Origin of the sequence: Parapedobacter soli, from assembly GCF_025460835.1 — a bacterium.
GTDB classification, from domain to species: Bacteria; Bacteroidota; Bacteroidia; order Sphingobacteriales; family Sphingobacteriaceae; genus Parapedobacter; species Parapedobacter soli.
Window position 1 is genome coordinate 1 of sequence record NZ_JAMXAY010000015.1, and the last position, 90894, is coordinate 90894.

The following is a 90894-nucleotide window of genomic DNA, read 5'->3' on the forward strand; positions in this document are numbered from 1 at the left end:
GACTTCAAAAAAGAAATATTGGGCTTTTTAAGGGTTGACTAAATAGGTCCACTTGATGTTCAATTCTGAATAAAGAGGTGATACCGCCGGCTAACATGCCGATAACCAGTATCGTTGTGATGGTTCGAAAAGCAATAATCCGCGCAGTGGAGGCCGTCATTCTGATGATGTCTTTTCCCATTTTTCAACTGTTTTTGTCAACTCGTGATTTACACCTACAAGACGTTGTCAATGATTACTTGTGACAAAAAAGCCGGCTTTTTATGACAAGTGCCGTAATTTTTCGGGATTTACCAAGTAATATATATTGGCGATTTTAGCATCCTCACCAATATCTATGGCAATCAACGCATCGGGAGACTTGCCGTCATGCTGGTGATAAAACGCTGCACCGCTCAGTCCATTTATAGATAGGAAGTCCATTTTATCATAAGCCGGCCCACGCTTCGCGCTCCCGGTCAGTAACTTCACGACGTCGCTCTTCCCCGATAAGGGCATTAAGATCGCAGGGGCATTTCCGCCACCATCTGCATACGCCGTTACGTCGTCGCGTAGCAATCCGATAATTTTCTCCAAATTTCCGCTTAAGCAAGCATCCAGAAATTCCCGGAGGATTTTTTCGTGCTCGCCGGCATCAACGGTAAACCTGCTTTTTTCCAATAGCAATTTCTTCTTCGCACGATGGAAATATTGCCTGCATTGATCTTGGGTAATTTTAAAAATTTCGGATATGTCGGTATATGGAAGGTCGAAAGCCTCTCTTAGAATCATAACTGCCCTTTCTATCGGGGTGAGTTTTTCCAACAAGTAAAGGAATCCGATGGACAGTCTGTTCTTCGGATCCTCTTCCGCTGGGTCTAAAGCCGATTGAACAGGTTCGGGCAGCCATGTTCCAATATAGTTTACTCTTTCTTTTTTAAGCTTCCTTAAGTGGGAAATGCATTTGTTGCTGATCGTACGTATCAGATAAAACTTCACGTTCTTAACGTGCGACTTATCCGATTCCATCCAGCTCGCATAGGTTTCCTGCACCATGTCTTCTGCGTCCGAAACCATGCCCAGCATATTGTAAGCAATGGAAAAAAGCATGCCCCTATACTGGTCGATCTCTTCTTTTTGTAACATGGGCTATCTATTCATCGTTAAAGGCCAAATGTGCATCGGGACAATAGATTTCCAGTATATTGGATGGATCCGCGAGGTCCTCAAATTGAAATTGACGATACAGGCCATGTGCATCGCTTGTATTGAGCATCTTTCTTCTTAGACGCCGGAACCAGGGCTGCTCGGTAATATAGGTTAGCATTTTTTTGGAAACACCCTGCCCCCGATAAGCAGGCAATACAAAAAAATCGGCAACCCATCCAAACGTATGGTAGTCGGTGACGATCCTTACAAACCCGACCTGTTTGTCGTTTAAAAAGGCTCCAACACAGCATGAATGCGTCAGCGAACGGTCTACCGTATCAAAGGAAATACCCCTGGCCCAATAGGAGTCTTCCGTCAAGAAGCGATGGATCATGGCAACATCCATATATGCCTTACCTGTTTTGATGGTTACTTCAAGCATATTTATTGAATGACACTGAAAAGATTAACATAAATACTCAATGAATGCATACTTACATGGTTGATTCAAACCACTTTACAATCGACGGCATGTTTCTTTCAAAACCACCCGGAATGAAAAAATTCAGCACCCCCGCTTTGCTTCGTGTTCGGTTGGAAAAATCATGGGTTGTTTTAGCAGGTATCCTGACGAATGTCCCTTTTTCTGCATCAATCCACCGGTCTTCCACCAAAATGGAGACCGTACCTTCAAGCACATAAAAGATTTCGTCGTTTGCCTCGTGCTGATGTGCTCCGACACCCTTTTCATCGGGTTCAAGCCACCATTCCGAAATACTGTACTTTTCTGCCGTTTCTTGCTCATCGGCTTTAAAAATGGCCGTCATCGTACCGAAATCATAGCGCCTACCGCGTCCTGCTTTTAAAACCAAAGCGTCCTGACAGTTGTTCTTATGGTCCATGGCTAATCGTTACTCGTTTGTGGTGGCACGTATTCGTTGTTTAATTTCATTAATCTGTATAATTGGCTGTATATTCGTATAATTCTTAAAATCATTAATAATTATATCCCTGTTTTGCGCTATCGCTTTATTATATTCAGCAATATCTTTAATATAAAAATAACCGATGGCCACAAATGGCGCTTCATCATTAACCGTCCTGCCTGAAATGCCGTTATCAATCTCGTAAAATTCCAGATTCTGCCCTAAAAGCCCGGCCACCATAGGCATATGCTTTTTTTCGTAATAGTCAATGTCAAAGGTCTTATCTTCTCCATTAGGATAAAGTATAACTACTTTAAACATTCCAGCCTCCCGGGCAACGGAACGTTTCAATTGCCCACTTTTGCAACTTATTAGCCCGAATAAGGCCAGGCATAACGATAGAAATTTTAGTTTAATCATATTGGAAGCTTATTTAGTTACACGGTCCTAGGGTCGTCTTCTATTTTACAGCCACTTTCGGGTGATGTCTTACCGGAAAGTTTACGGAATTAGCAATAAAGCAAAGCTCATTCGCTTTTTTATGCAATTCGATGGCTTTATCAATCATATTCGATTCCTTCACCGTTACGCTTGGATGAAGCGTCACCTCAATGAATTGCCCACCGCCGTTTGACGTTTCAACCATAACTCCTGTTGCATTGTCTTTATAAGCGGTCACGATGATCCCTGCGCCTGAACACAGATGCAGATACCAAAGCATGTGGCATGAAGATAGCGCCGCGACTAAGAGGCCCTCCGGATTATATTTGTGCTTATCCCCAAGAAAAGCGGGGTCGGCTGATCCCAGGATTTCAGGTTTGTTTTCCTCATTAATCCGATAACTCCTCTCGTAGCCGCTATAATGACTGGTGCCTGCTCCAGTATTTCCAGTCCATTCAATTGTTGTCTGATATTGATGTCGATCTTGCATAATTAGTGAATGATGCCATTTACCTTCTCCTGCCGTATATTTTTTGTCGTCATTTTTTATTGATTTCGCCGATTAATGACTTAATAACTATAAAGACGTTATCAACAGTGATTTGTGACAAAAGATAAGCTGTTTTTTTCGTGGCAAGGTGCCGCGGTTCTTAGGGATTTGCCCTAGACACTAATCTTATATGCGCCAAATGGTGCTTGCAATGCCATGCATACAGGGCAACAACTTCACCCAACGGAACTGGCCGTCCGTGTTCAGGGTGGACATACGCCCTTTTCAGATCCCCGTCATCGAGGCTTTCAAGCAATATGCCCCATCTTTCGTGTAATCCTTTTAAAAGACTCAACGAGGGTGCCAGATGAGTCGTGCTGTCAGGCAATGCTGCCCACAGTGCCTCTCGATAGGGCTTGATTACCGGATTTGTTTCTGTAAGCGCTAATTTAAAACGTATAAAGGCATTCATGTGGCTGTCCGCACAATGATGGACGACTTGCCTTACCGTCCATCCGTCTTTTCGGTAGGGGGTATCCAACTGTTCATCCGTCAATGACAGGACCTCCTTGTTAATTTCCTGCGGGAATCCAGCTATCACCCCTATACAACTCGAAAGTTCCTGCTTAGTGATGAGTTTCGGCTTTTTAAACCGTCCGATAGGGTATCTTAAGTCCATAGTCTCTGTGTCTGTCTCGTGTCTCATCCTACCGCTTCCCATTCATTTTCCAAACGGTTCGTTCTCCATATGTGTAACAAGGTAGAGTATTTTATTTGAAAACCCATATTTATTATCGTACCAGCTAATACAGATTATAGACCATAAGCTCCCAGGGCAAACAATAAATCAAGCCTTTTTTCTTTTACTGCTTAAACCTCATCAAAAATGTACCTACCTGAATAGTATACTTAAAAGTAGGTGTTGTTGCGTATTATACCAAGATTTATGCATGAAGCCTACCTCATGGCTATACAACCACTTCTACAATGCTAAGCGGACTTGCGTCCCTGGATTTAAGCGGGTACAACTCGCCGCTGAAACACTCGAAAAAGGACAATCCAAGCAGGACAATTACCGACACCCGAACCATCCGGCTACTGACTTCGTGGGTCCGAAATTTTTATTCCCCCATGCTCAATAGCTCAATGTTGTTCCTGTTCAGTTTAATCTTGCCCTCGTTTTCCAACGCCTTCAAAAGCCTTGAAACCACAACGCGTGAACTGTTCAGTTCGTAGGCAATTTCTTGATGTGTCTTGTTTATCGTTTGGGATGAATTGATTTTACTTGTTTCCAAAAGATAATGGTAAAGGCGTTTATCCATGTTCATGAATGCAATATTGTCAATCGCCGCCAACATCTCGTTAAACCGGTTATGGTAACTCATGAATACGAATGCCCTCCAGGTTTGGTAGTTACCCATCCAAGATTCCATATAGTTTACCGGGATCATGGCCACCAAACCATCGGTTTCAGCTACTGCCCGGATCTCGCTTTTCTTATCGCCCATACAGCACGCAAGGGTCATGGCACAGGTATCTCCCTTCTCAATAAAATACAACAACAATTCTCCTTCATCAAAGTCTTCACGCATGATTTTTATCGCTCCGTTAATCAGCAAGGGCATCGTCTTGATGTAGTTCCCAATGTCGATCAGCACTTCTCCTTCCTTAAATTCCACCAACTTGGCTACCGATGAAATCTCATCAATCAACGCCGTCTCGAAAATGGGGCCATACGTATCCTTGATTATCTTCATATTTAACACGCTAAATTATTGTAATCCTTTCCTAAAACACAAAGTGAAGCATACGAATATAACGCTCTCCACGTCAATATTTGCCTATTGTGGCATCATTTTATTATAAAAACCATTACCATTCAATATGCGTTGTAAAGCTAATGATTAACGAAAAATAGATGGGTAACAAATGTTACCGATACAACGTTTCGTGGTTAGTTCTGGCCATTTCCTACGAAAAAAGTAAAAAACAACCGCTGTGTAACACATGTAACTGACCAGCTTTTTGGATTGGTGCAGATTTGTACCCTAAATCAGAAGCATGATATGGAAATAGCTGGTTATATATCGTCCATTTTAATAGGTGTTGCTCTTGGTCTCGTCGGCGGAGGGGGCAGCATTCTTACTGTACCTGTCCTTGTGTATCTTTTTAACATTGATGCTGTGATGGCTACGGCGTATTCACTTTTCATAGTAGGTAGTACCAGTATTGCAGGGTCATTCTCCTATTTCAAAAAGGGGTTGGTCAATATTCGGACCGCTATTGTATTCGGTATCCCGTCCATAGTTGCCGTTTATCTCACCAGAGCTTACATTGTTCCCACCATTCCGATCGAGATATTCACTTCCGGTGATTTTACCTTCACCCGAAGTATGTTACTCATGGTACTGTTCGCCATTTTGATGATCGCGACTTCCTTTAGCATGATTAAAAAGAAGAAAGAAGTGGTGGAAGAAGTTTCACAAGCACAAAGGTTCAATTATCCCCTCATATTGATTGAGGGAACCGTAGTCGGAATCTTAACGGGTCTTGTCGGTGCAGGCGGGGGCTTCCTCATCATTCCTGCGCTTGTTCTGCTCAGTAAATTGCCGATGAAAGAGGCTGTTGGTACTTCATTGGTCATCATTGCCGCAAAATCACTGATCGGCTTTTTCGGAGAAAATAATGAAACCCCAATGGATTGGACATTCCTGTTGGTCATAACCGTATTCGCCATTATCGGAATTTTTATCGGGATGGTATTGTCAAAGAAGATCGATGGAAACAAACTCGAACCTGCATTTGGTTGGTTTGTGCTGGTTATGGGCATATATATCCTGATTAAAGAAATTTGGCTATAAAAATATTACCATGATGAAAACACATTATCAAATACTGATAGTCGGAGGCGGAACAGCCGGTATCATGACCGCTGCTAAACTGCGAAGAATGAAAAAAGGGTTACAGCTTGCCATTATCGAACCCTCGGAAACCCATTACTATCAACCTGCTTTTACATTGGTTGGAGCAGGTGCGTATAAAATGGAAAAGACGAAGCGGCAGGAAGCCACCCTCATCCCAAAAGGAGTCGATTGGATCAAAGATAAGGTGAATGGGCTATCGGCAGAAAAAAACCTTGTCTCGACCAAAAATAGCGGCAATTTTTCCTATGATTATCTGGTGCTTGCACCCGGGCTTATCTACGATATGTCGTTGATAGAGGGGCTGTCTGAAGCATTAGACAAGGGTGTTGTATGCAGCAATTATATCGACCCCGAATACACTTGGAAACTGTTGCAGAAGTTCAAAGGAGGCAATGCCATCTTTACACAGCCGGCAACACCGATCAAGTGCGGCGGAGCACCGCAGAAGGCGATGTACCTTGCGGCCGATCATTTCAAAAAACAGGGGATTTTGGACAAAACGAATATTGTATTCGCCACGCCGGGAACGGTTATTTTTGGAGTAAAGACCATTGCGGATACCTTGACGAAGGTGATCAATCGTTATGGTGTCGATCTACGTCTATATCATACACCGGTAAAAATCGATCCGGAACGTAAACGGGTATATTTTAAGGATAATACACCCGATGCTTCAAAAACATCTTTGTCTCCCATTATAGACAGTGCTGCCCGCGATGGAGGTCTTATTGAAGTTCCATTTGATTTTCTGCATCTCGCTCCACCACAGGTACCCCCACCGTTTATCCGTGAATCAAAGTTATCCAATGAAGATGGGTGGTTGGATGTCGATATAAACAGTCTGCAACACAAAAAACACCCCAACATTTTCGGCCTTGGTGATGCGACAGGGGTCCCTACCGCTAAAACCGGAGCGGCAATCCGTAAACAAGTACCCGTGGTTGTCGACAATATTCTTTCACTCATCAAAGGAAAAGAGGCAAACAACAAATCCTATATGGGTTATTCATCGTGTCCTTTGGTAACCGGTTACGGAAAGATGACTTTGGCCGAGTTCAACTACAAAAACGAATTTACCCCCGACCCCATGCTGAAGTACATGCTCATCAACGACAGTGACAAAGAACATTGGCGATTGTGGATACTAAAAAAATACATGCTCCCCTATATGTACTGGAATAAGATGATGAAAGGAAAAGACATTTAGCTGACAGCTAGTGTAACTAATGTAACTGTACAGGTAGCATAAGTAACATAAATTTGCAGTATTGAAAGAATAATTAATCATTAAAAATAAAGGACTATGTTTTTTGAACACATTTATGATAAGAGTTTGGCACAGGGCAGTTACTTGGTAGGCTGTCAGGTCACGGGCGAAGCAATCGTAATAGATGCCCAAAGAGATATAGATGTATATCTTGACATTGCAAAGCAGAATAACCTCCGCATCACGCACATTGCCGAAACTCACATCCACGCAGACTTTCTTTGCGGTTCAAGGGAATTGGCTGCCGTTACAGGAGCAACAATGTACCTTTCGGACGAGGGAGGCGAAGATTGGCAATACCAGTTCCCGCACAAGGGTCTGAAACACGGCGATGTGATTAACATAGGCAACCTCACGTTGGAGGTAATGCACACGCCCGGACATACGCCCGAAAGTATCAGCTTTCTTTTGACCGACCATCCGGCCACCGATAAACCGGTTATGGTATTTACCGGAGATTTTGTCTTTGTCGGTGATATCGGTCGTCCCGATCTCTTGGAGAAAGCCGCAGGGCTTATCGGTACGAAGGAAAAGGGAGCGAAACAGATGTATCAGTCACTCCAACGATTTGCCGAATTGCCCGAATACGTACAGGTATGGCCCGCACACGGTGCAGGTTCGGCTTGTGGGAAAGAACTGGGGGCCGTGCGGAGTTCGACAGTCGGTTACGAAAAAATCCGCAATTGGGCGTTCCAATATGGCGAAGACGAAAAAGGATTTACCGATTACCTGTTAGCCGGCCAACCTGAACCGCCGAAATATTTTGCGATGATGAAGCACCTCAATAAAGTGCCTCGTACGTTATTGGTCGAAGTGCCGAAACATCCGAAATTGAACAAAGAGCAGTTTCTTTCAGCATACGAAAAAGGCATTAAGGTCATAGACACCCGCAACAAGGTGGATTTTGCCAACGGTTTTATTCCCGGAAGTCTCAACATTCAAGGTAACAACTCTTTTTCTACATGGTGCGGTTGGCTGTTGAACTATCAGGAACAGTTTATATTGGTAGCCGATGGCAGCCAAATGGAAGACTTGACCCGTAAGCTGATGCGTATCGGCTTGGATAATATTTACGGTTACATTTCAGAAATCAATGATTTGGGCATTGAGCTACAAACAGCAGACGTGATTTCTTTGGACGAGTTTAAAACCTACGTCGGAAAAGATAATGTACAGATAGTGGATGTTCGGGGAATCACTGAATATGAAGGCGGACACGTAGCCGGTGCGGAAAGTGTTTTTGTCGGGACACTGCCAGACAATCTGGATAAAATCAGTAAGGGCGAGCAGGTAGTCATTCATTGTCAGGCTGGCGACCGCTCGACGATAGCTTATTCTATTCTTGCCAAAAATGGATTTGAAAACGTAAAGAACTATTCCGGTGGCATGAAAGAATGGAATGAGAAAGAAAACGAAGTAGTAAAATAAATGAGTGATATTATGTTCGGATTATTCAAAGACAAGCTGGCCGATACAGAGAACGACCAGTTGGCTGATGAAATTAAAAACGGTGCCTTCTTGGTAGATGTCAGGACATCACAGGAGTTTGCCGGAGGTTCGGTGAAAAATGCCGTGAACATCCCATTAAATCAACTGGAAACAAGCCTCGATAATTTTAAAGGAAAAAAAGCCATCGTGGTATTCTGCCAGAGTGGAAGCCGCAGTGGACGTGCAAAACGTATCCTTGAAAAGCACGGCTTCCAACAGGTCGTTAATGGTGGTGGCTGGCGCAGTTTAAGCAAGTTGGTGAACAGCATCACATAAGTAAGAAGCTAACTAAAAGGACAAGAATGAGAGATTATATAAAAAATTGGACATTAATGCGCGCGCTGAGGCTCATCATCGGTGTCGTTATTGTTATACAGGGTGCATATGAATCGCAATGGATTCTTTTGGGACTTGGTGCCATCTTTTCCCTTATGCCCCTTTTCAATATAAGCATGTGCGGTGTTGGAGGGTGTGAAGTGCCGCAGCATAGACCTAGTCGCCGTATAACGGAAGATGTAAACTACGAGGAAGTAAATAAATAACAAATAACGTAATCAAATAATATTGGAATTTTTAAAACAACCGTGGCCGTGGTACATCGCCGGCCCATTGGTCGGACTTACGGTGCCTGCCCTATTGATATTGGGCAATAAATCTTTTGGGATCAGTTCGTCACTTCGACATATCTGCGCTTCCTGTATGCCGGCGAAAATACCTTTTTTCCATTACGATTGGAAAAAGGAAGCATGGAACCTGTTTTTTGTCTTCGGTATTTTTATTGGCGGCATATTGGCAGCCGTACTGTTGGCCAATCAGCAGCCAGTAGGGGTAAATCCCGCGTTGGCCGATGAGCTGGCAGGTTATGGTATTACCAGTTACAACAGCCTTATTCCGGAAGACATCATTAACTGGCATTCGCTCCTTACCCTACGGGGCTTTCTACTGATCGTAGTGGGCGGTTTTCTGGTAGGATTCGGCACCCGGTATGCCGGAGGCTGTACCAGTGGACACGCCATTATGGGGCTGTCTAATCTCCAATGGCCTTCACTCGTTGCTACGATAAGCTTTATGATTGGCGGTTTTGTTATGGCAAACTTGATTTTGCCGTATATACTATCACTTTAAAACACAGGGAAACAAAAGATGAATAATACAAATACCGAGTTGGAAAAGAGATCGCAGGATGCGATGTGTGTAAATGAAAGCCAGTTGGAACATACATGGTACTACAACTTCAAGTACCTGATTGTCGGGATTATTTTCGGGATTTTGTTTGTCAAATCGGAAGTAGTCAGTTGGTTCCGGATACAGGAGATGTTCCGCCTGCAATCCTTTCACATGTATGGCATTATAGGTAGTGCCGTGGTAGTCGGGGTAATCGCTGTTTGGTTGATTAAAAAATTCAATATCAAGACCATTCACGGAGAAAAAATAACCATTTCACCGAAGAAATTCAATAAGGGCCAGATCTATGGAGGGCTGCTTTTCGGTTTCGGTTGGGCGATGACCGGAGCGTGTCCAGGGCCGCTGTTTGCGCAGATCGGTACTGGCGCAACGGTCATCGTGGTTACGCTGTTGAGTGCTATTTTAGGGACATGGGTATATGGATATTTTAGGGAGAGGATGCCACATTAGTTATCGGGTTTTAGAACTTTACGATTTGATGCACGGTGGGCATGGAAACATCGGTTCCAAAGCTGGTATTGAGTTCTATAAGGAATTCCTTGCCGACTTTAACGCCGCCGTAGACAAAGCGTTGGGCGAAATAGCTTTTGGATCGGGCCTAGACCCCGCCACAATCAATTCACATACGATATATCTGCCAACATGGCTGGATTTGATCGCCGAAAATGTAACCGAGGCGCTCCGTCCGAAATACGGAAAATATTACGGGTTCGAAGATGGCACGCCCAGCAACGCCCGGATGGCGGCAATATCAATGTTCTTCTATCAATAGTCAATACCAGAGAGAGGCCAATTTCCTGAAATGTGACCGTTCGCTTTTTGGGAAATTGGCCTTGCTCTTTCTTCATATCATTATAAAATCAAGTAAAATAATGGATGGATAACCGGAAAGATATAGCCTGTTTGCCTTAATTTTTATAAATTTATTGCGATGATGGAAACTTTCAAAATATTTCAAGTGGGTTCCATCGAGGCAAAAAAAATCATTGCCTCGGAAAATGAACCGCATCACCATGATTTTGAGGAACTCATCATCGGCACGGAAGGACAAATGGAACACTTTATCGATTTCAAATCCACCGTACTCGACGCCCCGTTTGTGAGTTTTGTAACCCGGGGAAAAGTACATCGGGTAAAGCCCATTATGAAAGATGGAAAATGCCAAATGTGGGCCATCCGCTTCAAAAGTGAATTTATCCCCGAAACAACCTTTCAGCTTTATTCACTCTATCATGACAATGCCAGCATCGAACTGCCCGGTGGCGCCTGTTTCGGGCGACTTGGCATGCTTTGCGAGATGATAGATGACGAAATGCAGCAATCCTCGCCAGATTATGCCATCATCCGGCAACTTCTTGGAGCGATTTTCACGATGATCGAGTCCGAACGGAGAAAATTAACACCCGATGATAAAGAACAGCTCAAGTCGCAAAGCATCACCTTTAAAAACTTCCTGAGAATCTTGGAAGAGAATTTCCGCAGGAATGTGGGTGTGGAATACTATGCCGAAAAATTGTTTATGTCTACCCGGAATCTCAATAATATCTGCCATCAAATCCTGCAGCAAAGTGTTTCGGAAATCATCGAAACACGAAAATTGATTGAAGCCAAAAACCTACTGTCCACTACCGACAAGACGATCTCGGAGATCGGCTTCGAGCTGGGTTACAACGAAAAAGCCTATTTTACCAACGTGTTTAAAAAGAAAGCCGGACAAACCCCTACTGCTTTCCGCACGGAAATGAAAAAGCTCGTTTCCTAAAATTACAACTCCTTTTCCGAATACTGTTACCCGTTCCCATTCCAATGGGAGTATCTTTGCATAAGATATAACTCATTAATTTATAACAAGTTAAAACAATAATAGAAATAGGAACAACGACCTATGAATAAATTAGCGTTTTTAAAAACACTGGCAATTCTGCCATTAGCAGGAGCAGCAATGAAACTGAAGGAATTGAATAAGATGACGGAGGCATTAAACAGTACGGCAAAAATGCCCGCACTGTTTTTAGGGCACGGAAGTCCGATGAATGCGATTGAGGAAAACGAATTTGTGGCAGGTTTCAGGAAGATTGCCGCAAAGATTCCAAAACCTAATGCTATTCTTTGTGTTTCGGCACATTGGGAAACGCGGGGCACTTTTGTGACAGCCATGCAAAATCCGCCTACCATACACGATTTTGGAGGATTCCCCAGAGAATTGTTTGCAGTGCAATATCCGGCATCCGGAAGTCCCGATTTGGCGAAGGAGACGCAATCGCTGATTCGGAAAACCAATGTTGGACTGGACGACAAATGGGGGCTTGACCACGGAGCGTGGTCGGTGATCAGGCATATGTATCCGCAAGCCGACATCCCTGTCATTCAGCTGAGCCTGGACTATTGCCAAAACCCGCAGTATCACTATGAGCTGGCAGGTGAGTTGAAATCACTTCGTGAAAAAGGCGTACTGATCATAGGCAGTGGAAATATGGTACACAACCTCCGTATGGTAGCGTGGAGGCAGTTGAATGAGAACTTCGGGTTTGACTGGGCGCTGGAAGCCGATGAAAAAATGAAACAGTTTATTTTGAACGATGATCATCAGTCCTTGATTCAATACCACAAACAAGGCAAGCCATTTCAATTGGCCGTACCCACACCAGAGCATTATCTGCCCCTGCTGTATGCACTGGCAGTAAAAGATAAAAATGAAGGAACAACCCTATTTAACGACAAAGCTGTTGGCGGTTCGCTGACGATGACATCACTGATGATCAGTTAATCCTCAAGTTAATTTTTATACAACTTTTAAATCAAGATACGATGGCCGGGAAAAAAGCGCATGAGTATGAAGTCATTTTCAAGCACTTACAAAACAACAAAGGCGAGCTTTTAGACAAGCAACCCATTACATTTCCTTTTCAAAACCACGATGACGTGTTTAATATTATTCAACTATTATCTGAAAAAGGTTTATTGAAAGATAAATCGCAAGTGGCACAATTCGCGCTCGGATTAAAGCTATTCGGAGATGTGATGATGAAAAACCGCGATATGGACTTGTTTTCAGAAATACAGCCCGCCTTCGTATCGTTTATGAAAAAACTGAAAGGTAAAAAATAAATGCACCCCTGATTATTACAAAATAGAATAGACATGAAAATAGGAATTACAGGAGCTACCGGGCAACTAGGTCGTCTGGTAGTGGAGAAGTTAAAACAACGTGTAAATGCAGGTGATTTGACGGCACTGGTCCGCTCTCCGGAAAAGGCAGCCGACCTGGGTATCGATGCAAGGCCTTTTGACTATACAAAGCCCGAAACACTTGCAGAAGGGCTGCAAGGTATAGACCATCTTTTATTGATTTCGGGAAGTGAGGTGGGCCAACGCAAAGCGCAGCACCAAAACATCATCGAAGCGGCCCAAAAAGCCGGTGTAAAATGGATCGTTTATACCAGCCTCCTGCATGCGGACACCTCCTCATTAAGTCTGGCGCCGGAACACATCGAAACCGAAAAACTGTTGAAAGCTTCAGGTATTCCCCATACCATCCTGAGAAACGGCTGGTACACGGAAAATTATACGGTTTCCATCCCGGGTGCCGTGGGTGCCGGTGCGTTCGTGGGCAGCGCTGGTGACGGAAAGATTTCTTCCGCTACGCGGGAGGATTTTGCCGAAGCGGCGGCAGTGGTATTATCCGGTGAAGGGCATGTCGGAAAGGTGTATGAGTTAGCCGGTGACGATGCCTATACATTGAAAGACCTGGCTGCGGAGATCTCCAGACAGACTGGAAAGGACATTCCCTACAACAATTTGCCCGAAGCGGAATATGCCAAAGTATTGGAGTCGATAGGCATACCTGAAGGGCTTGCGCAAGCTTTGGCAAGTTTTGATGTCGGGGCTTCAAAAGGCGACCTGTTTGATGAAGGCAAAGTGCTTTCTGGCTTGATCGGGCGCCCCACTACGTCATTGGCCGATGCGGTTAAAAAAGCGTTGGCGTAATAATAAAAAGAAATAGGCTCGGAGTTATTTCCGAGCCTGTAATAAATAAAACGTAAAGCAAAAAACATGGATTTAAAACTGACGGGGAAAACGGCCCTGGTCACCGGGTCGGCTTCCAGTATTGGCTACGCCATTGCCCTTGGCTTGGCAAAAGAAGGTGTAGCTGTCTACATCAACGGACGTTCAAAAGAGAAATTAGACAAAGCAGCCCAAGCGATCAGGGAACAGGTTCCCGGAGCTGCAGTGGAAGGGCTGGTTGCCGATTTTTCCAAGGTAGATGAAGTGAACGGCCTGATTGCCGCCCTGCCGGAAGTGGATATTCTGGTCAACAATGTCGGCGTATATGGCGACCAGCCCTTTGAAACCACAGGAGACGAACAATGGATGCGGGATTATGAAATCAATGTACTGAGCAGCGTGCGGCTCTCGAGGCACTACGCGCCGTTGATGAAAGCAAAAAACTGGGGCCGGATTATCTTCATTTCCAGCGAATCGGCGATCAACATACCTGATGACATGATCCTATACGGTGTGACCAAGACAGCGTACCTCGCTTTGAGCAGGGGACTAGCCAAACACCTGAGGGGAACGAACGTGACGGTCAATGCGGTATTGCCGGGCCCAACTTTGGCGGAAGGAACCAACGACATGTTCGAACAAATCGCGCGCGAAAACAACGTTTCTGTGGAAGAAGCGCCGTTGGTATTCATCCGGGAGAAAAGACCGTCTTCTATCATTCAACGGTTTGCCTCAACGGAAGAGGTAGCAAACCTGTTAGTCTATGTGGCCAGCCCCTTATCGTCTGCTACAACGGGAGCAGCATTGCGGGTTGATGGCGGTGTGATGGATGCAAGTTTTTAACAATAAATGATTTCCTTAACATGCAACAACGTAATCTAAATATCGGCTTATTGATTTTCCGGTTGAATCTAGGCATTTTTATGCTCTTTCATGGTATTTATAAGCTTCTCAATGGGGTGAATGGCATTAAGGGCATGCTGGCAGATATGGGGTTGCCGACTTTCCTGGCTTATGGCGTGCATTTGGGCGAGACCATTGCACCGGTATTGATGATTTTGGGTTATAGAACCAAACTGGCAGCATTGGTATTTGTCCTGGTAATGGTTGTAGCTTTTGGGATGGCCCATACCGAAACCTTCTTTACCTTGGGGAAATCCGGAGCATGGGCGCATGAGTTGATTGCCTTGTTCTTATTTGGTGGATTGGGATTGGCTTTTACCGGTGGTGGAAAATACGCCATATCCAATAAACATAAATGGGACTAACTGAGGGCAGCTATTCCCCTGCCCTCCTCCAAGTTAAAAAAGACTTCACGGTTTTACCACCGGATACAATCGGCGACGCCGAACTCAGGTGCAATAGATCGCCTTCTATCTTAACAAGGTAATCAATTTGGTGCAAGAAGCACAAGCCGCGAAGTCAAACACACAAAACCTTGCCGACAAGGTAGCCAAATGGCTCACTTTCGTTGCAATAACCATCGGTATCGCCACGTTTGCCTATTGGTACGGCACGGGTGGAGAGATGGCGTTCGCATTGGAACGGATGGTAACGGTGATGGTTACTGCCTGTCCACACGCACTGGGGGTAGCTATCCCTTTGGTGGTCGCCATTTCCACTACGCTGTCGGCAACCAACGGACTGCTGATACGCAACCGTACCGCTTTTGAAATGACCCGGAAGCTGACGACCGTTATCTTCGATAAGACGGGGACACTGACGGAAGGTTCACATGAAGTGAAAAGGGTAGTAACGCTGGCAGCCTACACCGACGACGAAATCATCCAATATGCCGCAGCAGTGGAGCAGCATTCCGAACACCACATCGCAAAGGGCATGTTGAGGCTCCTAAAAGAGCGGGAACTCCCATTGTGGGAATCCGATAATTTCCAGTACCTCCAGGGTGTTGGCGTAAGGGGTAGCGTAAACAGCAAAGACATCATTGTGGCCGGGCCGAATCATTTCAAAACAAATAATCTGGAAATACCGGTTACGCCGCCGGAGGTCGACCAAGATACCGAAACGATCAATTACGTATTGATTGGAGGCCAGACAGCGGGGATTATTACGCTGGAAGACCGCATCAGAGAAGGGTCCCAGGAAACGATACGCCGGTTGAATGAAATGGCCATCAAATCGTTCCTCCTTACCGGCGATAATGAGAAAATCGCAGCTGCGGTATCCACCAAATTAGGGATGTCTGGTTTCCTGGCCAATGTACTCCCACACAATAAGCAGGAGAAAGTCAGGGGATACCAAGCTAAGGGCGAAGTGGTGGCGATGACAGGTGACGGGGTGAACGATGCCCCGGCATTGGCACAGGCCGATGTGGGCATTGCCGTAGGCTCTGGTACCGACGTAGCGGCAGAAACGGCAGACATCATCTTGGTGGACAGCGACCCACGCGATGTCGTAAAATTAATCGACTTCGGAAAGCGGACCTACCGTAAAATGATCCAGAATCTGGCATGGGCGATAGGTTATAATATCGTGGCCATCCCCCTTGCCGCCGGCATACTCTACCCGCACTTCATACTCAGTCCGGCCATAGGTGCGATTTTGATGAGTGCCAGTACCATGATTGTAGCCTTCAATGCCACGTTACTAAAACTGCCGGAGAAGTAACAGCACGTCGCTTGTCCGGTGCGAAACCCGCAAAATAATTTTGATTTAATCTGCAATTGTTTAAATTAGCCTACCAAGAAAGAGCCGTACAATTTATCATTCACATAAACAAAACAGTAAAATCATGGGAAAATTTGTGATTTCAACGCGCAAGAACGGGGAATTTCAATTCAATCTGAAAGCTGGCAACGGTGAGGTAATCCTAACCAGTGAAGGTTACACCGCCAAGGCATCGTGCCTCAACGGCATCGAGTCGGTAAAGAAAAATGCACCTGACGACAATCGTTACGATCGGAAGGAGGCAAAAAACGGTAAGTTTTTCTTCAACCTGAAAGCCGCCAACGGCCAGGTTATCGGTTCGAGTGAAATGTACGAATCCGCCGCTGGCCGCGACAAAGGTATCGAATCGGTGAAGCGGAACGCACCCGACGCGACCACGGACGACCAATCCGCTTGATTCTTAAGGCGGGTCGGAATGAAATCTTTTCTTCCAATCCGCTTTTTTTCCTAACTTGCACACGCTAATATAATACAGCTATGAGCGAGGCAGGAACAACGGCTATCCGGGTAGAGCAAACGCAGCAGTCGAGGCTGTCGCAGGTCGATTTCAACGATTTAAAATTCGGTAAGATTCTCTCTGACCACATGTTGGTGGCAGACTATGCCGATGGGCAATGGGAAGAGCCAAGTATCGTGCCGTATGGCAACCTGTCGTTAAGCCCGGCCACGTCAGCCATCCATTATGGCCAGTCAATTTTTGAGGGCTTGAAAGCCTATAAATTCGCTGATGGAACCGTTAGCGTTTTCAGGCCCGATCAGAACCTTAATCGGTTCAATAAATCCGCCTCCCGGCTCGAAATGCCAGAGGTACCGGAAGAGCTGTTCATCGGAGGCATCAAAACACTGTTGGATATCGACCGTGCATGGATACCTCAGCTTGAGGGGTCTTCACTCTATATCCGCCCATTTATGTTTGCCACGGAGGCAGCTTTGGGCGTACACCCCTCCGATTCATATAAGTTTATCGTTATCACAGGGCCTGTGGGGGCATATTACAACAAGCCGCTCCGGCTGAAAGTTGAAACCCATTTCACCCGGGCGGCGCAGGGCGGTGTGGGCTTTTCAAAAAATGCAGGAAACTATGCGTTGTCGCTCCACCCGACGCGCCTCGCACAAGAGGAGGGCTTCGACCAATTGATGTGGACGGACGCTATAGAACATAAGTACGTTGAGGAGGCCGGCACAGCCAACCTGCTTTTCCGCGTGGGCGATACAATCATCACCCCTTCGTCAGACACAATACTGCATGGCATTACCCGCCGCACCATCATCGAAATTGCCCGGCATTGGGGGTACCAGGCTGAAGAACGCAAGGTCTCTGTCCAAGAACTGATAGAAGGTATTGAGAATGGTAGCGTAACGGAAGCGTTTGCCGCCGGTACGGCAGCCACGCTTACACCGATATCTGAAATAGGCTACGAAGGCAAGATTTATACATTGCCCGACCCAGAAAAACGGGAGTTTTCAAATAAGGTGTTGCAATACCTCAATGACTTACGCTATGGCCACATCGCGGACGAATTTGGGTGGAACGTCATCGTGGGTTGACGTGTGACGAAACATGGGCAATCATTCCGTCGATATCCGTCGGCGAAAACCAAGCGGTCGACTTGTCTTTGCGGAACCATGTGAGCTGGCGCTTGGCGTACCGCCGTGTATGCTGTTTGATTTTTTCCACCGCCTGCTCCCACGAGTACTTGCCGTCAAGGTAATCGAATAGTTCAGCGTAGCCTACGGTTTGCAGTGGCGGTTTGTCACGATATGGCAATAGCGACTCCACTTCTTTTAATAGCCCTGCGGCTACCATCTCATCTACGCGCGAATTGATGTGCTGATATAGCAACTCCCTATCGGTATCCAACCCCAACGTAAGCACATCGAATGGTCTCATCGTAGTATCGCCGCGCCTGAAATGGGAAAACGGTAATCCCGTACTTTCATAGACTTCGAGCGCACGGATTACCCGCTGTGGGTTTTGGCGGTCCATTTCTTCAAAATATACCGGGTCTGCCTGTTGCAGCAGGGCTTGGAGATGGCCAAGACCCTGTTGCTGGTACAGCTCATTCAGCCGGTCCCGCACGCCGGCCAGCGGCTTCGGCAAATCATCCAATCCCTGGCAAACGGCACGGACGAACAGTCCGGAGCCACCTACGAGAATAGCAATATCATGATGCAGGAATAGCTTGGCCAACAATGCTAACGCATCGCGTTCAAAGTCGCCCGCCGAATAGTCGTCGGTAATGTGATGGGAATTGATGAAATAATGCGGTACCCCTGCCAGCTCCGCTTCGCTGGGCTTGGCCGTACCGATAGTCATTTCGCGATAAAACTGGCGGGAATCAGCGGACAGGATAACGGTTTGGAAGTGTCTCGCTAGCTGGATTGCTGCCGCTGTTTTCCCCACGGCAGTGGGCCCTACTACACATACCAGTGTTTTTACAGGAGCCATCAATAATCTTCTCCATACCCCTCGTTACCCTCCTCTTTCTCGTCCCCCGGTTGGTCTTCATCCAGCATATCCAAGTCTTCCTCCTCGTTGATGCCGTATTCGGTCTCCGCCAAGAAATCATATTCCTCCTCGTCCTTCTTGTCGGATGTTTCGGTAGGCACCACCTTCAGCCCCGGCACCTTAGGGACCTGCCCCGCACTCTTGAATAGCACCGGATAGGTTTGGCCTTCCTCTTCCTTAAGTATCTTGATCAGCTGCACATGGAAATCGACCGGGTGGTCGAAGTTGTATATGTAATAGAATTTCTGGTGCGGGTCGTCAATAAACCGGCTCAACCTCGATTCCTCCATCAATGCTACGCCCTGCTCGGCTTTTGATTTGGTAGGTAGGTAGGCGATTTCCTTCCCCTTCTTCCAGCGATCGTTGCTCACATAAAACGACGACGGCATCTCAGCATCGTAACCCGTGGCCGCATGCAACGCAAGGTGCAGGTCCAAAAAAGTCTGCTTGGGCAGTATATCGATTTCGCGAATCACGTCATCATAATCTTCGAATGAAATCCTAAAACGATAGATAGCCATAACACTTCCCTCTAGTCTGTTTTTTTACGTAAACTTATACAAACTTATGCAAATTCCTTTTATACACAATACGCTTTATGCACAACACGCCCCCAACTTATAAAGCGGAATTATCCGTTAACTCCAATCCGAGTTCCTTCCCCCTATCTATCATGAATTGATAGGCATCATCCCGATTATTGGGTATGTCGCCTTCCAATATCGCTTCACGGATTGCATTTTTTATGATACCGACCATCTTCCCCGGCTTCAGCCCAAATGTTTCCATGATATCCTGGCCTGTGATTGGAGGTTGCCAATTCCGGATCTGATCCCGTTCTTCCACATCTTTAAGCTTCTGCTTTACGAGATCGAAGTTTTGGCGGTATTTCTTCTTTTTATACTCATTTTTAGTGGTTACATCCGCATGGCACAACTGCATGAGGCTATCGATATCGTCTCCTGCCTCGAACAGTAACCTCCGGATCGCCGAGTCGGTCACGATATCTTGTGCGAGCACAATGGGGCGGAGGTGGAGGGCCACCATTTTCTGTACAAACCTCATTTTATCGTTGAGTGGCAGCTTGAGTTCGGCAAAGAGGCGAGGTACCATACGTGCCCCCTTGTCTTCATGCCCATGGAAGGTCCATCCGTGGCGTTTATCAAAACGTTTGGTGGCCGGCTTTGCAATATCGTGCATAATCGCTGCCCATCGAAGCCAAAGGTCGCCGCCAGCTTCGGCGACGTTGTCCAACACCTCAAGTGTGTGGTAGAAATTATCTTTATGCCCTTTCCCGTTGATGACCTCCACACCTTGCAGGTTGGCCATGGCAGAGAAAATCAGATGCAATAGCCCCACATCGAACAGGTATTTGAACCCCACCGATGGCTTAGGAGCGCATACAATCTTGTTCAGCTCATCGATGATACGCTCGCGCGACACGATTTTTATCCGCTCTTTATTGGTTACTATCGCTTGGACGGCCAATACATCGATTTTAAAGTTCAATTGCGCCGCGAAACGGATGGCCCGCATCATCCGCAACGGGTCGTCCGAGAAGGTCTCATTGGGATTCAGCGGTGTCCGGATAATGCGGTGCCGGATATCCATACGACCATCGAACGGATCGAGTAGTCTGCCGAAATCGACTTTATTAAGCGACAATGCCATGGCATTGATGGTAAAATCACGCCGGTTCTGGTCGTCAGCCAATGTTCCATCTTCCACGATCGGCTTCCGGGAATCTGCCCGATAGGACTCTTTCCGGGCTCCTACAAACTCGAGCTGTATTTCCCCGTAATGAATCGAGGCCGTCCCGAAGTTCTTATAGACTGCCACTTTTACGCCCAACTTGCCGCCCACCCGCTTTGCAAACTCCACACCACTGCCTACCACTACGATGTCTACATCATTTTTGAAATCACGCCCCATAATCCTATCCCTCACATAGCCCCCTACCACGAAACACTCCACATTGGATTCGTCGGCGGTATCACGCAGAAGTGGGAATATGGGATGGTCCAGATAGTCATTCATGATTGTCTCGGGCATCGGCAATTCGTATTAAGACGGCAAAAATACACATTCGGCGGGTAATACGATGACCCCACGGAGGGATTAATCCCGATCGCGAGACAAACGTCTGGAGACCAACGGATTCGATGTCAGCACATCCTGTTCTCGCCTACGGTCCACAATATGGCTAGCCGCAAATAGCGCCTCACGGAATGAAATTTCCGACGCCATATTCTTCCCCGCGATGTCATATCCCGTACCATGATCGGGCGATGTGCGCACCACGGGTAAACCCGCTGTGAAATTGACACCCCGGCGTGCAGCGATATGCTTAAACGGAATCAACCCCTGGTCGTGGTACATGGCCAGCACAGCATCAAATTTCATGTACGCTTCGGCGGCAAAAAAACCGTCGGCCGGATAAGGTCCGAAACAAAAAACACCTTTTGATTTCGCCTCCGCAATAGCCGGTGCAATGATCTCGGCGTCTTCCGTCCCTATCAATCCATTGTCGCCGGCATGGGGATTCAAACCCAATACGGCAATCTTTGGCTTTCTAACCCAAAAGTCGCGCCTAAGGCTCGCATCCATCAGCACCAGTTTCGATACAATCGCGTCGCTTGAAATATTCGGTGCAATATCCTTCACCGGAATATGACCGGTAACGACCCCCACACGCAGCTCCTCACTGATCATGAACATCAGCGCATCGCGGCTTTCTGTCCGCGCCTGCAGGTATTCCGTATGGCCGGGAAAATCAAATCCTTCTTGCTGGATATTATGCTTATTTATCGGCGCGGTCACCAACGCATCGATGTTTCCCCTTACCAAATCATCCACCGCATGTTTCAATGAAAGGAACGCATATTTACCCCCTATCTCATTTTCCTCTCCCAATGTGATCTTCACATCGTCCTGCCAGCAATTGATCATATTGGCACGCTTGGCGTGAGCTTGAGTCGCGTCGTTGACAACGTTGAAACTGAAATCGTTAATACCCAAAGCCTTACGATGAAACGACGCCACTTTGGTATTTCCATAAACAATCGGCGTAAAATACTCCAACACCCTGCTATCGAGCAAAGTCTTAATGATTACTTCAAGCCCGATACCGTTCACGTCGCCTATTGATATCCCTATTTTCAGTTTTTCGCTCATAGTCACTGTGTCCTTTGGCTACCAAAAGTAGGAATTTTAGTGGATGCTGCCCGCTTAAAGTTACAAAAAAAGGTTACTTTTGCTCGGCTTACAGCAAATCCAGACATTGATGACTAGCGTCCGCGCAAAAAAACACCTAGGGCAACATTTCCTGACGGATAAGCATACCGCAGCCAAGATTGTCGCATCTTTACGGCCACAACTCGGTTACGATACCGTATTGGAAGTAGGGCCGGGAATGGGGATCCTGTCGGACATCCTGCTCCAGGAAAAGGGTTACCGTACCCTATTGATCGATGTAGATGCTGAATCCATTGAATTTCTGCGTAAGCGGTACCCGGAATCAGGTAATCGGCTCATACAAGGTGATTTTCTGACCATGGATTTCGACGCGCACATCTCCGGAAAGCTAGCCGTGATCGGCAATTTCCCTTACAATATCTCGTCGCAGATCCTTTTCAAGGTATTGGAGGAGCGCCATCGTGTGTTGGAGGTGGTGGGCATGTTCCAGAAAGAGGTGGCCGAGCGCTGTGCAGCCCATCCAGGAGGTAAAGCATACGGTATCCTCAGTGTCCTCGTACAGGCGTATTACGACGTTGAATACCTCTTTACGGTCAAGGCCGGGGCATTCGCTCCGCCCCCGAAGGTATTGTCGGGCGTCATCCGTCTTACCCGGAAGCCGGAAGTGACACTGGACTGCGACGAAAAGCTATTTTGGCGCATCGTGAAAGCAGCTTTCAATCAACGGCGTAAAACCCTGCGGAATGCGCTTTCCGGCGTGGTCCAAAAAGAAAACATGGGCGATAATCCGCTCTTCGACTTACGCGCCGAACGGCTCACCGTTACCGACTTCATTACGTTAACCAACTACATTGCCCCACGAATATGACTAAAATTTCCACCCGATTGCTTATCGTCGACGACCTCCACCAGGTTTTTACCGAAAAGCTGGAGGTAAACAACATCGCGTTCGACTACCTGCCCACTATCGGCAGAGACGAAGCATTGCGTATCATCCCGCAATATACCGGCCTCGTAATCCGTTCAAAGTTCAAAGTTGATTCGGCATTCTTGGATGCGGCACCGCACCTTAACGTCATCGCCCGCGGCGGTGCGGGGATGGATAACATCGACGAGACGTATGCGCAACAAAAAGGCATCACCCTCCTCAACGCCCCCGAAGGGAACCGCGATGCCGTGGGAGAACACATGGTGGGCATGCTGCTGTCGCTGATGAACAACCTCCACCGTGGCAATGCCGAAATAAAAGAAGGCCTCTGGCAACGGGAAGCAAACCGCGGCCTTGAATTGGGCGGCCGCACAGTGGCCCTTATCGGCTACGGCAATAATGGAGGTGCCATGGCGCGTAAACTTTCCGGGTTCGGAGTCAAGGTGATCGCTTACGACAAGTACAAAACCGGGTTTAGCGACGCCTATGCTACTGAGGCAAGCATGGAAGAAATCGTGGAGAAAGCCGATGTGCTGAGCCTCCATATTCCGCTCACCTCGGTATCGCGCGGTATGGTTGATGAGGCATACCTCGCCCGCTTCCGCAAACCGATTTTCTTCTTGAATGGTGCCCGGGGCGAGATCGTGCACGTCCCCGCCATATTGAAGGCCCTCGACGAAGGCCGGGTGTTGGGAGCGGCATTTGATGTACTTCCTGTTGAGAAATTCCCGGCACTGGCCGAGCAACCCTGGTACGGACCGTTGATGGCACACAACAGGGTGATATGCAGCCCGCATGTGGCCGGATGGAGTGTGGAGAGTTACTTTAAACTTGCCGATGTCTTGGCTACCAAGGTCATTGATCATCTCCGCAATCACTAATCATTACAGCTCGCCGATTTTATATTGATGACCTTTACTTCGCAATACGATTAACCTTAAAAGATATTATGAGACCATCATGATTTATTCAACATACAAGGAGATTAATAAACGACTTCAGCCATCTTGAATGCCATCGAAATCAAACACAAATGAAAAATCTGATAGCTTCATCACCGTTAAAATTATATACAGATGAAAAAAATTAAATTACTGCTTTTAGTGTCTTTCATTGCTGCGGCTTCGTGTAAAAAAGACAAATCATCTCCTTTTGTCGGGTCTTGGGCCGGTGACTATTCCGGAAGTGACCAAGGGTCGTGGCAGATACAGGTTTCTGACAATGGCATCATGACAGGCTCGGGTAATTCGACACGTACCGGACAGGGGTTTACACTAACGGGCAACGTAAGTGATAATGGCGCATTTAAGGCAACCTCCGGAGTTGCTGGTACGGGAAGTGAGTTTACAGGAACGTTAACAAAAAATGGTAAAGCCAGCGGCACCTGGAAAAATACAGCCTTTACACCGCCACTGGAAGGGTCTTGGCAGGGCGACCGGAAATAGACCGGTGGACTATTCAGACGAACCCCACCAGCAACAATACGACGAACTGCAAGAGCAATGTACCATCCAGTAGCAGAAAATAGTAGTATTCATTCTTCTTGATCGGGGGCACTAAAATAAACAACAAGCATAGCACTGATGCGATGAACAACGCCAAACGGATGTCTAACGGGTAATTACTAAACCATACCCATCCCATCTGAACCGCCAACAATGTACTGGATAACACCAGTGCTTTCCGTTCACCAAATAATACCGGGATGGTTTTCAACCCGTAGTACCGGTCTTGGTAAATATCTCGGATATCAAACGGGATGGTAATGGCAACAACAAACAAGAATACCCAGGCCATCAATTGCCATACTTGGTACCATACAATGTGGAGGTCATCGTGGTACGCTTCCGCTACCGGGAGCAATACGCAGCTCATCACCCAGACCAAGCCAATGTAAAACAATTTCAGGCCTGTAATCTGCCGTAGCCCAGCCCGCCGCTGTCTGCCCGACACGTGCACAATCGGTAGGTTGTAAGCCACCCCCATGACACCCATCACCCCCAGCAACACAAACGACGGCTTGTGGAGGTGCAGGCCGAGTACCCATACCGCGACCAGCGCGATGCCGGTCCAAACCCAAAGCGACCGCTCATGCCTGAATACCCACCGCACACGCCGGAACGGTGACGTCTCAGGGTGCGGTGGCCTGGCCAAGATCATACTGAAATTATATAACGCCAAGGTAGCGCAACCCAAAATGGCTAACACGGTGTAATTTACCGGCAGCGAAAGCAGGTGGTACGTCATAGCTCCCTGCGCCACCGCACAACAGGCGATAAACACATTGCTGAAGAGCAACGTATCTAGAAATTTACGGTTGTAATTCGGCAGCACGCGCAGGAAATTCGCTTTTTTGCAAAAAGTATGTAAATTAGCCCTCCGAAAGACCAAGAAGGCCAATTTATTGTCCGGCAAAATAACATAAAAAAATTAAACTAAATATGGATTTACAAATCAAATCATTTGATGAATATCAACGCGTTTACCAACAAAGCGTAGAAAAACCTGAAGAATTCTGGGCGGGGGTTGCCAATCATTTCTATTGGCGGCGTAAATGGAATAATGTATTAAGCTGGAACTTCAAAGAGCCGGACATCAGGTGGTTTGAAGGAGCCAAACTCAACATCACCGAAAACTGCCTGGACCGGCACATCTATAAACTAGGAGACAAACCTGCGATCATTTGGGAGCCCAACGACCCCAGCGAAGCACACCGTGTGCTCACCTATAAACAACTGCTGGAAAAAGTAGAACAGTTTTCCAATGTGCTAAAAAACAATGGTGTGCGCAAGGGCGACCGGGTATGCATCTACCTGCCAATGGTTCCCGAGCTGGTTATCGCCATGCTGGCGTGTGCCCGTATAGGGGCCATACATTCCGTCGTATTCGGTGGTTTTTCAGCTCAATCGATTGCAGATCGTATCAACGACACCGGTTGTAAACTGGTTATCACGGCAGACGGCGGATTCCGCGGCACGAAAACGATCGAACTGAAATCCATTGTGGACGATGCATTGGTACAGTGTAAATCCATCGAGCGGGTCATCGTCCTGACCCGCACACGGACCCCGGTATCCATGATCAAGGGGCGCGACGTATGGTGGGAAGACGAAATCACGAAAGTGGAAACCCAAGGGAACCCGGCCTGCCCTGCCGAAGAGATGGACTCGGAAGACATGCTGTTTATCCTCTATACTTCAGGCTCCACCGGCAAGCCCAAAGGTGTGGTACATACGTGCGGGGGCTACATGGTTTATACCGGATATACATTTTCCAATGTATTCCAGTACCAACCCGATGAGGTTTATTTCTGCACGGCAGATATCGGTTGGATTACCGGGCACTCATACATCATTTATGGCCCTCTCTCGCAAGGGGCAACCTCACTGATGTTCGAAGGTATTCCCACATGGCCTGACGCCGGCCGCTTTTGGGATGTCGTAGATAAACACCAGGTGAATATCCTTTATACCGCACCTACTGCAATCCGCTCACTGATGGCCGCGGGCGACGAATACGTCGATGGAAAAGACCTCAGCAGTATCCGTAAGCTTGGCAGTGTAGGTGAACCGATCAATGAAGAAGCGTGGAATTGGTATAATGAAAAAATCGGGAAAGGGAAAGCACCCATAGTGGATACTTGGTGGCAGACAGAGAATGGTGGTATCCTCATCTCTCCCATTGCCGGTATCACACCTACCATCCCCAGCTTCGCCATGCTACCGTTACCGGGCGTACAACCCGTCATTGTTGATGAAAACGGGAACGAGCTGAAGGGTAACGACGTAAGTGGGAACCTCTGCATCAAGTTCCCATGGCCGGGTATGATCCGTACCACTTATGGCGATCACGAACGTTGCCGGCAGACCTATTTCTCTGCTTACGAAAACATGTACTTCACGGGTGATGGATGCCTACGCAACGAAGACGGCTACTACCGTATTACCGGGCGCGTGGACGACGTGCTCAATGTGTCGGGTCATCGCATCGGCACCGCAGAGCTGGAAAATGCCATTAACATGCACAGCGACGTGATTGAGTCGGCCATCGTCGGTTACCCACATCCGGTCAAAGGGCAGGGTATCTATGCATACGTTATCGCCTCGGGGCATCATGTTGACGAAAACCTTACCCGCCAAGACATCAACCAAACGGTGAGCCGTATTATTGGGGCCATTGCAAAGCCTGATAAAATCCAATTTGTGAGCGGCCTGCCGAAAACCCGGTCGGGAAAAATCATGCGGCGCATCCTCCGGAAAATCGCAGAGGGCGACACCTCCAATCTGGGCGACATCACCACCCTCTTAGACCCTGGGATAGTGGAAGAAATTAAAGAAGGTGCGGAGAAGTTAAGAGGGTAGTAAGCATAAAAACGAAACCCGGAGGAGCAAGGAGCCGTCCTCCGGGTTTCGTTTTCCAACGGGTTAGTTAATCCAGTGTAAACGAAAATTCATCGTAGTCGGCAGTACGCCAAGCCAAGTGTTGTGTAGCCGGAGACAGGGCAAATAACGGCGAAAATGTCTTGACTTTGACCGTTTTTCCATCGGGCATGAATTCAAGATAACGTAGCCAGCCATCACCACCGTTGCCATGCCAACCGCCACCCAGCGCTTGCGCGTTGAACACCATCTGGTGTACCGCTTTGCCACCGGCATTGGTGTCCGTTCGGAAGCCGATGTGGCCCAATATATCATTCGCCTTACCGATATGGCCACTCATTACCAATTGAATATTCTTCGAGGGCTTCACCAGTTTTTCCCATACAGCGGCACCATAATTCCCATCCGTTATCGGGTAACCCTCTGTTAAGATGTGTTCACTTGCCGAGTTGAGGTACGAGTGGGTAAGCAAAATGACTGTATGCGCGGCATACCGTTCTTGGTTGACGGTATTGAGCGCCCAGCGGAGTACCGTATCACGGGGTGCAAATTCAAGCACCATCACGAGAAACTGCCTGCCATGCGGCGACGTAAATTCGTACGTTGCGTTCGTCAGCGATGGGTAGCCGTCGTTGTCGATACCCACGTCTCGCAGCAGTTTTTGCGATTGCGGATTTTTATCTACCGGAAAATAATGGTTATAGTTTGTTCGGCGATACTCAACGTTTTTCACTCCATAATCATGGTTCCCCGTTGCGGCTACATAGGGAACTTTGCCATCCAACCGCCCGAATGCGCGCGCCACAGCCTCCCACTGCTTCTTGCCCGGTTGGTTAGCTTGCGTGCCATTCGGGTTCAGCCAGTCGTTATGCTCCACCAAATCGCCCGTGCAAAGCACCATCCCGATGTTCAACGGTTCAATTTGCTCACTTATCCAACCCGTCATCAATTCCAAAGCCCCCTGATTGCGTTCAAATTTCACGTAGCTCTGTGGGTCAGGTATCAGTACCAATGACCAGGAGTCGGGATTACTCAACTTCGGCGGCTCGTACTGCACCTCCTGTGCGTGGACGCCGATTGTCATAAAACCTACAAAACAGGTCAATAGAAAAAAGGATAAGCGATTTCTCTTCATTTCAGTGTTTTAAAAATTTACATCAGTAATAGACTTCCCTACAAACATAAAAATTTACGGTAAACATCGCGTCACCGTACCATTATCGATTTGTTATTGCTGCTGGTGGGGTGCCGGGCAAACGGCGAGTAAGTTCCCTAATTGCGTTGCGGTCCGGATTAAGTTATCTGTAGTACTGGCCAGCGCTTCATTCAACGGCATGGGACAATTGCCAATGGCAAACAACACATCGAAATATGCTGCCAGCTCACTGCTTATCTCAACGGGTATTTTTCCCGCGAGGCCAATCACCGGAAGCCCCAATCGCTTGGCCCGGCTTGCCACGCCATAAGGGCCTTTCCCCTGCAGTGTTTGGTCATCTATGCTACCTTCGCCCGTAATAACGATGTGGCTTTTTGACAACGATTCATCAAACCGGGTCAGGTCAAGGAAATAAGCAATTCCGTCGACTAATTCGGCCCCGGCCAGCCCCGCGAGTCCTGCACTCGCTCCACCCGCCACGCCCCCCGACCGGCAGGAAGAGACATCCACGCCGGTTGTCGCCCGGACTACTTCCGCATAATGTATCAAAACACCAGCCAGTTGCTCCACCTGGTCAGGAGAAGCGCCTTTCTGTGGCCCGAACACGTGCGCTGCCCCGGTTTCTCCGATTAGTGGATTTTCAACATCGCAGAGCACGGTCAACTCAACTTCCTGCAGCCGTCTATCCAATCCCGATAAGTCAATCGAACGCAGCGCAGCCAGTCCAACCGGCAACGCTGTTATCTCGTTTCCTTCCCCGTCTAAAAAGCGGGCACCAAGTGCGCGTAGCATTCCGCTGCCCCCATCAACCGTGGCCGATCCACCCATACCGACAACGACCTTCCGCACACCCTTATCCAATGCCGCTTTGATCAGTTGGCCTGTTCCGTAAGAGTTGGCTTGCAACGGGTCCAGTTCGTTTGGGGTGAGTAAATGCAACCCTGACGCATCGGCCATCTCGATGACGGCTATCTGCCCATCTGCAACCAGACCGAACACTGCTGTTATGCTCCGTCCCAGCGGGTCCACCACGGGCACAACCACCCGTTCCCCCTGCATACGTTCGATAATGAGGTCGCATGTGCCGTTGCCTCCGTCACCTATCGGGAAACACTCGGTGGTACAAGTCAGTTGGCTCGCCACCAACCCACGCTCAATGGCCACAGCTGCTGCAGCCGCGTCGACCGCATGTTTGAAAGCATTCGGTGCTATGAGGATATGCATGTTTACGGATTAACCACATTTATCGGGTTGCCTGCAAGGTAGGCCCCCAGGTTCTCATCAACGGTACCCATCAAACGGCTCCGTGCCTCATGTGTTGCCCATGCGATATGTGGCGTCACCAAGCAGTTTTTTGCACTGAAAAGCGGGCTACCGGCAGGAGGCGGCTCCACCGCCAGCACATCCACACCTGCCCCGGCTAATTTATCCGTGTTCAGCGCAGCAGCAAGATCGCTTTCATCCACCAGCGGCCCACGCGACGTATTGAGTAGGAATGCCGTGGCCTTCATCTTCGCCAAGGTGTTGGTATTTATCAATCCCTGTGTCTGAGGCGTCAGCGGGCAGTGCAGGCTTACCACATCCGACTGTTCCAGCAACTCGTCCAATCCGGCCCACCGGAAATTACTGCGGTGCGATTGGTCGGTTTCCGTCCGGCTGTGGCCGATGATCTGCATACCAAATGCTGTAGCGATATCGGCTACCTGCTTGCCGATGTCGCCCAAACCCACAATACCTATGGTCTTTCCCGCAAGCTCAATCAACGGATAGTCCCAAAAACTGAAATCAGGCGACCGCGACCATTTGCCGTCCGCCACACTGTCGCTGTGCCGCTGCACGTGGTGGCAAAGCTCCAGCAATAGAGCGAACGTCAGCTGCGCCACGGATTGTGTACTATACCCCGGCACATTGGTAACCACTATACCCCGCTGCTTGGCGTAGGCAATATCGATGATGTTATATCCAGTAGCCAGTACGCCGATATATTTTAGGTCGGGCAACTGCTCCATTACTTCGGCACCCAACGGCACCTTGTTGGTGAGTACCACTGCGGCTCCCGCAGCCCGCTCGGCAATTTCCGCCACTGCCGTCCGTTCATATATCGCTACGTCGCCATATTTCTGCAAGTATTCCCAGCTGAGGTCGCCCGGGTTCAGCGGGTACCCATCCAATACTGTTATTTTCATTGTTTAGTCGTAATTAATGATCTATTGTCAGTGAATATCCAATATTACAAAGAACCTCGCAATAAATCCCATTATTTTAACTTTAATGCAATTTTGTAGGCCAAATTTATATATTTTAGTGCCCTTTGAGGATTAAATGAACTTCGTCGATGTTGTTAGCTGTACTTGCCGGCCTTATTGTTTCCATCTTATACATCCCGCTCGGGAAGTACCTCAGGGGTAGGCTAGCCGTATTGGCGGCGCTATTGCCGATTGGTTTATTTGCTTATTTTGCGAGTTTTATACCCACTATCCAAGCGGGGCAGCACGTCCATTTCCACCATCCATGGGTTCCATCATTAGGCATCAATCTGGATTTCCACTTGGATGGCCTTTCCCTTTTGTTCAGCTTGCTGATCACGGGTATCGGGTCACTGGTATTCCTTTATACCGCATCGTATCTTAAAGGCCACCGGTACCTCGATAAGTTCTACGGGTACCTCTGCCTCTTCATGGCTTCCATGCTGGGTGTGGTATTGTCCGACAATGTGTTGCTCCTCTTCATCTTTTGGGAGCTCACCAGCATCAGTTCGTTCTTTCTTATCGGATTTAACAACGACGACGCTGCTTCCCGCAAGAGCTCCATTATCGCCTTATGCATCACCATGGGTGGTGGGTTCTTCCTGATGGTGGGATTGATCCTCATGGGCCACCTGTCTGGCAATTACTCCATACAGGAAATGATGAGTACCAATGAATACCTAAAGAGCCACGCCCTTTATGGGTTAATATTACTATTGGTTTTCATTGGCGCTTTTACCAAGTCGGCCCAGTTCCCTTTCCATTTCTGGTTGCCGGGGGCTATGAGAGCTCCCACTCCGGTGTCGGCATACCTGCATTCGGCCACCATGGTCAAGGCGGGTATTTACCTACTGGCAAGGCTGCAACCGGTATTGGGTGGTACCGATTATTGGATGTATCCGCTTATTGTCGTTGGTGGTATTACCATGGTTTATAGCGCTTTCCATTCCATTTTCCGGACAGATCTCAAATCCATCCTCGCCTATTCGACCATCGCTGCCTTAGGGATGCTGGTCTTCCTGATCGGTATAGGCACCGCCGAGTCGTTACTGGCGGCTTCGGTATTCATCTTGGTGCATGCCCTGTACAAAGCATCTCTCTTTTTAACTGCGGGCGTCATCGACCATGAAACCGGCACGCGAGACATCACGCAACTATCGGGCCTGCGCAAGGTATTGATGCCTGTCTCCATCGCCGGCATACTCGCCGCCCTATCGAGTGCGGGCCTACCATTCACTTTCGGCTTCATCGGCAAAGACCTCATATACGAGGCAACCCTGCATACTGCCGGAATCCTGACGGCGATACTTACCGGGTTGGCCGTTTTGACCAACATCTTGCTCCTTTGCGCGGGTTTCTTAGCCGGGATCAGGCCGTTCACCGGCAAGCTGCCCGACCGCTTCCACGGCATACACCTCCCCCACGGCCTCTTGTGGGGAGCCCCCCTACTATTGGCTGTATTGGGTGTTGTCTTTGGTTGTGCCCCTTTCCTCGTCGATGGCATCCTATTTAATCCGGCCGCGGAGGCCATGTATCAATCGGCAATCGATTCGCCCTTGAAAATATGGCATGGTTTCAACCTGGTATTGCTGTTGAGCGGGATTACCCTCGTAGTTGGCACCTTGCTATATGTAGTCCGTAAACCTTCCGCCGCAAGCCTGGCTGCAATAGAGCGTTACAACTACCTATCACCCAAACACATTATCGGTCAGCTGGCCCGGTATGCACGTAAAATATCCATCTATTATACTGGCACGTTGCACAATGGTTACTTACGGGTGTATCTGCTACGGATTATTATCACCACCGTATTATTGTTTGCCATCCGGCTTTTCATGGGTGGGCCGATACGCCTCTCCATCGACCATCTTTCGCCCATCAGTATTTATGAAGTGGTGGTGGCCGCTATCCTCATCGCTGCTGTTTACATCACGGTAACAGCATCTTCGCGTCTCACCGTCGTGGTCGCAACGAGCGTTCTCGGCTACTGTGTGTGTCTGTTATTTGTCTTTTACAGCGCACCGGATTTGGCCATGACCCAATTCAGCATCGACACCCTTACGGTGGTGCTGTTTGTGCTCGTACTTTTCCGCCTACCCCCGTTTCTCAATTTCGCCAATCGGCGGACAAGGATACGCGACGGTGTGGTGGCTTCCGCTTTCGGACTGATGATTGCGCTCGTTGCCATACAGGTTTTAAACCAACCCATCGACACCGAGGTGAGCCAATTCTATGGCGACAACGCATATACCCTTGCCAAGGGAAGGAACGTCGTAAATGTGATCCTGGTCGATTTCAGGGGCCTCGACACCATGTTTGAAATCGTGGTACTGAGCATTGCCGCAATCGGGGTGGTTAGTTTATTAAAATTAAGGTTAAAAGCGTCAGAGAAAGAATGATATGAAAAGTGCCATCCTGAAGACCGCATCGAGCTATCTGCTGCCTATTTTGCTGCTTTTTTCGATTTTTATTTTACTGCGCGGGCATTACCACCCGGGAGGTGGCTTTGTGGGCGGCCTCATCGCAGCCATTGCTTTCGTACTCCACAGTTTCACCCATGGCAGCGAAGCTACGCTCAAACTGCTCCACACCCATCCCAGCAGCTTCATCCCGATAGGCCTTGGTGTGGCAGCGCTCAGTATGTTTGTGCCTATGCTCGGTGGGCAACCCGTTATGACCAGCCTATGGTTTAACGAACCCTTCCCCGTAATCGGCCTGATAGGCTCGGCACTCTTTTTCGATTTGGGCGTATACCTGGTGGTCATCGGTGCGGTGCTCACCATATTGTTTACCATTGCCCAATATAGCGAGTAATCCATGGAACTGGTACTAATCATATTAATAGCTGTCTTGTATGCCGGGGGTGTTTTTCTGCTGCTCCGGCGAAGTATGGTAAAACTGCTCATCGGCATCACCCTTTTAGGCAACGGTGCCAACCTATTGATTTTCCTACTTGGCGGCATCACCAAAGGCAAGCCACCGGTAATCGATAGTGCTGCCAAATTATTTACCGATATCTATGCCGACCCCATCCCGCAAGCGCTGATATTAACGGCTATTGTGATCAGTTTCGGCATCCAATCTTTTGCAATCGTTTTGCTGAAACGGGTTTATGTATTGGTCAACTCAGACGATCTCGACGATTTGAACACTCCGGAAGAAGAAGATATATGATTGACAACACAATTGTTTTTCCCGTTATTGTCCACCTGTTTACGGCCATCCTATTACTTTTCTTTTGGCGTAAAACACTAGCCCACCGTATTATCAGCATCACGGGTAGCACCATTGGCATTGCAATTGCCATTAACCTGTTCGCAAAGGTGTGGGGCGGTGATATACTCACCATGGAAGCTGCCGGCTGGAAGTCGCCCTTCGGCATCACTTTCGTGGCCGATGTCTTCAGTAGCACCATGGTGTTGCTCACCTCGTTTTCGGGACTCGCCGTATCTGTCTTCTCTGCTATCGGCATTGCCCGTGGCCGTATTATATACGGCTATTTCCCGATGTTGCACTTCCTGCTGATGGGACTGAACGGTGCTTTCCTTACGGGCGATATTTTCAACCTGTATGTATACTTCGAGGTAATCATCATCGCATCGTTCGTGCTAATAACCCTTGGTGGCAGGAAGGCCCAGATTGAAGGTTCGGTAAAATATATGGCCATGAATATCCTGGCTTCTACGTTCTTCCTCACCGGTATCGGTATCCTCTATGGTATCACGGGCTCGCTCAACATGGCCGACCTCTCACTCAAGGTAGCCGCATTGGAAAACCGGACATTGGTAGACCTCACTGCGATTTTTTTCATCATCGGATTCGGTATCAAATCGGCAGTATTCCCACTGTATTTCTGGCTACCGTCGTCTTACCATACACCGCCATCGGCCGTTGCAGCCGTATTTGCTGGCCTGCTCACCAAAGTGGGAATTTACGCATTGTTCAGGATGTTTACGCTGATTTTTGTCCCCGACGAATTTACCCGTACCTTACTCATTGTCATTGCCGTCCTTACCATCCTTACAGGGACTTTCGGTGCTGTCATTAAAAACAATATCCGGCGGATGTTTTCTTACCTCATCGTATGCCACATCGGGTTCATGGTCGGGGGCTTAGGCATGTACTCCGAAGTAGCCCTTACCGGTGCGCTATTTTACCTATTCCACGACATCATGGTCAAAACCAACATATTTTTGATTGCTGGGCTCATCAGAAAGTTACGCGGCACGATGAACATGGACAAGCTCGGTGGCCTGTATGCCGAATACCCGTTGTTGTCGTTTGTTATTGCCATCGTGCTTTTTTCGTTGGTGGGCATCCCGCCGCTCTCGGGGTTCTGGCCTAAAATCTACTTGTTCGAAGCGGGTCTTATGGACAACCAATATGTATTGATAGCCGCCATCATTATCGGTAGCTTTGCAACATTATACGTCATCTCGATGATGTGGGCGAAGGTCTTCTGGAAAGACCAGCCTACGGTGGAGGGTGAGGAAGCGCTAACGGATGACTTCCGACCGCTGAGTAAATTTAAGAAATCGCTTCTAGTGGGGCCAATCGTCTTTTTGGCCGCTATCACGCTTTATATCGGGCTAGCAGCCGAAAATGTCACACAGGTAGCTAAGCATATCGCTGGTGAAATGAAAGACACGACACCCTATATCGAGGCTGTTTTGGGAACTAATGAAACACAGTAAACGGAACGACTATGGTTAGGCATTTTTTGATGAACCTCTTGCTCGCCTTTACTTGGGTCGCGCTGACGGGGGTATTGTATTATTCGAATTTCATTTTCGGGTTCGCCATCGGCTTTTTCCTCTTGTGGCTGATGAACCGGAACGAGGACGACCAGCGGTATTTCAACCGGGTTCCAAAAATCATCGGGTTTATCCTTTATTTCCTCTACGAGATGGTGAAAGCCAATATCCAGGTGGCATACGATGTGGTTACCCCGAAATTCTTTATGAAACCTGGCATCGTGAAGTACACCATGGAAGCCAAAACCGATTTCGAAATCAATATGCTATCCACGATGATTGCGTTGACACCCGGCACACTTGTCATCGATGTGAGCGACGACCGGAAAACGATATATATCCACGCGATGTACATGAAAAGCAAAGAACAATTTATCGAACAGATCCGGGAGCGAGTTGAACGGAAACTATTGGAGGTGATACGATGACATTGGATAGCTACATCGACTATGTGATCCTGCCAATATTGGCGATAGCGTTGCTACTGGTATTTGTGAGGCTTTTTAAGGGTCCTACCATCGTAGACCGCGTCATTGCGCTGGATCTGTTGATTACCATCGGTATCAGCGTAATCACGGCATATAGCATCAGCAGGGGCAAGTCCACATTTATCGATGTTGCCATGATCCTTGCACTCATCGCTTTTTTAAGTACCATTGCATTTTCCTATTACATTGAAAAAAGGGGGCGTAAATGATCGATATTATCCTTGCTGTGTTTTGCACCATCGGTGCCCTCGCCATTCTTATTGCAGCGATTGGCATCTTAAGGATGCCTGATTTCTACCTGCGGCTATCAGTCACGGTAAAGGCCGCTACATTGGGCGGGGGGCTGTTCCTGCTATGTGCGGCTTTTTATTTTCCTGAGGAAGTATCCGTTACCACGAAAGCGTTAGCAATCCTCTTCTTCCTTGTACTTACTGCACCCGTGGCTGCCCATCTTATTGCGCGCACAGCTTACTTGATTGATACGGAACAGTGGAAGGGCACCATCCAAGACGATCTTGTAGGCATGTATGACAAAGAAAACCATACGCTGCACAGCGAGATCCCACCACAAAACTTGTCCGGGGAGATGGAACCGGAATCCGGTCCCGATGAAAATAAACGTTAGAACACCAAGCAAACTGGTGAGCCCACGTCAATTCGGTGGCCGGTATCGCTGAGCAAACCCGTGTCGGAATCCCGTTTAAAGATCACCACCTCATCGGTTTGCTGGTTGGCCACGAGCAGGAATCGGCCGTCGGGCGAGAGCGCAAAGTTGCGGGGGCCGCGGCCCAGTACCGACTGGTTTGCAATTTTTTCCAATGTTCCCCTGTCACCGTCCACCCGGTAAATGGCGATCGTGTTCGCGTCGCCCCGGTTGGATGCATACAGGAATTTCCCGTCGGGCGATAACCTGATATCCGCCGCACCATCTGCACCTTTAAAACCTGCCTCATTCATCGGTATTTCCTGGATAGGCTCCCAGACGCCTTCTTGCTGTTGGAAAACCATGACCATCGCCGTCATCTCCTGTACCAAGTAGATAAACCGCCCGTCGCCCGAAAAAACGATATGGCGCGGGCCACCTCCTGGTGCTCCTTCGATAAACGGTTGCGCTGCGGCCGTGAGCGGGTGTTCGGCATCTTCCGGTCGGTAGTCGTAAATGTTGATCTTGTCCGTGCCCAAGTCTTGCACAAACAGCTGCGTACCTTCGGGGTTGAAAAATGCGGAATGCACATGTGGGGCCTGCTGGCGTTGCGGATTGGGACCGCTACCTTCGTGATGTACCTGTTGCACCAGCCCGCCCAAGCTACCGGCGGGACCCATGGGGAATACGCTGACGCTTCCGCCAGAATAATTGGAAACGATCACGTGGTTGTCCCCGTGGTCTGTAATCACATGACAGGGGTGGTCGCCCTTGGTAAGCTGCCGATTCAGGAAGGTGAGTGTTCCCCGTTGGTCGTCATACGCATAAGCACTCACCGCACCCCTCCCCTCACCATTCTCATTAACGGCATACATGTATTTCCGATCTGCACTGAATGCCAGAAATGAGGGATTTTCCGCGGAAATGCTACTGATACGCTTCGCTTCACCACTTGTTACATCGAATTGATATACATAGATCCCTTCGCTTTTCCCACCATGGGTGTAGGTACCGATAAGGAGATGGACGTATTGTGGTTGGGCTAACATCATCAGCGGGCATACTATTAAAAATGAACAGACTAGCAGTAACTTCATGCGTTGATTATCATTAACTGCCAATATTAACAAAAATCCATTTATATCCACGTTCTTTTTTACTTTTGCTTCCTATGTCGCTTTTACACGATTTTTATTCAGTTGGTGCATTCACCGTAGACGGGCAGAAGGTGTCGGCATCGATTGCCATCAATGGTAACCATCCGGTGTTCAATGGCCATTTCCCTGGCAATCCGGTAACGCCGGGCGTATGCATGATGCAAATCATCAAAGAATTAGCAGAAAAATGGGCTGCATGTCCGTTGATGCTCAAAAACGCACGGAACGTCAAATTCATGGCAATCATAAATCCGCTCCTGAATCCAAACATTCGGGTAGAATTGGATGTTGAAGAAGAAGACGAGTTGCTCTCGATCAGGAGTACCACATCGTTTGAAGACACACTGGCCCTCAAGTTCAGCGGTGTTTTCCAAAAGGTTTAAGCTATGAGAAAGTTATTTGCCCTTGCAGTTGCCCTGATGTATACCGCGCTGGTGCATGCCCAGGATTTGGATGACCTCAGGCTGCTTTATCGGGATGCCACCAAGTCGGAAGAACAAGCCCAGGCGTTCTACGAGCCCTTGGCGGGCGTAACAAGAAGCGATAAGCCGATACTCGTGGCATATAAAGGCGCCGGCTTGATGCTGCTGGCGCGGTACGAAAAACTTGCAGCACGCGGGCCGAAGGTGAAAGAGGCAGTTCCATGGATAGAGCAGGCCATTGCGGACGAGCCGCAAAATGCCGAAATCAGGCTTATCCGGCTCAGCATACAGGAGCACCTACCGAAATTCCTGAAGTACAACCAAAACATCGAAACCGACCGGGATTTCATCCAAAATGCATTGCCTTCGGTGGAAGACGCCGGTTTGAAGGCCATGATCAATGGTTATTTCGATTCGTTTTCAACCCCCTGAAGAGTTAACCTAAATGACCGATACCGAGGTACTGGCTCCCATCAACGCTTGTGTAATTATCCCTACCTATAATAATGCTAAGACGCTGCCCCGTGTAGTAGATGGCGTACTGCGCTATACATCACGGATCATTGTGGTCAACGATGGCTCAACCGATGCCACATCCCGGATTTTAGCAACATATACCGGCCTTTCCATTATCAACCTGCCTCACAACAGGGGCAAAGGCTATGCCCTGCGCATTGGTTTCAGCCAAGCCCGTGCCCTTGGTTTTGACTGCGCCATTACCATTGACTCGGATGGCCAGCATTTCCCCGAAGATATCCCCAAGTTTGTCCATGACATCGAAACAAACGGCACAGCTCTCCTCATCGGTGACCGCAACATGGAACAGGAAGGCATTCCCGGCAAAAGTAGCTTCGGCAACCGGTTTTCCAATTTCTGGTTCCGGTTCGAAACGGGTATCTCGCTCTCCGACACCCAATCGGGCTTCCGTTTATACCCCCTGCAACAACTACAAGCTATCCGCTTTTACACTACCAAGTTCGAATTTGAAGTGGAGGTCATCGTCAAGGCTGCCTGGCGGGGTATCGCAGTGCGCAACGTACCTATCCGGGTGCTGTACGACCCCGCCGAGCGGGTGTCCCATTTCCGGCCTTTCCGCGATTTTACACGCATCAGCATCCTCAACACGTGGCTGGTATTGGTTACCCTGCTCTACATTCGGCCGCGAGATTACTTCCGGACCTTCAGGGAGAAGGGATTCCGTCGCTTTTTTCTCGAAGACCTGCTCCAGAGCGACGACAAACCGTCGAAAAAAGCATCGTCCGTAGCCCTAGGCGTGTGGGTCGGCCTATCGCCCTTTTGGGGCTTCCAAACGGTAATCGTATTATTCCTTGCCGTAATACTACGCCTCAATAAACTCATCGCTTTTGCCTTTTCGAATATCAGCATACCCCCGCTTATCCCCTTCATCATCTATGGGTGTTTCCAAATCGGCGCTGCATTGCTGGGTGTTGCCTCGACTGATGTTTTCCACTGGCAAGATGTGGATACCTACCGCCCGTTTATCCAGCAACACCTCACGGAATACCTGTTGGGCAGCTTGGTGCTTGCCACGGCCAGTGCCGGAGTTTTTGGTCTAGCAAGCTATTTTCTACTAACTCGGCGAGACCACCGTACTACCCAGTAATCCCGGTAATTATTCGTCCATCCTTCGAGAATCCCTTAGGCCTTCATTCATATTAGTATAGATTATACCATGTATTGATAGAGGGTTGACAGAGGGTCAACATAGATTTATACACTGTTAACCCCCTATGAATATATTGTTAAAACACTATTTATACTTAATTAACCTGGTATCAAATATAACGTAGACTCGAACGAGGCCCGGCCGGCAGTCGATTGATATACGCATTTATGAGCACGTTGGGTTGCAATAAATCTCCTACCTTTGCCACGACAGATTACTTACGCATTGGCATCTTTTTTTTATTCCATATACCACTACCTGAAGAAGCACCGCACCGTGTTCTTCATCACCGTGCCTTTGGTGTTCGTACTGCTTGCCTATTGGGCCAGCCGCGTCCGGTTTGAAGAAGATATCACCAAGCTCATCCCTAGCAGTGACAGCAGCGCTACGGTTACCACCATACTGCGGTCGGCCAATTTCGCCGATAAGACTGTCATCAATATCACTGCGTCTGATCCGGCGGATGTGGACGCGATTAAAGCCTATGCAGATAGCTTCGCCACAGCCATCGGCACGGCCGCTTCTCCCTATATTGAGCGATTACAAGTGCGGTTGGAAGACGACCAGCTTACCGATCTCATGGCCCTCGTAGAAGATAACCTGCCGCTCTTTCTAGACGACGGTGACTACGCGCGTATCGACTCGCTGCTTCACCCCGATTCGGTGGCAGCCATTGTAGACCATACTTACCGGGCCATCATGGCCCCGCAAAGCTTCATCACTGCTCCCGCGCTTCGGCAGGATCCGCTGGGGCTCATCTTTATGGGGCTCCGCAAATTCCAGCGGCTGCAATCGGGCGAGGGTATTGTGCTCGACGACGGCTACCTCATCACACAGGGAGGCAGCAACCTGCTCGCCTTCATCACCACTGCCGCCGGCGCCAGCGAAACAGCCCGTAACACCGAATTTATCCGTATCCTCGACGGGACCATCGACAGCCTGAACACCATATTCGCCGGCCGCGCCACCGCGGAGTACTTCGGTGCTACGGCCATGGCCGTAGCCAATGCCCAGCAAATCAAGCACGATATCCGCAATACGCTGTCTATTGCACTGGTAGCGCTGGTAGCACTATTCATCTACTTCTACCGGCGGGTCACCATCCCGCTGATTATCATCCTTCCCGCCGCTTTCGGTAGCCTGCTGGGCATCGCCGTACTCTACTGGCTCAAAGGCACCATCTCGGCCATATCCATCGGCATCGGTTCAGTGCTTTTGGGCCTTACACTCGACTATTCCCTCCATATCCTCACCCATTACCGCGGTACCGGTGATATAAAACGACTATTTGAAAGCACCACCAAGCCATTACTGATGTGTGCGATTTTCACTGCCGTCGATTTCCTGTGTTTACTCTTCCTCCGCTCCGACGTATTGAAAGACCTTGGCGTTTTTGCTGCCGTGAGCGTACTGGGAGCGGCACTTTTCTCATTGATGTTCATTCCGCAGGTGTACTCACCGCGGCGGGAGGTAACCCTACGGCAAAACACATTCATTGATGCCGTTGCGCGGTACGACTTCAGCCGCAACCCATGGGTGCTCGGTGTCGGTGCCTTACTCACGGTGGTGAGCCTCTTCACCTTCCGGCAGGTGGGTTTCAATGACGACCTTTCCACGTTAAACTATCAACCCACCGCCCTCAAGCAGGCCGAACAGCGGCTCGATTCGCTAACGCGATATGCAGCGAAGTCTGTCTATCTTGTAGCTTACGGCAACACCTCAGAAGATGCCTTGGCGCGCAACGCGGACCTGTTCCAGCAGTTGGAGCGGCTCGAAAAAGATGGTACCATCCTCAGCTTCCAGTCGGTTGGCGGCATGGCCGCCGCCCCGGAGCAGCAACAGGAAAAGATCGAGCGGTGGAACCGGTTTTGGTCGACTGACCGCAAGAACCAGCTCGTACAGCAGCTGGAAAACGAGGGTGTCCGCGTGGGCTTCAAAAGCACCCTCTTCCAACCCTTTTTCGAAACGTTGGAACAGCCTTTCGCGCCAATGGATGAGGCGGACCGCCAGCTGCTCGACACACTATTCCTCGCCGAGTTCATCAGCCATGGCCCACAGCTCACCACGGTGACCTCCATCGTGAAGGTAGCCGACGGGCAGGCACAGCAGCTCGCCCGCTCCTTTACCGACGATAGGCTCGGTATTCTGGCAATCGACCGCAAGCATGTGCAGGAGAAGCTCCTGAGCAACCTCGAGGCCGACTTCAACAACCTTTTCTTCATTGCCTCTGTCGCCATGTTCGTCGTTACCTTCCTGTTCTTCGGAAGCTTAGAGCTTACACTGGTGACCAATGTGCCTATTTTTCTGGGTTGGCTGGTGACACTGGGCTTGATGGGTTTGCTGGGAGTCGATTTCAATGCATTCAACATCATCATCACCACATTGATCTTTGGGTTAGGGGTAGATTATTCCATCTTCGTCACTAAGGGCCTGCTCGAACAATACACCTATGGTCATGACGATATGCCCGCTTATAAATCGGGGGTGGTCATGTCGGCCTTAGCTACCATCCTTTGCTTCGGCATCCTGATCTTCGCCAAGCACCCCGCCATCCGCTCCATCTCCATCATTCCCCTTATTGGTCTGTTGGTAGTGGTGCTCATGTCGTTCTCCATACAACCTTACCTGTTCCGCCTGTTCATCAGCGGGCCGCAGGCCCGGGGCAACACCCCGTGGCGGCTGGTCAACTTCATCCTCACGGGCCTCACCTTCGGCTATTTCTTCTTGGGCGGCATGGCTGTCAGCATCTTAGGGCGCCTGCTCATCGCTATCGTCCCGGTCGGCAAGAAGAAGAAGTTCCGGGTGTTCCACCGGGCACTGCAACTGTTTTTCCATAACCTCATGTACCGCACACCCGGCATCCGCATGGAAATCATCGGCCGGGATGCCACCACCTACCGGTCGCCCGCCATCATCATTGCCAACCACACCTCTATCCTGGATACACCTACCATGGGGCTGCTTCATCCCATGCAGGTATTTATGATGAACGACCGCCAGCTGAATTCACCTTTCTTCGGCCGTGCCATGCGCATGGTCGGTGCCCACCCGGCGTCGGGGAACCGCCCGGAGGACCTCGAGAGGCTACGCAAGAAAATCAAACAGGGTTATTCCGTCATCGTGTTTCCCGAAGGCACACGGTCGCGCACTACTGCCATCCAGCGCTTCCACAAAGGAGCGTTCTACCTCGCTGAGCAGCTACGGGTCGACATCCAGCCCGTATTGATCCACGGCAACGCCCATGCATTGCCCAAGAACGACAATATGCTCAAACCGGGGCCAATCACGATGAAGTTCCTGCAAAGAATAAAGCCCGACGATATCGCCTTCGGCACCACGTACACCGAGCGTACCAAGCAGATTTCCGCTTACTTCAGGCAGGAGTTCCGGGTGCTGCGCAACGAACGGGAGCCGGCGGGGTATTTCAGGAAGAAGCTGCTACTCAACTACGTGTACAAGCCGAAAGCCATCCAGCGGGAGGTAAAGGCCGTTTTCCGCCAGCGAAAAGACCATTATCATCAATTATTACGATTATTGCCACTCAAAGGTAATTTCCTGCACCTTGGGTGCGGTTACGGCGTATTGGATTTCCTGCTGGTGTATGACAGCGCCTTGCGGCACGTTACGGGCTGGGACGCCGATGCTGAACGTGTAGCTGTGGCTCAACATACGTTTACGGTAAATCGCTATCCGCTGCAATTTGTCAATGAGCTTCCCGGCTACGAAGGGCACAACGTGCTGATTGTATCTGCACAGGCTCCGGCCGATTGGCATACCGCGCAGCACCTCCCCGAGTGGGTGGTATTGGAAGATGCGCCCGCCGATGTGCCGGCCCTGCTGGCCGCACAAGGGTACACGCTGAGGCTGGAGGTAGCGGTAGCGGCATTGGCGGTATATCGGAAATCCGGGCGGTAGCGCTCGTAGTGCTTTGAAGTACACCTGAAATTATGTATCATTGCGTAAAATCAAAGGGTGAAATTGGTATGAGCGATATTCAATTATTGACAGAAATTAGCTCCTTACCTGCCAACCTGAGACAGGAAGTTTTCGATTTTGTTGCTTTTCTGAAACATAAGAAGCAACAAAAAACCACGGTGAAAAAGCGTCAGTTTGGTTATGCAAAAGGCTATTTCGAAATGACAGACGACTTTGATAAACCTATCATCATCGGGACCCTTTCGACCGAATAATTATCGCCCAAGCGTTAACCGAAAACCTTACTATTGTCTCGAAAGACGAAAATTTCCCGAAGTATACAGACAATTTACTTTGGTAATTGAGGAACTTTAGTGGAGACGAGAGAAAATGAAACTTGCGAAAAAAACGAACTTTGACTAAGTTTGGTTCGCGAATAAGGAGATAACAGCGATACGATTTCATGAGTGACGAGATGACCCCCCTACCCCGCGACGGCGAGGGTAACGAGACAACAGATCAACAACAGGGCAGCAGCCACACCATACCTTTATCGGGATTATATGAAAACTGGTTCTTGGATTACGCATCATACGTTATCCTTGATAGGGCCGTGCCACATATCAACGATGGGTTCAAACCTGTGCAGCGGCGTATCCTGCATTCACTCAAGGAGATGGACGATGGACGTTTCAACAAGGCAGCCAATGTCATCGGCAACACCATGAAGTATCACCCCCACGGGGATGCTTCGATCGGCGACGCCATGGTCCAGATCGGTCAAAAAGACCTGCTTATCGACTGCCAGGGCAACTGGGGTGACCCCATCACAGGCGATTCGGCGGCCGCACCGCGCTACATCGAAGGGCGTCTCTCTAAATTTGCTAACGATGTGGTCTTCAATCCCGATACCACCGAATGGCAGCTCAGCTACGACGGCCGTAACCGCGAGCCCGTAACGCTACCTGTCAAGTTCCCGCTGTTACTGGCTCAGGGTGCCGAAGGTATCGCCGTAGGATTGGCAACCAAGATCATGCCCCACAACTTCATCGAACTGATCGATGCTTCCATCGATGTGCTGCGCGGCGGGCGGCCCAACCTGCTCCCCGATTTCCCTACGGGTGGCCTGGCCGATTGCTCGGCGTACAACGAGGGGCAGCGCGGCGGCAAAATCCGCGTCCGCGCAAAAATTGAAGAGCGCGATAAAAAGACACTTGCCATTACCGAAATTCCATACGGAACCACTACGGGTGCACTTATCGACAGCATCGTCGCAGCAAACGACAAAGGCAAGATAAAAATCAAGAAAATCGAGGATAATACCGCGCAGCATGTGGAGATCATTGTCCATCTGGCTCCGGGTATTTCTCCCGATATGACCATCGACGCACTGTATGCATTCACTTCATGTGAAGTGTCCATATCGCCTAATACATGTGTCATTAAGGACGATAAACCACACTTTTTGAGTGTGAATGATATCCTTATCGCCAATACCAAGCAAACCAAGGGTCTCCTTAAGCAGGAACTCGAAATCCGTCTCAGGGAGCTACAGGAAAAGATATTTTTCAGTAGCCTGCTCAAGATCTTCATCCAGGAGGGGATGTACAAGCACCCGGAATACGAGCATTCTGGCGACTTTGATACCGTGGTGCAGGTGCTTACTAAATTATTCACGCCGTTTTTTGACCAACTTTACCGCGAGATACTGCCTGAGGACTACCGCAAGCTCATTGACAAGCCGATGAGCAGCATCACCCGCTTTGATGTAAAAAAAGCAGACGAGCAGCTGGCAGCCCTGGAAGAAGAAATCAAAAAGGTACGACACAACCTCCGTCACCTCACGGATTACGCCATCGCGTGGTTTGAGCGTCTAAAAAAGCAATACGGCAAAGGCCGTGAACGGAGAACCGAACTCCGTGCATTCGACCGGGTAGAGGCCGCGCAGGTCGCGCTCGCCAACGTAAAGCTATATGTCAATCGCATAGATGGGTTCGTGGGAACAGGCCTCCGAAAAGACGAATATGTAGGCGATTGCTCCGACCTTGATGATGTTATCGTCTTCCGCAATGATGGTAAGTTCCTCGTCACTAAAGTTCAAGACAAGGTATTCGTAGGCAAAGATGTCATCCACGTGGCTGTGTTTAAAAAGGGTGACGACCGTACCGTTTATAACATGGTATACCGCGACGGGAAGACCGGCACTTCTTACGTGAAGCGCTTTTCGGTATTGGGTGTGACGCGCGATAGGGAATACGACCTGACTAAGGGCGAAAAAGGATCGCGCGTGCTTTACTTCACGGCCAACCCCAACGGTGAAGCGGAGGTGGTAGGTGTGCAGCTCAAACCGCAGTCGAAACTCCGCAAGCTGCAGTTCGACATCGATTTTGCGGATATTGCCATCAAGGGCCGAAGCTCACAGGGTAACATCGTTACCAAATATCCAATCAAGAAAATCACGCTGAAAAGCAAGGGCATATCTACCCTGGCCGGGCGCAAGGTATGGTTTGATGATGTACTCAAGCGGCTCAATGCCGACGGCCGTGGCCAGTATCTAGGCGAGTTCGACGGTGATGACAAGATCCTCACGGTGATGGCCGACGGCACCTACGAGCTCACCAGCTTCGACCTGAGTAACCACTTTGACGACAAGCTGCTCCGCATCGAGCAGTACAACCCCCAACGCGTATATAGCGTGGTGCACCGCGATGGGAAGTCGGGCATCTATTACGTGAAGCGCTTCGTGTTCGACGACCTCCCCATCGGCAAGCGTACGTCAATTATCAATGATGAACCCGGGTCTAAACTCATCCTCATCACCAATGCCACCACCCCCGTTGTAGAAGTTACTATACTAAAAGGCAAGTCGCGCACACCTGAGACCGTGGAACAGAGCCTTCTGGACATCATCGACGTGAAAGGGATGAAAGCACAGGGTAACCGGTTGAGTTCGCACGATGTAACCAGGGTGACGCTACTCACCGCGGAGGAGCAGGCGACGGAAACGACCGCAGAGACCACTCCACCGGATGTAACGCCTCCCGTAGACGAACCCGAAGAGACACCCGAAACACCGGCAGCCGACGAAAAACCGGTTGAAAGAAAAACGCCGGAAAACGAACCGGAAGCATCCAAACCAAAGCCCAAGGTGGATTTTGAAATCACTAACCCCGATGATATCCGTGTGGACGATAACGGGCAGATGGGATTGTTTTAATAACTAGTTTATTATTTATTTTTTTCTAAAATTTCACTATCTCCACAGACGGCGTGCTCGTTATCTCCGAATTTGCTGGTGCCTCCGTGGAACTACCCCACGCCATCCGCACCAACCCGTATGATGGCCAGAGCCTCAAAGACGGCCTGCAAAATGCTTTGGTGCTGGATGTCACCGAAAAGGAGACTCCGCATGCAGCGGCTGTTTGAAACGGTAAACCATTACGACGTGCAACGCTGGGGCAGGGACTTTCTTGAAGGGTTGAAAAAAGCGACGGCACACCGCGGTGCTAACGAGCTGGCAACGAACGAATGAAATCACGATCTTCTTGCGTGATGCCGTTTCCATCGGTAACATTCCAGACAATGTATTGCAAATCGTGTTTCAACGACTGAAATTCCTCGTTTCCGAGGTGCTCGAAGTTAATCCGCTTGCCTTTCAGTAGTTGGATCAGTTCCACAACAGGTGATGCATCCGACACGGGGCCAAAGGCATAACGGCTGTTACTGGAAGACCCGCTTTTGTGCTGATTGATGCAATAGAGATATATCAACGTCCTGCAGGTTTCACCCCCGGCCAGACTGATTTCGGTTTCCTGAATGAGCAGGCCGTTTTGGTCCTGCTCATCCATCGCACGAAAGGTGAGCCCCGCTGGGAGCACCAATAGCGTGTCCTTCTCCAAGTGGTTCACCAGTTCCAGCTGCACCAGCACAAATGCACCACTGCCTAAAGACCGGCAATAATCCTTTCCCGGCACAAGAAACAGGTCGCCTTTCAGTCCGCCTTTTATTTCGATTTTTTCCGGAAAGGCAAAAGGCCTGCCCGTAAGTTCGCCCTCCGTTTCGCCCATGCCCGGAATATTTCCGGGTTCATAGTTCGTGCCTACTTCTTTTCCGTCGGAATCGCTCTTATCCGGATCGGCTGAGTCATCTTTGCTGCAGCTACTGAACGCCAGTGCCGTTGCAGCCATAAAAATAAGCAGCTGTTTGATATATGGTTTCATTTTTCCTTATTTTTCTATACTGGTTAATTCCGTGGTGCTGATCCCTGCCGCGCTCACCTCGGTGGTCCTGATGGTGCCAAGCCCTAATGCGATCCATGTGGTTACGTCAGATTCGAATTTATTGACGATGGTCTGCGGCCCTGCATTCGAAATTTTGTCGGTGATAACCATTTTGTTGTGCGAAGCACTATGGAATCGCAACCGCAGGCAGTCAAACTCACCCAGGCCAATCTTAATGCGCTCGGTCGTGTCCACGGTGATGGCCGACCGCTCAACCTCATAGTCCTGAGTTATTTTGCTGTAATCATCTTCACCCACGCCGTGCCATTCGGCCACAATACCGGCGCTCGAAATAAGCTGATCTACCGGGTCGTGATGACGGATAACCGTGGGGATGGGCCGTTCGTTGTGGGTAAAAGATACGTTGAATTGTGTTTTCATTTGTTCCAGTACATCATAATAGATTGCCGGCATGTTGGCGCCCAACGAGACGCTCTCTTCGGCATTGAACCGTCCATTATTATAGATGAAGATATTCCCGTCAAAAGCCAGTCGGGCTGAGCAGACCTTGTAACCTGCCGAATCTTTTACGTCGGTTACCTCCCACAGGTAGGTCGATCCCAATCCATCTCCTTCCGTAATCGTGTAGGTAAGTTTCATGCCTTTTTGGCTCGCCATGTAGCCCATCATTTCGTCGACCGGAAGCTGCTCATCGGGCTTGGCCGGGTCCTTTTGGCAACCTTGCAGGGCCAATACGGCAGCAATAAATAGCAAAGGCCCTGTGCGCCTATTTCTATTTTTTTTCATAATATTGATGTGTTATTCGTGAAATTCCAACGACACCGTATTGTCATAGCCCCAACGGCTCTCCGGCTCAAAGCCGAAAGTCAACACTTCCTCAAAAATGCCTTCGGTTTCGAGATTCCGTAAGCGCAGCAGGTAATCGCCCATCTCATCGTGGTAAACCGCTATCGCTTTATAGCGCCCAATCGGAATCTCTTTGATTTCTACCGGGTCTTGCCACTTTACATCGCCATACGGGATGGTCAGCATTTCGCCGATGGTACCGTCAATCAGCGGGCCGTCGGGCTCGATAATCACCACGATGTTTTTGTTATCGGGAATTATGCTGCCTACCGCAGGACCGATGCGGATGCTCCCACCGTAATAGAAGAACTCATCTTCGGGTTTCTTACCGGTGAGTTTCCAGGTGAAGCTGCGCTCAGCTCCTTCCTCGTTAAAGCTGTCCGTTTTGTCGGGGTGAAGGTCCATCGTATACGTCTTCCCATGGTATTCTCTAGTTATGGTAGCATACGCCTTCCAGATGCCATAGGCGCCCGTTGGCATCTTAATGCTGTAGGTGCCGTCATCGCCAGTGGTTGCATTGATATAGGATGCATACAGCATCGTGTTATCCAGTAGTATTTTAGCGCCAGCAATTGGGTTGCCTTGGGAATCGGTCACCTTTCCGGTTGCATGGCCCTGCTTCGGCTTGCCCGCTTCCGGCGTTGGCTGCTCGTTCTTGCTGCAACCGGCCAGGCTTAAGAAAAGCACCCAAAGGCAAGTGACCGCTCCGCATGTTGCAAAAGATAAATGTGTCGTTTTCATCAGTTGATCATTTCTTTACAAACTCCACCCTTCGGTTATTGGCCTTCCCTTCTGCATTTTCGTTGGTGTCTATCGGTTGGGTCGCACCAAACCCTTTGGTAGTGAGCCGAGCATCGTGAATGCCCATTTCAACCAATTTGGCCTTAACGGCATCTGCCCGCGCCTGCGAGAGTTTCAAGTTACCATCGGCTGTGCCATCACTGTCGGTGTGGCCAGCAATTTCAAACTGCAGGTCGGGGTGGTCATTCATCAACTTCACCACCTCATTCAGTGCTCCGGCAGATTGGGGCTTGAAGGTTGATTTGTTGACATCGAACAAAATGCCATGCGTTATAAATTTTCCATCGGTCACCACTTTATTATATTTATCGTCGCCCCCGGCCGCCAACCGGACATTCCTGATTTTGAAGCCGTAGTTGCCGTCGGTCTGGAAAGCCAGTTTGGCTGCGCCTACCGGAAAATTATTCGTCGCGGCAACCCGAGCGCCACCGATATAAGCTTTGGCGATATTCTTACGCACATACAGCGCAATATGATGCCATGCGCCAATGGTGTTGAGTGCTTGCTTCACGCCATCGTTTACTACGGTAGACCCCGCACTGTTATCGCCCAGGGTTATCCGTTCATTGGAGTGCAGCAGGAATTGGGAAAGGCCATAGCCATCGTAATTCCCGTCGTCCGCCCCGTAAAACCGAATCCGGAAATCATTGACGCTTGCAAAGTAATCCGATCGCGGGTTTTCATACATCATATCAAACTCCAGGGTAAACTGCTCCGGCAGGTAGTTGTCGCTATCCATTAGCGGTGCCACCGTTACATATCCGCCCGCGTTGAAGTGAAGGAACTTTTCGCCCTCATAAGTCTGGATTTCAGCATTGCCCCTTTTTATAATAAATCGGGCAGGCAGTTCAGCGTCAGGTTCTTTGCTCAGGTCAGGTTCGAAAATAATTTTATCGCCGGGCACAAAGTCGTAGCTTTTGTAGTCTGTATGGGCACCGAGGCTCGCCACATCATCGCCATCCCCCGATTCCGTTGCGTTTTTTCCGCCACCGCCTTTTTTTTCAGCCCCCACTATTTCCTCCTTCGCCTTATCCATCACCTTATCGGTGGCATCGCCCGTTTCGCGCACTACCCTATTCTCCGCGCGGTTTTTGACTTCTTGCTTGATGCGTTTCAACAGCTGTCCGTGTGCGGCAGGTGCAACCATCAAATAGCCGCACACACTCATTAACATCACAATTGTCTTCATGGTATTCTTTTATTTTATAACTATGGTTCCATTTGCTCCACCAAAGGTCAGGCAAGCGCATGGCCTGTACAATCCTGAAAACGGGGATTTTAAATTCTCCCCCAAAAAGGGGATTTTTGCAGGAAGGCTTGCCGCACCTCAATTTTTTACCCACTTTTGGATGGTATAAATCGTCCGCATGCAAAATTTATCGGCTTATTTTTCGTTTGCTCCCCGGCAATGGCGGGCACTGCTGCTCGTAGCGGTGTTTTCATTTACCTTACATGTAGCGAGGCCACAAAATCCCATGCTTGATAGTTTACGAAACGAGCAAAAAAGAGATCCGGCAAATGATACGCTCCGGATGCAGGCGTATATCCAATATGCGCTGTACCATTATGCGCAATCGCAGGTCGATAGCGCCACGTCATTTATTGAAAAAGCACACCAGCTGGCAACACAGCTCCATCATGCCAGTGGCCTGGCAGATTACCATCACTTCATGGCCGTATCGGCCAAGCAACGCCAACAGCTCGACACGGCCATGCACCACGCCCGCGAAGAACTCCGCTGGGCATTGGAAGCTGCCGACGAGACCAAGCTGGCGTATGCCTACAATGACGTGGGCAATATGCACATCTATTTCGGCAATGGCGATTCGGCCACAATTAACCTACTCCGTGGCCTTCCCGTGGCCGAAAAAACCAACAACCGCCGGCTGGCTGCTAATATTTCGTTCAACCTGAGCGCCGCCTATAACATGATCGAAAATCATACGGCATCGCGGGATTACGCCAGAAAATCACATCAGATAGCCAGCAGTATCAACGACTCCACGTATATGTTCCACAGCCTGTATAATTGGGCTACACAGGAATCGAAACTGGGCCACGCGGATAGTGCACTGACCATGTTTGACCAGTGTGCTTCATTAGCCAAGCAATTGGGTAATGAAGCATTTCTTGCCGATGTCTACAATAACATCGGCGAAATCCTATACGACCAAAAACGATTCTCCGCATCGCTCCAGCAATACGAAAAAATGGCGGGGATAGTCCGCCAGCTGGATGATCCCCAATTTGATTTATACCTACGCATGAATAGGGGAAATACGCTTGCGGCATTGCAACGATATCAACAGGCCGACGAAGATTTAGCCGAGGCCCAGCGCATTGGCGAAGAATTGAACGCTAATTTTGAGCTGGGTCAGGTATTCCTGTTCCGCTCGGAACTGTTTGAAAAAAACGGCGATTTCCAAAAGGCACTCCATTATTTTAAAAAAGCAGATTCGTTGAAGTCAATGATAGCCAGTGAGCAATCATTGAAAGAAATCCAGCGACTGGAAATGCAATACCAAACCGCAGCAAAAGACAAAACCCTAGCCGAGCAAAAAGCCGCGCTGGCGATTCGGCAAGCAGCGCTACGGAAAAAAGATACAATCAATACCGCGCTTATTATGGGCTGCCTGTTATTGACAGGCCTTGTTTTGCTCGTGTATAAAAATGTGCGCAACCGCCGAAAGCTATATGCCAAAGAACAAGAATTAAATCTCCAGAAAATCAATGAATTGGAAAGGGAACGTCAGCTTGTTGCTGCCCAATCGCTGATGAAAGGACAGGAAGAAGAACGCAGCCGGCTGGCCAAAGATCTGCACGACGGTGTGGGCGGCCTCCTCTCTGGTGTAAAATTAGGATTATCAACAATGAAAGGAAATGTATTCTTATCGGAAGAAAATGCCCAGGCGGTCAACACGATCCTCGGCCAACTGGATAATTCCATTGCAGAACTCCGCCGCGTATCGCACAACATGATGCCCGAAGCGCTGATTAAATTCGGACTGAAGGAAGCGTTGGAAAACTATTGCGAAAACATCATCCAATCCAGTCCATTGGATGTACGCTTGCAGACGTATGGTTTGGAGCAACGTTTGGATCAAGATACCGAGATCATTCTGTACCGTATGGTGCAGGAGTTGCTGAATAACGTCATCAAACATGCGGAAGCCACACAGGCATTGGTACAACTCATCCGCGAATCAGACAAATTCACGCTCACGGTAGAAGACGATGGCAAGGGTTTCGATGCGAGCGCCCCTAACCATCACCAAGGGGCCGGATTACAGAATATCAAAGCCAGGGCGGGCTACGTTAATGGCGTTGTAGATATCCGTACCCATCCCGGCGAAGGCACATCCATAACCATCGAGGGCAACCTCCATTAAATCCACCCGTATGACCAGCGTTTTTATCGTTGATGACCATCCCATTGTGGTAGAAGGATTAAAATCCGTCATTGAAAAGTTAGACGGCCTGCATATCAGTGGGGTTGCCTACAACGCCGTTGACACCATTAATTTATTAAAAACCGTTGCGACCGATGTGTTACTGCTAGACATTAACCTGCCAGATATCAGTGGCATAGATCTCTGCAAAAAAGTACGCAACCAATTTCCCCACATCCGTATCCTGGGTATCAGTACCTTCAGCGAGCGTAGCTACATCTCCCGGATGATAGCGCATGGCGCCATGGGTTACCTCATCAAAAGCGCATCGGCCGAAGAAATTTCAGCGGCCGTTACCACGATAATGCAGGGCAAGTTATACATGAGCCTTGATCTGGAGCACCTGCTCCGCCCCTCTCCTGTTATACAGTCGGGCATCCTACCCAACCTTACCAAGCGCGAGAAGGAAGTGCTGCAACATATATCAGAAGGATTGACCAATGTCCAAATCGCGGAGAAATTGTTTGTCAGTCCGTCTACCATAGATACGCATCGCAAAAACATGATCACCAAACTGGAAGTAAGCAACACGGCCGCGTTGATCCGTTTTGCCATTGAGCATGGGTTGATTAACTAACCGTCGGGCTAATTTCTGCAAATACTTAACCAAAAACGATCAAAAATGGTATCTTTGGGTGCTAGCCAAGCCCACTGAGATGAAGACATACACATTACTCACGGACGAAGTACTGGCCGATTTGGTCAAAGCGCAGGATACCCACGCCTATACCGAACTTTACCAGCGATACTGGGGCGTATTACACCGCTTTTGCCACCACCTGCTCCGTGATGAGGCGCAGGCCACCGATACCGTGCAGGATGTATTCGTTCATTTCTGGGAAAACGCCCCGCAGCTGGAGCTGCGTTTTTCACTAAGCAGCTACCTCTATGGCGCGGCCCGCAACCAGGTTATCCGGTACATCCGCAAGGAAAAAGTAAAAGCCAGCTACCTCAGTCAGCTTCAATTCGATGAGGGGCAAGTCATTGCCGATGAAGAACTCCGCATTTCGGAACTCGAAAAACTGGTTGAACGCGAAATCGAAAACCTGCCGCCGCGTATGCGCGAAGTATTCGAGCTTAGCCGCAAAGCCTACCTCTCGCACAAGGAGATTGCCGACCGATTGGACATTTCAGAAGGCACCGTAAAAAAGCAAGTGTCCAACGCGTTGCGCCTCCTTCGTGCCAAGCTGGGGTGCGCGTTCTTCTTCGGCGTTATGCAGGTGATCTGGTGGTGGTACGGGCTATAATTACCGTTATGTTATCACCATTTAAAGTGCGGCAAGTGCCTCCATAGGATTAAACAAAGGAAGTTCGCTGTTTTTAAAATCCTTTCCGTTACGGGTAACAATTGCGTCGACTTCTACTAATGTCAGTGCCACTTCGTATTGAATCGCGTCTTCAAAATCCTTGAATTTAGAAGAAATCGCCTTCTTCAATACCGGGCCAGTTACTTCTGCCACATCTACAAGTTCCATCAATTGGTTCAGCAAACTGATTGTCTTTTCATGCCCGATTACTTTACGAAGCACATAATAGACGTTGTTAACGGAAATTGCCCCGATATACAGCTTCACTTTGCCCGCCAGTGCGGCATCAAACAGCACTGCAGCATGTTCAGCAAATGGATTACGATGAGCCAGAAAATCGATAATGATGTTCGTATCAAGAAAGTATCCTTTCATTTTAAATGCTTTTCTTCCAATGCTTCCGTCAACGCTGTTTTGTAGTCAAAATCGTCCGGTAATGAAACGGCACCCAATAACCTGCGAACTTTCGGCGAAATTTCCGTAGGCGCTTTAGCCGTAGTCTGGTTAGAAACCGACTTCAGGTAGTTCTCCACCAAGGCTGACAAGCTTCTGCCTTGCTCGCGAGCATATTGTTTAGCTGCATCGATAACACGGCCATCTATTGTAAGGGTCAGTTTTGTACTCATAACACGTGTAATTATTACCACAAATATACGTATAACGTAATATATTCCAAAATGGAAATATTCATGCCGCCTGGATTACGCTACTAAATCACGACACTCACCAAAACAGTTGCCGATTTAGCCACTCAGGTTGCCGAATTGAAAAACAGCAAGTAAGGGTTTGGATGCACGCGAAACAATAATGGCCGTGAGCAGTGTCAACAACGGCACTACCCCCACAATAAGAAAAAAGACCTGATATAATTAACGTTGCCTACGATGATCGAACAGGGTGATACTTTTCCGGGCGTTTTCGGGGAATTTAATCCTGTTGATTTCCTCGATGGAAGTGAAGATAATCCTAGGGCTTACCCGGAGCTTCGCCCGGAACCGGTCTTTGATTTTCAGCAGCAACTCATCCGATATCAGTGCGGCACCTACTTTGACTGTAATTTCGTCTTCGCCGAATTCATCGGAAGCGATTTCAATCACATAATTTTCGATCTCTTCGATATCGTTCAGTAGATCGAACAGCGCGGGTGGATATAATGTGGTTCCCTTATATTTGACCATTTGGTTCTTGCGGCCGATGACGGGACCGAGCCTTAAGGTGGTCCGCCCGCACGCACAGGGTGCATAATGGGGCTGCACAATGTCGCCGGTTTTGAAACGGAGCAGCGGCATGCCTTCCACGCCCAGTGTAGTCACGACCAGCTCACCCGGTTCGCCTTCGGCCACCGGCTGCCCTTCTTCATCCACAAACTCGGTAATGATGAGCTCCGGGTGGTGGTGTCCCCCTACCCCATGTGCACACTCTGTGAAGGCCGTGGCCATCTCGGTGGATGCGTAGGTAGAAAAAAGTTGGATGTCCCACTTGCTCCGTATCCGGCTGGCCAGCGCATTGAGTGAGAAGTCGGGATTACGCACAGGTTCACCGATGCAGAGCGCCTTTTTTACGCTGCTTTGCCGGTAGTCGATGCCGTTGGCTTCGGCATATTCAATCATTTTCAACAAAAACGATGGTACGCATACCAGGGCATCGGGTTTCACGCGCGCTATCGTGCCCCACTGCAGCTCGGGTACACCCGACCCTACCCGCACCACCCCGATTCCGGCCTTACGGGCACCTAGGAAATAGGCCAGCCCCGCCATAAAACGGCGGTCGAGCGTGGTAGTGAGCTGCACGGTTTGGCCGGCAGCCATGCCCATGCACTGGTAAGACAACGATTCGTTATATGCGAGGCGATCAAGGTCGCTGCCGGTAAGGGCAAGCAATACGGGGTCGCCGGATGTGCCAGATGTCGTTACATAGTCGGCTGTCTCGGTTTCTGGCACACACCGGAAAGCGGTATTCTCCTGCTGGAGTTGCTCTTTCGTGGTAAATGGCAGACGGACCAGATCATCCAGCGTGCGTATGCTATGGATATCGATACCATGCATCCGGAAAAGCCGCTGGTAATAAGCGGAATTGGCTTGTAGGTACGCGATGAAGTGCTGTAGTTTTTCTGCTTGAAACCGATTGATGGTTTCGCGATCTGCCTGCTCTATAGGGGGAATGGTAGTCATTTTCACTTGCTCAATCGTTCACATTTTCTGATCCGCTTTTGGATCAGGGCACTATCCACTTTCGTCGTCACCTCCTTGGCAGCAGCCAATCGGTAGTGCCGTAGGGCGTCGACATAGCGGCTTTTGCCCCGATAATATTCACCGATGAGGAAGTCTGTTTTCCAAAACATCGGGTTAAGCTGCCTAAAATCAGCCAATTCAGCATCAGATATGGTTGTTTCGGCTGCAATCGCAGCCTCCAAATTACGCATCTGCAGCCTGAATTTTTCATAATCCTGGAAATCTGCCGACGAGGCAAACGGATCGGCTGGGATATTGAGCGGGTCGGACGCGAGCGGGATCCCGGCATCAAGTGTGCTCAGCCGTTCGAACACTTCGTCCAGGTCATACGCTACGAATTCTCCCAGTTGGTAAGGTGCCGTGGCTACCCACATCCGTAAATCCTCGGGCTGGAAGATCACAGCGTGGTGGGCAAGAAGCTGGTTGATTGCCTTTTCGTTGCCATATCCCAAATCCACTCCACCGATCCCCTCCTTGTTGCGCAACACCGCAGCAGCATCCCCAGGTGTCAATTTCGGGGTTTGTGCAATCAGCTCATTCATCCGGTCGAAGCGATATTTCGAGTGGCTTTCTTCCAGCTGCCGGAGATTACGCTTGTCTGTACGATATGGTTCACTTTGGAAATGGTTGGCACATACCAGTAGATCTGCTGTATTGGGCACTTCATAGACCCCTATTTTATGGGGCGACACTTCGATGAGCACCGCTTTCCTATCGGCCGCACTACCCACCATGATCGATTCGGACACGAATACTTCCCGTTGGCGTGCAATATGGATGGCTTCATCGATATTACCTGCATATTGCAGAATCTCACGCGTAAGCAACGAAATGGGTGTTTTGGCCTGATTGGGGATGGCCGATTTGCCCGCATTGATGGTTACTGTCAGTCCCTTTTCGTTCATGCCCGATACGGCTCCCACCATCCCCGGCCACGTCACCATCGCGTGCTTATATCCGATATCGGGGTCGATGAATGCAATGACCTTCTCTTTCGAGAAATCATCGCCGGCATAAAAATCGAAATTCCGGCCAATCAACAGTTTCCCGTCGGCCGTGTGGTCGCCCCACGCCGCAAACGACGTACATCCTACCAGGGCAAGGTCCTGTAATGCATGGCCGATATCGTGGGCTGCGTGGAAGTATAAGAGGCGTGGGTAGGGCCTTGCAATGAAATCGAGTGTATCGGAAGCCGATTGAGAAAGACCATAAATCTCTACTTGATAGGCCGTAGGTATATAATCTGTAAGCTGCCGGTTGAAACGGCCGATGAATCCGCGCAGCAGCCAACGGTGGAAACGCGATGGCACCAGTTCCTTTACCTGTGAAACGAAGACAGCCTCCTGCCGGCGGAGTAACTCTTGGGTGAGTCTACCATTGGCCAGGCCCCGCTCCAACGGATCACCGGCTACATACAACTCCCATAGGCCGTGGTTGTTTTTCCGAAGGAGGCCATTCGGCAATACGTAACTGTCTGGTGATACCTCACGACGGTCACCGACATGGCTGTTGTAGTTGGCCATCGGCGGAATCCGTTTCACGCCGACACAGGACGTACCACAAAACACCAGATAACATATGGACAGGAGAAATGCTCTCACAAATTACGGTAACATATGCGTCACGGCCCTCACCGCGCGGTCGTGTTTCTTCACAAACGGGTTTTCCTTATCCCACACATAGCCTGCCAACACCGAACAGACCTTACGGCGCACATCTTCGTTGACTTCCTTGTGGAAAAAAAATTTCTGTAGGTCGCCCGAATACCAATCGCGTATATACGAGCGGAACACACTGACTCCCCAAAGCATGTGATCTTCATACTCCTTCTGCCAGTCGACCTGTTCTCCCCTTAATTGCCGGATAGCCAATTTTGCAGCCTTCGATCCGGATTCCGTAGCAAAACATACACCTGAAGAAAAAACAGGATCCAGGAATTCGGCGCTGTTCCCTGTGATTGCAAAGCCATCGCCATATAGCTTTTTCGACGCTTTGGTATAAGCAACAATCTGTTTGGGTTCGAAAATGAAATCGATACCGTCGAATCGGCGCCTATAATAATCAGACTGGCTGATGATATAGCGGAACGTCTCGGAAGGACTCTCTTTCTGGATAGCTTCCAGGTGTTCCTTGGGACAAACCAAGCCCAGGGACGACTGCCCATTGGAAAACGGGATTACCCAAAACCATACTTTCTGTTCCAACACGTCGAATGTAATCAATGTCCCCTCCTCGCCCGTTGGGCGCCGGGGATCTTCCACGTGTACGAATGTAGCTGCCATCGGCGGGAAGTTAGAGGGTTCGTCCAGGTCAAACAACCGCGGTAGCACCCGTCCGTATCCGCTGCAATCGATCAGGAACCGGGCATGGATTTCGCGCTTCACACCACTTTCCTCGCGTACGGTTGTTACCGAATCGGTACCATGGAAAACAACATCTTCCACGGATGTGCCAAACTCAATATCCACTCCACGTGCCTGCAAAACATCCGTAAGGGTCTTATCAAACTCAGCACGTGGAAGCTGCCAGGTCCAGTCCCATCCCGCAGAAAATTTCTGGCTGAAATCAAACCAACATACTTCTTCACCCCGCAGGAACCGGGCACCGTTTTTCCGCTCAAACCCTTTGGCTTCAACCGCTTCTACAAACCCCGCCTCATCAAAGTGATCCATACAACGGGGAATCAAGCTCTCCCCGATAACAAACCGCGGGAAATGCTCCCGCTCGATGACCTTTAACTTGATTCCCTGTTTGTGTAAAATGGATGCGGCTACGGCACCCGACGGCCCCGCTCCGATTACTAAGACATCAACGTGTTCTGAAATCATACTAATAAATTGGTGTATGGATGGCCCAAACTTAGACAAACTTGCCTACAAAAGCAAGCTTCGTGGGAGGTAGTAACGAACCACATACCATAAAGCATCTCGATTAAAAACTGGTGTCTTTAATCGACGGGATATTAATTTTAAAGGGATGGCGCCGACCGTTGAAATTCAATACTTTGCCAAACCTTCATCTTTTTATAGTAACACGCGCCCACATAACCACCGCTTCCGAAGAAAAGCAACGTACCATCAGTTAGCAGTGCATAACTACTGGCGACTCCAGCATAGACAGGTAATCCTTGGGTCGCACCAAAGACGCCCACCACCTCTTCCATGGTATAGTTTCTCCCATCACAGTCATACACAGCAACATAACCATAGTGACCCCAGCTAACATTACCACTAGTATAATCCAATAACTGGGATCGATCGGGATACTTTGCACTGATAACCTGCATTTTGCCATCTGTACGGAAATCGATGGAAACGACTTCCCCGGCCATGGGGTTTTCCTCTGTCGGGTAGGCGGGTAAAGGTTCGTGACTTCCTATGGCGCGGATGCTATTCCCAACTATATTTCGGTAAAGCCGATTGTTAATCCGCACGTCAACGACGATACTGTCTGTCAACGACGTCGTCGGATCCAGGAACCGGAATGGGCAATCTTTTATGACGATGTCATCCGCCTGAAAAGGGTGATTTGCTGGCATAGTCCGAGAGCCTTTGTGAAAATCTGCTGTCGAAGCCTCCTGAATATATGGTTTCCCGTCCGGGCCCTCCACGATCTTTCCGTCCTGTTTCAAATAGAAGCGAAAATATGCGCTGTAGTATAGCATCACATCGTCGCCGCTCTGCCATTCCGCCAGTTCGCCCCAATTTTCGTAATTCATGTCTAGTGGCTTCAATACGACCACGGTAAACTTTTTCCGTTTAATCTTATAGGTGAAAATCGCTTCCAGCCCTTCGATGATAGCCCCGTCCCGCCCCCGCACCTGCACTCTAATATTTGTCGGCCCTTCGTCTCGCTGTGCACCGACCGTATGGCGCACCTCAGCGTTGCCCTGTGCGTCGGTTGGCTGTGGGTGGCTTAACTTGTCCTCAAAGAGATCTGGCAGTCCCGACATTACACTCCAGACCAGTTCCACGCCCTCTAGCGGCTTCCCGGCGCGGTTGGTCACCTTCACCACGAGTGGGGCGCCGAGCGGCTGCTTCCATTCGGCTTCCTGGTCATTGCCGCTCACGATGGTGATCCTCGTCGGGCGGCTGTCGATTATCTCCACCGGTACCGACGTATATGCTCCCTCGCTGCCCGTGGGCCGGTATTGCAGCAAAAGGCGGTCGCCCGCCTGCGGCTTCACCTGCCCCGCACCGGGGGTATAGGTTAAATGCAACCGGCCGCTCTGTGGATCGGTGGTTACTGTCTCTTCAAGCAGCACCTGTTTGCTGCCTCCCTGCTCAAGCTCCACGCGGAGGTCTATGAACACGGTTCTGCCGGTGACTGCCTTGTCTAGGCTGTCGGTGGCCTGCAACATCAGGCCCACCGATGCTTCGGTGTGGCTTTCATCCCACGTCAGTTGCGATAGGTCATCCACGGTTGTGAGCAGGGCCTGTCCGGCTGCTGCTGTTCCGCCCGCCCGCTCGTACCAACTGAACTGCGCCATGGAATCATCCGTGGCCAGCGGGTCCGTCTGGAAGGCGCTCAATCTGCCTCCGACTTCCTCCAGCTTTTTATCCATGGCCTGCAGGTGTCCCAGCAGGTCCATCAGTGCAGCCTCCATGCCCTCCCGGCCGCTGACCCCGTCAACGAGTGCCGAACGTAGTTTGCCGTCGGCGTTAAGTGGCTTCATGGCACAGCGCACGTAACCGAGGTAATCGCCGATGGTCGCTGCGGTGGATGCCTGGGCCGTGGGCCGTGGGCAACCGGGGATGGCCGGGGACGCCGCCGCACTTGCCTGCCGCCCCCCTCCAATGGAAGCCTGCTTATACTGGCTGATGGGCTCGCCACCCTGCATGTATACGCTGGTCAGCAGTACTTCGCTACCCGATGCCCACGAGACCTCGAACAGCGAAACCTCAAACCGGGAGGCATCATGGGTGGCCAGTTCCAGCAGTAAAGGGGGGCTGCCGTCCTGCCGGGCATAGAACCGCAGCGAGCGGCCTTCTTCCAGCTGCAGCACACTGCGGGAACCGTCTGCAGCGCCCAGCACGATGCGCTGGTCGCTGCCCAGGGCGCCTTGGGCATCCGTGGCTGCAAAATAGGCTAGGTCGTCATCGCCGTATTCTGCCCGCATGAAAAGCTGTACCGGTTTTGCCGGTTGCACGCCGGCGGCGATGAACACATTGCCCATGCCGGGCAACTGCCTGTTATTGTGCTCGGCCCTTGCGGCCTGTTCTTTCCGGAGCACCGCCGCCGGATCGTCCTTGGGTGTTTCGTTCTTGGCACAGGAGAAAATAAGTGCTCCCGCCAATAGAACGAGGTAAAAACGGGAAAAGGTGCGTTTCATAAACGGAATTTTAACATGACCAATCAACCGGGGTAAAGGTAGCCCCAGACTTCGTGATAAAAAATACCTTATAGTAAGTATTTTTAGCCCTAATACCACGTTTACCTACCGTTAATCCAACATAAAGGGATGTCCGGCAAGCCGTTTCGGTTGTATATCAAAACCAATTTACCTAAGTTTGCAACCGCTTATATAGTATGCATTTCCAACTAAATGATAGAAATAACGAACCCGATAGCGTTGACCGATTTTCACGCGGTATTGTTTGAGGATCGAAAAATCGATCTGCCTAGCGACACGTCGGACAGGATACACCAAAGCCACGATTTCCTACGCGATTTCGCCAAAGACAAGATTATTTACGGGGTTAACACTGGCTTCGGGCCCATGGCGCAATACCGCATTGCCGATGCCGACCAGACGCAGCTGCAATACAACCTGATACGGAGCCATGCGGCCGGCATGGGCGAGATCATGGATCCGCTTTATGCGAAATCCATCCTCCTGGCCCGGCTGCACACCCTATCGTTGGGCTTTTCCGGTGTACATCCCAGCATAATTACACTCATGCAGGAAATGCTGAACCGGAATATCCTGCCGGTGATTTTCCAGCACGGCGGCGTGGGTGCCAGTGGCGACCTCGTCCAGCTTGCCCATTTGGCGTTAAACATGATCGGCGAGGGGAATGTCATTTACCGCGGGAAGCAGGTGCCGGCAGCCCAGGCCTTTGCCAACGAACGTTTGCGCCCCATGCAGGTGCACATCCGCGAGGGCCTTGCGCTCCTCAATGGTACATCGGCAATGACCGGTATCGGCATCGTCAACGTTATCTACGGCAAACGGCTACTGGACTGGTCGATAGCCTGCTCGGCGATGATGAATGAGCTGGTGAGCGCATACGACGACCACCTCTCCGAAACGCTCAATGCGGCAAAAAGACACGATGGCCAGCGGCAGGTGGCCGCACGGATGCGTGAAATCATTGTCGACAGCAAGCTCATCCGGAAACGCCCCGACCACCTATATAACCGCAAGGTGGAAGAAACGATATTCAAAGATAAACTGCAGGAATACTATTCCATCCGCTGCGTGCCGCAGATCCTAGGGCCCATCTGGGATGCGATACAGCATAGCACCATCACGCTGATTGAAGAGGTTAACTCGGCCAACGACAACCCTATTATCGATGTGGCATCGGCAAGTGTGTACCATGGCGGCAACTTCCACGGCGATTACGTGGCTTTTGAGATGGATACCCTACGCATCGCCATCACCAAACTGACCATGCTGATGGAGCGGCAATTGAATTACCTACTCAATTCCTCGCTGAACGGGATTCTTCCTTCGTTTGTGAACCTCGGCAAACTGGGGCTCAATTTCGGCATGCAGGGCGCCCAGTTCACGGCCACCTCAACAACGGCCGAGAACCAGACGCTGGCTACCCCCATGTATACCCATAGCATTCCCAACAACAAAGACAATCAGGATATTGTGAGCATGGGCACCAACTCGGCATGGCTCACCAAACGGGTCATCGATAATGCTTACGAAGTGCTGGCCATCCAGCTGCTTACACTTGTGCAGGCGGTAGACTCGCTAGGCTGTGAGGAACGGCTTTCGTCGAGAAGTAGAAAGATTTATGCCGACATCCGGGCAATTGTGCCTATCTTTAAAGAGGATAGGGTGCTGTCGCCCGATCTGGCAGCGATAAAGAATCATGTAAAAGCAAACGACTGACTTACTAAAATCGTTAAATAATGAAAATTTTCTTTACTTGTTTGTTGGGACTGACAGTCTCACTGACTCACGCGCAAAAATTGGCGTTGGTAAAAAAAGGCAAAAGCATCGGCTACATCAATGAACAGGGTACAATGGTTATTCCGCCCACCTATAAAAGTGCCGGATCTTTCTCCGGGGGCCTTGCTGCGGTAAATATAGACGGTAAGTGGGGGTATATCGATGCCAGCGGAAAGGTGGTGATCGAACCGCAATTCGATAGAGCCAAAAGTTTCCATAGCGGTGTTGCGATAGTCTCGGTAGACAAGGAGTGGCAATACATCGACGATAATGGCAATGTACTCGATATGCCCCTCTCAGACAAACTGTACGATTTCGACAGCAACGGACTGGCATTTGTCCGCCAGGACGGTCTGGTAGGCATTATGAATACGAAAGGAGACCTTATCCTTAAACCCACGTATGAAGAAATCAAGCCGTTTGAACATGGCTTTGCGAAAGTAAAGCAGGGCGATAAGTGGGGAATCATCTCCACGGCGGGCACGGTGGTGGTAATACCCGAATATAACGAAATTGATATTTCAGGCAACGGTATTGCTGTGGCCAAAAAAAATGACATGTATGGCCTCATCGCACCCGATGGCGTGTTCCGGCCGATAGAAGGAGCGACCAAAATATGGCCTTTCTTAGAAGGGGAGACACTCACCTACGCCCGTAAAGATGGCAAAATGGGTTTTATCAACACCCAAGGCGAGTGGGTAATCGCGCCACAGTTTGATAAGGCGCGGGCATTCCGCCGGGGGCTGGCGCCGGTACACCTTGACAAGAAGTGGGGTTACATAAACGCCCAGGGCGAATGGGTAATCCAACCCCAATATCCTGATGCTGAGATCTTCAGTCTCGATGGCTTGGCACCGGTAAAAGTGGGGAAAGAATGGGGATTTGTCAATACCTCCGGCGAGCTGGTCATCCCCGCGCAATATGGTATTTCCGTGGCTTTTATTGGTTTCTTGACCGGTGGCGACGAGAAGGGCTTTATAGATGGTGTGGCCCGTGTGAGCCACAAGAAAAAATGGGGGTTTATCGATACAAACGGCGATGTGGTCGGGGGCGAGTGGTTTGAGAATGCCGAACCATTTGAAAGCGTAAACTGATGGACGGTAAGCGATATGCACTGGTAACCGGAGGGTCGCGCGGCATCGGCCGGGCAATAAGTATTGCATTGGCCCGGGAATTGGGCTACCCGATCGTTATCAACTACCACTCGAACAGCGAAGCGGCAACGGAAACCCGTAACCTGATTGTGGAAAACGGCGGTGAGGCCGAACTACTGCCCTTTGATGTGGGCAACTGCACCGAAGTCCATGCCCAACTGGCCAAGTGGAAAGCCGAGCACCCCAATGACCGCATCGAGGTGATTGTAAACAATGCGGGTGTCACCCGCGACGGGCTCTTTATGTGGATGGAAAGTGACGATTGGGATACGGTGCTGCAGACGAGCTTGAACGGTTTTTACAATGTGACCAAGCCGCTTATCGAAGATTTGTTGCGGCAGCGCTACGGGCGGATCATCAACGTGGCTTCGGTATCGGGCGTAAAGGGCACGCCGGGCCAGACCAATTACTCCGCTGCGAAAGCGGGCCTCATCGGCGCCACAAAGGCGCTGGCACAGGAAGTGGCTAAGCGCAAGGTAACGGTCAATGTGGTGGCCCCGGGCTTCATCGAAACCGATATGACCAGCGCTTTGGACACGGACGAATTGAAAAAATTGATCCCGATGAACCGCTTCGGAAAGGCAGAAGAGGTAGCCGAACTGGTGTGTTTTCTTGCATCAAAAAAAGCTTCGTATATTACAGGCGAAGTCATCAATATTAACGGAGGAATATATTCGTGAAAGAACATCGAGTGGTCATCACCGGAATGGGCATCTACTCTTCGTTGGGGAAGAACCTGGAGGAGGTGCGCGACTCGCTATACCACGGCCGGTCGGGCATTGTGTTCTCGCAAGACCGTAAGGATTTCGGTTACCGGTCGGCCCTGATGGGTGCTGTAGCACGCCCCGATCTCACTAAAGTACTGTCGCGCCGCCAACGTATCAGTATGGGGGAAGAAAGCGAGTATGCCTATGTGGCTACGCAGGAAGCACTCCGGAACGCAGGCATCGACGATGGATTCTTCGACGAGCGGGTCATCGGGCTCGTTTATGGTAACGACAGTGTATCACAAGCGGTGATGGAGTCTATCGATATTGTAAGGCAGAAAAAAGACACCACCTTGGTGGGATCGGGGGCGATTTTCAAATCGATGAACTCATCGGTAACGATGAACCTGTCTACCATCTTCCGCATACGCGGCATCAACATGACCATCAGTGCTGCCTGTGCCAGCGGCTCACACGCCATCGGCCTCGCGTACCTATTCATCAAACAGGGGCTCCAGGATTGCATCATCTGTGGCGGAGCGCAGGAAACCAACAAATATGCCATGGCGAGCTTCGACGGACTGGGTGTTTTTTCCGACCGTGAAGACGAGCCCACAAAAGCGTCGCGCCCGTTCGACAAGGACCGTAATGGCCTGGTACCGGGCGGTGGGGCGGCCACGATTATTCTGGAAGACTATGACACTGCGGTAAAACGGGGGGCACCCATTTTGGCCGAGGTGCTCAGCTACGGCTTTTCGTCAAACGGCGACCACATCTCAACCCCCAATGTAGAGGGCCCCACCGAAGCCATGAAAATGGCCTTGCGGCAAGCGGGCCTCTCACCAGCCGACATCGAATATATCAATGCACACGCCACCTCCACCCCCATGGGCGATGCCAACGAGGCCCGTGCCCTTACGCAGCTGTTCGGCTCGGGCCCTATGGTGAGTTCGACCAAATCGATGACCGGCCACGAATGCTGGATGGCGGGTACCAGCGAGGTTATTTATTCGCTCATCATGGCACAACATGGATTCATCGCCCCAAACATCAACCTGGAAGAAGTAGACGAAACCGCCGCCACCCTGAGTTTGGCAAAAAATACCATAAACCAAAATTTTAATGTATTTTTGTCGAATTCTTTTGGATTCGGCGGAACGAACTCCGCATTAATTGTAAAAAAACTGTAACAGCGCAGCATCCATGAGTAGGGAAGAGATTATAGATATTACCAATCGGTTTTTGGTCGAGGAGTTCGAGGTGGAGTCTGATGTCATCCGCCCAAATGCGGACTTAAAAGAATCGTTGGACTTGGACAGCCTTGATTACGTGGACTTGGTTGTCCTCATCGAGTCTAACTTCGGCATTAAGCTGGAAAGTAAAGATTTTACTAATGTAAAAACATTCGATAACCTATACGACTTAATCGGCAGCAAGATACATGCGATTGCCTAATCACATCCAATGGCTGAATGGGAAGGAAAATCGAGGGGTACCGTTTCTGGATACAAAATATTTATTTTCCTCATTAAGCATGCGGGTATACCGGTAGCCTATTTCCTGCTTATTTTCGTTTCGTTGTATTATTTCGTCAGCTCGCCGCACCAGACAACCGCTATATACCAGTATTTCAGGCACCGCCGCAAACAAGGCTTCCTCCGCAGTATCATCAATACCTATCGTAACTACTTCGTTTTCGGGCAGACCATCATCGACAAAATTGCGATTACCGCCGGCCTGGAACATAAATACACGTATGAGTTTGATGGGATAGATCACATCCGCCAGTTGGCCAAGGATAACAGCGCGGGGATACTTATCAGTGCCCATGTGGGCAATTTTGAAGTATCACAGTATTTCATGGGCGAATTCGACAAACAGATCCACTTGGTTACCACCGATGAAGAGCGACGGGCCATCAAGTCGTACCTCGCCAATATCATGGCCAAGCCCAAGACTGGATTCATTGTAGTTGGCGACGATCTCTCACACGTGTTCGAGATCAACCGGGTAATCGATGAAAAAGGAATGATCTGTTTCACGGGCGATCGCTTTGTGGAAGGTAGCAAAACGATGACCGCCAGCTTCCTTGGCAAGGAAGCCCATTTCCCGGCCGGTCCATTCCTCATCAGCTCGCGGCTAAGTACGCCGGTGCTTTTCGTTTATGTGATGCGTGAGCGCGGCAGGCATTATCACCTATATGCGCGCACTGCTACATTCACCCATCGCGATGCACAATCATTGCTGCAGGCGTATGTGCAAAGTATCGAACATATATTATCGAAATACCCGCTACAGTGGTTTAACTATTATAATTTTTGGAAGCTAAGCCCAGTTGAGTATGGTGAGCGGGAGCCCAAAGCCTAGAAGTTCACAACAATGAAGCAAAAGGTCTTAATTATTTACTATACCCAAACGGGGCAACAGCGGGAAATCCTGGATAGGCTGCTGTCGCCACTTGCGGCAGACGCGGCAGTGGAACTGACGTTCCACCAGATCAAGCCCGTTGTCGACTACCCGTTCCCGTGGGACGGGCATAGCTTCTTCGATGCGTTCCCCGAGTCGTTCCTGCAGTTACCGTGCGAGATAGAACCAATTGACAACGAAATACTACAGCAAGATTATGACCTTATCATACTGGGTTACCAAGTATGGTACCTTTCTCCGTCCATTCCGTTCAACTCGTTCCTGAAAAGCGAGGCTGCTCGTCGATTACTGCATGGCAAGCCGGTAATCACCGTAATCAACTGCCGCAACATGTGGGTAATGGCACAGGAGAAAGTAAAACGGCTCTTGTACAGTATCGGCGCAAACCACGTGGGGAATATCGCACGGGTAGACCGCCACCTCAACCATGTGAGTGTGATTACCATCGTACATTGGATGATGAACGGGCGCAAGGACGCGTATCTCGGCATATTCCCAAAGCCCGGCGTTTCGGACAAAGACATCGCCGAATCTGATAGATTCGGGGTTCCCATATTGGCGCATCTAAAGCGGGGCGACTACAGCACGCTGCAAGATGAGCTGCTTGAGCAGGGTGCCGTGATGATCCGGCCGGTGCTCGTATTTACCGATAAACGGGCGAATACGTTGTTTGCTAAGTGGGCTAAGCTCATCCGTAGCAAGGGATTACCCGGAGCAGATGCACGTAAGCCATGGCTCAAGGCATTCAATTACTACCTGTTGTTTGCCATATGGGTACTCGCCCCGATTGTCAGTTTATTATTTTTAATACTACATTTGCCGTTTCTTTCCTTCATTAGGAAAGAAACAAGGTACTACAAGTCTGTTTATTTTAAAATACCCCGGTAATGCCGCCCGTATATATCAACGCGATCGCAACATTTCTACCCAACGCCCCGGTTTCGAACGAACAAATGGAATCGGTATTGGGTGTAATCAATGGCGCGCCATCCAGGGCCCGTGCCATTGTGCTACGCAACAACCGGATTACTTCGCGGTACTATGCTATCGGTGCCGATGGACAACCCACACACAACAACGCCGAGCTTACTATTGAAGCGGTAAACCGATTGATAGAGCAGGCGGGAGTTTCCAAATCGGCAATCGATGTGTTATCATGTGGCACCTCCACCCCCGACCAGTTGCTGCCTTCGCATGCCAGTATGGTGCACGGGCTATGGAAAAACAAACCGATGGAGCTCAACTCAGCCTCCGGCATCTGCACATCAGGCATGAATGCGCTCAAATACGCATACATGGCTATTGCCACGGGTAGCGCCAAGCGTGCCGTATCCACCGGCTCCGAACGGGTGTCGTCGTGGCTCCGGGCAGACAAATTCAATAATGAATCCAAGCGGCTGGTGGCGCTGGAGCAAAACCCGATCATCGCATTCGAAAAAGATTTCCTCCGGTGGATGCTCTCGGATGGGGCTGCCGCGATACTACTCAGTAACCAACCGAACGAGCACCGCACATCGCTCGCCATCCACTGGGTGGAAGGAATCTCTTACGCCCATGAATTAGAAACCTGCATGTATGCAGGAGCCACCAAGGTAGATGGTAAGCTGCTACCCTGGAGCGACGCATCGCCGGAAAAATGGCTTGGGCAGTCGATGTTTGCCATCAAACAAGACATCAAGCTACTAGAATCGTACATCATCCCGAAAGGAGTACAAAGCATCCAAGAGGTGCTGCGTAAGCACCAATTGGCGGCCGATGAGATCGACCATTTCCTGCCCCATATTTCGTCCTACTTCTTCAAAGATAGGCTCGTTGAAGCATTTTCAGTGGCCGGCATTGATATTCCCGAAGCGAAGTGGTTTATCAACCTGGATAAAATCGGGAACGTCGGCTCGGCTTCCAGCTATATCCAGTTGGAAGAGCTGTTTAACACGAAACCCCTCAAAAAGGGTGAAAAAATACTACTATCGGTCCCAGAAAGCGGGAGATTTTCTTATGTTTACGCGTTGTTAGAAGTAACCTAATGTTATGGCACTCATTTCGTCGCAAGAGCAAATATGTAACCTGATTCCGCAGCGCCCACCCTTTGTGTTGGTAGATAAGTTGGTCGAGTACGAATCCCACCGTATCGTTTCTTCTTTCGATATCCCACAACAGCATGTGTTGGTAAGCAGTAAGGGGACACTTACCGAGGCGGGTGTCATTGAGCATTTTGCGCAGACCATTGCCCTGCATCAGGGATACGATTATTTCACGCGTGACCTGTCACCACCGGTAGGATACATCGGTTCTATCAAAAATTTCGAAGTTTACCACCTACCCCATACTGGCCAAAAAATATCCACTACCATCCATATCTTGCAGCAGCTGTTTGGTGTCACCGCCGTACTGGGCGAAGTGAGGTGCGAAGGCAGGCTGATTGCCACCGGTGAAATGCGGACGGTTATAGCCAAGGAAGGTGAATAACGCCATGACCTTCCCCCCTATCGAAGAGCTTATCCCCCATCGGCCGCCGATGGTATTGGTAGACCGCGTGGTACAGGTAAATGGCCTGGAAACCGAAACGGCATTTTTGGTTACACCCGACTGCCTGTTCGTTGCCCACGGCAAGTTATCGGAAATGGGCATGCTTGAAAACCTAGCCCAGACCAGCTTCGTCTTCCTCAATTATTTTTTCATCGAGCCGGATGAAGTGCTTTGGGATAAGAAGAAGGATAACCTCGGTGTGATCAGCACCATCCTGGACCTCCATGTGGCAAAGCTAGCGGATGTGGGGCAGGAACTGCATACCCATACGCTTACCGAACTTGTTTTTACCTCGGATTTTTTGAAGATTTGCAATATCCAGGGAACGATATCAGTGGATGGAGAGGTTGCCCTGCAGGCGACGATGAAAATGTTGCTACAGACCAAGGACGAATGAGTGATAATGAATAAGGATGACGTACCACAGGACGATAGCAGTTTGGCCAAGAAGAACGTCCACGAACTTTGTTACGCGGTAGACGAACACGGCCGGTATACGGCAGTGCCAAGCCGGGGGTGGGAAGCAAAGACCCTGGCACTAAATGAGTCGCTCAAACTCATCGATGAGCGGGTAGCGGCCACTAAACAAGCTGTTGCTGCAGGAGAATTGAGTCCTATCGCTTATTATATGGAGATACACCGCATGGATGTCCCTTTATTAGCCAGCTATGCGGGCATACACCGCTGGTTCGTAAAGCGCCATTTCCGGCCCAAACGGTTCGCCAAACTAAAAGACAAAACGCTCCAAAAATATGCTGATGTCTTCGGCATCACCGTGGCACAATTGAAATCGCCGATTGATTAGACTACTATATGGACATTGCTTTTGAACACCGTCAATCCGCCCATTGCGAAAATGGGGTTATATCTAACTTGTTGAACCACCAAGGAGTCAGTTTGTCCGAACCGATGGTTTTCGGTATTGGTAGCGGATTGTTTTTTGTATACCTGCCTTTCCTCAAAGTAAACTTTGCGCCGGGCTTCAGCTACCGGCCCATGCCCGGAAACATTTTCCGCAAACTGGCCCGCCGGTTGGGCATTAAGGTAAAGCACCAGCGGTTCTCCTCACCCGGAAAGGCACAGGCTGCACTTGATGAAAAGCTTGCCCAGGGCATTCCCGTGGGATTGCAGGTGGGGGTTTACCACCTGACCTACTTCCCGGACGAGTACCGGTTCCATTTCAACGCGCACAACTTGGTGGTATATGGCAAGGATGCCACGGGCTACCTCATCAGCGACCCGGTGATGGATTACACCACGAGGCTCACGGAGCCCGAGCTGGAACGGGTTCGGTTTGCCAAGGGTGCGCTGCCACCGAAGGGTCACCTGTACTATCTGGAGCGGTTGCCGGACCGGCTCGACTTGGCGCAAGCCATCCGGAAGGGTATCCGCCAGACGTGCAACGACATGCTGGCTCCCGTGCCCATTTTGGGCGTGCGGGCGATGCGGTGGGTGGCGCGGAAAATCCGTAAGTGGCCACAGACAATCGGCGTAAAGAAAACCAATCATTACCTGGGCCAGTTGGTACGCATGCAGGAAGAGATCGGCACCGGCGGCGGCGGCTTCCGGTTCATTTACGCTGCTTTCCTGCAGGAGGCGAGTGCGCTGCTCAACAACGATGCGCTCGCTCGCCGATCAGAAGAAATGACCGCCATCGGCGACGCGTGGCGCGATTTTGCGCTGGATATCTCACGGATATACAAAAACCGCAAGTCGGGCAGCGATGTCTACGAAAAGCTATCCGATCAGCTGCTGGCGCTTGCCGACAGGGAGGAGCGCTTCTTTAAAGCGTTGAAAAAGGATATTTAACCAACCACCGTCATTTCCAATAAACCGTTCGTCCGCCCCGCCCTTCACCGTTAAAGACACGGAATGCTACGCTACCCTCAGCCGCAACAGGTTCGGTGTAGCGTGCACTCTGTTCAGTAGGCTCGCTGCCGTCCGTGGTGTAGCGGATAACAAATCCAGGGAGCTGGACATTTGCATGAAGTTGGCCCGACTGCTCAATTATACCAGCAGTAGGGATGCGGTAGGCAAACCCACCGGCATAATGGTTTGCCCGCGGCAATTCGTGCTTGGCAACGGTATTCAGGAATATCGACCAGTCCGTAGCATATAAAGCACCCGCTTTGCCCTCGTCTGGTTCAGTAGCCCATGCGGGTGCAGCCGCCCAGGCACGCTCGACCAAGCCGTATAGCTTGGGCAACAGTAAATACTCCATCCGCTCGGGTGAGGTGATGATTTCACTCCAAAGGGGAGCCTGTAGGCCGACAATGTTACCCTTTCCGGCTTCGGTAAGCCGTTCGCCGATGGTTTTATCGTCTAAACTGCGGTAGTAATCGTACGGTACAAACCGAAAGGGCTTCTCTACATCTACATACCCGCCCCAATACTGCCCCGGTTCGTAATAGCTATCATTGTAGGCTAAGTCAATATAAAAGTTAGTCACATTGGTCAACACCACCTTGTAGCCGGCGTTTGCGAGGCGATAGGCGAGATCGGCGTTACCGCCGAGGTTATTCCACACATCGGTATGGAAATTCTCCCCCGTGAAGCGGGGCTCCACCACCATCATACGCCGCCCGTCTACAACAGCTTTCTTCATTCCAATTTCTTCCCAGCCCGATAGGTAAAGCCCACGCGACTGCAACAGCTTATTGATGCGGTTGAAAAAATAATACCACAGATCATCCACGTGCACAATACCGGTATTTGATGCCATGAGCTGCTGCACGGCAGGCGATTTTTCCCATACACCATTGGGCACCTCGTCACCACCGAAATGAATGGTTTCCAAGGGTGCCTCCGCCTCCTTGTACATGGCAATAAGCTCATCCACCACCTTTTCGAGAAAGGTATAGGTAGAAGGTAAAGCTACATTGATGATGTTGTCGTCCCAATTTTGTATCGAGCGGTATTCCGACCGGTCGTTGGGATCGCGCAGCAAGTATTGTGTTGCAGCTGCGGTATCGCCCTTGGCCATAAAAGCGTTGTACCGGGCATCCATAGATTTTATCGCCGCCCGGGCATGTCCCGGTGTTTCGATTTCGGGTATCACGCGGATATGCCGTGCGGATGCATACCGCAGCAACTCGATATAATCGGCCCGGCTGTAAAACCCACTCCCAGTCGCGTTGTCTACATCGGGGCCGGAGCCATACGATGGCATGAGCCACTGCGTGTCGTCGAGCGTATGCCCCCGGCGGGCGCCAACCTCGGTGAGCTCGGGGAGCCCCGGTACCTCCAGCCGCCAGGCTTCGTCTTCGCTGAAGTGGAAATGCATCACGTTGACTTTATAAAGTGCCAGGAGATCCAATATTTTCATTACCTGCTCTTTGGTCTGGAAATTACGCGATACATCCAGCATCACCGCGCGGTGTAAAAACCGCGGCTCATCCGTGATGGTAACCCCTTGCAGCGTAATCGACGCCTTCTTTTCGGCCCATGCCGACGGTGATAAAAGTCCTTTGAGCGACTGGATACCGTAAAATGCCCCTGCCGGGGTGGACGCCTCAATCGCCACGCCGCCAGCATCGACCAGCAACCGGTATCCCTCGGGATGGACACCTTGCTGGTGGTGGAGTACAATCGACGCACCGACGGGCTCATCCACCAGCTTCGGGGGGTGCGTGAGCACCGTCGCCAGCTCATCCCTCAGGTACGCAGCCTCCTTGGTGAATGCGGTATCGGCGTAGATGGTCATACCCGCGGCCGTCAACGTAAAGACATCCGCCGTATAGGCGTAGCTTACCGGTGTAGGCAGCACCGGAGGCAACTGCGCCACCGGCATATCTACAATACGGCTATTCTGATGGTATATCTGGGTGGCAAGCACCATCTCCAAACTATCTGCCTTGGCAAACGGCTTCACCTGCATGGGCAAGGATATGCCGCTTGGGTAGTTTGCCGAAACCAAGTAGAACCCTCTAGGGATATCGGTGATATTACGGAGCCTACGCGACATGATATTGATTTCGACTGTCTCGCCCGGGGCCAAAGGCGCCCACCCCTGACGTGGGTAGAGGGTAAAGAAATCGCCGTTAATCATATCGATACTGGCCACGGAACTGTCAACATCGGCCACCCGTGCTACACCGGTATTGAAGTATATGGACCACCCGCTCGCCGCCAGCGTATCGGACAAGTTGTTGGTGATGGTCAGCTTGGAAAGCGTTTCGTCCGTTCCCGGATAGGGAGAGTCAAGGATTTCCCATTGCAACGAGATGGTCGCGCTGCCGCCAGTTGTTACTTTCGTGGAGCAGGCTCCCGCCACCAGCAGCGTGAGCAACGCAGAAAAGAGATTTCGGTACATCATGCAATTATAAGAAAATTACCGCAAAAGCATCCAAGTCCCCAACTTTCCTTATTTTCGTCCCATGGACGAAATCATCCGCATACAAGAGCTGTCCAAACGATATACGGGCAGCGATCGGTATGCACTAAGTGGCTTATCGCTTTCCATCCGGAAGGGGGAGATATTTGGCTTATTGGGTCCGAATGGTGCCGGTAAGACTACACTGATTTCCACGCTATGTGGAATGATTAAGCCCTCTTCGGGAGAACTTTGGTTCGGAACGCTGAATTACCGTAGACACGGCCGTGACATCCAGCAGCAGCTGGGCGTGGTGCCGCAGGAATACGCGCTCTATCCAACACTCACTGCCGAGGAGAATCTCTATTACTTCGGAAGTTTATACGGGCTTGCCGGGGCCGACCTAAAGGGCCGTATTGCAGAAGGACTGGAACGGGTAGGGCTGGCTGATTTCAGAAAAAAAACCATCAAGACCTTCTCGGGCGGTATGCAACGGCGGGTCAACCTGCTGGCGGGCATCCTCCACCGGCCCAATGTGCTTTTCCTCGATGAGCCGACCGTAGGTGTGGATGTGCAATCCAAAGAGGTCATCATGAGATTGCTCAACGAGCTCAACGGGCAGGGTACCACCATCGTCTACAGTTCACACCATCTCAACGAGGCACAGCACTTCTGCTCGCAAATTGCCATCATCGATGGAGGCCGAATTGTGGTGGAGGGGCGGCCTGACGAGCTGATCGCATCGATACCGGGTGCCGACACCCTCGAAAATGTATTTATCCACCACACGGGCAGCCAATTGAGAGACTATGCGTAAACTCCTGATATCGGCATATAAGGAAGCGCTCTTATTGGTTCGCGACTGGGGAGGCCTCGCCATCCTGTTTTTCATGCCAGCGGTATTGATCATCACCATTACCCTCATCCAGGAAAGCACATTCAAAGCGGTGGGCGAATCCACCCTCCCCATTGTACTGGTTGACAATGACAGCAGCGAAATCGGCCGTATAATCGCCGACAACCTCAACGAGACACCGCACATCCAGTTGGTCACCGAAACCAACGGTATGGCCATCGATGAAATGCACGCCCGGAAGCTGGTGAGCGAGGGGAAATACCAGATCGCCCTCATCATCCCCGAAGGGATCAGCCAGGAGCTGAATGAAAAGGTGAATCACAACGTGGATCAAATCCTAGGTGAATTTGCCCTGACCGATACCGACAGCATCCCGGGCCAAAAAAAAGAAAAGAAGTGGGCAACACAGGAAATTACCATTTATTTTGACCCTGCGGCGGGGCAAACGTTCCGAAACAGCGTAAAGAACAACATCGAGCAACTCCTTGCGAAAGTAGAAGTGCGGAAAATATATGGCGTCTTCATCGACCAGATGGGGTTGGAAGAGGATCCGGGACTGCTGAACGGTGAAATCATCACATTTAGGGAAACGATAGCCCAGAAAGGGAACGATGGTATCATCCCCAATGCCGTGCAGCATAATGTGCCGGCGTGGATTTTGTTTGGCATATTTTTTATCGTAGTGCCGCTGGGCATCAACCTGGTCAAAGAAAAAAACCTTGGCACTTATATCCGGCTGCGTACCAGTCCGGTTTCATATGCCATCATTCTAGGCGGCAAAATACTCACCTATTCGGTTATCTGCCTTATACAATTCATCCTGATGTTGGTAATCGCCAAATACGTTTTCCCGTTGATCGGCCTGATTGAGTTCGACCCAGGCGGGAAATTCCTGTTGATGCTACTTATAGCTTTCGTCTCCGGTCTTGCTGCCATCGGGCTGGGCATACTGATTGGTACCGTCGCCGAAACCCAAGAACAATCGGCACCATTCGGTGCAATCTTCGTCATTATCCTTGCGGCGTTGGGCGGCGTATGGGTACCCACCTTTATCATGCCCGAAATCATGCAGAAGATATCGGCATTCTCACCGATGAATTGGGGTATTTCGGCCTTCTACGATGTTATCCTGCGCAATGGCTCCGCCGCCGATATTGCGCGGCCACTAGCCTATTTACTGGCATTTTTTGTGGTTACGCTACTGGCCGCTATCCTTTACGACAAACGAAAGAAAATAAGCTGATGAACCAGACCCTCCGATACCGCACCCGCTTCCGCGTACGTTTTAATGAGACAGATCCTTTGGGCATCGTTTGGCATGGCCATTACATCACCTACTTCGAAGACGGCCGCGAAGCGTTCGGCGATGCTATGGAGATCAGCTATCGGCATATCCGTGAGCAGGGGTACCTCACGCCGGTGGTAAAATGCGTATGCGAATATAAATTACCGCTACGCTATGGCGAATGGGCCGATATCGAAACCGTATTTGTAAATAATGCTGCGGCCAAGATGGTATTCCGCTATACGATATCCAACGCCGCGGAACAAGTGGTAGCCATCGGCGAGACGACGCAGGTGTTCACAGACACAGGCGGCGAATTGATGCTCACCAATCCGCCGTTCTTTGCCGAATGGAAACTGAAACACGGCCTACGATGAAGCATGACGTATACATAATCGGCGATGAAGCCATTTCCCCGTTAGGCATCGGGAGCGAATTGAACTTCCAGCGGCTGCGGAATAACGACCGGGCGATAGTACCGATTATGGACACACACCTATGCGACCATACCATCTATGCTGCACGGATTGACGAGGGGTACTGGAGCCACCTCATCAACGACGCGCCGCATTACACACGACTAGAGCGGCTGTTCATTTTGGCATTGCAACGGCTCATCAACAGGCACGATATCCCGGTGGACGGTGAGACATTGGTGATCCTCTCGACCACCAAGGGCAATGTTTCACTACTCGGCGATCCGCGAGCGGCCTTCCCCGAGCAGCGCGCACGCATTCCCGCCATGGCTGCAGCTATCGGGCGTTACTTCGGATTCGAAAACCAGCCTATCCCCATTTCCAATGCATGCATTTCGGGCTCGCTGGCCATCTCTGTAGCGCGGCGGCTGCTCCGCTACGGAGGCAAGTACAAAAGGGCTGTCGTGGTGGGGGGTGATGAGTTATCGAAATTTATCGTTTCGGGGTTCGATGCATTTCAGGCGCTGGCCGACGGGCCCTGCCGTCCCTTCGACCGCGACCGGAAAGGGCTGAACTTAGGCGAAGCGGTAGCCGGGGTGTACCTCTCAACGGTACCCGTAGCCGGCGCCGTGAAGATAAGCGGTGTGGGCTCATCAAACGATGCTAATCACATATCGGGGCCTTCACGCACGGGCGAAGGGTTATACCTGAGTATCCGCGAAGCAATGGATGAAGCCGGCGACGTCGCCTTGGATTTCATTTCGGCCCACGGCACCGCCACGGTTTACAACGATGAGATGGAAGCCATTGCATTCCAGCGGTGCGGTTTATCCGCGGTGCCGGCACACAGCCTAAAGGGTTATTTCGGCCACACGTTGGGGGCAAGTGGCTTACTCGAAACCGTGATGGCTATCCACTCACTGAAAAACAGTGAGCTGGTCCCTTCGGCCGGGTTCGCCCACCAGGGCACCAGCCAACCGGTGAATATCATTACGCAGCCCACGCAACGCCCGCTCAACGCCTTCCTGAAAACGGCCTCGGGCTTTGGTGGATGCAACATTGCCACGATCTTCCAAAACGTGTGACCATGGAACTGCACAACTACCGTATAACTGCCTTCTGCACCATCCGCGGTCGCTCCATCCGGGTAAATGGCAAGGAATTCTTAGGTGCCGACCCGTCGACCCCATTAGGCGATTTCCTCAAGTTGGCCTATAGGAAGCTGGCTATCGATTATCCGAAATTCCATAAGATGGACGGCCTCTGCAAAGCCATTTTCATCGCTACCGAGCTCATTGCCCGCGAATCGGGGCGGTATAAGCACCATACGGCATTGATCTTCGCCAACCGGTCGTCGAGCTACATCTCAGACGCCCGGCATGCCCACGATATTTTCCGGGCCGACAACCCTGTGGCCAGTCCGGCAACATTCGTCTATACCCTGCCCAATATTGCCATGGGCGAAATCAGTATCCGACACCAATTGCAAAGCGAGAATGTTTTCTTTATTTTTGACCGCTATTTGCCCGAATTCCTGGTGCCTTACGCAAATGCGACATTGGATAACCAGCAGGCGGATGCAAGTGCCCTTTGTGGGTGGACAGAAATAACGGAAGGGCAGTGTGACCTGTTGTTATACCATATCGGCACCTCGGGCAGCCAAACACACAGCATAGAGTATTTGAAAAGATTATATAACGAAGAAGATGAGTGAACTGACACAAGAGCTGAAAGCCAAAATCATTGCGCAATTGAATCTGGAAGACCTGACCGTGGCCGACTTGGATGATAATACGCCCCTCTTCGGCGATGGGCTCGGGCTGGATTCCATCGACGCACTGGAGCTCATCGTGATGCTGGACAAAAGCTATGGCATCAAGCTTTCGGATCCAAAAGAGGGGCGCAAAGTTTTTGAAACCATCCAAACCATGGCCGACTTTATTGAGGCCAACCGGACATGAGCACGCCTACCCGGGTTGCCGTTACTGGAATGGGTGCCATTTCGGCCATCGGGATGGATGTGCCGGCCAACTACCGTTCGCTGCAAGCATCGCGCCACGGGATAGGCCCTATCCAACTGCTCGATTCAGCCCATTGCGGCAACCTGCTGGTCGGTGAGGTGGGCATCACCAACGACGAGCTGGCCCAACGGCTGGAAATCCCTGCCGGAGAAGCTTATACACGCACCACATTGCTGGCACTGATCGCCGCAAAAGAAGCTATTGCCGGAATCGGCTTGGCCGACGGCAAGCGGACCGGGCTCATCTCCGCTACCACTGTGGGCGGCATGGATGCTACCGAACGTTATTACGACGATTACCTCGTGGTAGAAACACATCGGCATTTTATCCCAACTCATCCCTGCGGCTACGCTACAGAGCAGATGGCCCACTATCTTGGGGTAACTGACTACGTAACTACCATCAGCACCGCATGCTCGTCGGCCGCCAACGCCATCATGCTGGGGGCGCGGATGATCAAAGCCGGACTGCTCGATCGTGCCATTGTGGGCGGTACCGATTGCCTGTCGCGCTTCACCATCAATGGGTTCAATTCCCTCATGATATATACCGACGGCCATTGCCGTCCATTCGACGAGCAACGCAACGGATTGAACCTCGGCGAAGCCGCCGCATACTTGGTGCTGGAACGCGCAGATGCGGCATCAAAAGCACCAATAGCCTACCTTACCGGTTACGGCCACGCCAACGACGCGTTTCACCAAACCGCATCGTCGGATAACGGTGACGGGGCATACCTTGCCATGAAGCAGGCGTTGGAAGTAGCCGGAATGGAAGCCGCCGCCATAAGCTACGTCAACGCACATGGAACCGCCACGCCGAACAACGACCTGGCAGAAGGGCAGGCCCTTCTCCGTATCTATGGCACAGCAGCATCGATTCCACCATTTAGCTCCACAAAGGCGTTTACAGGCCATACGCTGGCCGCCGCCGGGGCAATCGAGGCGGTTTTCTCCATCCTGGCACTGCAGCACCAGGAAATATTTGCCAATTTGAACTTTTCGCAGCCCATTGAAGCTCTAGGCATTGTGCCACAGACTACACTGCTCCCTGCCGAAATCAACCATGTGCTATCCAATTCGTTCGGATTCGGGGGTAACTGCAGCTCCCTGCTATTTTCAAATGCCCATGATTAAGCCCCTCTACATCCATGGTATGGCCGGTATCTCCATCCAGCCAACCACCGAACCTGGTTATTTTTTCGACCGCATAGTGTCGTATGCACAAAACCCCATACCCGCACGCGACCCCGACTATAAAGCACTCATCCCGCCACTGCAACTACGCCGTATGAACAAGAGCATGCGGATGGCAATATTCACGTCGCAACGGGCCCTGCAGCAAGCAGGGAGGACAACAATCGATGCTGTCATCACCGGCACAGGACTGGGCTGCCTCCGCGACTCGGAGCGCTTTGTGGAAGCGATACTGGCCGATGAGGGCCAATCACTTAACCCCACACCGTTCATCCAGTCTACCCATAACATGGCAGCAGCGGCTATCGCACTAGCCCTTAAATGTAACGGGTATAACATGACCTATGTGAACAATGCCAATTCATTCGAATCGGCATTGCTCGACGGGATGATATACTTGAGCGAACATCCCGACAAGACCATCTTACTTGGCGCCGTAGACGAACTCGGTGAGCGAACTACTACGTTTTGGGACATGGCCGGCTACCTCAAGCGCAACGAACCCACTGTGCCGACACCCTTGGCGGCGGGCGCCACCACAGGTGAAATCGCAGCAGAGGGTTCTACGTTTTTTGTGGCATCACAGCGTCCGGTTCCATCGTCATTAGGCAAAGTGGTAGCCGTTGAAACATGCCTGGAAACCGATGATAGCACAATACTCATAACGCGCTTTCTTCAAAAACATGGTCTGGATACCAGCGCGATTGATGGTGTACTGATGGGATACAACGGCGACTCGCGTTATGACAGTCTTTACCACGAAGTGACCAACGCCCAGTTTGCGGGAATACCGTGCGTGGGGTTCAAACATGTGTTGGGCGAGTACGATACGGTGATCGCCGCGGCACTGGCATTGAGTATACAGATCCTCCACGAGCAACATATTCCACCGGCATTGCTCGTCAGCGGACCACAGCCACAGCAGCTCTCACGCCTACTCATCTACACCCAACGGCGGGGGAAGAATCACGGCTTGGTACTAGTAGAGCGATAACATGCGAAAATTGTAACAAACCGCACTGTTTATCATCCAAGAATGGTAAACTTGCAATATTATCCAACGGATAAACACATTAATATTACTGTCACCATCATCTAGCACAATGAATAAAATCGCTATCCTTTCCACATTTTTGGGCATATCGCTTTGCATAGGCAACATTGCCATGGCCCAGAACAGGATTGAATTCAAGGAATTCAAATTAGACAACGGTCTTACCGTATTGATGCACCGCGACAACACCACCCCTATTGTGGCCGTATCGGTGATGTACCACGTGGGCTCGAAAAATGAAAACCCCGAGCGTACTGGATTTGCACATTTCTTCGAACACCTGCTCTTCGAGGGTACCGAAAACATCGGCCGGGGCGAGTACATGAAAAAAATCGAATCCATCGGCGGCACACTCAACGCGTACACGACACAGGACGTGACCTATTACCACGAAGTGGTTCCGGCAAATTACCTCGAAACCGCCCTATATATGGAGAGTGAGCGGATGCTGCACGCCAAAATAGATACCGTGGGCGTAGAGACCCAGCGCAGCGTGGTAAAAGAGGAAATGCGGCAGCGCGTAGACAACCAGCCATATGGTACCATCTTGCAGGAAACATTCAAACGGACGCATTTGGTACACCCCTACCGGTGGTCGGTTATCGGTTCACTCGACCACCTGAACGCTGCAACGCTCGATGAGTTCATGCAATTTTACAGAACCTATTACGTTCCGGACAATGCTGTCCTTTCTATCGCAGGCGATATCGACTACGACCAGACGGAACAATGGATACGTATGTATTTCTCCGAGATACCAACGGGTATCGGCACAATTAACCGCCCAGACGTGACGGAGCCCCGGCGCACTGACGAAACTCGCGACATCGTCTATGACAACATCCAGCTGCCCGCTGTTATCCAAGCATATAACCTGCCGCCGAAAAAGCATAAAGACAGCCATGCACTGAGCATGCTCTCCACTTACCTTACCGGCGGAAAGAGCTCACTCCTTACCAAAGAGATCGTGGATAAACAACAAAAGGCAGTTGCGATAGCCGCATTCCCACTCGACTTGGAAGACGGCGGCGTATTCCTGCTATACGGAATTGCCAACATGGGTGTATCGGCCGATTCATTGGAGTATGCCATCGACCAGCAATTGGCCAAGGTAATCGCCAACGGAATATCCGAAGACGATTTCCAAAAGCTACTGGCACAGGTTGAAAATGCGGTAGTAAGCCGCCAGGCTTCTGTTGCCGGCATAGCCGAAAGCCTAGCGGAAGCAAAAATCTTTTTCGGTGATGCCAATGAGGTAAATAGGGAGATGGACAAATACAACGCGGTATCGCGCGCGGATATCCACCGCGTAGCCCAAGAATACCTTGGCAAAGACGGGCGGGTGGTACTGTATTACCTACCTAAACCTGCCGATGCCGAATAATGAATAACGTCTAACTGCTCAAACGATGACGATAAATAAGATAACAATGAATAAGATCAGCATATTTCTTTTCCTGGCCTGTTGCGGTATATCATCCACTTTTGCACAAATAGATCGCAGTAAATACCCCGAGCCGGGGCCGGCCCCAGAGATCAACATCGGTATTCCCGCTACCTTCACATTGCCCAATGGGTTGAAGGTGTTTGTAGTAGAGAACCACAAGCTGCCACGTGTGACGTATTCGTTGGTATTAGACCGCGACCCGATTTTAGAAGGTGACAAGGCAGGGCTAACCACATTCGTAGGCGAAATGCTCATGGGTGGCACAACCACGAGAAGTAAGGACGAGCTCGACGAGGCCATTGACCGCATCGGTGCCCGTATAGGTGCATCGTCTACCTCGGCAAATGCGTCGTCGCTCAAAAAATACAACGACCAGTTGCTGGAGCTTTTCGCAGACGTCCTGTTCAACCCTGCTTTTCCCCAATCCGAGTTGGATAAGCAAAAAAAGCAAGCCATCTCCGGTTTAGCTGCCGCCAAAGAAAACCCCAATAGCATCGTAAGGGTGGTGCGGAATGCGGTAATGTACGGCAAAGACCACCCTTATGGTGAAACGGAAACCGAAAAGACCGTGGAAAACGTACAGCTGGAGGATATCAAAAACTATTACGACACCTATTTCAAACCGAATATTGCCTATTTGGCCATCGTGGGCGACATCACTGCATCGGAAGCCAAGGCGTTGGTAACGAAATATTTTTCGGATTGGAAACGCGGTGACGTGCCGAGCCACGAGTGGTCAACGCCACAGGTGCCGGTCGGGAACAAGGTAGTCCTTGTAAACCGTCCAACCAGTGCCCAATCGGTTATCAATGTAGGGTACCCCCTGCAGCTGAAACCCAACAACCCGGATGTCATCGCCGTCTCGGTGGTAGCCGAGATACTCGGTGGCGGTGCTTCTTCAAGGCTTTTCCAAAACCTGCGTGAAGACAAAGGTTACACGTATGGTGCCTACGGCAGCATCACCCCGGATAAGCTGGTAGCTGTGCTAAATACCAGTGCCAGTGTACGAAATGCGGTAACCGATAGCGCTACGCATGAGCTTATCAATGAGCTGACACGCATCGGGGAACGTACCATTACCCCGGAAGAACTCGATCTGGCCAAAGCATCCCTAGCCGGGAGCTTCGGGCGGTCGCTGGAACAACCCGCTACCATCGCCCGGTTTGCCATCAATACCGAGCTCCAGCAGCTACCCAAAGATTACTACCAGAATTACCTGAAAAACCTGGATGCTTTGACACTAGACCAGATCAATGCCGTCGCTACCAATTACGTGCACGGGGATAACCTGCAAATAACCATTGTAGGCAAGACCGACGATTTCGCTGATCAGATGGCTCGGTTCGGTGCTGTGCAATACTACACTGTAACAGGTGATCCAGAAGTGAAGATGGAAATCACCGACGCGGATATCACCGCGGCAGGGGTAATCGATACATACCTCGACGCCATCGGCGGAAAGGAAAAATTGGCCGCGGTCAACACCATCAAAACGGTGAGCGAGGCCGAGATCCAGGGAATGGCAATTACGATAGAACAATTGGTGGATAAAAACAAAGGGGTTGCGGTACAGAACACGAAATTAGGTCCGCAGGTACTATCCAAGGTGGTGGTTACCCCTGCTAAAGTTACCGTTACCGCCCAAGGGCAATCACAAGAACTGCCGGCGGAAGCTGCTGCAGCATACCAATCGCTATTGGAGATTTTCCCCGAACTCACATATGGAGAAGACGATGTGGCACTCGAACTGGATGGGATTACAAAAGTAAACGACGAGGATGCCTACAAAGTAAAGGTGACCCAGGGGCCAAATACGTCCACCGTTTATTTCAGTGTATCATCAGGACTCAAACTGAAAACCGAAAGTGAGCTTTCGGGTGAAATTACCATCGAGCAATATGGCACTTACGACGGCATACAGCTGCCCGAAACCGTTTCGATTGTCAATAAAATGGTTCCCATGCCACTGAAGGCAGTGACCAAAGCGGTAGTGATCAACGGTGAAATCAGTGACGAAGAATTGCAATAGGGCAACTTAGAAACGAATGAATTCGTCAATCTGTTCGTTGGTGAACCGGAGCGTGTCTTCGCGGTAAAGATTACCCTGTTCGTCTAGCTCCTGGAAGATATGGGGAATGTGTATGCGTAAGGGCAGTACATTCAAACGCACATAATGGCATACACCCGTGAAGTGGTCAACACCGCGCACATTCCCATATTTACCGCTAGACAGTCCTACCAATGCTGCTTTCTTATTGAAAAAGCTATTGGGAAACTGGCAGGCATCCACGAAAGTCTTCAATATTCCGGGGAAGCTGCCGTTGTATTCAGGGATTATAAAAATAAATTTTTCGGTGGCCGTAACCTGGTCTTGGTAGGGCTGGAATGCGGCACTACGGTTTTTATACATCGTGGCCGTAATGAAATCGGCTGACACATCGGCGAGCGAAAGAATCTGTGCGGCTACACCCCGTTCGGTAAGTTTTTGCTGATAATAAGTGGCGAGTTTAAACGTATTACTATGTGGACGGTTCGTACCGGATATGATGGTTACCATAAGAGATTAAATTAAAAAAGCGTATCTTAGCCCGTCGCTTTCGCAGTTGCTTAAATGCCCAAAAGTACGAATTAATGGATACTTTTGGGGCGCGAAACAAAAAGAGCGCTAATTTTTCATCACCCATGGGTAAAATCATTGCAATAGCTAATCAAAAAGGAGGAGTGGGTAAAACAACTACCTCCATCAATCTGGCGGCCAGCTTGGCCGTACTGGAGTATAAAACACTGTTGGTAGATGCCGACCCGCAGGCCAACTCAACATCGGGTATCGGTTTTGACCCGCGCACGGTCAAAGCCAGCATATACGAGTGCCTCGTAAATGATCTCAGCCCACGTGAGGCCATCCAACATACCGATACGCCCTATCTCGACCTGCTCCCTGCCCATATCGACCTGGTGGGGGCCGAGATCGAGATGATCAACCTGCATGAGCGGGAATATAAAATGCGGCGTATTTTGGATGAAGTGAAAGATGAGTATGATTTCATCGTGATCGACTGCTCACCTTCTTTGGGCCTCATCACCATCAATGCCCTCTCGGCGTCCGACTCGGTCATCATCCCCGTACAATGTGAGTATTTTGCATTAGAAGGTTTAGGGAAGCTACTCAACACCATCAAAATCGTACAGAACAGGCTCAATACTGCCCTGGAAATCGAAGGTATCCTCCTCACCATGTATGATGTGCGGTTGCGGCTCTCCAACCAAGTGGTGGAGGAAGTACGATCGCACTTCAACGAACTTGTGTTTGATACCATCATCCAGCGCAACACACGGTTGAGTGAGGCTCCAAGTTTCGGGATCGCTGTCATCATGCATGATGCCAATTGCAAAGGAGCGATTAATTACCTGAACCTGGCACGGGAAATACTCCAGAAAAACAACCTTATCAAGGAAGAGGCAGAACACGTAAGCGTATAGTAGACCATGGCAGCACAACAACGGAAAATAGGTTTGGGCAAGGGATTAAGTGCATTACTCGACGACTCGGCGGAGGGTGTAAGCCAACCTGCCGGCAGCGTGGGCGGCATGCGGGATCGGCCCATGGCCGGCATGAGCCATATCCAGATCTCGCAGATTACCGTTAACCCCTTCCAGCCGCGTACGGATTTCGACGAGGAAGCGCTTCGTGAGCTGGCCGACTCAATCAAGCTCCAAGGGCTCATCCAGCCCATTACCGTGCGGGAGGCCGAGCGCGGGGGGAACTACCAACTTATCAGTGGGGAACGCCGTCTCCGTGCCGCCAAACTCGCCGGCCTGACGGAGATCCCGGCTTATGTGCGTACAGCCAACGATCAGCAGATGTTGGAAATGGCGCTCATTGAAAACATCCAGCGCGAAAACCTCAATGCCATGGAAGTGGCACTGAGCTTCCAACGGATGATTGAAGAATGTAACCTCAAACAGGAGGAGCTCGGCGAACGCGTGAGCAAAAACCGATCTACAGTAACCAACTACCTCCGGCTACTGAAGCTTCCGCCCGTCATACAGGCGGCCATCCGCGACGGACAACTCAGTATGGGCCACGCACGCGCGTTGATCAACGTGCCCGAAATCGACAAGCAGCTATACATCTTCCGTGAAATTGTGAAAAAGGGGCTTTCCGTAAGGAAAACGGAAGAGCTGGTGCGTGGCATACAACAGCAAGGCCACCGCGGGGCTGCCCAAAGCCCGAAGTCCACACCACTGTCTTTCCAATACCAAAAGGTGGAGGACGACCTAGCGTCGAAATTTTCAACACGGGTTAGGTTAAAAGTTGCCAATAAAAAGGGTAAGGGAGCCATCGAAATCCCTTTCCACTCTGAAGATGACCTGAATCGGATTCTCGAATTATTGGACTGGTGATGAATCGACTGATTATTATCTTGCTATTGGCAACGGGGGTTTGGGGCACGCTCCAAGCACAAGAGCCCGATAGCCTAAAGCGCGATAGTATTCCTAAAGTTACCGACAGTCTAACCACATCCGCTACCGATACGCTTGCCGACGAGACCCGGAGGGAGAGGCGGCAACGGGAAAAACGTGAACGTGAGGCCGATGAGCAGCTTCAGGTCGTATTCAAGGACTCTGCCCGGTTGGCGCTAGAAGAGTTATCAAACCGGCCCTGGAAGCGCTCGTTGATGGTGCCCGGCTGGGGGCAGATTACCAATGGTGGTTGGTGGTGGCTCAAAGTTCCGGTCATCTATGGCGGTTTTGTGAGTGCCGTATTGGTTTTCGAATTCAACAACCGATATTACCACGATATCCTAGGTGAAGTGCAATATCGTGTAAATAACAACCACGCTATCCCTCCAAACACAAAATACCCGCAGCTTGGCGCTGGCAGCCAGATTACAGACTATATGATCTCTGCGAAAGATTTTTACCGCCGTAACCGCGACCTCACGGTATTGGTAACGATTGGATGGTGGGGGCTTCAGGCTGTGGAGGCCTACGTCAACTCGATGCTGAAAAACCGCTGGGAAATCGGGGATGATCTCGCATTCAACATCGGGCCAACACTTTTGGTTACACCCGGCTCCGCTTGGGCTTACCAATCCCAACCCTATACGGTAGGGGTGAAGATAAATGTCAGGTTTTAGACAGTGAATGGACAAGATACAGGAAACAATAGATTGGACTTACGACTAAATTTCGAAATACTAAAGACTTACGACCAACATGAACATCGCATTACTCGGATATGGCAAAATGGGGCAGCTTATCGAGCGTTTTGCCCAGAAGCGTGGCCATCGCATCCAACTTATCGTGGATGAAAACAATCGTGAACAAATCACTGCTGCCGACTTAGATGAAATAGACGTAGCCATTGATTTTAGCAGGCCAGAGGCCGCTGTGGACAATATAGATTTATGTTTCGATGCCGATATACCCATCGTGGTAGGCACCACAGGTTGGTACGACCAGTTAGAAGCCGTCAAAACCCGATGCCTGGCTGGTAACAAAACGTTGCTTTATGGCTCTAACTTCAGTATAGGAGTCAACGTGTTTTTCCACATCAACAAATTGCTCGCAGCGGCGATGAACCCTTACAAGCAATACGATGTGCAGGTGGAGGAGATCCACCATACCCAGAAATTGGATGCTCCAAGCGGCACGGCAATTACCATTGCCGAAGGGATCATTGGCCAAATCGGTGCCAAAACGTCGTGGATAAACAACTTGGTTGGTGAAGGTGAAGAGGCTGTTCCGAAGGCAAATGAGCTACTCATCGAGAGCCACCGCATCGACGAAGTTCCGGGCACGCATACAGTGCTCTACAGTTCGGAGGTAGACCAGATCGAATTCAAGCATACCGCCCATAGCCGGGCGGGCTTCGCGCTGGGTGCCGTAGCAGCGGCCGAATGGATACAGGGCCGCTCCGGGTTTTATGAAGTGACCGAAATGTTTAACTTTGGCGGGCGTATATTATAACTTGCAAATAATCGTATAACGAACAAAACCTCACATATGGGATATATTGTCTTTGCCATCATCCTCGTCCTTATCCATTTCGGACTTTGGAAGCTTTTCGTAAAAGCTGGCCGTAAGGGCTGGGAATCACTCATACCCATTTACAGAGAATACGTAATCACCAAGATAACGGGGCACCCCGGTTGGTGGATTGCATTGCTACTCATTCCTATTGTAAATATCTTCATCTTTTACGGACTGTACCTCGATTTGGTGAAATGCTTCGGTAAGCGACGGTTTTGGGAATATGCGGCTACCGTTATCTTACCATTCGTAGTGCTTCCGTGGTGGGGCAATGACCCCAAGGTGGTTTACCTGGGTAGGTCGGCCACCGCCGAGTTCAAAGAGAAATACCCTTACAAAAAAACCGTTGCACGGGAGTGGGCAGATGCAATTGTGTTTGCGGTGGTAGCAGCGACGTTGATTAGGGGCTTCCTCATCGAGGCCTATATGATCCCTACCGGCTCCATGGAAAAAAGCCTGCTCGTGGGCGACTTCCTATTTGTGAGTAAACTGAATTACGGCCCCCGGGTACCGATGACCCCGGTGGCATTCCCTTTCGCCCACCACACCATGCCGATTATCGGGGGGAAAGCATACTGGGAGGGAATAAAAATCGGATATAAACGCCTACCTGGCTTCCAGGATATCGAGCGCAACGATGTGGTTGTGTTCAACTATCCCATGGAGGCCGACCCACCATTCAGCCGACCCATCGACAAACGGGAGAACTACATCAAGCGTGCTGTGGGGATACCGGGCGACACGATTTCATTGCGTGGAGCGGACCTATACGTCAATGGAGAGCCTGGATTCAAACCGCCGCACAGCCAGATGGATTATTACGTCTATACCGATGGTACCGGGCTGAACCCACAGCGGCTAACGGACATGCGTATCGAATCAAACCCCTACGCACGCGAACCCTATCAGCTTTTCCTCACCGACAAGGCATACGAGGAGGTAAAAAGCTGGGCAAATGTGACCAAGATCGTACCCAATATCAGGCATCAGGATGCCAACGAGTCGGGAATATTCCCGAATAACCCACTGTACCATTGGAACATCGATAATTTCGGACCGTTGATCATCCCTAAAAAGGGCTGGACCGTTACGCTAGACAGCCTGACATTCCCGTTATACGAACGCGCCATCCGGGTTTATGAAGGGAACGAATTGGAAAGCCGCGATGACGGCATATACCTCAACGGTAACAAGGCCGACAGCTACACTTTCAATATGGACTACTATTGGATGATGGGTGATAACCGCCACAATTCAGAAGATGCACGCACGTGGGGCTTCGTACCCGAAGACCATATCGTAGGCAAGGCGCTGTTTGTATGGCTCAGCTGGGACGAAAAAGGCACTTTCTTCGACAAAATACGGTGGAACCGCATTTTTATGGGCATTAAATAGTCATCCCTTAAATTCTGTACAACACACTAACAGTCAG

At 50.2% G+C, this 90894-nt stretch carries 94 protein-coding genes; 65 read left to right on the plus strand and 29 right to left on the minus strand.

Features of this window, described 5'->3' with window-relative positions; translation table 11 throughout:
• Positions 1–4 precede the first annotated feature (4 nt).
• The 8 genes from NGM62_RS08575 to NGM62_RS08610 form a co-directional block, all read right to left on the minus strand.
• A complete protein-coding gene (locus tag NGM62_RS08575) occupies positions 5–181 on the minus strand; it encodes a hypothetical protein (RefSeq protein ID WP_262247146.1) in 177 nt (58 codons plus the stop codon).
• Positions 182–261: 80 nt separating this feature from the next.
• Complete coding sequence (locus tag NGM62_RS08580; protein WP_262247148.1) at positions 262–1125, minus strand: sigma-70 family RNA polymerase sigma factor; 864 nt, start codon at positions 1123–1125, stop codon at positions 262–264.
• A 7-nt stretch (positions 1126–1132) separates the two neighbouring features.
• A complete protein-coding gene (locus NGM62_RS08585; protein ID WP_262247149.1) occupies positions 1133–1570 on the minus strand; it encodes a GNAT family N-acetyltransferase in 438 nt (145 codons plus the stop codon).
• Positions 1571–1622: 52 nt separating this feature from the next.
• Positions 1623–2030 carry a cupin domain-containing protein gene (locus NGM62_RS08590; protein ID WP_262247150.1) on the minus strand — a complete coding sequence of 136 codons (408 nt, stop codon included), beginning with the start codon at positions 2028–2030 and terminating at the stop codon, positions 1623–1625.
• Positions 2031–2039: 9 nt separating this feature from the next.
• On the minus strand, positions 2040–2474 hold the full coding sequence (locus NGM62_RS08595; RefSeq protein WP_262247151.1) for an EthD family reductase: 435 nt from the start codon (positions 2472–2474) through the stop codon (positions 2040–2042).
• Positions 2475–2514: 40 nt separating this feature from the next.
• Positions 2515–2985 (minus strand): OsmC family protein, encoded by a 471-nt coding sequence (locus NGM62_RS08600; protein ID WP_262247153.1) that lies wholly within the window; start codon positions 2983–2985, stop codon positions 2515–2517.
• A 160-nt stretch (positions 2986–3145) separates the two neighbouring features.
• Positions 3146–3691 carry a YfiT family bacillithiol transferase gene (locus tag NGM62_RS08605; protein ID WP_262247155.1) on the minus strand — a complete coding sequence of 182 codons (546 nt, stop codon included), beginning with the start codon at positions 3689–3691 and terminating at the stop codon, positions 3146–3148.
• A 415-nt stretch (positions 3692–4106) separates the two neighbouring features.
• Entirely contained in the window at positions 4107–4742 is a 636-nt protein-coding gene (locus tag NGM62_RS08610; RefSeq protein WP_262247156.1) for a Crp/Fnr family transcriptional regulator, read from the minus strand.
• Positions 4743–5051: 309 nt separating this feature from the next.
• Here NGM62_RS08610 and NGM62_RS08615 point away from each other — a divergent pair, with 309 nt between their 5' ends.
• The 16 genes from NGM62_RS08615 (at position 5052) to NGM62_RS08690 (ending at position 18090) form a co-directional block, all read left to right on the plus strand.
• Positions 5052–5846 carry a sulfite exporter TauE/SafE family protein gene (locus tag NGM62_RS08615; protein ID WP_262247158.1) on the plus strand — a complete coding sequence of 265 codons (795 nt, stop codon included), beginning with the start codon at positions 5052–5054 and terminating at the stop codon, positions 5844–5846.
• 10 nt (positions 5847–5856) lie between these two features.
• Positions 5857–7116 (plus strand): NAD(P)/FAD-dependent oxidoreductase, encoded by a 1260-nt coding sequence (locus NGM62_RS08620; protein ID WP_262247160.1) that lies wholly within the window; start codon positions 5857–5859, stop codon positions 7114–7116.
• A 96-nt stretch (positions 7117–7212) separates the two neighbouring features.
• A complete protein-coding gene (locus tag NGM62_RS08625) occupies positions 7213–8604 on the plus strand; it encodes an MBL fold metallo-hydrolase (protein WP_262247161.1) in 1392 nt (463 codons plus the stop codon).
• On the plus strand, positions 8605–8940 hold the full coding sequence (locus NGM62_RS08630) for a rhodanese-like domain-containing protein (protein ID WP_262247163.1): 336 nt from the start codon (positions 8605–8607) through the stop codon (positions 8938–8940).
• Between the two features lie 288 nt (positions 8941–9228).
• The gene (locus NGM62_RS08635) at positions 9229–9789 is read left to right on the plus strand and encodes a YeeE/YedE family protein (RefSeq protein ID WP_262247164.1); all 561 of its coding nucleotides are present in this window, start codon (positions 9229–9231) and stop codon (positions 9787–9789) included.
• An 18-nt stretch (positions 9790–9807) separates the two neighbouring features.
• Positions 9808–10299 (plus strand): YeeE/YedE family protein, encoded by a 492-nt coding sequence (locus tag NGM62_RS08640; RefSeq protein ID WP_262247165.1) that lies wholly within the window; start codon positions 9808–9810, stop codon positions 10297–10299.
• A 25-nt stretch (positions 10300–10324) separates the two neighbouring features.
• Positions 10325–10621 (plus strand): hypothetical protein, encoded by a 297-nt coding sequence (locus tag NGM62_RS08645; RefSeq protein ID WP_262247168.1) that lies wholly within the window; start codon positions 10325–10327, stop codon positions 10619–10621.
• Positions 10622–10780: 159 nt separating this feature from the next.
• The gene (locus NGM62_RS08650) at positions 10781–11611 is read left to right on the plus strand and encodes a helix-turn-helix domain-containing protein (RefSeq protein ID WP_262247169.1); all 831 of its coding nucleotides are present in this window, start codon (positions 10781–10783) and stop codon (positions 11609–11611) included.
• Between the two features lie 180 nt (positions 11612–11791).
• Positions 11792–12616 carry a 4,5-DOPA-extradiol-dioxygenase gene (ygiD, locus tag NGM62_RS08655; RefSeq protein WP_262247171.1) on the plus strand — a complete coding sequence of 275 codons (825 nt, stop codon included), beginning with the start codon at positions 11792–11794 and terminating at the stop codon, positions 12614–12616.
• A 41-nt stretch (positions 12617–12657) separates the two neighbouring features.
• Complete coding sequence (locus tag NGM62_RS08660; RefSeq protein ID WP_262247173.1) at positions 12658–12957, plus strand: DUF3861 domain-containing protein; 300 nt, start codon at positions 12658–12660, stop codon at positions 12955–12957.
• A gap of 33 nt (positions 12958–12990) precedes the next feature.
• Entirely contained in the window at positions 12991–13836 is an 846-nt protein-coding gene (locus NGM62_RS08665; protein WP_262247175.1) for an SDR family oxidoreductase, read from the plus strand.
• A 66-nt stretch (positions 13837–13902) separates the two neighbouring features.
• Positions 13903–14697: an SDR family NAD(P)-dependent oxidoreductase gene (locus tag NGM62_RS08670; protein ID WP_262247177.1), complete on the plus strand. Its 795-nt coding sequence runs from the start codon at positions 13903–13905 to the stop codon at positions 14695–14697.
• Between the two features lie 20 nt (positions 14698–14717).
• Complete coding sequence (locus tag NGM62_RS08675; RefSeq protein ID WP_262247179.1) at positions 14718–15122, plus strand: DoxX family protein; 405 nt, start codon at positions 14718–14720, stop codon at positions 15120–15122.
• Between the two features lie 97 nt (positions 15123–15219).
• Positions 15220–16482 (plus strand): heavy metal translocating P-type ATPase, encoded by a 1263-nt coding sequence (locus tag NGM62_RS08680; protein ID WP_262247294.1) that lies wholly within the window; start codon positions 15220–15222, stop codon positions 16480–16482.
• Between the two features lie 124 nt (positions 16483–16606).
• Complete coding sequence (locus NGM62_RS08685) at positions 16607–16939, plus strand: YegP family protein (protein ID WP_262247180.1); 333 nt, start codon at positions 16607–16609, stop codon at positions 16937–16939.
• Positions 16940–17019: 80 nt separating this feature from the next.
• Complete coding sequence (locus tag NGM62_RS08690) at positions 17020–18090, plus strand: branched-chain amino acid aminotransferase (RefSeq protein WP_262247182.1); 1071 nt, start codon at positions 17020–17022, stop codon at positions 18088–18090.
• On the opposite strand, the gene miaA is transcribed toward NGM62_RS08690, so the two are convergent.
• The 4 genes from miaA to pdxA all read right to left on the minus strand — a co-directional run bounded on the left by miaA (position 18077) and on the right by pdxA (position 22225).
• Positions 18077–18991 (minus strand): tRNA (adenosine(37)-N6)-dimethylallyltransferase MiaA, encoded by a 915-nt coding sequence (miaA, locus tag NGM62_RS08695; protein ID WP_262247184.1) that lies wholly within the window; start codon positions 18989–18991, stop codon positions 18077–18079. The two genes, NGM62_RS08690 and miaA, sit on opposite strands and share 14 nt — an antisense overlap.
• Positions 18991–19572: a plasmid pRiA4b ORF-3 family protein gene (locus tag NGM62_RS08700; protein WP_262247186.1), complete on the minus strand. Its 582-nt coding sequence runs from the start codon at positions 19570–19572 to the stop codon at positions 18991–18993. Before NGM62_RS08700 ends, miaA begins: the two co-directional genes overlap by 1 nt.
• A gap of 97 nt (positions 19573–19669) precedes the next feature.
• Positions 19670–21088 (minus strand): CCA tRNA nucleotidyltransferase, encoded by a 1419-nt coding sequence (locus tag NGM62_RS08705; RefSeq protein ID WP_262247295.1) that lies wholly within the window; start codon positions 21086–21088, stop codon positions 19670–19672.
• Positions 21089–21169: 81 nt separating this feature from the next.
• Entirely contained in the window at positions 21170–22225 is a 1056-nt protein-coding gene (gene pdxA / locus NGM62_RS08710; protein ID WP_262247189.1) for a 4-hydroxythreonine-4-phosphate dehydrogenase PdxA, read from the minus strand.
• Positions 22226–22334: 109 nt separating this feature from the next.
• Here pdxA and rsmA point away from each other — a divergent pair, with 109 nt between their 5' ends.
• The 3 genes from rsmA to NGM62_RS08725 all read left to right on the plus strand — a co-directional run bounded on the left by rsmA (position 22335) and on the right by NGM62_RS08725 (position 24619).
• On the plus strand, positions 22335–23114 hold the full coding sequence (gene rsmA / locus NGM62_RS08715; protein ID WP_262247191.1) for a 16S rRNA (adenine(1518)-N(6)/adenine(1519)-N(6))-dimethyltransferase RsmA: 780 nt from the start codon (positions 22335–22337) through the stop codon (positions 23112–23114).
• Positions 23111–24055, plus strand: coding sequence for an NAD(P)-dependent oxidoreductase (locus NGM62_RS08720; protein WP_262247193.1), 945 nt, complete (start codon positions 23111–23113; stop codon positions 24053–24055). Before rsmA ends, NGM62_RS08720 begins: the two co-directional genes overlap by 4 nt.
• A gap of 195 nt (positions 24056–24250) precedes the next feature.
• On the plus strand, positions 24251–24619 hold the full coding sequence (locus NGM62_RS08725) for a hypothetical protein (RefSeq protein ID WP_262247194.1): 369 nt from the start codon (positions 24251–24253) through the stop codon (positions 24617–24619).
• A 13-nt stretch (positions 24620–24632) separates the two neighbouring features.
• On the opposite strand, the gene NGM62_RS08730 is transcribed toward NGM62_RS08725, so the two are convergent.
• A complete protein-coding gene (locus NGM62_RS08730; protein ID WP_262247196.1) occupies positions 24633–25508 on the minus strand; it encodes a UbiA family prenyltransferase in 876 nt (291 codons plus the stop codon).
• A 107-nt stretch (positions 25509–25615) separates the two neighbouring features.
• On the opposite strand from NGM62_RS08730, the gene acs reads away from it, so the two are divergent.
• Positions 25616–27535, plus strand: coding sequence for an acetate--CoA ligase (acs, locus tag NGM62_RS08735; RefSeq protein ID WP_262247197.1), 1920 nt, complete (start codon positions 25616–25618; stop codon positions 27533–27535).
• Between the two features lie 67 nt (positions 27536–27602).
• Here the strand turns inward: acs and NGM62_RS08740 are convergent, their stop codons facing one another.
• The 3 genes from NGM62_RS08740 to NGM62_RS08750 form a co-directional block, all read right to left on the minus strand.
• Entirely contained in the window at positions 27603–28688 is a 1086-nt protein-coding gene (locus NGM62_RS08740) for a metallophosphoesterase (protein WP_262247198.1), read from the minus strand.
• 93 nt (positions 28689–28781) lie between these two features.
• Positions 28782–29933, minus strand: coding sequence for a glycerate kinase (locus NGM62_RS08745; RefSeq protein WP_262247199.1), 1152 nt, complete (start codon positions 29931–29933; stop codon positions 28782–28784).
• 2 nt (positions 29934–29935) lie between these two features.
• On the minus strand, positions 29936–30895 hold the full coding sequence (locus NGM62_RS08750; RefSeq protein WP_262247201.1) for a D-2-hydroxyacid dehydrogenase: 960 nt from the start codon (positions 30893–30895) through the stop codon (positions 29936–29938).
• Between the two features lie 149 nt (positions 30896–31044).
• Here NGM62_RS08750 and NGM62_RS08755 point away from each other — a divergent pair, with 149 nt between their 5' ends.
• The 7 genes from NGM62_RS08755 to mnhG are packed head-to-tail and all read left to right on the plus strand — an operon-like array spanning position 31045 to position 36822.
• Entirely contained in the window at positions 31045–33354 is a 2310-nt protein-coding gene (locus NGM62_RS08755; protein WP_262247202.1) for a putative monovalent cation/H+ antiporter subunit A, read from the plus strand.
• 1 nt (position 33355) lies between these two features.
• Positions 33356–33769, plus strand: a complete 414-nt coding sequence (locus NGM62_RS08760; RefSeq protein WP_262247203.1) for a Na+/H+ antiporter subunit B — start codon at positions 33356–33358, stop codon at positions 33767–33769.
• 3 nt (positions 33770–33772) lie between these two features.
• Positions 33773–34129 (plus strand): Na+/H+ antiporter subunit C, encoded by a 357-nt coding sequence (locus NGM62_RS08765; RefSeq protein ID WP_262247205.1) that lies wholly within the window; start codon positions 33773–33775, stop codon positions 34127–34129.
• On the plus strand, positions 34126–35649 hold the full coding sequence (locus NGM62_RS08770) for a proton-conducting transporter transmembrane domain-containing protein (RefSeq protein ID WP_262247208.1): 1524 nt from the start codon (positions 34126–34128) through the stop codon (positions 35647–35649). The genes NGM62_RS08765 and NGM62_RS08770 overlap by 4 nt, the downstream gene beginning before the upstream one ends.
• 11 nt (positions 35650–35660) lie before the next feature.
• On the plus strand, positions 35661–36137 hold the full coding sequence (locus NGM62_RS08775; RefSeq protein WP_262247209.1) for a Na+/H+ antiporter subunit E: 477 nt from the start codon (positions 35661–35663) through the stop codon (positions 36135–36137).
• Positions 36134–36406: a cation:proton antiporter gene (locus NGM62_RS08780; protein WP_262247211.1), complete on the plus strand. Its 273-nt coding sequence runs from the start codon at positions 36134–36136 to the stop codon at positions 36404–36406. Before NGM62_RS08775 ends, NGM62_RS08780 begins: the two co-directional genes overlap by 4 nt.
• A complete protein-coding gene (mnhG, locus tag NGM62_RS08785; RefSeq protein WP_262247213.1) occupies positions 36403–36822 on the plus strand; it encodes a monovalent cation/H(+) antiporter subunit G in 420 nt (139 codons plus the stop codon). Before NGM62_RS08780 ends, mnhG begins: the two co-directional genes overlap by 4 nt.
• On the opposite strand, the gene NGM62_RS08790 is transcribed toward mnhG, so the two are convergent.
• Complete coding sequence (locus tag NGM62_RS08790; protein ID WP_262247214.1) at positions 36819–37892, minus strand: lactonase family protein; 1074 nt, start codon at positions 37890–37892, stop codon at positions 36819–36821. The two genes, mnhG and NGM62_RS08790, sit on opposite strands and share 4 nt — an antisense overlap.
• A gap of 119 nt (positions 37893–38011) precedes the next feature.
• Between NGM62_RS08790 and NGM62_RS08795 the strand changes: the two genes are divergently transcribed.
• From NGM62_RS08795 to NGM62_RS08825, 8 genes are all read left to right on the plus strand, one after another.
• Positions 38012–38380, plus strand: a complete 369-nt coding sequence (locus tag NGM62_RS08795) for a hypothetical protein (RefSeq protein WP_262247215.1) — start codon at positions 38012–38014, stop codon at positions 38378–38380.
• A 3-nt stretch (positions 38381–38383) separates the two neighbouring features.
• A complete protein-coding gene (locus tag NGM62_RS08800; RefSeq protein WP_262247217.1) occupies positions 38384–38851 on the plus strand; it encodes a hypothetical protein in 468 nt (155 codons plus the stop codon).
• A 13-nt stretch (positions 38852–38864) separates the two neighbouring features.
• Positions 38865–40043, plus strand: a complete 1179-nt coding sequence (locus NGM62_RS08805) for a DUF2062 domain-containing protein (RefSeq protein WP_262247218.1) — start codon at positions 38865–38867, stop codon at positions 40041–40043.
• A gap of 264 nt (positions 40044–40307) precedes the next feature.
• Positions 40308–44021, plus strand: coding sequence for a 1-acyl-sn-glycerol-3-phosphate acyltransferase (locus NGM62_RS08810; RefSeq protein WP_262247219.1), 3714 nt, complete (start codon positions 40308–40310; stop codon positions 44019–44021).
• 68 nt (positions 44022–44089) lie between these two features.
• A complete protein-coding gene (vapB, locus tag NGM62_RS08815) occupies positions 44090–44296 on the plus strand; it encodes a type II toxin-antitoxin system VapB family antitoxin (protein WP_262247221.1) in 207 nt (68 codons plus the stop codon).
• A gap of 2 nt (positions 44297–44298) precedes the next feature.
• Positions 44299–44382 carry a hypothetical protein gene (locus tag NGM62_RS22190; RefSeq protein WP_390936871.1) on the plus strand — a complete coding sequence of 28 codons (84 nt, stop codon included), beginning with the start codon at positions 44299–44301 and terminating at the stop codon, positions 44380–44382.
• 102 nt (positions 44383–44484) lie between these two features.
• Complete coding sequence (locus NGM62_RS08820) at positions 44485–47238, plus strand: DNA gyrase/topoisomerase IV subunit A (RefSeq protein ID WP_390936846.1); 2754 nt, start codon at positions 44485–44487, stop codon at positions 47236–47238.
• Positions 47239–47291: 53 nt separating this feature from the next.
• A complete protein-coding gene (locus NGM62_RS08825) occupies positions 47292–47447 on the plus strand; it encodes a trehalose-6-phosphate synthase (RefSeq protein WP_262247222.1) in 156 nt (51 codons plus the stop codon).
• 80 nt (positions 47448–47527) lie between these two features.
• On the opposite strand, the gene NGM62_RS08830 is transcribed toward NGM62_RS08825, so the two are convergent.
• From NGM62_RS08830 to NGM62_RS08845, 4 genes are read right to left on the minus strand one after another with little or no spacing between them, the layout of a single operon-like run.
• The gene (locus NGM62_RS08830) at positions 47528–48241 is read right to left on the minus strand and encodes a hypothetical protein (protein ID WP_262247224.1); all 714 of its coding nucleotides are present in this window, start codon (positions 48239–48241) and stop codon (positions 47528–47530) included.
• A 6-nt stretch (positions 48242–48247) separates the two neighbouring features.
• Entirely contained in the window at positions 48248–49048 is an 801-nt protein-coding gene (locus tag NGM62_RS08835; protein ID WP_262247226.1) for a hypothetical protein, read from the minus strand.
• A gap of 12 nt (positions 49049–49060) precedes the next feature.
• Positions 49061–49849 carry a carboxypeptidase-like regulatory domain-containing protein gene (locus tag NGM62_RS08840; protein WP_262247228.1) on the minus strand — a complete coding sequence of 263 codons (789 nt, stop codon included), beginning with the start codon at positions 49847–49849 and terminating at the stop codon, positions 49061–49063.
• Positions 49850–49856: 7 nt separating this feature from the next.
• On the minus strand, positions 49857–51098 hold the full coding sequence (locus NGM62_RS08845) for an OmpA family protein (RefSeq protein ID WP_262247229.1): 1242 nt from the start codon (positions 51096–51098) through the stop codon (positions 49857–49859).
• Positions 51099–51276: 178 nt separating this feature from the next.
• Here NGM62_RS08845 and NGM62_RS08850 point away from each other — a divergent pair, with 178 nt between their 5' ends.
• The 3 genes from NGM62_RS08850 to NGM62_RS08860 all read left to right on the plus strand — a co-directional run bounded on the left by NGM62_RS08850 (position 51277) and on the right by NGM62_RS08860 (position 54605).
• A complete protein-coding gene (locus NGM62_RS08850) occupies positions 51277–53298 on the plus strand; it encodes an ATP-binding protein (RefSeq protein ID WP_262247230.1) in 2022 nt (673 codons plus the stop codon).
• Between the two features lie 10 nt (positions 53299–53308).
• Complete coding sequence (locus NGM62_RS08855) at positions 53309–53935, plus strand: response regulator (RefSeq protein WP_262247232.1); 627 nt, start codon at positions 53309–53311, stop codon at positions 53933–53935.
• A 79-nt stretch (positions 53936–54014) separates the two neighbouring features.
• Positions 54015–54605 carry an RNA polymerase sigma factor gene (locus NGM62_RS08860; protein WP_262247234.1) on the plus strand — a complete coding sequence of 197 codons (591 nt, stop codon included), beginning with the start codon at positions 54015–54017 and terminating at the stop codon, positions 54603–54605.
• Between the two features lie 21 nt (positions 54606–54626).
• On the opposite strand, the gene NGM62_RS08865 is transcribed toward NGM62_RS08860, so the two are convergent.
• The 6 genes from NGM62_RS08865 to NGM62_RS08890 all read right to left on the minus strand — a co-directional run bounded on the left by NGM62_RS08865 (position 54627) and on the right by NGM62_RS08890 (position 62228).
• Positions 54627–55040: a PIN domain-containing protein gene (locus NGM62_RS08865; RefSeq protein ID WP_262247236.1), complete on the minus strand. Its 414-nt coding sequence runs from the start codon at positions 55038–55040 to the stop codon at positions 54627–54629.
• Positions 55037–55291 carry a DUF6364 family protein gene (locus tag NGM62_RS08870; RefSeq protein ID WP_262247237.1) on the minus strand — a complete coding sequence of 85 codons (255 nt, stop codon included), beginning with the start codon at positions 55289–55291 and terminating at the stop codon, positions 55037–55039. The genes NGM62_RS08865 and NGM62_RS08870 overlap by 4 nt, the downstream gene beginning before the upstream one ends.
• Positions 55292–55534: 243 nt before the next feature.
• Entirely contained in the window at positions 55535–56836 is a 1302-nt protein-coding gene (locus NGM62_RS08875; RefSeq protein WP_262247239.1) for a phenylacetate--CoA ligase family protein, read from the minus strand.
• 2 nt (positions 56837–56838) lie between these two features.
• On the minus strand, positions 56839–58497 hold the full coding sequence (locus tag NGM62_RS08880; RefSeq protein WP_262247241.1) for a C45 family autoproteolytic acyltransferase/hydolase: 1659 nt from the start codon (positions 58495–58497) through the stop codon (positions 56839–56841).
• Between the two features lie 3 nt (positions 58498–58500).
• A complete protein-coding gene (locus NGM62_RS08885; RefSeq protein ID WP_262247243.1) occupies positions 58501–59724 on the minus strand; it encodes an NAD(P)/FAD-dependent oxidoreductase in 1224 nt (407 codons plus the stop codon).
• A 140-nt stretch (positions 59725–59864) separates the two neighbouring features.
• Positions 59865–62228: a hypothetical protein gene (locus tag NGM62_RS08890; RefSeq protein WP_262247245.1), complete on the minus strand. Its 2364-nt coding sequence runs from the start codon at positions 62226–62228 to the stop codon at positions 59865–59867.
• Positions 62229–62441: 213 nt separating this feature from the next.
• Between NGM62_RS08890 and NGM62_RS08895 the strand changes: the two genes are divergently transcribed.
• The 12 genes from NGM62_RS08895 to NGM62_RS08950 are packed head-to-tail and all read left to right on the plus strand — an operon-like array spanning position 62442 to position 72648.
• Positions 62442–63965, plus strand: a complete 1524-nt coding sequence (locus NGM62_RS08895; RefSeq protein ID WP_262247246.1) for an HAL/PAL/TAL family ammonia-lyase — start codon at positions 62442–62444, stop codon at positions 63963–63965.
• Positions 63966–63985: 20 nt separating this feature from the next.
• The gene (locus NGM62_RS08900) at positions 63986–65119 is read left to right on the plus strand and encodes a WG repeat-containing protein (RefSeq protein ID WP_262247249.1); all 1134 of its coding nucleotides are present in this window, start codon (positions 63986–63988) and stop codon (positions 65117–65119) included.
• Positions 65119–65859, plus strand: coding sequence for a 3-oxoacyl-ACP reductase FabG (gene fabG, locus NGM62_RS08905; RefSeq protein ID WP_262247250.1), 741 nt, complete (start codon positions 65119–65121; stop codon positions 65857–65859). The genes NGM62_RS08900 and fabG overlap by 1 nt, the downstream gene beginning before the upstream one ends.
• Positions 65856–67076, plus strand: a complete 1221-nt coding sequence (locus tag NGM62_RS08910; RefSeq protein WP_262247251.1) for a beta-ketoacyl-[acyl-carrier-protein] synthase family protein — start codon at positions 65856–65858, stop codon at positions 67074–67076. The genes fabG and NGM62_RS08910 overlap by 4 nt, the downstream gene beginning before the upstream one ends.
• A gap of 13 nt (positions 67077–67089) precedes the next feature.
• On the plus strand, positions 67090–67341 hold the full coding sequence (locus tag NGM62_RS08915) for a phosphopantetheine-binding protein (RefSeq protein WP_262247252.1): 252 nt from the start codon (positions 67090–67092) through the stop codon (positions 67339–67341).
• Positions 67342–67350: 9 nt separating this feature from the next.
• Positions 67351–68253: an LpxL/LpxP family acyltransferase gene (locus tag NGM62_RS08920; protein WP_262247253.1), complete on the plus strand. Its 903-nt coding sequence runs from the start codon at positions 67351–67353 to the stop codon at positions 68251–68253.
• 12 nt (positions 68254–68265) lie between these two features.
• Entirely contained in the window at positions 68266–69201 is a 936-nt protein-coding gene (locus NGM62_RS08925; protein WP_262247254.1) for a hypothetical protein, read from the plus strand.
• The gene (locus NGM62_RS08930; RefSeq protein ID WP_262247256.1) at positions 69201–70337 is read left to right on the plus strand and encodes a beta-ketoacyl-ACP synthase III; all 1137 of its coding nucleotides are present in this window, start codon (positions 69201–69203) and stop codon (positions 70335–70337) included. Before NGM62_RS08925 ends, NGM62_RS08930 begins: the two co-directional genes overlap by 1 nt.
• 4 nt (positions 70338–70341) lie before the next feature.
• Positions 70342–70779, plus strand: coding sequence for a hypothetical protein (locus tag NGM62_RS08935; RefSeq protein ID WP_262247258.1), 438 nt, complete (start codon positions 70342–70344; stop codon positions 70777–70779).
• Positions 70772–71236 carry a hypothetical protein gene (locus NGM62_RS08940; RefSeq protein WP_262247259.1) on the plus strand — a complete coding sequence of 155 codons (465 nt, stop codon included), beginning with the start codon at positions 70772–70774 and terminating at the stop codon, positions 71234–71236. Before NGM62_RS08935 ends, NGM62_RS08940 begins: the two co-directional genes overlap by 8 nt.
• 6 nt (positions 71237–71242) lie before the next feature.
• A complete protein-coding gene (locus NGM62_RS08945) occupies positions 71243–71644 on the plus strand; it encodes a hypothetical protein (RefSeq protein ID WP_262247261.1) in 402 nt (133 codons plus the stop codon).
• An 8-nt stretch (positions 71645–71652) separates the two neighbouring features.
• Positions 71653–72648: a BtrH N-terminal domain-containing protein gene (locus tag NGM62_RS08950; RefSeq protein ID WP_262247262.1), complete on the plus strand. Its 996-nt coding sequence runs from the start codon at positions 71653–71655 to the stop codon at positions 72646–72648.
• Positions 72649–72658: 10 nt separating this feature from the next.
• On the opposite strand, the gene NGM62_RS08955 is transcribed toward NGM62_RS08950, so the two are convergent.
• Positions 72659–75154, minus strand: a complete 2496-nt coding sequence (locus NGM62_RS08955) for a family 20 glycosylhydrolase (RefSeq protein WP_262247264.1) — start codon at positions 75152–75154, stop codon at positions 72659–72661.
• A gap of 61 nt (positions 75155–75215) precedes the next feature.
• Between NGM62_RS08955 and NGM62_RS08960 the strand changes: the two genes are divergently transcribed.
• The 10 genes from NGM62_RS08960 (at position 75216) to NGM62_RS09005 (ending at position 85455) form a co-directional block, all read left to right on the plus strand.
• On the plus strand, positions 75216–75968 hold the full coding sequence (locus tag NGM62_RS08960; protein WP_262247266.1) for an ABC transporter ATP-binding protein: 753 nt from the start codon (positions 75216–75218) through the stop codon (positions 75966–75968).
• A complete protein-coding gene (locus NGM62_RS08965; protein ID WP_262247269.1) occupies positions 75961–77250 on the plus strand; it encodes an ABC transporter permease in 1290 nt (429 codons plus the stop codon). The genes NGM62_RS08960 and NGM62_RS08965 overlap by 8 nt, the downstream gene beginning before the upstream one ends.
• Complete coding sequence (locus NGM62_RS08970; protein WP_262247271.1) at positions 77250–77669, plus strand: acyl-CoA thioesterase; 420 nt, start codon at positions 77250–77252, stop codon at positions 77667–77669. Before NGM62_RS08965 ends, NGM62_RS08970 begins: the two co-directional genes overlap by 1 nt.
• Positions 77642–78793, plus strand: coding sequence for a beta-ketoacyl synthase N-terminal-like domain-containing protein (locus NGM62_RS08975; RefSeq protein WP_262247273.1), 1152 nt, complete (start codon positions 77642–77644; stop codon positions 78791–78793). Before NGM62_RS08970 ends, NGM62_RS08975 begins: the two co-directional genes overlap by 28 nt.
• A 2-nt stretch (positions 78794–78795) precedes the next feature.
• Positions 78796–79422, plus strand: a complete 627-nt coding sequence (locus tag NGM62_RS08980) for a hypothetical protein (RefSeq protein WP_262247275.1) — start codon at positions 78796–78798, stop codon at positions 79420–79422.
• On the plus strand, positions 79415–79669 hold the full coding sequence (locus NGM62_RS08985) for a phosphopantetheine-binding protein (RefSeq protein ID WP_262247277.1): 255 nt from the start codon (positions 79415–79417) through the stop codon (positions 79667–79669). Before NGM62_RS08980 ends, NGM62_RS08985 begins: the two co-directional genes overlap by 8 nt.
• A complete protein-coding gene (locus tag NGM62_RS08990) occupies positions 79666–80865 on the plus strand; it encodes a beta-ketoacyl-[acyl-carrier-protein] synthase family protein (protein WP_262247279.1) in 1200 nt (399 codons plus the stop codon). Before NGM62_RS08985 ends, NGM62_RS08990 begins: the two co-directional genes overlap by 4 nt.
• Positions 80858–81919 carry a beta-ketoacyl synthase chain length factor gene (locus NGM62_RS08995; RefSeq protein ID WP_262247281.1) on the plus strand — a complete coding sequence of 354 codons (1062 nt, stop codon included), beginning with the start codon at positions 80858–80860 and terminating at the stop codon, positions 81917–81919. The genes NGM62_RS08990 and NGM62_RS08995 overlap by 8 nt, the downstream gene beginning before the upstream one ends.
• Positions 81920–82028: 109 nt before the next feature.
• Entirely contained in the window at positions 82029–83363 is a 1335-nt protein-coding gene (locus NGM62_RS09000) for a M16 family metallopeptidase (protein ID WP_262247282.1), read from the plus strand.
• Positions 83364–83409: 46 nt separating this feature from the next.
• Positions 83410–85455 carry a M16 family metallopeptidase gene (locus NGM62_RS09005; protein ID WP_262247284.1) on the plus strand — a complete coding sequence of 682 codons (2046 nt, stop codon included), beginning with the start codon at positions 83410–83412 and terminating at the stop codon, positions 85453–85455.
• Positions 85456–85461: 6 nt separating this feature from the next.
• On the opposite strand, the gene NGM62_RS09010 is transcribed toward NGM62_RS09005, so the two are convergent.
• Positions 85462–85983, minus strand: a complete 522-nt coding sequence (locus tag NGM62_RS09010) for an NADPH-dependent FMN reductase (RefSeq protein WP_262247286.1) — start codon at positions 85981–85983, stop codon at positions 85462–85464.
• Between the two features lie 125 nt (positions 85984–86108).
• On the opposite strand from NGM62_RS09010, the gene NGM62_RS09015 reads away from it, so the two are divergent.
• The 5 genes from NGM62_RS09015 (at position 86109) to lepB (ending at position 90857) form a co-directional block, all read left to right on the plus strand.
• Positions 86109–86906 carry a ParA family protein gene (locus tag NGM62_RS09015; protein ID WP_262247287.1) on the plus strand — a complete coding sequence of 266 codons (798 nt, stop codon included), beginning with the start codon at positions 86109–86111 and terminating at the stop codon, positions 86904–86906.
• A 6-nt stretch (positions 86907–86912) separates the two neighbouring features.
• Positions 86913–87830 carry a ParB/RepB/Spo0J family partition protein gene (locus NGM62_RS09020; RefSeq protein WP_262247288.1) on the plus strand — a complete coding sequence of 306 codons (918 nt, stop codon included), beginning with the start codon at positions 86913–86915 and terminating at the stop codon, positions 87828–87830.
• Positions 87830–88567: a DUF5683 domain-containing protein gene (locus NGM62_RS09025; protein WP_262247289.1), complete on the plus strand. Its 738-nt coding sequence runs from the start codon at positions 87830–87832 to the stop codon at positions 88565–88567. The genes NGM62_RS09020 and NGM62_RS09025 overlap by 1 nt, the downstream gene beginning before the upstream one ends.
• 79 nt (positions 88568–88646) lie before the next feature.
• The gene (gene dapB / locus NGM62_RS09030; RefSeq protein ID WP_262247291.1) at positions 88647–89399 is read left to right on the plus strand and encodes a 4-hydroxy-tetrahydrodipicolinate reductase; all 753 of its coding nucleotides are present in this window, start codon (positions 88647–88649) and stop codon (positions 89397–89399) included.
• 36 nt (positions 89400–89435) lie between these two features.
• Entirely contained in the window at positions 89436–90857 is a 1422-nt protein-coding gene (gene lepB, locus NGM62_RS09035) for a signal peptidase I (RefSeq protein ID WP_262247293.1), read from the plus strand.
• The last annotated feature ends 37 nt before the right edge of the window (positions 90858–90894 follow it).

Coding starts and splice junctions, on each gene's coding strand:
- NGM62_RS08875 (WP_262247239.1), bottom strand. CDS start 56,836: ATGACTACCATTCCCCCTATAGAGCAGGCAGATCGCGAAACCATCAAT.
- NGM62_RS08935 (WP_262247258.1), top strand. CDS start 70,342: ATGGCACTCATTTCGTCGCAAGAGCAAATATGTAACCTGATTCCGCAG.
- NGM62_RS08980 (WP_262247275.1), top strand. CDS start 78,796: ATGGAACTGCACAACTACCGTATAACTGCCTTCTGCACCATCCGCGGT.
- NGM62_RS08620 (WP_262247160.1), top strand. CDS start 5,857: ATGATGAAAACACATTATCAAATACTGATAGTCGGAGGCGGAACAGCC.
- NGM62_RS08855 (WP_262247232.1), top strand. CDS start 53,309: ATGACCAGCGTTTTTATCGTTGATGACCATCCCATTGTGGTAGAAGGA.
- NGM62_RS08595 (WP_262247151.1), bottom strand. CDS start 2,474: ATGATTAAACTAAAATTTCTATCGTTATGCCTGGCCTTATTCGGGCTA.
- NGM62_RS08895 (WP_262247246.1), top strand. CDS start 62,442: ATGATAGAAATAACGAACCCGATAGCGTTGACCGATTTTCACGCGGTA.
- NGM62_RS08765 (WP_262247205.1), top strand. CDS start 33,773: ATGGAACTGGTACTAATCATATTAATAGCTGTCTTGTATGCCGGGGGT.
- NGM62_RS08670 (WP_262247177.1), top strand. CDS start 13,903: ATGGATTTAAAACTGACGGGGAAAACGGCCCTGGTCACCGGGTCGGCT.
- NGM62_RS08640 (WP_262247165.1), top strand. CDS start 9,808: ATGAATAATACAAATACCGAGTTGGAAAAGAGATCGCAGGATGCGATG.
- rsmA (WP_262247191.1), top strand. CDS start 22,335: ATGACTAGCGTCCGCGCAAAAAAACACCTAGGGCAACATTTCCTGACG.
- NGM62_RS08865 (WP_262247236.1), bottom strand. CDS start 55,040: ATGAAAGGATACTTTCTTGATACGAACATCATTATCGATTTTCTGGCT.
- NGM62_RS08745 (WP_262247199.1), bottom strand. CDS start 29,933: ATGCATATCCTCATAGCACCGAATGCTTTCAAACATGCGGTCGACGCG.
- dapB (WP_262247291.1), top strand. CDS start 88,647: ATGAACATCGCATTACTCGGATATGGCAAAATGGGGCAGCTTATCGAG.
- NGM62_RS08780 (WP_262247211.1), top strand. CDS start 36,134: ATGACATTGGATAGCTACATCGACTATGTGATCCTGCCAATATTGGCG.
- NGM62_RS08985 (WP_262247277.1), top strand. CDS start 79,415: ATGAGTGAACTGACACAAGAGCTGAAAGCCAAAATCATTGCGCAATTG.
- NGM62_RS09025 (WP_262247289.1), top strand. CDS start 87,830: ATGAATCGACTGATTATTATCTTGCTATTGGCAACGGGGGTTTGGGGC.
- NGM62_RS08945 (WP_262247261.1), top strand. CDS start 71,243: ATGAATAAGGATGACGTACCACAGGACGATAGCAGTTTGGCCAAGAAG.
- fabG (WP_262247250.1), top strand. CDS start 65,119: ATGGACGGTAAGCGATATGCACTGGTAACCGGAGGGTCGCGCGGCATC.
- NGM62_RS08835 (WP_262247226.1), bottom strand. CDS start 49,048: ATGAAAAAAAATAGAAATAGGCGCACAGGGCCTTTGCTATTTATTGCT.
- NGM62_RS08960 (WP_262247266.1), top strand. CDS start 75,216: ATGGACGAAATCATCCGCATACAAGAGCTGTCCAAACGATATACGGGC.
- NGM62_RS08850 (WP_262247230.1), top strand. CDS start 51,277: ATGCAAAATTTATCGGCTTATTTTTCGTTTGCTCCCCGGCAATGGCGG.
- NGM62_RS08900 (WP_262247249.1), top strand. CDS start 63,986: ATGAAAATTTTCTTTACTTGTTTGTTGGGACTGACAGTCTCACTGACT.
- NGM62_RS08675 (WP_262247179.1), top strand. CDS start 14,718: ATGCAACAACGTAATCTAAATATCGGCTTATTGATTTTCCGGTTGAAT.
- NGM62_RS08700 (WP_262247186.1), bottom strand. CDS start 19,572: ATGGCTATCTATCGTTTTAGGATTTCATTCGAAGATTATGATGACGTG.
- NGM62_RS08820 (WP_390936846.1), top strand. CDS start 44,485: ATGAGTGACGAGATGACCCCCCTACCCCGCGACGGCGAGGGTAACGAG.
- lepB (WP_262247293.1), top strand. CDS start 89,436: ATGGGATATATTGTCTTTGCCATCATCCTCGTCCTTATCCATTTCGGA.
- NGM62_RS08845 (WP_262247229.1), bottom strand. CDS start 51,098: ATGAAGACAATTGTGATGTTAATGAGTGTGTGCGGCTATTTGATGGTT.
- NGM62_RS08760 (WP_262247203.1), top strand. CDS start 33,356: ATGAAAAGTGCCATCCTGAAGACCGCATCGAGCTATCTGCTGCCTATT.
- miaA (WP_262247184.1), bottom strand. CDS start 18,991: ATGGCTCCTGTAAAAACACTGGTATGTGTAGTAGGGCCCACTGCCGTG.
- NGM62_RS09020 (WP_262247288.1), top strand. CDS start 86,913: ATGGCAGCACAACAACGGAAAATAGGTTTGGGCAAGGGATTAAGTGCA.
- NGM62_RS08885 (WP_262247243.1), bottom strand. CDS start 59,724: ATGATTTCAGAACACGTTGATGTCTTAGTAATCGGAGCGGGGCCGTCG.
- NGM62_RS08830 (WP_262247224.1), bottom strand. CDS start 48,241: ATGAAACCATATATCAAACAGCTGCTTATTTTTATGGCTGCAACGGCA.
- NGM62_RS08580 (WP_262247148.1), bottom strand. CDS start 1,125: ATGTTACAAAAAGAAGAGATCGACCAGTATAGGGGCATGCTTTTTTCC.
- NGM62_RS08720 (WP_262247193.1), top strand. CDS start 23,111: ATGACTAAAATTTCCACCCGATTGCTTATCGTCGACGACCTCCACCAG.
- NGM62_RS08870 (WP_262247237.1), bottom strand. CDS start 55,291: ATGAGTACAAAACTGACCCTTACAATAGATGGCCGTGTTATCGATGCA.
- NGM62_RS08600 (WP_262247153.1), bottom strand. CDS start 2,985: ATGCAAGATCGACATCAATATCAGACAACAATTGAATGGACTGGAAAT.
- mnhG (WP_262247213.1), top strand. CDS start 36,403: ATGATCGATATTATCCTTGCTGTGTTTTGCACCATCGGTGCCCTCGCC.
- NGM62_RS08920 (WP_262247253.1), top strand. CDS start 67,351: ATGGCTGAATGGGAAGGAAAATCGAGGGGTACCGTTTCTGGATACAAA.
- NGM62_RS08660 (WP_262247173.1), top strand. CDS start 12,658: ATGGCCGGGAAAAAAGCGCATGAGTATGAAGTCATTTTCAAGCACTTA.
- acs (WP_262247197.1), top strand. CDS start 25,616: ATGGATTTACAAATCAAATCATTTGATGAATATCAACGCGTTTACCAA.
- NGM62_RS08725 (WP_262247194.1), top strand. CDS start 24,251: ATGAAAAAAATTAAATTACTGCTTTTAGTGTCTTTCATTGCTGCGGCT.
- NGM62_RS08630 (WP_262247163.1), top strand. CDS start 8,605: ATGAGTGATATTATGTTCGGATTATTCAAAGACAAGCTGGCCGATACA.
- NGM62_RS08795 (WP_262247215.1), top strand. CDS start 38,012: ATGTCGCTTTTACACGATTTTTATTCAGTTGGTGCATTCACCGTAGAC.
- NGM62_RS08800 (WP_262247217.1), top strand. CDS start 38,384: ATGAGAAAGTTATTTGCCCTTGCAGTTGCCCTGATGTATACCGCGCTG.
- NGM62_RS08950 (WP_262247262.1), top strand. CDS start 71,653: ATGGACATTGCTTTTGAACACCGTCAATCCGCCCATTGCGAAAATGGG.
- NGM62_RS08775 (WP_262247209.1), top strand. CDS start 35,661: ATGGTTAGGCATTTTTTGATGAACCTCTTGCTCGCCTTTACTTGGGTC.
- NGM62_RS08615 (WP_262247158.1), top strand. CDS start 5,052: ATGGAAATAGCTGGTTATATATCGTCCATTTTAATAGGTGTTGCTCTT.
- NGM62_RS08990 (WP_262247279.1), top strand. CDS start 79,666: ATGAGCACGCCTACCCGGGTTGCCGTTACTGGAATGGGTGCCATTTCG.
- NGM62_RS08860 (WP_262247234.1), top strand. CDS start 54,015: ATGAAGACATACACATTACTCACGGACGAAGTACTGGCCGATTTGGTC.
- NGM62_RS08690 (WP_262247182.1), top strand. CDS start 17,020: ATGAGCGAGGCAGGAACAACGGCTATCCGGGTAGAGCAAACGCAGCAG.
- NGM62_RS08915 (WP_262247252.1), top strand. CDS start 67,090: ATGAGTAGGGAAGAGATTATAGATATTACCAATCGGTTTTTGGTCGAG.
- pdxA (WP_262247189.1), bottom strand. CDS start 22,225: ATGAGCGAAAAACTGAAAATAGGGATATCAATAGGCGACGTGAACGGT.
- NGM62_RS08770 (WP_262247208.1), top strand. CDS start 34,126: ATGATTGACAACACAATTGTTTTTCCCGTTATTGTCCACCTGTTTACG.
- NGM62_RS08605 (WP_262247155.1), bottom strand. CDS start 3,691: ATGAGACACGAGACAGACACAGAGACTATGGACTTAAGATACCCTATC.
- NGM62_RS09015 (WP_262247287.1), top strand. CDS start 86,109: ATGGGTAAAATCATTGCAATAGCTAATCAAAAAGGAGGAGTGGGTAAA.
- NGM62_RS08705 (WP_262247295.1), bottom strand. CDS start 21,088: ATGAATGACTATCTGGACCATCCCATATTCCCACTTCTGCGTGATACC.
- vapB (WP_262247221.1), top strand. CDS start 44,090: ATGAGCGATATTCAATTATTGACAGAAATTAGCTCCTTACCTGCCAAC.
- NGM62_RS09005 (WP_262247284.1), top strand. CDS start 83,410: ATGAATAAGATCAGCATATTTCTTTTCCTGGCCTGTTGCGGTATATCA.
- NGM62_RS08925 (WP_262247254.1), top strand. CDS start 68,266: ATGAAGCAAAAGGTCTTAATTATTTACTATACCCAAACGGGGCAACAG.
- NGM62_RS08665 (WP_262247175.1), top strand. CDS start 12,991: ATGAAAATAGGAATTACAGGAGCTACCGGGCAACTAGGTCGTCTGGTA.
- NGM62_RS08965 (WP_262247269.1), top strand. CDS start 75,961: ATGCGTAAACTCCTGATATCGGCATATAAGGAAGCGCTCTTATTGGTT.
- NGM62_RS08970 (WP_262247271.1), top strand. CDS start 77,250: ATGAACCAGACCCTCCGATACCGCACCCGCTTCCGCGTACGTTTTAAT.
- NGM62_RS08995 (WP_262247281.1), top strand. CDS start 80,858: ATGATTAAGCCCCTCTACATCCATGGTATGGCCGGTATCTCCATCCAG.
- NGM62_RS08755 (WP_262247202.1), top strand. CDS start 31,045: ATGTTGTTAGCTGTACTTGCCGGCCTTATTGTTTCCATCTTATACATC.
- NGM62_RS08650 (WP_262247169.1), top strand. CDS start 10,781: ATGATGGAAACTTTCAAAATATTTCAAGTGGGTTCCATCGAGGCAAAA.
- NGM62_RS08890 (WP_262247245.1), bottom strand. CDS start 62,228: ATGAAACGCACCTTTTCCCGTTTTTACCTCGTTCTATTGGCGGGAGCA.
- NGM62_RS08790 (WP_262247214.1), bottom strand. CDS start 37,892: ATGATGTTAGCCCAACCACAATACGTCCATCTCCTTATCGGTACCTAC.
- NGM62_RS08840 (WP_262247228.1), bottom strand. CDS start 49,849: ATGAAAACGACACATTTATCTTTTGCAACATGCGGAGCGGTCACTTGC.
- NGM62_RS08955 (WP_262247264.1), bottom strand. CDS start 75,154: ATGATGTACCGAAATCTCTTTTCTGCGTTGCTCACGCTGCTGGTGGCG.
- NGM62_RS08930 (WP_262247256.1), top strand. CDS start 69,201: ATGCCGCCCGTATATATCAACGCGATCGCAACATTTCTACCCAACGCC.
- NGM62_RS08590 (WP_262247150.1), bottom strand. CDS start 2,030: ATGGACCATAAGAACAACTGTCAGGACGCTTTGGTTTTAAAAGCAGGA.
- NGM62_RS08575 (WP_262247146.1), bottom strand. CDS start 181: ATGGGAAAAGACATCATCAGAATGACGGCCTCCACTGCGCGGATTATT.
- NGM62_RS08625 (WP_262247161.1), top strand. CDS start 7,213: ATGTTTTTTGAACACATTTATGATAAGAGTTTGGCACAGGGCAGTTAC.
- NGM62_RS08805 (WP_262247218.1), top strand. CDS start 38,865: ATGACCGATACCGAGGTACTGGCTCCCATCAACGCTTGTGTAATTATC.
- NGM62_RS08740 (WP_262247198.1), bottom strand. CDS start 28,688: ATGAAGAGAAATCGCTTATCCTTTTTTCTATTGACCTGTTTTGTAGGT.
- ygiD (WP_262247171.1), top strand. CDS start 11,792: ATGAAACTGAAGGAATTGAATAAGATGACGGAGGCATTAAACAGTACG.
- NGM62_RS08685 (WP_262247180.1), top strand. CDS start 16,607: ATGGGAAAATTTGTGATTTCAACGCGCAAGAACGGGGAATTTCAATTC.
- NGM62_RS08750 (WP_262247201.1), bottom strand. CDS start 30,895: ATGAAAATAACAGTATTGGATGGGTACCCGCTGAACCCGGGCGACCTC.
- NGM62_RS09000 (WP_262247282.1), top strand. CDS start 82,029: ATGAATAAAATCGCTATCCTTTCCACATTTTTGGGCATATCGCTTTGC.
- NGM62_RS08975 (WP_262247273.1), top strand. CDS start 77,642: ATGGAAACTGAAACACGGCCTACGATGAAGCATGACGTATACATAATC.
- NGM62_RS09010 (WP_262247286.1), bottom strand. CDS start 85,983: ATGGTAACCATCATATCCGGTACGAACCGTCCACATAGTAATACGTTT.
- NGM62_RS08585 (WP_262247149.1), bottom strand. CDS start 1,570: ATGCTTGAAGTAACCATCAAAACAGGTAAGGCATATATGGATGTTGCC.
- NGM62_RS08610 (WP_262247156.1), bottom strand. CDS start 4,742: ATGAAGATAATCAAGGATACGTATGGCCCCATTTTCGAGACGGCGTTG.